Source organism: Pseudarthrobacter sp. CC12, from assembly GCF_039907755.1.
GTDB classification, from domain to species: Bacteria; Actinomycetota; Actinomycetes; order Actinomycetales; family Micrococcaceae; genus Arthrobacter; species Arthrobacter niigatensis.
Genome location: NZ_JARDJH010000009.1, coordinates 1 through 115343 on the forward strand (window position 1 = coordinate 1; position 115343 = coordinate 115343).

Genomic DNA, 115343 nt, shown 5'->3' on the forward strand with positions numbered 1-115343 from the left:
GCAAATTCAACCAATCACATTACATAATCGGTATCAACAAACTTGGCACACTATTGAGTTCTCAAACAACAGACACACCCGGCACCACCCAAACCAAACATTCAGGATCGCTCCGGAGCAACTTTTCAAACTTACCCGCTGACGTTCCGCGTGTCAAACCGGCGTCCGCGATCATCCAAAGCGTATGCTTGGGGGATCGGTTTTCCGTCTGACTCCGTGGAGCAGCGCGGAAATAAACTGTACCACCACTCTTCCCGGTTCGCCAGTCGGCCCCATTTGGGGTCGCCACAGGCAGCCGAAAGGCCCGGAATCACGCGGATTCCGGGCCTTTCGTAGTTCACCGGCCGGACGGGTCAGCCAGCCGTTGATGTTCCCGGCTTGAAGTACGCCGCACCCAGCGGGGGAAGCGTAACGGTCAGGGTGGCCGGCTGGCCATCCTGTCCGTCATCCGTTGCTTTGAGCTCCCCGTCGTTCAGCACGCCGGATCCGCCGTACGTGCTGTGGTCGGTGTTGAGCACCTCTGTCCAGGCCCCGGGCGTCGGAACTCCGAGGGTGTAGCCGACATGCGGTGCGCCGGAGAAGTTGATGGCACAGACCAGGGGGTTGCCGTCGGCGTCCCACCTGATGAAGGACAGGACGTTGCGGTCCGAGTCTCCCCCGTTGATCCACTGGAAGCCGGCCGGAACGTTGTCCTGGGTGTACAGGGCAGGTGTGGCTGCGTAGAGCTCGTTGAGGTCTTTGGTCAGCAGCTGCAGTCCGCGGTGGGCGGGGATGTCCGCAAGCCACCAGTCAAGGCCGTGCTGCTCGGACCACTCCGCTTCCTGGCCGAACTCGGTGCCCATGAAAATGAGTTGCTTGCCCGGATGCGCCCACTGGTAGGCAAAGAAGGCGCGGAGGTTCGCCAGCTGTTGCCAGCGGTCACCGGGCATCTTGCGGAGCATGGAGCCCTTGCCGTGGACAACCTCATCGTGGCTGATGGGCAGCAGGAAGTTCTCGGTGAACGCGTACACCAGGGAGAACGTCACCGTGCCGTGGTGCCATCTGCGGTTGTAGGGGTCCTCGGAGATGTACTTGAGTGAATCGTGCATCCAGCCCATGTTCCACTTGAGGCCGAAGCCCAGGCCGCCGTGGCTGGTGGGGGCGGTGACGCCCGGGAACGCCGTGGATTCCTCGGCAATCATGATGGCGCCCGGGTGGGTCTTGTAGACCGTGGCGTTGACTTCCTGCAGGAAGGAGATGGCCTCAAGGTTCTCCCTGCCGCCGAAGCGGTTGGGCCGCCACTGGCCTTCCTGGCGTGAATAGTCGAGGTACAGCATCGAAGCTACCGCGTCCACGCGCAGGCCGTCGATGTGGAACTCCTCCAGCCAGTAGAGCGCGTTGGCCACCAGGAAGTTGCGGACCTCGGTGCGGCCGAAGTCGAAAATCAAGGTACCCCAGTCCGGGTGTTCTCCGAGGGCCGGGTCGGAGTGCTCGTAGAGGGGCTCGCCGTCGAACCGGGCCAGCGCCCAGGCGTCCTTCGGGAAGTGCGCGGGAACCCAGTCCAGCAGGACGCCGATCCCGGCCTGGTGAAGGGAATCCACCAGGTAGCGGAACTCGTCAGGGTGGCCAAAGCGGGAGGTGGGCGCGTAGTAGGACGTGACCTGGTAGCCCCAGGAACCGCCGAACGGGTGCTCCGCGACCGGCATGAACTCCACGTGCGTGAACCCGAGCCATTTGACGTACTCCACCAGTTCCTGGGCGAGTTCGCGGTAGCCAAGGCCCAGACGCCAGGACCCGAGGTGGACCTCGTACACGCTCATGGCGGAGTTATGCGGGTCGCGCTTGGCCCGTGCTTCCATCCACTCGTCGTCCTTGAAAGCGTAGGACGGCTCCACCACCCTGGAGGCAGTCAACGGGGGCACCTCGGTGCCAAAGGCCAGCGGATCTGCCTTTTCAACCCAGTAACCGCCCCGCGTCAGGATTTCGTACTTGTAGCAGGCCCCTGCTGCGACGCCGGGGATGAACACTTCCCAGACGCCGGAGGAACCCAGGGAGCGCATGGAGTGCTCACGTCCGTCCCAGGCGTTGAAGTCGCCCTTGACGCGGACGGCCTGCGCGTTGGGGGCCCATACGGCGAAGGAGACACCGTTGACGTCCCCCAGCCCGGACTTATAGTGGCGGACATGGGCGCCAAGCACCTGCCACAGTTTTTCGTGCCGGCCCTCCCCGATGAGGTGCAGGTCCACTTCGCCCACGGTGGGCAGGTAGCGGTAGGGCTCATCGACGGTCAGGGGGTCCTTGCCCGGGTAGGTCACCGAGAGCCGGTAGTCGGGAACATGCCCCTGTTCCGATGGTTCCAGGACGGCAACCCATACACCGTGGGCTTCGTGCTCCATGGGAATTTCGCCGGCCTGCGTGACCACGGTCACTGCTTCGGCCAGGTGCTTCACGGTCCGGATGGTGACATGCCCAAAGTCGTCCAGGTGCGCGCCCAGGACGGAGTGGGGGGCGTGGTGTTCACCGTTCGCGATCCGGCCCAGGGTGCCTTCATCCACGTGCAGGGGCACCCCCGGGCGGTCAGTTCGTGCTGAGCCTGTCATTTCGTTACCTTCCGATGCTGCGCCGGCGGAGTCGCCGGCACCGTTACTGCCCAGGAGCCGCCTGGAGGCGTTTACTGGAATCGCCACCCAGTCGGGCCTGTTACGCATTTCATAAACAACTTCGTACAGCGCCTTGTCCAGCCACAATGCCACAAACAGCGGTGAGGTCCGGTCCACCGTTCCGGGAATGACGGCGGCATACCCGGCCAGGAAGGCGTCGGCGCAGTCGTCCACCCAGCGGTCCGGTACCTGTGCACCCTCCTGCTCCCGCTGGGCTGCCCCGGCCGCGTAGTCGAAAGACCGCAGCATCCCGACGACGTCGCGCAGCGGCACATCCGGGACATTGCGTTCGGCGATGGGCCGCAGGGGTTCCCCCTCGAAGTCCAGGATCGCCCAGCGGCTCCCGTCCCCCGATGTGCCGGTGACCTGCAGGATCTGGCCCAGGTGGAGGTCGCCGTGGATGCGCTGCAGTGGCCCGGTAGGGGTCTTGTCGAGGTTCGCCAGCAGGGCGTCAAGGGCGTCGTCGTAAGGTCCGACGGCGGCACGCGCTTCAGCCCAGGCGGTCCGGACACGCTGTGCAACAGCAGATACTGCCCCCGTTCCGGCGCCCGGCCCGGTGGACTGCCCCAGGGCCTCCGCCAGGCGCTTGTGCACGGTGGCCGTTGCGGCGCCAAGGGCCCTGGCCTCGGCGGTGAAGTCAGTGCCGGAGCGGGCCGCGTCGACGGCCAGGCGCCAGGCATCACGCCCGCCGGCGAGGAATTCGTGGGCCACCGCAAGCTCGCCCTGCACGTACCGGGTTCCATGGCCGGTACGTCCGGTGGCGTGGGTGCCGTTCCCCAGCCACTCCCCCCTGACCCAGCCAAGCGTGGCAGGGACTTCGGAGGTCCCGGCCTTGGTCAGGGCGGCGCCCACTTCGATTTCCGGGTTGGTCCCATCCGAAAGGACCCGGAAGAATTTCACCATCGCCGCCGACTCGCCGTCGTCCACAATGACGGAACTGTTGGACTGCTCGCCGGAGAGAACCTTCACGACGCCCTTGGCCGTGGGCAGGCGGTAGGAACCTTGCACGCGGAAACCGGTCGCGGTGCCGCTGTCCGCTTTCCCTTCCTGCCGGATGAGCTCCAGCCAGGCCCCCACGAAGTCGGGGTCGTGGACGGCGTCGTAGACCCACGGGCGGGTGGGATCCATTCCGGCTGCTTCACCTACCAGTGCCCGCTCCATGCCTCCGGCCGGCGCCGGCCGGAAGCTCAGGGGAACCTGCACCACGGAGGTGCGCTGGCCGCCGTCGGGCGCCTGGGTGGTGACGTTGAGGAGGAACACGGCCAGGGCTGCGTGCCCGCTGGCATCCGCCAGGCCCAGGCTGCCGGCCTGGGAGAGGGAGAAATCGGGGGTCTTGACCGGGAACCAACGCTGCTGCGGCAGCCATTCCTTGAGCAGCGCGGTGAGGGCGGGAGTGAGGATTGGCTGGTTCATCTCAGTTCTCTATCGACAGGATGGGCATGGCCTGGGTGTAGGGCGACGAGGGGCTTGACCCCGCCGACCGCATCCGGAGCCAGAAGAAATCGTGGCTTCCGATGGTCAGGGTGAGTGTGCCGTCGTCGCCGATACCGGGAAAGACCTGACCGCCAAACACATCGCGGAGGCCCCTGCCGGCGTACTCGGGAATCCGCAGCGTGGCAGCGACCGGATGCTGGGACAGGTTGAAGGCGCACAGGATGGTCTCGGAGTCGGCCCCCGCGGGGTTGTTGTCCGGGAGTTCGCGCAGGTACGCCAGGACGGCGTCGTGGTCTGCGTCCACGTGCTTGAAGCCGCCCAGCCCGAACGCCGGGTGGTTCTTGCGGACGCTCAGGATCTGCCGCGTCCAGCGGAGCAGGGATCCGGAATGCGCCGCCTCAGCCTCCACATTGGCCATGGCGTAGTTGTACACCAGCGACTGGATGGGCGGGAGGTACAGCTTGCCGGGGTCCGCATGGGAGAAGCCTGCGTTCCGGTCCGGGTTCCACTGCATGGGCGTACGGACTGCGTCGCGGTCCTCGAGCCAGATGTTGTCTCCCATGCCGATCTCGTCGCCGTAGTAGAGGAACGGGCTCCCCGGAAGTGAGAGCAGGAGCGCGTTGATCAGCTCGATCTCGGCCCGGGAGTTGTCGAGCAGCGGCGCCAGCCGGCGGCGGATGCCGATGTTGGCCCGCATGCGCGGGTCCGGCGCGTACCAGCCCAGCATGGCGGCGCGCTCGTCGGCGGTGACCATCTCCAGGGTCAGTTCATCGTGGTTGCGGAGGAATGTGCCCCATTGTGCGCCCTCAGGGATGTCCGGGGTGTCGCGCATGGTCTCGATGATGGGTGCGGCCTTCTGGTCGCGGAGCGCGTAGTAGAGGCGGGGCATGATGGGAAAGTGGAACGCCATGTGGCATTCGGGTTCTTCAACGGTGCCGAAGTACTCCACCACTTCGTTGGGCGGCTGGTTCGCTTCGGCGATGATGACGCGGCCGGGGTAGCTTTCATCCACCATTTCCCGGAGCCGGCGGAGGAACTCGTGGGTGGCGGGCAGGTTTTCGCAGTTGGTGCCCTCCTCCTCGAACAGGTATGGGATGGCGTCCGCCCGGAAACCGTCAATTCCCTGGTCCAGCCAGAACCGGACCACGTCGAAGACGGCGTCGATCACTTTTGGGTTTTCGAAGTTCAGGTCCGGCTGGTGGCTGAAGAACCGGTGCCAGAAGAACTGGCGGCGGATGGGATCGAACGTCCAGTTCGATTCCTCCGTGTCGACGAAGATGATGCGGGCATCCTGGTATTTTTCGTCGGTGTCGCTCCAGACGTAGAAGTCCCCGAACGGCCCGTCCGGGTCCTTCCGGGACTCCTGGAACCAGGGGTGCTGGTCGGAGGTGTGGTTCAGCGGAAGGTCGATGATTACCCGGACGCCGCGGGCGTGGGCCTCCGCCACCAGCCTTTTGAAGTCGCTGATGGTGCCAAACTCGTCCAGGACCGAGTTGTAATCCGAGATGTCATAACCGCCGTCACGCAGCGGCGACTGGAAAAACGGGGGCAGCCAGAGGCAGTCAACGCCGAGCCACTGCAGGTAGTCCAGCCGGTCGATGAGGCCGGAGAAATCCCCGGACCCATCGCCGTTGGCATCCGAAAAGGCCCTGACAAGCACTTCATAGAACACTGCCTTGCGGTACCACAGGGGGTCATGCTGAAGGCCGGGCGCATTTAGCTCGAACGTGCTCTTAGGGGTGAAGTGGCCGGAACTTTGCGGATTGAAGGTCACTGATGCGTTCTCCTCACGCTCAGGATGTGGGCGGGCTCCACGTGCGGATCAAGCCGCACGTAGTTGAACTCGCCCCACTCCCAGCTTTGGCCGGAGAGGAGGTCGTCCACGTAGAAGCCGCCGCCGGGCGTGATGTCCTGCGGGTCCAGTTCCAGGGCTGCCAGGTCCAGGGCCACGCTGCATTCCTTGGTCACGTGCGGGTCCACGTTGACCACCACGATGATGGTGTCCTTGGATCCGTCGGGAAGGGTCTTGTGCTTGGAGTAGACCACCGTTGAGTCGTCGGTGCTGTTGTGGACCGTCAGGTTCTGGAGGTCAAGCAGCGCGGGGTGGTCCCGCCGGATGTGGTTCAGCCGCGTGATGTACGGGGCCAGAGAGCGTCCGGACTCGGCGGCCGCGTCCCAGTCGCGCGCCTTGTACTCGAACTTCTCGTTGTCGATGTATTCCTCGGCACCGGGCCGGGCCACGTGCTCGTACAGTTCGTAGCCTGCGTACACGCCCCAGAGCGGGCTGCCCGTGGAGGCAAGTACCGCCCTGACGCGGAACGCGGCCGGCCCGCCGTACTGCAGGTATTCCGTGAGGATGTCCGGGGTATTGACGAAGAAATTGGGGCGGAAGAACGCCGGGGACTCGTGGCTTACTTCTTCGAAGTAGGTCTCGATTTCCTTCTTGGTGTTCCGCCACGTGAAGTAGGTGTAGGACTGCTGGAAGCCCGCCCTGCCCAGTGCGTGCATCATGGCTGGGCGGGTAAAGGCCTCCGCAAGGAAAACCACGCCGGGCACCGCTTTGTCCACTTCCGCGATGAGCCATTCCCAGAACCACACTGGCTTGGTGTGCGGGTTGTCGACGCGGAATATCTTGACGCCATGGCTGACCCACAGCAGCACTATCCGCAGGATTTCCCGCGAAAGGCCTTCGGGATCGTTATCGAAATTCAGCGGGTAAATGTCCTGGTACTTCTTGGGCGGGTTTTCCGCGTAGGCAATGCTGCCGTCCACCCTGGTGGTGAACCATTCCGGATGGGACTGCACCCAGGGGTGGTCAGGGGCAGCCTGGAGCGCCAGGTCCAGGGCCACTTCCAGTCCCAGTTCGTTGGCACGGGCCACGAACGCGTCGAAGTCTTCGAAGGATCCGAGGTCGGGGTGGATGGCGTCGTGCCCGCCTTCCTTGGCTCCGATGGCCCACGGTGAACCCGGATCGTGGGGGCCGGCGACAAGCGTGTTGTTGGGCCCCTTCCGGAACTGCAGGCCGATGGGGTGGATCGGCGGCATGTAGAGGACGTCGAACCCCATGGCAGCGACGGCGTCCAGCCGCTTGGCCGCGGTCCGGAAGTTACCCGAGGTCCAGGCACCGGTGTTGTGGTCCTTGACGGCGCCTTCCGACCGGGGGAAGAACTCGTACCAGGCGCCCCGCCCGGCCCGGTCCCGCTCCACCAGCAGGGGGTACTTCTCGGAGACGGTGACGAGTTCCCGGATGGGCTGGCGGGCAACGACGTCGGCGATTTCCTGGCTGAACCCGGCACCAAGCCGTTCCTCCGTGCTGCGGGACTGGTCACCCAGGACCTCAGAGGCGTGCCGCAGGGCAGCCCGGTCCACGTCGTCCCGGAAGTCCTCGGCGGATGCTTCGCCCAGCAGTTTGGCACCTTCGGCGAGCATGAGTTCGACGTCGACCCCGGCGTCGATCTTCACCTCGGCGTTGTGGTGCCAGGTGCCGTACCGGTCGTGCCAGGCTTCGATGGCAAAGGACCAGTTCCCCGTTTCCGACGGCGTGAGCACGCCTTCCCAACGGTCCGTGCCCATACCCCGTTCCCCGCGGGGCGGCGCGAGGCGCACGCGCTGGCGCTCGGCACCGGAGGGGTCCAGGAGCACTGCGCTGACGCCGAGCTGGTCATGCCCCTCGCGGAAGCAGGTGGCGCCCACCACGATGGCTTCGCCGGGCAGGGCCTTGGCCGGAAACTTGCCGCCCTCGACGACGGGCTGCACGGCGGTAATCGGAAAACGCCCGAACCGCAGGCCCTCGGTGATACTGCGCTGGGGCATTTTGGTGGATGCTGCACTGGTTCCTGAGTTAGTCGTCACAGGCTCGACGTTAGCGAGAAATGCCCCGGATTGCTAAGCCTGCTCACTAAAAACGGTGTGCCGCGGCCGAATTTCTTCACGCCCCTGTCATTTACCCAAAAGAAACCGAAAGCTGGTTCCAGCGGCGCATGTTGTCGGTTAGTGTGACGCAGGTGAAGGCAATCCGCAGGTTTACGGTCCGTACAGTCCTCCCCGAACCCATTCGGCCCCTGGCCCGGCTGGCCAGCAATTTGCGGTGGTCCTGGCACCGCCCCACCCGGGAACTTTTCGCGGGGCTGAACCCGCGCCTCTGGGAGGAAAGCGGGCAGGACCCCATCGGCTTCCTGGGCATGGTCAGCCGCGAGGAATTCCAGCAACTCGCTGCGGACCAGTCCGTGGTGGAGAGGGTGCGCGCCGCCGAGCAGGACCTTGACCGGTACCTCCAGGAGCCGCGCTGGTACCAGGGCCTGGGCCCGGATGCACCCGCTTCCATTGCCTACTTCTCCCCCGAGTTCGGCATCACCGAGGTCCTCCCCCAGTACTCGGGCGGCCTGGGCATCCTCGCCGGCGACCACCTGAAGGCAGCCTCGGACCTCGGCGTTCCCCTCGTCGGGGTGGGCCTGCTGTACCAGGCCGGCTACTTCAAGCAGTCACTGTCCCGCGATGCGTGGCAGCAGGAGACCTACCCCGTCCTGGATCCGGACGGCCTGCCGCTGACACTGCTTCGGGAGCCGTCTCCGGACGGCAACGGCAAGGCCCTTGAGGTATCCCTGCCCCTTCCCAACGGGCGCCGGCTCCTGGCACACATCTGGCGGGCCGACGTCGGCCGTGTTCCCCTGCTCCTCCTGGACTCCAACGTGCCGGGCAACGACGACGCCGCCCGCAGCATCACCGACCGGTTGTACGGCGGCGGTGGCGACCACCGGCTCCAGCAGGAACTCCTGCTGGGCATGGGCGGGGTCAAGGCCCTGCGCGCCTTCCAGAAGCTGACGGGCTGCGCCGCGCCGGAGGTGTTCCACACCAACGAAGGGCACGCGGGGTTCCTGGGGATCGAACGCATCCAGGAACTGATGTCCGGGGAGGAGGCCCTGACCTTCGACGAGGCCCTTGCCGCGGGCCGCGCCTCCACGGTGTTCACCACCCACACGCCGGTCCCGGCCGGCATCGACAGGTTCGAGATCAACCAAATCAGCCATTTCTTCCAGGCCGGCCTCGCTCCGGACGTGCCCGTGGACCGTGTCCTGGAATTGGGACGGGAGAACTACGCGGACGGTAACCCGGCCGTCTTCAACATGGCGGTCATGGGCCTGCGCCTGGCCCAGCGGGCCAACGGCGTGGCCAAGCTCCACGGTGAGGTGTCCCGCGGCATGTTCTCCGCCCTCTGGCCTGGCTTCGACCACTCCGAGGTGCCCATCACGTCAGTCACCAACGGCGTGCACGTTCCCACCTGGGTGGACAGCCGCATCTCCAAGCTCGCCCGCGACCAGTTTGGCAGCGAGGCCGAAGCGCTGGGCAAATGGGACCTGGCCTACAACGTCAGCGACGCCGACGTCTGGGCGCTGCGCCGCGAGATGCGCGCTGCCCTGGTGGAGGACGTCCGCCGCAGGCTGCGGGCGGCCTGGAAGAAGCGCGGCGCTGCCGACGCAGAGCTGGGCTGGACGGACAACGTGCTGGACCCGGACATCCTCACCATTGGTTTTGCCCGCCGCGTGCCCACCTACAAGCGGCTGACCCTGATGCTGCGCGAACCGGCGCGGTTGAAGGCGCTGCTCCTGCACAAGGACCACCCCATCCAGTTGGTGATCGCCGGAAAGTCGCATCCGGCCGACGACGCCGGGAAGAAAATGATCCAGGACCTGGTGCGCTTCACGGATGACCCCGAGGTCCGGCACCGCATCGCGTTCCTGCCCAACTACGACATCGCCATGGCCCGGACCCTGTTCCCGGGCTGCGACGTCTGGCTGAACAACCCGCTGCGTCCGTTGGAGGCCTGCGGCACGTCGGGCATGAAGGCGGCCTTGAACGGTTCCCTGAACCTTTCCGTCCTGGACGGCTGGTGGGATGAGATGTACGACGGCGAGAACGGCTGGGCCATTCCCACGGCCAACAACGACGCTTCCCCCGAGGAGCGGGACGACATTGAGGCGGCGGCACTGTATGAGCTGCTGGAAACGCAGGTGGCACCGCGCTTCTACGGCAGCACGGTGTCCGAGGCTGCAGGCGCTGCCGGTCCCTCGACCACGCCGAGGGAGAAGGTCCCAACGCACTGGGTGTCCATGATCAAGCACACCCTCTCGCATCTGGGTCCGGCGGTCTCCGCTGAACGCATGCTCCGCGACTACGTGAACATCCTGTACCGCCCGGCAGCGGAAGCGGGCCGCAGCGCCACCGCCAACTCGTACGCCCAGGCCCGCGCATTGGCTTCATGGTCGGCCAAGGTGCGCGGCGCCTGGCCGCAGGTCCACGTTGAGCACGTGGATTCGGTGGGTGTGTCCGAGGACCCGCAGATCGGCGACACGCTCCAGGTCAACGCCTACGTGGCCCTGAACGCCCTCACACCGGAGGATGTCTGCGTGGAGGTGGCCTACGGCCGGGCCGAGGAGAACGACACCCTGGCCGACATCACCATGATGGAGCTGCAGGTGAAGGAGGACCTGGGCAACGGGCGCCACCTGTTCAGCAGCTCCTTGGTGATCGACCGCTCCGGGCCGTTCGGGTACACCGTCCGCGTCCTGCCCCGGCATGACGCCCTGGCCTCGAAGGCCGAGCTTGGGCTGATCGTGAACGCTTAGCCCATTGCGGACAGGGACCGGCAGGCCTGCTTCCTGGCAGGCCTGCCGCTCCGTTTAAGGAAGCGCCGCGGTCACTTAAAGAAGCACGGCGGTGACGGCCAGGTCCTTGCCCGCGTACCGTTCTGCGTCCTGCAGGATCTCGCAGATGATCCCGAACGACCGGTCTGCGCGGAACGGCGCCGCCACCTGCCACAGCAGCGTGACGGGAGGGTTGCTGTTACCACTGATGCTGTCCGCGAAGTCGTGAAGCGAGTCGTTCAGCGCATCGAGGTTCACGCCATAATGCTCGGGAAAGTCCAGCACCTCGCCAAAGGTCTCCAGGACGGTGCGTTTGCTGTCCGCCGGAGGGACCACCACGCTGCGGCGCCCGGCGTCGGCCACCTGTTCCTGCAGCTCTTCGAGGGTCCAGGTGTCGCCGGAGAAGATTCTCATGGTTGTGCTAGCTGCCTTCCGCTATGTACTTGAACGTTGCGTAGTGGTCCCCGGTGTAATACTTCTCGCCGTCGTTGCCGGCCACGATGCGCCTGGCACCCCTGTCCGGTTCACCAGGCGTGGGAACGGTGTACTCGCGGTAATAACCGCGGTCCCGGGCGGGCAGGACGCGTTCGAAGTTGCCGAATACCTGGTCGTCCTGGCCGTACTGGAACGGGCCGCCCGCCCGGATCAGCGCCAGCACCCGACGGCCCTCCACCGGCAAGGCGGATTCCCGGATCTCCGGCAGGCTGGATGGGTTCGCTCCTCGGTGGGACGCCGACTGCTTCGCGGCCGGGGACGTGGCCGTCCCGCGCTGGGTGCCCGCTGCGCTGGAGGCGGCTCCCGGCGTCGCACCGTCCGTCTGCCGGCCCAGCAGCCCGGCGCCGCCGAACGCCACGACGGCCAGCACCACCAGGGTGGTGAGGATCAGCGGGAGGATGGAGCGGTTGCGCATGCGGGTCTGCCTGACGGGGATGGAGGAGTCTACGTGCGGTAGATGCTGATGGAGTTGGCCTCGGCAAGGTCGATCTCCCCCGCTGCCACCTGGATGCCCTGCCGCTCCTTGTGGCGGGGCGAGGTGGTGAGCCGCAGCTCGAACAGGCCCGGCGCCGGCTTCCCGGCATCCGGCAGGGTGACCTCGACGTCATGGGCGCCTCCGTTGACCACTACCAGTCCGGCAAGGTCGCCGCCGTCGTCGCGGAGCAGTAGCTGCAGGACGCGGTGTTGCGGATCGTTCCAGCGCTCGGCGGACATGGGCTGGCCGTGCTGGTCGAACCAGTAGAGGTAGGACTGTTCGTCGCGGACGGGAAAGTCGTGGGGCTGGGCGGCAAGGAACTCCTTGCGCAGCCGGATGTACCGTTTGGTGCTGCGCAGCATCTCGTGTGCCTCCGGCGTCAGCGTCCAGTCGAGCCAGGTGATGGCGTTGTCCTGGCAGTAGGCGTTGTTGTTGCCGTGCTGGGTCCGTGCCAGCTCGTCCCCGGCTGTGATCATTGGGACGCCGAGCGAGACCATCAGCGACGCCATCAGGTTGCGCCGGGACTGGGCGCGCTGTGCCAGGATTGCGCTATTCTCGGTGGGGCCCTCAACGCCGTGGTTGTAGCTGCGGTTATCCCCATGCCCGTCCCGGTTTTCTTCACCGTTGGCCTCGTTGTGCTTCCGGTCGAAGGACACGAGGTCGTTCATGGTGAAGCCGTCATGGGCGGTGACGAAATTGACCGATGCCAGGCGCGAACGGCCGGAGGCCTGGAAGAGGCCCGCGGAACCGGACATGGAGTCGGCAAGCTTTGCCATCGTCCCGCCGTGCCCACCGGAATCGATGGCTGCCCGGTCGGCCAGCCAGAACGTCCGGACGGCGTCGCGGAAGTGGTCATTCCAGTCCACCCACCCGCGCGGGAACCGGCCGGTCTGCCAGCCGCCGTAGCCAATGTCCCAGGGTTCGGCGATCAGCTTGACCTCGGCCAGGACGGGATCGGCGGCAACGGCCGTGAGGAAGGGGTGGTGGGGGTCGAATTCGTTTGCGGCGTTGCGGCAGAGCGTGACTGCGAGGTCGAACCGGAAGCCGTCGATGTGGAATTCGTCCACCCAGTAGCGGAGGGAGTCAAGCACCAGCTGGACTACATGCTGGTCCCCGAAGTTGAGGGTGTTGCCGCAGCCGGTGGTGTCAATGTACTTGCCGCTGCCGTCCACGCGGTAGTACGTGTCTTCACCGAGGCCGCGGAAGCTCAGGACGGGGCCGTCCGCCGTGCCCTCGGCCGTGTGGTTGTAGACGACATCGAGGATGACTTCCAGCCCGGCGGCGTGAAGTGCCTTCACCATGGCCTTGAACTCGTCCTGGACCGCCTGCGGGCCCGCTTCCTGCGCGGCTCGGGTGGCGTAGCCGGGGTGCGGGGCGAAGAAGGCGGCGGTGTTGTACCCCCAGTAGTTGCTGAGCCCCAGGTCCTGCAGGTGTGGCTCATCGATGTGGAAGTGGACGGGCAGGAGCTGGACGGACGTAACGCCCAGGCCGGTGAGGTGCTCTACGACGGCGGGGTGGGCCAGGCCGGCATAGGTCCCCCGCAGCTCTTCGGGTACGTCAGGATGGAGCATGCTCTGGCCACGGACATGCGCCTCGTAGACGATGGTGTTGCGCCAGGGAAGACGCAGCCGTTCGTCAGATTCCCAGTCGAAGTCGAGAGCGGTGCGGACGCTGGTGAGGAAGCCCTCGCCCTGGTCCACTCCCCTGCCGTACGGGTCCAGCAGCAGGGGCTGGCGGGCGGAGCCATTTTCTGCCGGAAGCTCCGGCGGCAAAGCCTGGCCGTCCGACGTCGGGCGGAAGCCGTAGCGCGATCCGTACGGCAGGTCCTCCACGATACCGTGGTGGACTCCCTTGGTGACGTTGGGCAGGGTCTGGGTCCGCCACTGGCCGCCGGGAGGGCAGTAGGCGATGTCCAGGCTGGCGACGCCGGGGGCGAAGCAGGCAACGTTGGCGCGTCCGCCGGCGTGGTGCCGGGTACCGCCGGAATCAGCGCGCGGGACGCTGACACCGAGGGGAACAGCCGAGGAGGCGTCCATGGTGGAAGCAGTGTCGAAAAGCGGCATGACCATCACCTAAATAGTAGCGGCCAGCGGCACTTGGCCTGCCCGTATGCCCCTGCGGCGCGGGGAATCCGTCCGCAGGTTACGGGCAGGCGGAGCTATCCTGCGGAGCGCTGGCGGGAGACCTCGTACAGCGAGATGCCCACGGCCATTGAGGCGTTCAGGGACTCCATGGCGGAATCGATGGGAATGGAGACGATCTGGTCGCAGTTTTCCCGGACCAGCCGGCTCAAACCCTTTCCTTCGGAGCCCACCACGATGCACACGGGTTCGGTCGCCAGCGTGAGGTCAGGCAGCGAAACGTCGCCGTCGCCGTCGAGCCCCAGGACATAGATGCCCATGTTCTTGAACTGCTTCAGCGCGTTGTTCAGGTTGGAGGCGCGGGCCACGGGCACGCGGACGGCGGCACCGGCACTGGTCTTCCATGCCGAGGCGGTCACGCCCACGGAGCGGCGCTCGGGCACCACGACGCCATGGCCGCTGAAGGCGGAGACGGAGCGGATGATCGCACCCAGGTTCCGGGGGTCGGTAATGCCGTCAAGGGCAACGAAGAGCGGCGCGTTGGAGATGTGCCCCTTCTTCCACTTGTCCACGGTTTCCTCGGCGAGCTCGTAGGCGTCCAGGTACTCGTAGGGCGGGATCTGCAGGACCAGGCCCTGGTGGACGGCGTCGTCCGTCATCCGGTCCAGTTCAGGTTTGCCGGTTTCCAGCAGCGGGATGCCGCGTTCGGCTGCGAGCTTCAGGGACTCCTTGACCCGGTCGTCCATCTCGATGCGGATGGCAACGTGGAGGGCCTTCGCCGGAATTCCGGCACGGAGCGCCTCGACTACGGAGTTGCGTCCGGTAACCACTTCCTCGGTGGCACGTCCCTTGGGGCCGGACTTGGCAGCACCGGCGCTGCGGGCACCGGTCCCCCGCTTCGCTGCAGACCGTTCGGCAAGCTGCCGGGCCTTGTGCGCTTTGTGGTACACGCGGTCCTCGGCCTTGGGCGTGGGGCCCTTGCCCTCGAGGGCCTTGCGGCCATGGCCACCGGTTCCGACGGTGGGGCCCTTCTTCGCTTTAACCGATCGGCGACCATTGTTGGCCATGATGTCCCACCCTTGATTGTGCTGACTGAATCTGCATACCAGTCTACTGACCCGAAAAAAATCGGGGACAGCGCCCCTGTTCAGTCCCGCTTGAGGCTCCAGGTGGCACCGTCCGGGCCGTCCTCCACCAGGACGCCTGCCTGGTTGAGGGTGTCCCGGATGGCGTCGGACTTCGCCCAGTCCTTGTCGGCGCGGGCAGCCGCCCGGGCCGAGAGCTGGGCCTCGACCAGGACGTCGAGCGCTTCGGCCTCACGCGTGCTGGCTTTTTCAGAGCCTGCGACGGCGTTGAGCCCCAGGACATCGGTCATCAAGACGACGGCATGCATGGCGCTCCGGGCGCCGTCATCATCCCCGTCGGCGAGTGCAGTGTTGCCCGCCCTGACCGTCTCGTGCAGTGCGGCCAAGGCGCGCGGGACGTTGAGGTCATCATCCATGGCCTCCTGGAATGCCTGGACATTCGCCGATGAGGAGCCGTGGCTGCCGTCGTCGATAGGGCCCGCATTCCCGCCGAAACGGGCCGCAGCCTTGGCCAGGAATCCGTCGATGCGTTCGACGGCGGCCGCTGCCTCCTGGAGGGACGTGGGACGGTAGTCGAGGATGGACCGGTAGTGCGCCTGGCCAAGGTAGTAGCGCACCACCCGCGGTGGGGCGAGTTCGAGCATTTCGGCCGGGCTGATGGTGTTGCCGATGGACTTGGACATCTTTTCGCCCTGGTACGTCACCATGCCGTTGTGCATCCAGAAGTTGGCGAACGGGTGTCCGGCTGCCTGCGACTGCGCCATTTCGTTTTCGTGGTGCGGGAAACGGAGGTCCAGTCCCCCGCCGTGGATGTCGAAGGCGGCACCGAGGTACTTGGTCACCATGGCGGAGCACTCGAGGTGCCAGCCCGGCCGTCCGGCACCCCAGGGCGAGGACCAGCTGGCGGTAGCGGGCTCCCCTTCTTTGGAACCCTTCCACAGCGCAAAGTCGCGCGGGTCCTTCTTGCCGCGGGGATCGGCGTCGGGCGCTGCCTGCATGTCGTCGATGTTCTGCCGGGTCAGGGCGCCGTACTTGTCCCAGGAGCGGACATCGAAGTACACGTCGCCCGAGTCGTCCAACGCGGGGTAGGCGTGGCCGCGGTCGATGAGCTGCTGGATGAGGGCATGCATTTCGGGAATATGTCCGGTGGCGCGGGGCTCGTACGTGGGGCGGGAGACTCCCAGAGCGTCGTAGGCCTTCAGGAATTCCTGCTCGTAGCGGTAGGCCAGGGCCCACCATTCCTCACGGGCCACCTCGCCCGGCTCGGGGCTGAAGTCCGGGTCAAAGGAGGCCTCGGACTTGGCGAGGATCTTGTCGTCGATGTCCGTCACGTTGCGGACAACCGTGACGCGCAGCCCCCGGTACTGCAGCCAGCGGGTGAGCTGGTCGAAAGCGATGGCGGAACGGATGTGGCCCACGTGCGGCATCCCCTGGACAGTCGCACCGCAGTAGTAGAGGCTGACCTTGCCCTCGACGAGGGGGACGAAATTCCGGACGTCGGCGGAGGCGGTGTCATAGAAGCGCAGGGTCACCGCTCCAGACTAGCTGATGGGCGCAGCGGGCTGCGGGTACACCAGGGCGGTGGCTACTGCGGAGACGCCCTCGCCGCGCCCGGTGAATCCCAGGCCGTCACTGGTGGTTGCCGTGACGCCTACATGGGCGCCTGCCGCCTCGCTCAGGACTCTTTGCGACTCTTCCCGCCGCGGGCCGAATTTGGGCCGGTTGGCTACGAACTGCACGGCGACGTTGCCGATCTCGAATCCGGCAGCCCGGACGATCCGTGCGGCCTCGGCGAGGAGCGTGGCACCGGACGCACCGGCGAATTCCGGGCGGTCCGTGCCGAAGTGGGTACCAAGGTCGCCGATGCCGGCAGCCGAAAACAGGGCGTCCGCTGCTGCGTGGGCCACGGCGTCGCCGTCAGAATGCCCGGCGAGGCCGCGTTCGCCGGGCCAGAGCAGGCCACCGAGCCACAGCGGGCGCGGAGAATCCTCGGGGGCATACGCGTGGACGTCGATACCCACACCGGTGCGGGGCAGGACGGTGTCCGGGCTCATCCCTCCACCCACCGGGCACCGAGCGGACCCTCGAGGAGGCCTTCGGCGAAGATGAGGTCAAGGGGTGTGGTGATTTTCAGGGATTGCGTCGACCCGCGGACGGCGTGCACCGCAGTGCCCAGCATTTCCACGAGCATGGCGTCGTCGGTGACGGCCGCTGCCTGCTGCTGGTCCAGGGCCTGGGCGGCTTCGTGCGCCCGCAGCAGCGTGCCGAGGGTGAAGCCTTGCGGGGTCTGCACCGCCCGCAGTTCTTCGCGGCGGGCAGTTCCGGTGACAACTTCGGGGGCAACCGCGGCGTCGCCGCCGGTGGTCGCCGCCACTGTCTTGACCGTGTCCACGACCGGGACGACGGGAATAACTGCCGCGGCGCCGGCGACCAGGGAATCGCAGACGCGGTGGAAAACGGATTCGGGTGTGAGGGCACGGGCGGCGTCGTGGACGAGGACGGCCTCGATGCCTTCCATCAGCGCTGCAATTCCGGCGCGGACGGACTCAGCCCTGGTGGATCCGCCGTCAACGACCGTCAGGAGGGGGCCGCCGTCGGCAAGTTCCTCCCGGAAGTCGTCGCACAGCCGGCGCAGGCCTTCGTCGCCGGGAGGCAATGCCACGCACACCTGGCTGGCCACGCCCGAAGCAACAATGCCCCGCAGGGCATGCATCAGGATCGGCTCTCCGCCGAGCGGCACTGCCGCCTTGGGCATGCCGTAGCCAAGGCGTTGCCCGGAACCTGCGGCAACCACGATGACTGCTGTGACCAGGCGCGTGGGTGATTCACTCATGCGGACTAGCCTACGACGCCGCACCATGGCTTGGATGCTTGGGACACCGCGGGGTGGGCCCAAAAAAGCCCCGGCGGCACGTGCGTGCAGCCGGGGCTAAATTCTTTAGGAAGCCAGGACCTCGTCGAGAACGCTTGCCGCCTTCTCCTCGTCGGTCTTCTCAGCCAGCGCCAATTCTGAAATCAGAATCTGGCGGGCCTTGGCCAGCATTCGCTTCTCGCCTGCGGAAAGGCCCCGGTCGTGATCCCGGCGCCACAGGTCGCGAACAACCTCTGCCACCTTGATGACGTCACCGGAAGCAAGCTTCTCCAGATTTGCCTTGTACCTGCGTGACCAGTTGGTGGGTTCCTCCGTGAACTCGGCACGGAGCACATCGAACACGTGCTCCAGGCCTTCCTTGCCCACTACGTCCCGGACCCCAACAAGGTCAACGTTCTCTGCTGGAACTTCAATGGTCAGATCACCCTGAGCCACCTTGAGCTTGAGATACATCTTCTCTTCGCCCTTGATGGTGCGCATCTTGATTTCTTCAATCTTCGCAGCACCGTGGTGAGGGTAAACTACTGTCTCGCCGACCTCAAATACCATGTGGACATTTCCCCTTTCCCGCAGACCAGTTTATCACGATTCAGGCATATGACCGGCCGGAGAAAGGGCTCCCAACCGCTAAAATACGCGGGAAAACGGCCCAATCGAACCCCTTCACCCCCTTGACGGATGCGCAGATTAGTGCATGCGGTGAGCGCTCACGCGGGGGATGTGACACCGCCGAATCCTCGTTTGCCCATCTTTGCGGATAGGCTATGGCTGAAAAAGACTTCAAATTTCTCGAGGAGTACGTGACGTGCGTTCCACTGCGATGAACCGGGCCCAGCGCGGCAAACTGGCACTGACGGCTGCTGCCCTTGGCGCCAGCCTGCTGACCGCGGGCTGCGGTTACATCACGCCCCAGCAGACCAGCCATCAGTACTCCGCCTCGGACGGCATCCGCGCGGACCTCGGTCCGCTGCAGCTGCGGAACATCCTTATTGTTTCCACCGGCGAGGACGAGCCCGGCCGCCTGATCGGTGCCGTTTACAACTCCTCCTCCAAGGATGTGAAGCTCACCGTCAACGGCGCAAAGGGCTCACAGACCGAGGTTCCGGTGAAGGCCAACTCCTACACCCTGCTGAACGAAAAGTCGGATGAGGCCATCCTCAGCACCACCGGCGGCAAGCCGGGTTCCCTGGTGGACGTCAAGATCAGCGAGAACGGCACCAACGTCAACAGCACGGTCAAGGTTCCGGTCCTGGACGCCACCCTGCAGGAGTACAAGGACTACGTCCCCACCCCCAGCCCGTCGGCGACGTCCACGCCGTCGTCCTCTTCGTCGGCCAGCGCGGGCGCAACTTCCTCCGCCTCCGCGACCTCCAGCACCTCGGCAACGGCGACTGCCACCAGCCGCTAAGGCGAACGCTCGAACAAACAAACACAAAAAGGGAGGAGCCCCAAGGGGCTCCTCCCTTTTTTGCGGTGTCTTCGGGCCTACGGCTCGAACTTGTACCCGAGGCCGCGCACGGTCACCAGATAGCGCGGGGCAGAAGGATCCGGTTCGATCTTTCCACGGAGGCGCTTCACGTGGACGTCCAGGGTCTTGGTGTCGCCAACGTAGTCGGAGCCCCACACCCGGTCGATCAGCTGGCCGCGGGTGAGCACCCGGCCGGAGTTGCGGAGGAGCATCTCAAGCAGTTCGAACTCCTTCAACGGAAGCAGGACCTGTTCGCCGTCCACGCTTACCACGTGCCGTTCGATGTCCATCCGGACAGGCCCGGCCTGGACCGTGGCGGAGATCAGTTCTTCCGGCTCGCCCTGGCGACGCAGGACGGCCCGGACACGGGCCACCAGCTCCCGGGATGAGTAGGGCTTGGTGACGTAGTCGTCCGCGCCAAGCTCCAGGCCAACCACTTTGTCGATTTCCGAGTCCTTGGCGGTCAGCATGATCACGGGAACGGTGGAGCGCTGCCGGAGCTGGCGGCATACCTCCGTACCGGAAAGCCCGGGGAGCTGCAGGTCCAGCAGCACCAGGTCGGCGCCGTTGCGGTCGAATTCGGTGATGGCGTCCAGCCCGTTGTCCACCACCTCAACCTCGAATCCCTCTTTGCCCAGCAAATAGGACAAGGGATCGCTGAACGATTCCTCGTCCTCAACAATCAAAATCCTGCTCAAGCGCTAGCTCCTCGTTCTGTTGCGCCGGCGGCGCGTGGTACTTGGGTAAGAGTGGCCCCGGGCGTCCCCTGGGCGGGCGGCAGTGCCGGCCGGACGGAACTGGACGGCCCGGCGTCGCCGTCCTGCCCTTCCATCTCGGGCAGCCGAAGGGTGAAGGTCGACCCCTGGCCTGGCTGGGACCACAGCGTCACTTCGCCGCCGTGGTTCGACGCCACGTGCTTGACGATGCTCAGGCCAAGCCCGGTACCGCCCGTCTGGCGGGAGCGGGCGGCGTCAACCCGGTAGAAGCGCTCGAAGACGCGCTCCTGGTCCTCCGGCGACAACCCGTCCCCCTGGTCGGTGACGGAAATGGACACCAGGCCGTCCCTGGAGCGAACGCCGATGCCAACACGGGTGTTGGGCGGGGAATAGCGGATGGCATTGTCGATGAGGTTCCGCAGCGCCGTGACCAAAAGGTCCTGGTCCCCGAACACCTTCCCCTCCGTCCGGCCGCCGACCACGATGCTGATGTTCTTGCTTTCGGCGGGAAGCTGCGAGCGGTCCACGGCCTCCGCGATCACCGCGTTGATGTCGACGGGACCGCCCTGCTGTGTCACGCTGGCACCCTGGAGGCGGGAAAGTTCAATGATGTCCTGGACCAGCGCGGCCAGGCGGGCTGACTCCTTGTGCATGCGCTTGGCGAAGCGGCGCACGGCTTCTTCGTCATCGGCGGAGGACTCCAGCGCCTCAGCCAGCAGGGAGATGGCGCCCACGGGGGTTTTCAGTTCGTGCGAGACGTTGGCAACGAAGTCATTGCGGATCTCTTCGGTCCGCGTGATTTCAGTCCGGTCATCGGCAAGGAGCAGGATGTATTCCTCACCCAACATGGCCGCCCGCACCTGGACGATAATGGTTCCCTGCCCCAGCGGCCCGCGCGGAAGCTCGAGCTGCTTTTCCAGGATGACGCCGTCCCGCCGGACCCCTGCAGTCATGTCCAGGAGTTCCTTGTGCACTACGGTGTGCCCGCGGACCAGGCCGTACGCGTAGGCTGCGGGGCTGGCACGGACCACGCCGTCGACGTCGTCGAGCACTACAAAAGCGCGGCCGACGACGGCGAGCACCTCCGCGGCGCCGGCCGGCAAGGCGAGCTCCCCGGCATCGACATCCAGCAGTTCACGCTGTTTCTCGCTGACCCGGTAGGCAAGCACGCCGAACGTGCCAAGCGCCAGGCCGATAAGGCCGGCAACCAGACCAATGAGCATAGGATCCACAGGTCCACTTTATGCTCTTGCCTGTCGCCTCCTGCCGACTCCGGCCAGTTACGGCGTAGGTTCAACTAACGTTCACCTGTGTGGGCATAATCGTTTACCGGGCGATGACAAAGTTAGAGGTCAGAGCGCCCAACGGCGATACGATTCCTGCTGCCCTGCAGCGGCCGGCGGGAGTTCCAAGGAAAGGACGCCCACGTGCGTAAGGTTTTTCAGGAAGAACTCACCCAGGTTGGTGACCAGCTGGTGGAGATCTCCCGCCTGGTCAGCGAAGCGATCGAAAAGGCCACTACCTCATTCCAGGTAGCGGACGTGGACCTCGCCCAGGACGTCATCGCTGCGGACGCACGCATTGACTTCCTCCAGAACAGCCTGGATGAGCGCGCGATCGACATCCTGGCGCTGCAGGGTCCCGTCGCCAGCGACCTGCGCATGATCGTAGGGTCCCTCCGGATGAGCGCATCCCTGGAGCGGATGGGTGACCTGGCACGGCATATCGCCCAGCTGGCCCGCCTCCGGTACCCCTCCACCGTGATTCCCGCGTCCATGACGGAGACCTTCAACCGGATGGCCGAACTGGACCAGGAAATCGCCGACAAGCTGACGGTCCTGCTGGAGAGCCGCGACCTCGAGGTGGCCAGGGACATCCTCAAGGCGAACACTGCCATCAACGACCTTCACCTGAGCGTCTTCAAGGCCATCGCTGCTCCCGAGTGGACCGAGTCCCCCGCCACCACGGTGGACGTTGCGCTCGCCAGCCGCTACTTCGAACGCTTCGCGGACCACGGCGTTTCCGTGGCCCAGAAGGTCACCTACCTCGTGACCGGAGCGTGGCAGCCGAACGCCACCGAGCACAGCTAAACACTGCTGATAACGACGGCGGGCTGGCCACCCAGGTGGCCGGCCCGCCGTCGTTCGCGGCTAATGCCCTATTTCTTGCCCTGGTTGGCTACTGCCAGGATGGCCTGCTCGGCCGCCTCGGGGTCAAGGTAGGTGCCGCCGGGCTTGATCGGCTGGAAGTTCTCATCCAGTTCGTAGACCAGCGGGATGCCCGTCGGGATGTTCAGGCCGGCGATGGCTTCATCGCTGATGCCGTCCAGGTGCTTGACCAGCGCGCGGAGCGAGTTGCCGTGGGCCGTGACCAGGACGGTCTTGCCGGCCTTGAGGTCTTCCTTGATGTCCGATTCCCAGTAGGGCAGGAGACGTACCAGGACGTCCTTCAGGCACTCGGTGCGCGGCAGGGCGTCGCCAAGGTCCGCGTAGCGGGGGTCGTGGGCCTGGCTGAATTCGCTGTTGTCGTCCAGGGGCGGCGGCGGGGTGTCGTAGGAGCGGCGCCACTCCATGAACTGCTCTTCGCCGAACTCGGCGAGGGTCTGGGCCTTGTCCTTGCCCTGCAGCGCACCGTAGTGGCGTTCGTTCAGCCGCCAGTCGCGCTTGACCGGAATCCAGCCGCGGTCGGCCTTGTCCAGGGCGATGTTTGCGGTGTTGATGGCCCGCTTCAGCAGGGAGGTGTAGAGCACATCCGGGAGGATGTTGTTTTCCACCAGCAGTTCGCCGCCGCGAGCTGCTTCCGCGCGGCCCTGGTCGTTCAGGTCAACGTCCACCCAGCCGGTGAACAGGTTCTTGGCGTTCCATTCGCTGTGGCCGTGGCGCAGCAGGATCAGCTTGTAAGTCATGATTTTCATCCTAGCTGAGCGGTGTTGCCCCCCGCCCAGCGTTACAAGGATCCCGCGGGGCCGGGATGGGCGGGACACCGGCGCCGGGCGATAGGGTTGGGCGGTGGTTCAAAAGGCTGAGCGGGTGGACGCCCCGCAACTTTCCGGACGGACGTCCGCGGCCGCGAAGGGCCGCCCCGTGGGCAACGTGACCCGCGGCACCACCAACCCGAACCGGATGCGCCGGGTTGACCGGTGGCTGACGGGACCGCAGGCCTGGCGCCTCCGGTCCGCGGCGGACCCGCTGGTGGTCGACCTGGGGTATGGCGCAACGCCGGCCACCGCCGTCGAACTTTACGAACGGCTCGCCGTTATCAGGCCGGACGTGCGGGTCTGCGGGATCGAAATTGAGCCCGACCGCGTCCGGGCGGCGCTTCCGCTGCAGCGTCCCGGCCTGACATTCCAGGTGGGCGGGTTCGAACTGCCCGTCCCGGGGCGCCCCGTGCTGGTCCGCGCCTTCAATGTCCTGCGGCAATACGAGGAGGCAGATGTACCGGGCATTTGGCGGCTGGTGCAGGACCGGTTGTCCCCCGGCGGCTTGTTCGTGGACGGCACGTGCGACGAGATCGGACGTCGCGTCACGTGGGTGGCGCTGGACCGGGAGCGCCCCCTGTCCCTTGGCATTTCGGTACGTTTCGGCAGTTTCGGGCTGCCCTCGGACGTGAGTGAGCGGCTGCCCAAGGCGCTGATCCACCGTAATGTCCCCGGTGAACGTGTTCACGCCTTCATGCAGGCCATGGACAAGGCATGGTTTGGAAGTGCGCCGCTTGCTTCATTTGGCAACAGGCAGCGCTGGGTGGGCATGTGCCGAGGTTTGCGCGACGCCGGGTGGCCGGTCCAGGACGGTCCCGGCAGGTGGCGCCTGGGGGAACTAACGGTGGACTGGGACGCTGTGGCGCCTGGTCACCACGGGCCGTAGGGGCCCATGTTGCGGCTGCCGCCGCGGCCGGCGTCCTTCACGGCCGGGCGGACATCCGCGAGGTAGACGGAGGCGGCGACCACCGCGGCCAGGCCGAACAGGCCCAGCGTGCTGAAGAGGCCCCCGCCGGAACCGAACAACGAAATCACGCCGATCAGGGCCGAGCCGCCGGTCAAGGCCAGCCAAAAGGTCTTGGTCCGTTTTCCAGTGGCTTCGAAGGCGTTGGGCCGGTGCCGGGCACAGTCCACGAACGCCCACAGCTCAAGACCCAAAGCCACCAGGCCCAGGATGAAGAACACTGCCTGCTCTACGTAACTGATGATTAGTCGACCGTCCACAGACCCAGCCTAGCCGCCCAGCGTGTCCAGCGCCTGCTTCAGGTCGGCCCAGAGGTCCTCGACGCCCTCCACCCCGACGCTCAGCCGCACCAGGTTCTCCGGGACGCTGGCGGGTTCAGCCGAGTGCCGGCGCCGGCGTTCAATGAGGGACTCGACGCCGCCCAGGGACGTGGCGGGCAGCCAGAGGCCAAGGGCCCGCACGAGTTTGTCCGCGGCGTCGGCGCCGCTGAGGCCCGCCGCGGGGGCCACCTGGATGCAGATAATGGACCCAAACCCCTTCATTTGCGCCTTCGCGCGGATGTGCCCCGGATCGGTGTCGAGCCCGGGGAACCGGATGGACTCGACGGCGGGGTGCCCTGCGAGGCGGCCCGCGAGGACCATGGCTGATTCCTGCGACCGCTGCACGCGCAGCGCGAGCGTCCGCAGGCCGCGGAGTGCGAGCCACGCCTCGAAGGGTCCGGCGATGCCGCCGTGGATGATGCGGTGGTGCAGCAGTTCAGCGCGGATGTCCGGGTTGGACGTGACCAGCGCGCCAAGGACGACGTCGGAGTGTCCGGCGAGGTATTTGGTCACCGAATGGAGGACGACGTCGGATCCGAGCAGCAGTGGCTGTTGCACCAGGGGCGTAGAGAAGGTGTTATCGGTGACCACGATCGCCCCGGCGGCGTGGGCGGCTTCAGCGACGGCGGCCATGTCCGCGATGCCGAGCATGGGGTTGGTGGGGCTCTCCAGCCACAGCATGGAAGCGGCTTTGGCAGCCGGACCTTGGGGCGCAAGGGCGTCCTGGACCGCGCCGGTATCGGCAATGTCCACGGTCCGGAGTTCAATGAAGCCCTTTTGGGCGAGTTCGGAGGCCATCACCAGCGAGCCCGAGTAGCTGTGGTTGGGCATGACCAGCACCCCGCCGGCCGGAATCAGGGACAGCGCAGAGCTGACCGCGGCAAGTCCGGATGCGTAAAGCAGTCCGGGAAGCGCCGCTCCCTCAAGCTGGCCGAGTGCCTCCTCGAAGGGGTCCCAAGTGGGGTTGGAGTACCGGCCGTAGCCCCGGTCGCCATCACCGAGCGGACCGGTCCCAAAGTAGGTGGACGAAAGGGTGATAGGAGGGTTGACCGGCTGGTCCCTTTCCCTCGGCGGACGTCCGGCCGCCACCACCACGGTCTCGGGTGTAAGGGACGCGGCCTGGTGCTCGGAAAGACTCATGGTCAAAGGGTACTGTTCCAGCCAATCGGGCCGGAAAGCAGTGTCGTTTTGTGGACGCCGGTCCGTCCACTGCTCCTGCACAGGAGGTCTCCGGAAGCCGGGATTGTCGCCACGCCTCGGTAGGCTTGAGTAGTGAACAAACAGAGGGCCGGCGTATTCATCGCATTCGAAGGTGGCGATGGTGCCGGCAAGTCCACCCAGGCGGCCCGGCTGGCGGAGGCACTGGAAGCCCGCGGTTATACCGTGCTCCGTACCCGCGAACCCGGGGGCACCCCGGTCGGCGAAAAGCTCCGGTCACTGGTGCTGGACCACGGAAACGGCGAGATCGACGCCCATACAGAGGCCCTGATCTTTGCGGCTTCCCGTGCCGCGCACGCCACCCAGGTGATCCGCCCTGCCCTTGCGCGCGGCGAGATGGTGCTGACCGACCGCTACATCGACTCTTCCGTGGCCTACCAGGGGGCAGGCCGAAACCTGGGCCAGGACGCCGTGCGTACCCTTAACGAGTGGGCCACCTCTGGCCTCCAGCCGCACCTGACTGTCCTGCTGGACGTCGACCCGGACCTGGGGCGCCGCCGGCGGACCGCGGGCCAGGCAACCGAGGACCGGCTGGAATCCGAAGCCGACGAGTTCCACACCCGCATCCGGGACGCATTCCTCGATCTGGCAGCCGTCCGGCCCGGGTCCTACCTGGTCCTCCCGGCCCGCCTCCCCGTTGACGAGTTGGCCGGGCGGATCCTCGCCCGGGTGGACACCCTGCTGGATGCAGTGCAGGGGCCGGCGGCGGAGGAGGCGGTGCCGGTGCCGGCGCCGGGAACACCCTCCGGCGGTGGTGGCTCGTGACCGTTTGGGATGACCTCCAGGGCCAGCCCGCCGTCGTCGAACAACTGCGCCAGGCCGCGGGCGGCGAAGGCCTGACCCACGCCTGGCTGTTCACCGGGCCGCCGGGGTCCGGCCGTTCCAACGCCGCCAAGGCGTTCGCTGCCGCGTTGAACTGCGACCAGGAAGACGTGGGCCTTCGAGGGTGCGGACAGTGCCAGGCATGCCACACGATTTTGGGCGAAACCCATTCCGATGTGACTTTTGTGCGCACTGAAAAAGTCACCATCACCATAGACGAGGCCCGTGAGCTCGTAGCGACGGCGGGCAACCGGCCGTCGTCGGGCCGCTGGCGGATCATCGTCGTGGAGGATGCCGACCGGATGGCCGAACGGACCACCAATGTGCTGCTCAAGGCCATCGAGGAGCCGACGCCGCGCACCGTGTGGATGCTGTGTGCGCCGTCGCCTGCCGACGTCCTGGTCACCATCCGCTCCCGCTGCCGCAGCGTGGCCCTCCGCTTGCCGCCGGCCTCGGACGTGGCAGCGCTGCTGGTCCGGCGGGACGGCGTAGACCCGGCCCTCGCGGAACAGGCAGCCCGCACGGCGCAAAGCCACGTGGGGATTGCCCGCCGGCTGGCCAGGGATCCTGCCGCAAGGGAACGCCGCCTGGAAACCGTCCGTTTTCCACTGGGACTGCGCGGCGTAACGGCCGCCGTCATGATGGCGGACAAACTGGTCAAGATCGCCACGGCAGAGGCAAACAGCTCCAATGAGGAGCGCGACGCCGCGGAGAAGGCCAGCCTCCTTGCTACGCTTGGAGCACCGGAGTCCGGCACCCTGCCGCCAGCAATGCGCAGCCAGGTGAAGCAGCTCGAAGACGACCAGAAACGCCGCGCCAAGAGGTCCATCACCGACTCCCTGGACCGTACGCTCACCGACCTGCTGTCCTTTTACCGGGATGTGCTGGTCATCCAGCTGGGGAACGCCGTGGAACTGGTCAACGTTGAGCTGAGGGGTGAGCTGGAGGAGTTCGCAGCCCACACCACCCCGGAAGCCACGCTGGCCCGCATGGACGCCATCAACAAAGCCCGCGAACGCATCACCACTACCAATGTGGCCCCGCTGCTGACCATAGAGTCCATGGCGGCCAGCCTGATCCAGCCTTCCAAGGAGACCCGATGACTGCCCGCTCCCTGCCCGCACGCCACAGGTCCCTGGCGGTCGCCGTCCGCGCTGCGGGTGCCATGGTCCTGGCCATGGTCCTGGCCTCGTGCAGCCTCCTCAACGGCGGCGACCGGAACCCGCAGGAGGCGGCCACCGCCAAGGCTGATCCGTCCATCGTGGCGTCCGCTCCGGCCGGGCTGGAGAAGTTCTACTCGCAGGAAGTCGTTTGGCAACCGTGCGAAGGGGAGTTCCAGTGCGCCAAAGTGGCCGTGCCCGTGGATTACGCCAATCCTGGCGGCGAGACCATCCAGTTGGCCGCTTTGCGGGCGCCGAGCACGGGCAAGAAGACCGGCAGCCTGCTGGTCAACCCGGGCGGCCCGGGCGCGTCCGGCTACGACTTCGTCAAGGACGCCGCCGGAACGCATTTTTCGGCCGCAGTCCGAAACGCCTACGACCTTGTCGGCTTCGATCCGCGCGGCGTGAAGCGCTCGGCCCCGGTCACCTGCATGTCGGACGCCGAACGCGACGCCTACCGGGCCAAGACCTACGCCCTTGAGACCGATTCCGGGCTCCAGGCGGCCCTTGCGGACAACAAGGCAATCGCCTCGCAATGTGCGGCGCAAACGGGCCCCGTCATGGCCCATATCGACACCGTCAGCGCCGCGAAGGACATGGACGTCCTGCGGGCCGTCGTAAACGACACCAAGCTGAACTACCTGGGGTACTCCTACGGCACGTTCCTGGGATCCACCTACGCCTCCCTGTTCCCGGACAACGTGGGCCGCATGGTCCTTGATGGAGCCCTTGACCCCTCCATCAGCAACGAAGAGCTCACCAGCGGCCAGGCCAAGGCTTTCGAAAAGGCGCTGCACACCTACGTTGCGAGCTGCCAGAAGCAAGGGAAGTGCCCGCTCAGCGGCGACGCCGACTCCGGCGTGAAGCAGATCCGGGACCTCATCAACTCCATCCAGGAGACGCCACGAACGGCGAAGGACGGGCGGCTGGTCAATGCAACCACATTCGTCAGCGGCCTGATCACCCCGCTGTACAACGACCAAAGCTGGCCCGCACTCACCCAAGCCCTTGAGGCGGCCATGTCCGGCGATGTAAGCCTCATGCTCAGGCTTGCCGACCTCGGCGCCGACCGTGCCTCCGACGGTTCGTACACGTCCAATTCCACCTTCGCCTTCAACGCAATCAACTGCCTCGACTACCCCGTGGTTTCGGATGCCGCGGGCATGCGGGCGGAGGAGAAGCGGCTCGAACAGGACTCCCCCACCATGGGCTACTTCTTTGCCTACGGCGGCACTACCTGCGCCGACTGGCCCTACAAGAACGTCCGTACGCCTGCGCCGGTGGAATACAGCGGCGACTCCCCCATCGTGGTCATCGGAACCACCGGCGATCCCGCCACCCCCGTCGGCTGGGCCGCGTCATTGCGCAAGCAGTTGGGGAACGCCTCACTGCTGACCTGGCGCGGTGAAGGGCACACCGCCTACGGCCGGGCCAACAGCTGCCTTGAGGACTCGGTGGACAATTACCTGGTGGGCGGCAAGCTGCCGGCCGACAACACGGTCTGCTGACTGCTCCCGCAGCTTCCGTCCGCCCCATTTTGACCGGGGCGAGGGGACTCTATTACAGTTGACTCTTGCATGAAGCGCCCGGTTCCGCCGGGGATTTTCATGCGGTGCTTCCTTAGCTCAGTCGGTAGAGCGTTTCACTCGTAATGAAAAGGTCATCAGTTCGATTCTGATAGGAAGCTCGGGATAAACCCCGGACAGCCCCTTCTTTTAGGGGTTTCCGGGGTTTTTCGCTGGTTAAGCGCCATTTCGGCCAGCCGCCGCTCCGACGCCGTGCGGAGTTCAGGAAACAGCAAGCCAGGCAAGGTATCCTCCCGGTATGACCCCCCGCTCCCAGGCTGCTGTTGCGCGCGCCACGGCCTTCGACGCTGCCATCCCCGCAGGCTGCAGTCACACCGCACCTGCCACGTCCGCATGTCCGGGCCGGCGGGACCGGACCAGGCCCGCAGGACAGCCAGGGAACAGGAACTAGAGGTGGAACCACATGTCCCGCGGCACCTGAGCCAGGACGGAAAAGGTCCCGGCCGCAGGGCCGTTTTACTGGCGGCGGTACTGACAATGTCCGCCGCGGTGCCCAGCCTGCAGCCCGACCAGAAGCAGAAGGCAACCTCCTCCGACCTGCCCGCGCCCGACGACGGCGCAGGGGACGTCAGCCCGACGGCCCTGCACTCCGGTCCGGACGGTGACGAACCGGCGCCCACCCCGATGGCCGCTCCCGTGTTGTCACGCGCCCAGGTTGTCGATACCTACGGTAACCACCAGGCCCGGTACTGGGGCCTGGAGGCTCCCGGCGTCCTGACCCGGATGCCTCCCGGGCAGGGCATCGCACTGACCTTGGACTTCTGCGGCGGCCCCGGCGGCAGCGGCTGCGACCAGGCCCTTCTTGACACCCTGCGCCAGCGCCACGTCCCAGCCACGCTCTTCCTGAACTCGCGGTGGATCGCGGCCAACCCCGCCACCACCCGGCAGCTGGCAGCAGACCCGCTCTTCGAGATCGCCAACCACGGAACGTCCCACAAGCCGCTGTCCACCACCGGCAACACGGCCTACGGCATCCCGGGCACCAGGAACGCGGGGGAGGTTTACGACGAGGTCATGCCAAACGATGAGGCCCTGGCAAACATCACCGGCAAGCGTCCCAAGTACTTCCGCCCTGGCACCGCCTACCTGGACGACGTCGCCACAGACATCCTGGGTGCGTTGGGCGTGAAGCCGGTGGGCTTCAGCATCAATGGCGACGGCGGCGCGACCTTTCCCTCCGCAGTCGTTGCCAGGGAGGTGGGAAGGGCGCGGGCGGGGGACGTGGTCATCTGCCACGGCAACCACCCCAATGGGGGAACGGCAGAAGGCGTCAAGCAGGCCTTGGACAGGCTGCTCTCGGCAGGGATGTCCTTCGCGCACCTGCCTTAGGCCGTCCGCTGCGGCCAAGCCGGGAGCAAGCCCCTCCGGCCCCGCTGGCGGCCCGCGTGCCGATCGGATACGTTGACAGAAAGGCCCCTGCCCAGCCGCACCGGACGCTGCAGACCGGTGCTGGACGTTAGGAAGACTCCCATGCCGGACCACCACGAACTGCCCGCCATCGGATGGGTCCCTGCGTGGGCGGACCTGCAGGAACGCAGTGCACGCCCCGTTGATTCAGGATTCGTCCTCGGGGCAGGCGCCGGGCAGGACCCGGAAAGCCAGGAGTACGTTGCCGGCTGGCCCGGACCGGGCACCGAGGAGCTTGCAAGCAACGCCGCAGCCAAGGCCGGAGTGCGCCTCACCCTGCTCTGCGCCGACGCCGCTGCCGCAAGGGACCATGCACCAAGGGGCCTGGCACCCGTGGCCGAACGGGTGCTGCTCATGGCACCGACGGCCGAGCTTAACGGACCGGTGGTGCTGCCGGAGAACTCCCAGGTGGCCCTGGCACCGATGGAGACTTTTGACGCCGTCGAAATAACCGTATTTGACCACCCTGTCGCCAAGGGACGCATCCAAATCCGGGACGATTTCGCGGCGGTGGCGGTCACCGAACTGCCGCAGGGGCCGGAGCAGGAGACCTTCGAACAGGGCCTGTTCGCCGCCATGGCGGAGGAGGCGTTCCTGCACGGCGCCGAGTACCTGCACATGGTGGTGGAACCGGAGGCAGCCGTCCGCTACGAATCATCCGGCTGGACGGCCGCGGGCCGGCTCGTCAGTTTCGGGAAGAACTGAGACGGCGGATGGGCGCCATCGCCATGGGTCGGCCGCGCCTGCGTAACGGGGTCTAGTCCGGCCTGCCGACCACCACCTGGGACGGGCTGTGGGTCACGTAGCCATTAGCCCAGGAAAACAGCGCCCTGACTTTCTGCTGGAAGCCGGGCAACAGAGCCAGGTGCACCGCCAGCCACGACACGAAGGCCAACGGCCCCTGCAAGTGCAGCCGTTGGCGGCCCAGCTCAGCCACCGCCGCTCCGCGGCCCACCATGGCCATGTACCCCTTGTCCCAATATCGGAAAGGCTCGCGCACGCCGCCGGTGAGGTCCGCGTAGATATTGCGCGCCGCCCACTTGCCCGATTGCTGGGCTACGGACCCCAACTGCGGCAGCTTGTTCCCGCCGGCGTCCGTGATGTTGGCGGCGTCACCCAGGACATAGACGCCCTCGACGCCCGGCGCGGTCAGATCAGGCTGGACGTCAATCCGGCCGCCCCTCCCCTGCCCCAGGCCGGATTCGGTGATGATTTTTCCGGCCTGCAGGCCACCGGCCCAGACCACGATCCGGGCAGGAATGACCGTCCCGCCCTTGAGGGTCACACCGTCCGGCCGGACTTCGGCCACGGGCTGGCCCATATGCAGCTGCACGCCGAGCTTCGTCAGGCGGTCCCGCGCGTAGGTCTGCGACTTCTCCGAAAACGCGGCGAGGACGTTTGGAACCATATCCACCAGGTGGATGTGGCACCGATCGGCCAGTTCCGGCGAGAAGTACTTTGGCACCAGGTACTTGACGTTCTCAGCGAGCGCGCCGGCCGTCTCGACGCCAGTGGGGCCACCGCCCACCACAATGACGTCAGCGCCTGCTCCCGGCTCACGGTCGGCCTGGTCCAGGACGGCGGTGATGGCCGCGCTGAGCCTGGTGGCGTCCGCCACGGAGTACAGCGGGTAGGCATGCTCATCTGCGCCGGGGGTGTTGAAGAAGTTCGGCACTGCTCCAGTGGCGATGACCAGGGCCTGGGCCCGGTATGTGGACCCGTCGGCCGTGGTGACGGTCCGGTTCGGTGCGTCGATGGCAGTCACCGTCGCCGTCAGGACCCGGACGCTGTTGATTCCGCGGAACTCCGCCCTCAGCGGCCGCGTCACCGTGGACACGCCAATTTGCGATGCAGCCACCTGGTAGAGGAGCGGCTGGAACTGTTGGTAGCTGTTGGCGTCAAGCAGCAGCACGCGGACGCCCTTGCGGCCCAACTCCTCAGCCGCAGCCTTCCCGGCAAATCCGCCGCCAACCACGATGACCTGATATGAATCGTCCATTCGTGCAACTTACCCCTCCCGGCGGGCGAGCAACAGGGTGCTTTCCCGCAACCTCCGCTGCGCCGCGCCATTTGCCCCGCATCTGTCGAGGCAGCCAGGACACCTAAGATGGCGGCATGGATGACGAAGCCCTGGCGGACATCGCCAACCGCCTTTATGCGGGAACGCTGGAGGACTTCATTGCAGCCCGCGCCGCCGCGGCCAAGGAAGCATCGGGCCGGGACAAGGGCCTGGCGGCAGCGGTCCGGGGCCTGCCGAAACCTTCCGTCGCTGCGTGGGCGCTCAATATGCTTGCCCGCCACCGGCCGGAGGTGCCTGCCCGGCTGGATGAGCTGGGGGCGCGGATGCGGGCAGCCCAGGACTCGCTGGACGCCGCTGCCCTCCGCGAGCTGGGCCGTGAGCGGCGCACCATGCTCGCAGACGCCGTCGACACCGTCCGGTCCGTGGCCCGGGCGCAGGGCCGGTCCATCAGCGACGCGATGGCTTCCGACGTCGAGGAAACCCTCCGGGCCATGACGGCAGACGCGGGGGCGGCCAACGCCGTTGCCAGTGGGCGGCTGCTGAAAGTCCTCTCCGCAAATGGCGTTAACGACGTGGACCTGGACGGTGCGGTAGCCCTCCCCGGCCTGCTCCCGGCCGCACCGCCCAGCCGTCCCGCCGATACTCCCCGGTCCGCGCCGCGGCTGGAAGGTGCGAAGACAACAGGGGTGAAGCCGCCAGCCAGGAAGTCGCCAGCGGCGAACGCGGCGGCATCGAGGACGCCAACGACGACGCCGCAGGGCACCGGGCCAAAGCAGGCCAGGCCCCGGCTTGAGGCAGTCCGGCAGACGCCCCGGCCTGCCTCGCCGCCAGCGCTTGAACGGGCCAGGGCCGCCCTCGCGGAGGCCCAGGAGGCCCAGGAAGCAGCCTTGCAACTGGCCGGCGGGCTGCAGGAGCAGGAAGGGCAGGCGCGGGCGGAAATCGCGGAACTGCAGCAGGAAACAGCTGAACTCAGGAGCCGGCTTCAAGCCACCGAAGAACGCCTGGACCGCTCCCGCAAGCGGCTGGCCACCACCGCTGCCGAGGCGAAACAGGCGGCGCGGGCGGCAGACAAGGCCCGCCGGGCCACCGTGCTGGCACAGGAACGCGTGCTCCGTCTGGGCAATCGCTGACTGCTTCACAGCCAGCCCCAGCTGCGCCGCCAAGTACTATTTCTGCATGGGGGCCAAACCCGAGCCCGTGGCCCTCGCATCGATTCTCCCGCCGGCGCCGCACCGACACCTACCGAGAAGAGCAAATCATCACTTCCATCACCGTCCTCGTCGCCGGAGCCACCGGTGACCTCGGCCAACGCATCGTACGCGAACTCCTCCGCCGCGACGCCGCGGTCCGGGTCCTGACACGCCCCGGGAGCGGAACGGCCCATGGCATCTACGGCGGGGAGGATCGTGTGGAGATCCACGAGGCTGCCTACACAGATCGGGCCGGCCTCGCCTCCGCATTGTCCGGCGTGGATACCGTCATTTCCGCCGTCAGCGGTGCGCGTCCTGTCATCGTCGACGCGCAGCGGGCGCTCCTCGCGGCCGCCGTCGACGCAGGTGTGGCACGATTCATCCCGTCGGACTACTCCGCGGATTACCGCCGGGTCACCCCCGGCAGCAACCGCAACTTCGAGCTCCGCCGCGAGTTCGCCGCCGAACTCGACGCAGCACCCATACGCGTAACTTCCGTGCTGAACGGGGCCTTCGCCGACATGCTCACCGGGCAAGCGCCGATGATCCTGTTTAACCGCCACCGGGTCCTGTTCTGGTCCTCACCGGACCAGGTTCTCGACTTCACCACCAAGGACGACGTCGCACGCGTCGTCGCACTTGCCGCCCTGGATGAGGACGCACCCCGCGTGGTCGAGATAGCCGGCGACCGCGTCACGGCGCGCAGTATTGCCCGGACGATGACCGAACTCACAGAGACGCCTTTCTCCCTGCAATGGGCCGGGACCACCGGTATGTTGGCTGCCGTGAGCAGGGTTGGGCGGCTACTGTCGAAGGACAAAGACCAGGCCTTTCCCGCATGGCAGGGTATGCAGTACTTCGTCAGCATGTTCAGCGGGGAGGCGGAGCTCCAGCATGTCAACAACGACCGCTATGGCCCGCACGAGTGGACCTCGGTCCGCGATGTCCTCGAAGCGCACCTGAAAGAGACAACCGGAGACGGGAGCCAACCGGCGATGGCTCATCCCGGGCACTGATAGCCGGCAATTTCCCGGTCCGTACGCCTCGCGTCCTCAACAACACGCTGAGTCGGTTCCTAAGAATGTCAGACCCCGGTTGCAGACTGGATTTATGGAAAACCAAGCAGTACAGGAATTTCACGTTACGTACTTCGACGCCGACTGCGGCCGGGCCCGCTCCGAGGTCTTCGACACCCTGGAAGACGCCGAGCGCTTCGCCTGCCGGCACTGCCACGGAGAGGACAGCTGGGCCGTGGTGGACGCCGTGACCGTGGAACGCGTCCAGATCGCCGCCTGACCGGTCCGCGCTTGGCTCGACCCGGGCATTGGCCCGGTTAACGGCGTCAGCCCGTGCTGCCGGTGGTTGCCGGCAGCACGGGCTGACGCTGGTTTCGTGGCCGGCCACCGGCAACTGGTGCCGGGGAACCGCTGCCTTGGGGACTACGCGAAGTCGGAAACCGCCGGGTCGGCTCCGATGCGGCCTTCGCCGCGCGCGGTCCGGTCAAGGTTGTTGATGGCTTCAATGTCCTCGGCGTCCAGGGAGACCTCCAGTGCTGCGAAGTTCTCCTTGATGCGCGACTCGGTCACGGACTTGGGAATCACCACGTTGCCGATCGCGAGGTGCCAGGCGATGACCACCTGGGCAGGGGTTGCCTGGTGCTTGGCAGCGATGGACGCGATGGCCTGGTCCTTGAGCAGCTCACCGCCCTGCCCCAGCGGGGACCATGCCTGGGTCAGGATGCCCTTGGAAGCACCAAACTCACGCAGTTCGAGCTGGCTGAAGTAGGGGTGCAGCTCAATCTGGTGGATGGCCGGAACCACGCCCGTTTCGTCGATAATGCGCTGCAGGCCCTCAACCGTGAAGTTTGAGACGCCGATGGACTTGACCCGTCCGCGCTTCTGCAGCTCAATCAGGGCTTTCCAGGTGTCAACGTACTTGTCCTGCTTGGGCTGCATCCAGTGGATGAGGTAGAGGTCCAGCGTTTCCAGGCCAAGCCGGTCCATGGATTCCTCGAACGCGGCGAGCGTCGACTCGTAGCCCTGGTCTGCGTTCCACAGCTTGGTGGTGATGAAGATCTGCTCGGGCGAGAGTCCGGAGCTGGCGATGGCACGGCCCACGCCGGCCTCGTTCCCGTAGATCTTGGCGGTGTCGATGTGGCGGAAGCCGGCTTCGAACGCCTGCCGGACAACCTTTTCAGCCACGTCGTCGTCAACCTGCCACACACCGTAGCCGAGCTGGGGGATCGTGTTGCCGTCGTTGAAAGTCAAGGTAGGTGAAAGAGTCATGGTTTTATCCTGCCAAAACCGGGGAGCCCAACGCGGCGGAATCCGGGTCTGTCAGCCACGCGCTTAACTGGAAAGTAGGCTTCCAAATCGGGAATATTCCTGCGCACCCGCCCGGCCTATTCCGAGAGAAGCTGCCTCTCGGCGTCGTCCACCTGCTGGAAGACGGCCTCGGCGCGGCGGTGAACGGACGCGGCGCCAACCGGAACCGGCCCCACGGCGAGCCGCAGCATTGCTGCAGCCTCCGCCGTGGTTGCCAGTGAATTTCCTGCCTTGGACAGGGACCTGTGGACATTCGACAGTGCTGCGGGAATGTCCAGGCCATCGCTTGGGGCGCGCCGCTGCGCTTCCATGCAGACTGCCCGGACGCGCGGCAGCAAAGCAGCCAGCTGGTTGGCGATCTCCAGCAGCTCGCCGTACAGCTGGTCATCCTCCACGCCCTCGAGCACCTGGTGGAAGCGGTCCAGTCCCCGGTGGAAACGGTCGTGCGCGCGGCGCCACAAACCCTTTCCCAGCTCCACGTCGTCCTTGCGCCCCTGCCTGGCGGCGCTGAAAAAGCCCAAGCGGATCCTACAAGTACTGGCCCGGGCCGTGGTCCGGGTCCTCACGCTGACCAGGCCGGCCCTGTTGCCCGGGCCGGGCGCCGGCCGGGGCACGCTGGGGCTCGCCGTTTTCACCGATCACCACGCCGGGCGCAATCATGGTGCCCGGCGGCAGTTGGCGCAGCTGCAGCTGTGCGGCTGCGTGTTCCCGGGCCGCGTTCTGGGCGGCGATGGCCGTTTGGATCCCATGGAACAGGCCCTCAAGCCAGCCCACCAGCTGGGCCTGGGCAATCCGGAGCTCTGCGTCCGATGGTGTGGCGTCACCTGAGAACGGCAGGTTGATCCTGTCCAGTTCTGCCACGAGCTCGGGCGCAAGGCCGTCCTCCAGCTCCTTGATGGAGCGGGCGTGGATGGCAGCCAGCCTGCCGCGTGCGGCATCGTCCAGTGGGGCGGACTTCACCTCTTCAAGCAGCTGCCGGATCATGGTGCCGATCCGCATCACCTTGGCAGGCTCGTCCACCAGATCCTGCAGGCTGCTCCCCCTGGGCCTTCCGTCCGTCCCGGAGGGAACCTGAACGGGGTCCTCCGTGTCGTCCACGGGAGTACCCTCTACCGGAAGGTCCTCAGCTGCCTGAGTGTCATTGGGATCGCTCATGCGTTCATACTCTCACGGCCCGTCCGGCCATGGTCCACCTGTGAAGGCCTGTGGCGCGCTTGTCCGCTGCGGGCTCAATCAGCAGCACCGGCCTTGGGGGTTGCTGTCCTGGCGGTCTGTGCGGTCCCGCCAGAACTCCCGCTCTGTCAGGGGCGCTTCGGCATGCCCGGCGGCCCGGTGGTGTTCCAGGTACTTGGCGTAGGCGTCCGCGCCCATGACGCCGCCCAGGTAGCGGGCAAACCCGCGGAACCCGTTGGCGACCAGGGCGATCCCGGCGCTCATCAGTGCCCGGTCCGTTCGAGCCGGGCCTCGGCGGGCACCTTCTCCCATTCGGCAGCCAGTTCACGTTCGGCCGTGGTTGGTACCAGCCCGGCCGGCGCAAAGACGCGCGACGGAACAGCCGGGTCCTCGTTGTCGGTGATGGCCGCTCCTGCCGACCGGTCCCGGAACGCCTTGGCCGTGGCGAGGAGCGCGGTGGCGATCACGATGATGCTGAGCACCACGAAGATCACGGACAGCCAGCCCTGGATGGCCGTGTTGCGGACCACGGCTTCCATCGCGGCCACCGTCTTCGCGGTGCCGAATTCCTTCTTGCCGTCGGCCAGCGCCTTGCTGAAGGCCGCGTTGTTGGCGAAGTAGCCCACGGCAGGGGTGGAGGAGAAGATCTTCTGGTAGCTCGCGGTGATGGTCACCACGGCTGCGAACGCCAGCGGCAGGGCCACGATCCACAGATACTTAAAGGTTCCCCGTTTGGCAACGATTGCCAGGACCACGGCCAGCGCGATGGCGGCGAGCAGCTGGTTGGCGATTCCGAACAGCGGGAACAGGGTGTTGATGCCGCCCAGCGGGTCGGTGACACCCATGAGCAGCACTGCGCCCCAGGCTGCCACCATGATGGCGGTGCAGAGCCAGGCTCCGGGACGCCAGGAGGCCTCCTTGAACTTGGGGACGAAGTTGCCGATGGAGTCCTGCAGCATGAAGCGGGCAACACGGGTGCCGGCATCGACGGCAGTGAGGATGAAGAGCGCCTCGAACATGATGGCGAAGTGGTACCAGAAGCCCATGAGGGCGGTCCCGCCCACGAACTGGTGCATGATGTGCGCCAGGCCCACCGCCAGAGTGGGAGCGCCGCCGGTACGGGACACGATGCTTTGTTCGCCAACGTTCCGCGCCGTCTCGGACAGCAGGTCCGGGCTGATGTTCACTCCGGCCAGGCCAAGGCTGTTGACCCAGGTGGCTGCGGTTTCGACGGTGCCGCCGGTCAGTGCGGCGGGAGCGTTCATGGCGAAGTAGAGTCCGCGGTCGATCGAGATGGCGGCCACCAGGGCCATGATGGCCACGAAGGATTCCATCAGCATGCCGCCGTAGCCGATGTACCGCGTCTGCCGTTCCTTCTCCACCAGTTTGGGGGTAGTACCGGATGAGATGAGGGCGTGGAAGCCGGAGAGTGCGCCGCAGGCGATGGTGACGAACAGGAAGGGGAACAGGGCGCCGGAGAATACGGGGCCGTTTTCCCGGCTGGCGAATTCGCTGAACGCGGGAACGGTGACCTCGGGCCGGACCACGATGATGGCCAGCGCCAACATCACGATCACGCCGATCTTCATGAACGTGGAGAGGTAGTCGCGCGGGGCGAGCAGCAGCCACACCGGCAGGATGGCGGCGATGAAACCGTAGATGATCAGGCCCCAGGCGATGGTCACCTTGTCCAGGTGGAACACGGCTGCGCCCCATCCGGTCTGGGCCACCAGGCCGCCGCCGATGATGGCGGCCATCAGCAGGACGAAGCCGATGATGGAGACTTCCATGACTTTGCCGGGCCGCAGGTAGCGGAGGTAGACGCCCATGAAGAGGGCGATGGGGATGGTCATGCCCACCGAGAACACGCCCCACGGGCTTTCACCCAGGGCGTTGACGACGACGAGGGCCAGGATGGCCACGATGATCACCATGATGAGCAAGGTGGCAATGAGCGCTGCCGTGCCACCGATCACGCCGAGTTCCTCACGGGCCATCTGGCCCAGGGAGCGGCCGCCGCGGCGCATGGAGAAGAACATCACCAGGTAGTCCTGGACGGCGCCGGCGAGGACCACGCCCACGATGATCCAGATGGTGCCGGGAAGGTAGCCCATCTGGGCGGCGATGACCGGGCCCACCAGCGGGCCGGCGCCTGCGATGGCGGCGAAGTGGTGGCCGAAGAGCACGTTCCGGTCGGTGCGGACATAGTCCTTGCCGTCGGCCTTGTACTCGGCCGGGGTGGCACGCCGGTCGTCCGGCTTGGTGATGTAGCGTTCGATCACCTTGGAGTAGAAGCGGTAGCCGATCAGGTAGGTGCACACGGAGGCGAAGACGAACCAGATGGCGTTGACGGTCTCGCCGCGCACAATGGCCAGCATGAACCAGGCAACGCCGCCCAGCAGGGCAATCGCGGCCCAGAGCGCGATCTTCGCCGGGGTCCATTTCCGGTCCTCGGCGTCGAGCCGTGCCTGGTCGACGGCGGGCGGGGGAAGATCCGGGTCCGTAGCCAGTCCGCCCTCCGCCCGGGATCCGTTGTTCCGTTGGTCAGGCGCTCCGGCCATGTCTCCTCCTTGAGAGTTATCCCACTTTTCCTACTGGGCACCCTACCAACGCGGGTCCCCGCTTCCGCGGCCGACGGCGGCGCGGCGCCCGGCTGTGCGGTGAGCGGCGGCGCCGCGGCGACGAATGAGGGTCGAAAGCCCCAGGCTAGGCCACGCTGCGCCGGGACAAGGGCAGCCCGGAAGGGGTAAAGGTCCAGGCAAGCACTGCGCCCGTCACCGGTACGGCCATTACGAGGGCCAGGAGGTGCAGCCAGGGAACGTCGACTGCTGTCCGCATGTCCGACGACAGGACAAGCAGGAAGGCGGGCACTACCCCTGCCAGCACCCCCAGCAGGGCGCCCACGCCGCTGGTGAAAAGGGCCTGCGATCCTGCCAGGGCCTTGCGCAGCCGCGGCGAGGCTCCCACGCCGGCAAGCGTGGCGTGGTCGGTGCGGGCATCGGCCAGGGAGAGACCGGTGGTGATGCCCGCTGCGCTGAACGTGATGAGCGCGGCGGCGGCCACAATGGACCACGTCATCCACTGGCTGCCCTGGGAAATGCCAGGCTCGGCCCGGAAGTCCATGCCAGGCTGCCGGTAGACGGCCGCGATGGCAGCGGAGGCTGCATCAGCCTCCGCCTCCGACGGATACTTCGCCAGCTGAACCAGCAGCCCGGCGGGTTCAGCGTGGAGCTCCAGGCGTGCGGCGGTTTCCGGCGAGACAACACCAAAGTATGGGACCGGGACAGAAGGCTCGAGTACCGTTGCGGCCAGGGAAGTGCTCCTCACCGTCGAGGGCACCGTGCCGGGCCCGGACGGCGCCGGACCGTGGGTCCGTACATCTTTCCCCTCCAGCAGGACTGTTCCGTCACGGACGAAGACGGGGTTGGTCACTATCATTCCACCGGCGTCCAGCACCGCCAGGGACTCCGCAGATGGATCGCGGCCCAGTGCTGCGCGGACGTCGTCCACCCCGCCGACCAGGATGGCCCGGCTGGAGGGCTGTTCGTTGACCATGGACCCGCGGCACCGCCAGTCCCCCGGGTCCACTACCCGTCCCATGGGTGTGGTCGGGCACGTATTGGCCTGCGGCCTGGCAAGCGAAAACACCAGGCAATTCGAGGTGTCCGTCAGTGCCGGCAGGCCTGGATCTGCGGGGCCCTCGGGGCAGTTCCGCAGGCTTGCGGGGGCGGTGATGAGCCGGGTCGATTGGACAGTCCCGATGGCACCATCCACCGCGGCGGAGAGCGCGCCGGCGTCAATGTGCATGCGTGGCCGCATGCTGCCATCGGCTGCGAGGGGCTGGTCCACCGTAAGAGGAAGGTACGCCTGGTTCTCCAGGGCGCCCCAGTAATGCGCGTCCCGCAGGCCGGCCTGCTGGCTGGCTGACAGCACGAGGGCGGCGCTTGCCAGGGTGGCCGCCGCGAGTACGGCGGCGACGGCGGGGACGCTCCGGCCACGGTTCCGCGCAGAGTCCCGCGCCGCCATCCGGAGGGAGAGGGAAAGCCAGCGCGTACGGGACGTCAGCCGGAGGATCAGCCATCCGGTCAGCATTACCAGGCCCGCAACTGCGGCCACTGCCCCGGCGATCAGCAGGGTGGCCACCACCGGCAGTTGCTCCGCCCGCTGGTCGGGATCGGTCGTGGAACCGCTGAGAAGCCAGCCGGCCCCAAGCAGCCCTGCGGCAACTGCCAGCGCGACGACGCCGGCCACGGTGGTGCGGCGCCCCGTCGACGCCGGCGCCCGCCCGGATTTGAGCGCACCCAGCACGGCCTGCCTTGACACCTGGCGCGCCGGGACCAATGCAGCCAGGACGCAGGCGCCCAAGCCCATCGCCATGGCCAGGGCGGTCAGGAGGGGGTCCGGGTGCAGGCCGGCCAGCCGGGCGGAACCGGTGGAACGGACCACGTGGACGACGACGGCAGCGGCCCCCAGCCCCACTGCGGCGCCGCCGGCCACGGCCAGGCTGCCAAGCCACAGTCCGCCGGCAGTGACGACGGCTCCGATGGTGGAAGTGTCCGCTCCGGCGGATGCCAGCAGTGCCAGCTCACGTACCTGGCGCTTGGCGCCGACAGCGAACGCGGCTCCGGCCAGCAGGCCCACCTCGAGCAGTGCGAGCGCACCGACCAGGCCGAAAGTGGCATAGACGGTCACCAGCACCGGGGAGTTGTCGTGCAGCAGGGAACCTGGAACGGTGCGCTGGTCGGCAAACGGCGGGTCCAGCACCACGCTGCGGGACAGCACGCCCACGCCTTCGCTGTTGGCCTCCCTGACCTGTTGCCAGGTGACCGGTTCGGGGCCCACCAGGTAGTAGGACACAGACTGGCGGGTCGAGGGGCCCGCCGCAAGGTCCCCGGGCGCCTGGCCGGCCTTGAGGTACAGGATGCTGTTGCTGTCCGCGACGGAAGCGTCACGGATGGTGCCCACCGGGACGAAGGTTCCTGCCGACGTCGTAAATTCCTGGCCGAAGGCGAGGTGGAACCGCGACATCAACCCCGGCGAAACCAGCACCTCCGTCCCGTCCCGCGGTGCGCGGCCGGCCAGCAGGCTGTACTTGCCGTCAAACGCCGGATTCAGCGCGTCAACCTCGCGGCCCTGCAAGGAAACAAGGGCCGCGCCCACGCCGGTGGTCAGCGTGAGCGTCCGCTGCGGAAGGACCTCGTAGCCCGCCGGGAGGGCGTCGGCCGGGTCTGTCCGCTCGAAATCCGGGTCGTAGCGGCCGGAGCTGGAAGCGATGACACCATCATTGAGCGGATCCTGCAGGGAGTCCGCGCTGGGAACCGCCAGGACACTGAACCTGGCCTGGGAGTTGCCCAGTTCGTACCGGAGAATCTCCCCGGGCGTGCGCTGTGAGCTCTGGTAGAGGGTGGCGGCGCCGGTCATGCCGGCCACCGGCAGCATGATCAGCAGGACGATCAGGAGCGAGCGCCCCTTATGGCGGGCGATGTCGCGGCGGGCCAGCCGCAACGCAACCCGGCGGCCGCTCCGGCGCCCCTGCGGCGCGGGAGCCAGGTCAAGCGGCATCAGAGTCCGGCCTGGGTAAGGAGCATCGTGGGGTCGTGCATGGCTGCCGCCTGGTCAATGATGCGTCCGTCGCGCAGGAAAACCACCCGGTCCGCCCAGGCGGCGTGCCTGGGCTCGTGGGTGACGAGCATGACGGCGGCTCCGGCGTCTGCCCTGGCACGCAGCACCTCCATGACCCCCTGGCCCGTTGTCGAATCCAGCGCACCGGTGGGCTCGTCGGCCAGGATCAGCCGCCGCTTGCCCACGATCGCACGGGCGATGGCCACACGCTGCTGCTGGCCGCCGGACATCTGGTCCATGAAGCGGTCCGCAAGCTCCGGGATGCCTACCTGCCGGAGCGCATCGGCGGCCTGCCGTTGCGCCTTGCGGGCCGATGTTCCGTCCAGTTCCAGAGGCAGCGCCACGTTTTCCGCGGCAGTCAGCGTGGGGACCAGGTTGAAGTCCTGGAACACGTAGCCAACGGCCCGGCGGCGCAGGCGGGCCAGTTCGTTCAGGTTCAGCCCGGCCAGGGGCGTGGACTCGACGAAGACAGCGCCCGACGTCGGCCGGTCCAGTCCGCCGGCAACGGCAAGCAGGGAGGACTTTCCTGAGCCGGACGGACCCATGACCGCGACGAACTCCCCCGCGCAGATGGTGAGGTCCACGCCGCGGAGGGCTGCGACCGCCGTCGCCCCTTCCCCGAAGGTCCTGCCGACCTTGGCGAGTTCAAGGACCTGCTGCGGCCCCGGCACGCTCACCGGCGGCTGTCCGCGCTGAGCGGGGCATCTTCCGTGGCCCCGTTGGACGTCTTCCGGGCCGGTCCCGCAGCGGCGGCCTGCGCCTGCTGGACCATCCTGGCTTCGCAGAGGTCCAGCCAGCGGACTTCCGCTTCGGTCTGGAAGATCAGCGAGTCCAGCACCAGGAGCCAGGCGGTATCCGTAGCCTTCTGGTTCGCTGCGGTGTCGCGCCGGGCCTTGGTGTAGTCCTGCAGGGCCCTGATGGACGCTACGCGCTGGGCCTGGATGATGGCCTGAACATCAACCCCGGGCAGGGTGACGGCGAGCGCCAGCTTGATGGCGAGCTCGTTGCGGGGCGGGTTGTTCCGCTCCACGGGGGCGGCGAACCAGCTCCGCACCTCCGCCTTGCCGGCAGGGGTGATGCTGTACACCACATGGCCCTCACCGTCGTCGCCCTCCTTGGCCACCAGGGCATCGCGTTCCAGCCGGTCCAGGGTGGTGTATACCTGCCCGATGTTCAGGGGCCAGGTGGCTCCGGTGCGGTTCTCGAACTCGACCCGCAGCTGGTAGCCGTAACGCGGCTGGTCCTGCAGCAGGGCGAGGAGGCTGTGGCGTATCGACATGGTGCTCCCCCGGGCTTAGTCATTGCCGGCATGCACAGGCCCCCAAGACCCGTGCATACCGCGTATACCAAGCCTAAGCCGGATCACCCTCTAGCGCAATACCGGGTATGCATTTCTTAGAGGACCAGGAGGACCTTGCCCACATGGTCGCCGCTGTCGAAGTAGCGGTGCGCGGCACCGACCTGGTCCAGCGGGAAAGTCTTGGCAACCAAAGGGCGGATCCTGCCATCGGCCACCAGCGGCCACACGGCGTCGCGGACGGCGGTCATGATGGCACCCTTTTCCGCCACGGGCCTGGGCCGAAGCGCGGTGGCCACCACGGCCGCCCGCTTCTTCAACAGCAGCCCAAGGTCCAGCTCGCCCTTGGTGCCACCTTGCAGGCCGATCACCACCAGGCGCCCATAGTCGGCCAGGGCATCCACGTTTTGCGGGAGGTATTTGGCTCCCACCACGTCGAGGATGACGTCCGCCCCCTTGCCGCCGTTCTGCCGCCGAAGGCTCTCCGGAAAGTCTTCCTCTTTGTAGTTGATGGCAATGTCCGCGCCGAGGAAGGCTTTGGCGGTGCTGACTTTCTCATCAGTTCCGGCCGTGGTGGCCACCTTGGCCCCGAACGCCTTGGCCAGCTGGATAGCCATGGTGCCGATCCCGCCCGTGGCCCCGTGGATCAGGACTGTCTCGCCCGGCTGCAGCTGCGCCGTCATAATGAGGTTCGAGTAGACCGTTGCCGCCACTTCCGGCAGCGACGCGGCCGTAACGAGGTCAACGCCCTCGGGGACGCGCAGCACCTGCTCGGCCGGGACTGCCACCTGCTGCGCGTAACCACCCCCTGCCAGCAGGGCCACTACCTTGTCCCCCAGCGAGAACGGCTTGCTGACGCCGGGTCCAAAGCCGGCGATCCGGCCTGACACTTCCAGCCCCGGGACCTCGGAGGCGCCGGGCGGGGGCGGGTAGAACCCCCGGCGTTGCTGGACGTCGGCCCGGTTCAGCCCCGCTGCCACCACGTCGATCAGCACTTCGCCCTGGCCGGGAACCGGGGCGTCCACGTCCCGAACTTCCAGCACTTCCGGGCCGCCCGGTTCAGATATATAGACGGCTTTCATGGACCTCTCCCGTTCCTGACTCAAATCCTGGCTGCATCCAGTGTGCACCGGGGGCTTCCCCGGGCCTGTTTTGTTGCAGGCAAGTGCCTATGAAACACTACTAGCTGAGGAAGGTTGTCCGAGCGGCCGAAGGAGCTGGTCTTGAAAACCAGTGTGCGGTAACCCCGTACCAAGAGTTCGAATCTCTTACCTTCCGCAAGGGAACCCCTGGCAGCCGGCACCGGCCGCCAGGGGTTTTTTGCTTTAAGATCCGCGGCCCGGCCGTGTTGCCTGCACGTAAATTCTTTGGACAAACCCCTGCCGGACCAGGATTCGGATGCTACTGGCGGGTATCGTTTGTGACTGCCGGCACACCCCCGGGTTGTCGGCGGGCATCACTCCCGCCACCAGCATCTCCGGAACGGGCTTGGGGAAAAGCCCGGACCGGACGGTGGGGCGCTCCGCTGGGGAATGCCCCACCGAATGCACGCGCCAGCAACCTTGCGTTCATTCAGTGCTGTTGTCATGTGCCTGGACAACCACCATGCCAGGCACGATCCTGCCCAGTCCGATCCATGAAGCATGGACGCACCCACCGGACCACCCACCCGGTACTCCTCAATGAAAGTAAGAGCGGATGCATCAAACACCTTGGAAGTCAGCGCTCGGCGCAGCATTGTCAGCGGGGCTCATCGCAGCCCCGCTGGCTGCTGTTCCGGCGGCCGCGGAGGTCTCAGCCGCGGCCGGCACATCCCCCGTTGTCATCAACGAGGCCTACCTGAGCGGCGGCAGCAGCGGCGCCGCGTACAAGAACAAATTCGTGGAACTGTACAACAGCTCGGACGCGCCCGTGTCCCTGGACGGCTGGTCGGTACAGTACCGCTCCGCCACCGGAACGGCCGCTCCCAGCGGAGTCGCCGCATTGTCCGGGTCCATTCCCGCCAAGGGTTACTACCTGGTGCAGGGCGGGAGCAACGGCACCAATGGCGCAGACCTGCCCGCACCGGACCTCGTGGCCGGGGCGCTCAACTTCGGCGGCAGCGGAGGCACCATTGTGCTCGCCAAGCAGCCCACCGCCGTCGGACTTCCCACCGGGTCTGTGGTGGAGCCCGCGGGCGTGGCCGATCTCCTGGGCTACGGCAGCTCCAACACGTTTGAGACCAAGGCCGCCGCGGCACCCGCTTCCAACACCGACGTGAAGAGCCTGAACCGGACCGGCGGCGCGGACAGCAACAGCAATGCCGCTGACTTCACGCTCAGCGCCGGCATCACCCCCACGTCCTCCGGCGGTACCGCACCGGCCCCCACCCCAGACCCCGCACCTGTCCCCGACCCGGTCGGCAAAGCCATTGCCGAAATCCAGGGCACCGGCGCCGAAAGCCCGCTGGCCGGAGCCGCCGTCACCACCAAGGGCAAGGTCACCGCGGCCTTTCCCACGGGCGGACTGAACGGCTACTACATCCAGACCCCCGGCACGGGCGGTGACCTGAGCGCCACCAACCACTCCGCGTCCGACGGCATCTTCGTCTACTCGCCCGCCACAGTGGGATCGGTGCAGGCCGGAGACTACGTCCAGGTCACGGGCACGGTTGCCGAGTACTACGGAATGACCCAGCTGAACGTCACGGCGGCTACGGGCCTTACCAAACTGTCTGAGGCCGCACCCGAGGTCAAGCCCACCATCTTCACGCTTCCGGCCGGCGAGGCCTTCCGCGAGTCCCTGGAAGGCATGCTGCTGGCACCCCAGGGCCCCATGACCGTCAGCGACAACTACAGCCTGAACCAGTACGGCGAGATCGGCCTGGCCGGCGGCACCACCGCGCTGGAGCAGCCCACCGCCGTGGCACCCTACGGCTCGGCAGAATACGCCGCCGTCGTGGCGGACAACGCTGCCCGCGGCATCAAGCTCGACGACGGGTCCAGCACCAACTTCCTCAAGGACGCCACCACCAAGGCGGAGGTGCTGCCCTACCTCACCACCGCGGATCCGGTCCGGGTGGGCTCACCCGTCAGCTTCACCACCAACGTGGTGCTGGGCTACGCCAACAACTCCTGGAAGTTCCAGCCGCTGACCCACCTGACGGAGGCCAACAAGGCCACCGTCCAGCCGGCCCGCTTCGGCGCCACCCGCACCGAGGCCCCTGCGGCCGTGGGCGGCAACCTGAAGCTCGCGTCCTTCAACGTGCTGAACTACTTCCCCACCACCGGTGACCAGATCGCCGGCTGCAAGTTCTACACCGACCGCGCAGGCAACCCCATCACCGTCAGCGGCGGCTGCAACGTCCGCGGCACCGCCAACGCCGGGAACTTCAAACGCCAGCAGGACAAAATCGTCGCCGCCATCTCCAAGTCCGGCGCCGACGTCGTCACCCTGATGGAAGTGGAGAACTCCGCCCAGTTCGGCAAGGACAGGGACGACGCGCTGGCCAAGCTCGTGGAGGCCCTTAACATCCCCACCCCGGGCATCTGGGACTACGTCCGCACCCCCGCGAACGCACCCCCGCTGGCCGACGAGGACATGATCCGCACAGCGTTCATCTACAAGAAGGCCGCCGCCGAGCCGGTGGGCGAATCCATCATCCACAACGACACTGTCGCCTTCGCCAGCGCCCGCAAGCCGCTGGCCCAGGTTTTCAAGCCCGTCGGCGCCCCTGACGACAAGAAGTTCATCGCCATTGCGAACCACTTCAAATCCAAGGGCTCGGCTGCCACTCCGGACGACACCGACAAGGGCCAGGGCAATTCAAACCTCGCCCGCACCGCCCAGGCGCAGTCCCTGCTGGCCTTCTCCAACTCCCTGCAGCAGGACAAGGGCACCGACAAGGTGTTCCTGATCGGCGATTTCAACTCGTACGGCAAGGAAGACCCCATCAACGTCCTCACCGGCGCGGGGTACGTCAACCAGGACGACAAGGCCAGGAATGCCGACGGCACGGCCAAGCACTCCTACCTCTTCGGCGGCCTGGTGGGCTCGCTGGACCACATCCTGGCCTCGCCGGCAGCCAACGCGGTGGTTACCGGTGCGGACATCTGGAACATCAACTCGGTGGAATCCGTGGCCCTGGAGTACAGCCGCTACAACAGCAACGTCACCAACTACTACGCACCGGACCAGTTCCGCGCCAGCGACCACGACCCCGTGGTGGTGGGCCTGGACCTCCCGGCAGTCCCCGCCACCGTTGACCTGAACCTCCTGAACATCAACGACTTCCACGGCAGGATCGATTCCAACACCGTGCAGGTCGCCGGGACCATCGAAAAGCTCCGTGCCGCAGCCGCGCCGGGTGCCACGGCCTTCCTGTCGGCCGGGGACAACATCGGCGCCTCGCTCTTCGCGTCTGCGGTCGCCAAGGACCAACCCACCATCGACGTCCTGAACGCCTTGGAGCTGAAAGCGTCCGCCGTGGGCAACCACGAGTTCGACGGCGGCTGGGCGGACCTGCGCGACCGCGTCATTGCCGGCGGCACCAACGCCAAGTTCCCCTACCTGGGTGCGAACGTCTACAGGAAGGGCACCACCGAACCGGTCCTGCCGGAGTACACGGTGCTGGACCTGAACGGCATCAAGGTGGCAGTAATCGGCACCGTCACCCAGGAAGTCCCCGCCCTGGTGACTCCCGCCGGCATCGCCGACCTCGACTTCGGGGACCCGGTGGACGCCATCAACCGGGTGGCCGCCAGGATCACGGCGGAGAAGGCTGCCGACGTCATCATCGTTGAGGACCACGACGGCGCCGGGTCGGGGGTGGTGGAAGGCGCCACCCTGGAGCAGGAAGTGGCAGCCGGCGGGCCTTTCGCCAAACTGGTCACCGAAACCTCCCCCGAGGTGGATGCGATCTTCACGGGCCACACCCACAAGGAGTACGCCTGGGACGCCCCGGTGCCGGGCGCCGCGGGCAAGACCCGGCCGATCGTGCAGACCGGCAACTACGGTGAGAACGTGGGCCAGATCCAGCTGACCGTGGACACGGCCACCAAGCAGGTGACCGGGTACAAGGCCGGGAACGTCAAGCGCACCACCGACGCCGCCGCCGGCCTGGTCGCTGCCTACCCGCGCGTGGCCGCCGTCGACGCCATCGTCAAGAAGGCCCTTGCGGACGCGTCCGTGGTTGGCAACCAGCCCATCGGCTCGGTCACCAAGGACATCACCACGGCGTTCACCACCGACGCCACCGGTGGTGCCAAGCGCGATGACCGCGGCAGCGAATCCACCCTGGGCAACCTGGTGGCCGACTCCCTGCTCTCTTCCCTGCAGCCGGCCGAGCTTGGCGGTGCGGAGATCGGCGTCGTCAATCCCGGCGGCCTGCGCAACGAGCTGTACTACGCACCCGACGGCACCATCACCTACGCCGAGGCCAATGCGGTCCTGCCGTTCGTGAACAACCTGTGGACCACGTCCCTGACCGGTGCGCAGTTCAAGACGCTGCTCGAACAGCAGTGGCAAACCAACGCCGACGGCACGGTTCCCAGCCGGGCCTACCTGCAGCTGGGCCTGTCAAAGAACGTCAACTACACCTACGACGCCGCCCGCCCGGCCGGTGACCGGATCACGTCAGTGCGGGTGAACGGCGACCTGCTGGACCCAGCCAAGTCCTACCGGGTGGGCACGTTCAGCTTCCTGGCCACCGGTGGCGACAACTTCCGGATCTTCACCGCGGGCACCAACACCCGCGATTCCGGGCTGGTGGACCGGGATGCGTGGATCGGGTACCTCCAGAAGAGCAGCCCGGTGTCCCCCGACTTCGCCCGGCGTTCGGTGGCTGTCACCAACACAACTGCCGACGGGGTCAAGCCGGGAGAGCCCATCACGTTGACGGTCTCCAAGCTTGACCTGACCTCCCTGGGCAGCCCGGTGAACACGGCCCTGGAAGCTTCGTTCACCGACGCCGCCGGAAAGGTCACCCCGCTGGGTACGGTACCGGTGGCCGCCGGTGCGGCCCCGGTTGACCTGGCTGTCCCGGCCGGGGCGGCGGAGGGCGCGGCAACCCTGGTGCTCACCGCCGTCGAATCCGGCACCGTGGTGAAGGTGGCAGTGCTGGTGGGGGCCGACACACCGGCGCAGCCGGTCTGTGTCCCGCCGGCTAAGCCGACCCGGCCCGCGGACCTTAAGGGCCAGGCGAACTACGGACAGGCCATGGCCGCGTACCGCGCCTGCCTGCGGGGCTAACACCCTGGATGCGCCATCACTTGTGGTCCCTATTCCGACGGTTTAGCGGCCATAAGTGATGGCGCATCGCCCTTTAAGATCTTGGAATTACGCCCTGCGAAGGATGGCGGCGGCAATCTCGTCCGCGTCACGGAGCGTGCGCTGGCCACTGCGGTACGCAGGCCCGCCGGGCTGCACAGCCTCTGCGGCGATGGCGGTGCCCCACTGGGCCGAGGAGAGCTGCAGCCCCAGCACGAAGAGGCCCTCGGTGACCGACCCGTTGGCCGCCACCGGGCGGTACGGGTGCGGCTCCACGTCCAGGCCGGTGGACTCGATGGGGGCACCTTCGGCAGTCATCATGAGCTTGGGCCGCGCCAGCCCGTCGGCCAGCAGCTGCGCCAGGAGCGGTGAATCGTTGGCCAAGACCCGGTTGCCGGGGGCCAGGGCCTCCACCAGGGTCCGGGCCGCGGCCGGCGGCCCCGCCACCCACGGCGAGGAAGCGGTGAACAGCGCCGATCTCCGGTCCACGCCGAATTTCGGGTCCGGACCCACGAAGCTGACCACCCCGGCCCGTGCCAGGGCCGCGAGCTGCTCGGACCGCAGTGCGGGCGGTCCGCTGGCCAGGCCCTCCACAAACGATTCAAACCAGCCCCGCAGGCCGGCGACCCATGACGCATCGGTGATGCCGCCGTCGGCCACCGCCGTCTTCAGGACGGCACGCCCGTGGTGCAGCGCGCCGATGGCCATCTTGACGGGGTCGTCCTCGCCCAGCGCTGAGCGGCGCGCATCGTCAAGCAGGAACTCCACGACGGCAGCATCATGCGCGCTGCGGGACTCGAAGGAACGCCCCGCCAGCGGGGCCGCGAGTCCCGGCAGGTCCAGGCGGTGGCGGGGGCCGAGGTGGACGGCCAGGACGCTCTCAACACTGTCCTCCCAGTTCGCGGCGCTGTGCGCGTGCGGCTGCAGGGCTTCCTCCAGGGCAGCGAGGAAGGCAGGCGCGTCGGGCACCGCGCCGGGCTGCGAGCGCACCAGCGTTGAGTAGTAGGCCCACAGGGCATCCCGGTGCAGGAGCGGCCACAGGTCATGGTCGAACGAAGGGCGGATCCCAGCCTTCGCCAGCCTCTCGATGGCGGCCTCGGTGAGGTACCGGAGCGTTATGGAGGAGGCGTAGTAGCCGTCCAGCGTCGCCTTGGCACGGTACGGGGTCCCGCGCCGCGAGGCCGCAATGATCCGGGGTTCCTGGCCGGACGGTTCATACACCAGGCCGCTGCCGTTGGGCACGAACTTGCCGCCGCGTCCCTCGGTGAGCTGGCCCATGGTGTCAAAGAAGTTCAGGCCCATGCCGCGGACCAGGACCGGTTCCCCGGCGGGGATTTGGGACCAGTCCACATCCGCGGGAACGGCCGGGGGAAAGTACTGCAGGCCCAATTGCCCGGCGGCCGCCTGCAGCTCCCGCTGTTCGGGGTTCAGCCGGGACGGCACATGCCCCAGGGCGAGCACCACGGAACGGGCGCGGATGGCCGCTCCGGTGGCCAGGCCGACGTCGAACGTTCCGTCCCCGGCCGGACGCACCGACGTTGCGGTCGTTTCGTGGAATTCAACCGTGACGCCGTCGGATGCCTTGCCCAGGAGCTCCTCCACGGTACAGCGGAGGTAGCGGCCGTAGAGGGCACGGCTGGGAAAATCATTCGATCCCAACACCGCCAGCTCCGCCCGTTCCTCCGCGGTGAGGGACGGCAGCGGATCCCGCTGCTGCCGGGCCCGCCACTGGTCGAAGGTGGTGCCGGCAACAGGTGCGGGAAGCGCCGGATCCTCGGGAACCAGGGTGGGATAGAACGATTGGGTATTCATGAGGAACAGCCGGGATTGTCCCGGCTGCCACACATGTCCCGGGCCTGCCGGGTAAGGATCCACGACGTCGATGTGCAGGGGCGCTTTCGGGCTCCGGGCGACGGCGGTGTGGGCGAGCAGCCGCTCCAGCACGCTGGTGCCGCGGGGGCCGCCACCGATGATGACGGCGCGGTTGCTCTGCGATATTTCCACGCCATACAGCGTACGGGCTGGAAGCGGAGTGTGCGCCGGACGCTTGACTTGCCAGCCATGGGGGATGTTGTTTGGATGGGGCGCATGACCACCACAGCAGCTGATCAAGCGTCCGTTCCCGGCCCCGGCAGGGACACCACCGGCACCAACTCCCGCCAAACCGCGCCGGAACCCGTCGACGAAAATGTGTGGCTGGAGGACATCTACGGCGAGGAACAGCTGGCCTGGGTCAAGGAGCAAAACTCCCGCACCGAGGACCTGCTGGAGGGCAGCGGCTACGACGAACTGGAGGCCGGCATCCTGGAGGTCCTTGACTCCACGGACCGGATCGCCATGGTGGGCAAGCGCGGAGACTGGTACTACAACTTCTGGCGCGACCAGCAGAACCCCAAAGGCCTGTGGCGGCGGACCACCTGGGAGAGCTACTGCACCGACTCCCCGGAATGGGATGTCCTGCTGGATGTTGACGAGCTGTCCCGCGCCGAAGGCGACGAGTGGGTGTTCCACGGTGCCACGTTCCTGCGCCCCGCGGCCGGGGAGCCCTACCGGCTGGCGCTGCTTGCCCTCTCCCCCGACGGCGGCGACGCCAACCGGTACCGCGAGTTCGACGTCGAGGCGCGCGGCTTCGTGGACCACGCCCGTGGCGGGTTCGACCTCCCCACGGCGAAAGGCAACGTCTCCTGGCTCGACGCCGACACCCTCCTGGTTGCCTCCACCGCGGACGGGCTGCCCAAGACGGCCTCCTCCTACGCCCGGACGGCAGTGACGCTTAAGCGCGGAGAGTCCCTGGCCTCGGCTCCACGCCTCTTCGAGGTGCCCGAAGACCACATGATGGCCATGGCGGCCCATGACTCCACGCCCGGCTTTGAGCGGACCTTCGCGGTGGACTACATCGACTTCTTCAACCGCACCAACTTCGTGCTGCGGGACGGAAGCTGGGTGCAGATCGACGTGCCCACCGACGTCAACGTCAGCGCACACCGGGACTGGCTGCTCTTCCGCCCGCAGCAGGACTGGGCCCTGGACGGCACCACTTACCCTTCCGGCGCGCTGCTTGCCGCCAATTTCGAGGACTACCTCGCCGGCAGCCGGGACCTCACCGTCCTGTTCACCCCCGATGCCCACACTTCCCTGCAGTCCTGGAGCTGGACCCGGAACTTCCTCCTGCTCAACCTGCTCAAGGACGTCTCCTCCGAAATCCGGGTGCTCGACCCGTCCCGGCCTTCCGGCAACACGGACGGCGGCTGGGCGGCAACCCTCCTCGACGCCTGCCCGCCGCTGCATGACGTGAACGCCTACGCGGTGGACGACGAGGACGAGGCACCGGCCGACGGCGGGGCCGGTGATGACTTCTGGCTCATCGCCACCGGCTTCACCACTCCCACCACCCTGATGCGCGGCGCCCTGGAACCCGGCAACCTGGAACCCGGGAGCGCCGGGACGTCCGGCGTGGTGAGCCGGCACGCGGTGGTCAAGACCTCGCCGTCGTTCTTTGCCGACGATGACTATGAGGTGGAGCAGCACTTCGCCGTGTCCGACGACGGCACCCGGGTCCCGTACTTCCAGGTGGCGCCGCGCGGGCTGGCGTTGGACGGGCAGAACCCCACCCAGCTGTCCGGCTACGGCGGGTTCGAGGTGTCACGCACGCCTGCCTACAGCGGCGCCGTTGGCCGGGCGTGGCTGGAGCGGCGGACCACGGTTTCGGACGGCAGCGACGGGAAGGCGCCGCACTCGCGCGGCGGGGTGTATGTGGTGGCGAACATCCGCGGCGGCGGCGAGTACGGGCCGGCCTGGCACCGTGCCGCGTTGAAAGAAAACCGCCACCGCGCCTACGAGGACTTCGCAGCAGTGGCGCGGGACCTGATTTCCCGCGGTGTCACTTCGCCGCGGCGGCTGGGGTGCGTGGGCGGGTCCAATGGTGGACTCCTGGTGGGGAACATGCTCACCCGGTATCCGGAACTGTTCCGGGCCGTTTCCTGCGGTGTGCCCCTGCTGGACATGCGCCGCTACACCAAGCTCTCCGCCGGGCACTCGTGGATTGCCGAGTACGGCGACCCCGACGACCCCGAACAGTGGGAATACATCAGGACGTTCTCCCCCTACCACCTGCTCAAGGACGCGGTGGAGTACCCGGAGACGTTCATCTGGACCGCGACCTCGGACGACCGGGTGGGCCCGGTGCAGGCACGGAAGATGGCCGCCCGGATGCTGGCCATGGGCATCCCGAACGTGTGGTTCCACGAGGCCCTGGAGGGTGGCCACGCCGGCGCCTCCGACAACCGGCAGGCAGCTGCCCTGCAGGCGCGAAGCCAGCACTTCCTGTGGAAAGCGCTGGCGGGCTGACGGCCATGGCAGCCCGCCTGGCCGTTCGGCGGGCTGTTGCCGCGGACATAGAGCGGCTGGCCCAGGTGCACGTCCGCTGCTGGCAGGAGACCTACCGGGGCATGCTGTCCGATGCCTTCCTCGCCGCCGTGGACCCGGCGGACCGGCTGCGGCTCTGGCAGCATTTGCTGGACCGCGCGGATCCTGCCGAAGCGTGGGTGGCGTGCGACGGCGGGACGGTGGTGGGGTTTGCCGGTTCCCGCCGGCTGCCTGCCCCCGGCTCCCCGGAAGGGCACCCGCCGCCCGCCTCGGGAGACCTGGAGCTGTGGGGGCTGTACCTGCTGGCCTCGCACCAGGGCCTTGGCTTGGGCGGCCTTTTGCTGGACGCTGCCATCGGCTCGAGGGCAGCGAGCCTTTGGGTGGCAGCCGCCAACAGCCGGGCCATCGGTTTCTACCGCCGCTTCGGCTTTGCACCGGACGGCGAAGAGGACGTCCTGCCTGCGTGGGAGGACCTCCCGGAGATCCGGATGGTCCGCCCGGCGCAGGGCCGGCCGCGGAGCACTTGAACCCTGTTGACCGGGGGCGGAGCCTGTGGCGGGCACCGTTTTGCACTGCATGGCCGGATCTGCGTATCCTTGGTGGGCTAGTAATAGCAACTGGAGACGTGCCAGAGCGGCCGAATGGACTTCACTGCTAATGAAGGGTCGGGGTTAAACTCGACCGGGGGTTCAAATCCCCCCGTCTCCGCGTTTGGCCCCGGTCCCCTGGACCGGGGCCTTTTGCGTTTCCGGCGGCTCGTGGAACGCGCTGTCCGGCCAACGGACGCCGCGGGCGCCGCCGGTGCCGCAGTGGCAGGATTGGCCCATGGCGGCACCCAGCAACCCAGACCACCACGACGATGCCCGGACGGGATGGAATCCGCGCCTCGCCCTCCTGGTAGCGGCAGCGTTCTTCATGGAATTCCTGGACGGCACGGTCCTCACCACTGCCATTCCCAGCATTTCGGCTGACTTTGCCGTCCCCGCCGCCAACGTCAACATCACCATGACCGCCTACCTGCTGACGGTGGCCATCGGCATTCCCCTCAGCGGCTGGCTCGCTGAACGCTTTGGGGCCAGGCGGATCTTCTGTACAGCCATCGCGCTGTTCACCCTCTCATCCCTGGCCTGTGCGCTCAGCCAGGACCTGGCCACACTGACCATGAGCCGCATTGCCCAGGGTACCGGCGGCGCCATGATGGTCCCGGTGGGAACGCTGGTGGTGCTGCGTGGAACACCGAAGTCGGACCTGCTGCGCGCCACCGCGTTCCTGGTATGGCCCGGGCTCCTGGCGCCAGTCCTCGCGCCACTGGTGGGCGGCGCGCTCACCACGTACCTGTCATGGCACTGGATCTTCCTGGTGAACCTGCCGCTCGGCGTGGCCGCCTTTGCGGCATCGCTTCGGCTGGTTCCGACGGTGCCCGGCGATCCCGGCCGGCGGCTCGACTGGCCGGGAATGCTCCTGACAACAGTTGGCGTCGGTGCCCTGGTGACCGGGCTGGAACTTGCCAGCAGCCACCCGGGACTTCCCTGGGCCGGAATCAGTGCCGCTGCCGGAGCCGCTGCACTGACCGGGGCCGTCCTGTGGATGCGCAGGGCTCCCCACCCGCTGTTCAACCTGCAGGTCTTCCGCACCCGGACGTTCCGGGCCATGGCCACGGGCGGCTTTGTCTACCGGGTCACCATAAGCTCCGTCCCGTTCCTGCTGCCGCTGATGTTCCAGGCAGGCTTCGGCTGGTCGCCGCTGCACGCCGGCGCCTTGGTGGCAGCCGTGTTCATTGGCAACATCGGGATCAAACCGGCCACCACACCTTTGATCCGTAAGTTCGGCTTCAAGGCGGTGCTGGTGTTTGCCTCCCTGGCATCAGCCGTGACGTTCGCCCTCTGTGCCTTCCTGACACCGGAAACCCCGGCGGCTTTGATGGCCGTACTGCTGGTATGCAGCGGCGCCTTCCGCTCCATCGGCTTTTCGGCCTACGCCTCGGTCCAGTACGCGGACATTCCTCCGGCCCAGCTAACCTCCGCCAACACCGTGTCCGCCACGCTGGTGCAGCTCGGCACAGGCTCCGGCATCGCCATCGCGGCCCTGCTGATCCGGACTTTCGAGGGCCTCACCTCCGCGGCCCAGGATCCGGCCGGCCCTTTCCGCGGCGCATTCCTGGCGATGGCCGTCCTGATGCTGGCAAGCACCGTGGACAGCATCCTGCTCCCCCGGCATGCCGGGGCCGCAGTCAGCCGGCCTGCGCCAGCACCAGCGGCAGCACCGCTCCCGCCCCGGCCAACCGAAGGGCGCGCCCCGCGACGGTGAGGGTCCACCGGCTGTCGGTAAGGTCGTCGATGAGCATCACCGGCTGCCCCTGGACGGACTGCAGGGCGGCTTCGAGCTCAGAGCCCACCACCAACCGGTCCCAAACGCCCGCCAGCCGGTAGGCGCTGTTGCCACCGCGCCCGCCGGTGGGACCGCCGTGCGCCAGCTGCAGCTCCCCGAGGTAGGGAATGCGCCCGATCTCGGAGATGCCCCGTGCCAGCGAGCCCACGAGCTGGGGCTTGCCGCGGGATGGGACGTTCACAATGGCGGCCGGCCTGCCCACCCCGCTCCATCCCGGGTTCCGGGCGTCGCCGGTTCCCCACTCGCGCAGTACCTGCACGCAGGCCTGGAGCAGTCCGGGATCCACCGGCCGGTCCTCCGCGCCGGCAGCGAACAGCTCCCGCAGGGCCCCGCCCCAGCCGAGGTCCGTCAGGCGGGCCAGGACGCGCCCGTCCGAGAGGCCCTCGCCCGGCTTGAGTTTCCCCTTCACGGGTACCCCAAGACGGTCCATGCCGCTTGGCCATTGAAGACGCGGCTCCAGGACGCCGCCCGCCCTGCTGAGGGTCTGGCTGGCTGCAGCCGTGGCGTCGGCTGCCACGTCCGCCGGGAACCACTGGCCGGCGCAGTTGTCGCACCGGCCGCACGGCCGGGCCGTCTCGTCATCCAGGACCGAAGTGATGTACTCCATCCGGCAACCAGCCGTGTCCTGGTAGATAACCATGGAGTCCTGCTCGTCCACCCGGGCTTCCGCTATGCGGCTGTAGCGCTCGGCGTCGTAAACCCAGGGCTGGCCGGTGGAACGCCAGCCGCCGCCGACCCGCTCCACCGCTCCGTCCACGGACAGGACCTTCAGCAGCAGCTCAAGCGGAGTGCGGCGAAGGTCCACCCTGGCCTCCAGGGCAACCGTTGACAGCGCGGCGCCGGACTCGGCCAGCGCAGTCAGCACGGCTGCTGCCTTCTCTTCCGATGGCATGGACGCGGTGGCGAAGTACTGCCAGATTTCCCGGTCCTCGGACCCGGGCAGCAGCAGGACATCGGCGTTCGCGGCGCCACGGCCGGCGCGGCCCACCTGCTGGTAGTACGCCACCGGCGACGACGGCGCACCGAGGTGGACAACGAAGCCAAGATCGGGCTTGTCGAAGCCCATTCCGAGCGCAGAGGTGGCCACCAGCGCCTTGACCTGGTTGTCCTTCAGCAGCTGCTCTGCCCGCTCCCGGTCCGCCGGATCGGTCCGCCCGGTATAGGCCAGCACGTTGTGTCCCGCCTCGGACAGGAGCCGGGCAGTGTCCTCCGCCGCGGAAACGGTCAGGGTGTAGATGATGCCGCTGCCGGGAAGGTCGGCCAGATGGGTCAGCAGCCATCCCAGCCGCTCCTTGGAATTGGGCAGCGACAGGACACCCAGCCGCAGCGAGTCCCTGCCCAGGGAGCCGCGGATGGTCAGCACGCCCGCGCCGAGCTGTTCTTCGATGTCATGCACCACCCGTGAGTTGGCCGTGGCCGTGGTGGCCAGGACCGGCACCGTGTCCGGCAGCCGGGTGATGAGGTCCGCGATCCGGCGGTAGTCGGGGCGGAAGTCGTGGCCCCAGTCGGAAATGCAGTGGGCTTCGTCGATGACCAGCAGCCCTGTCCGGCGGAGGAGTTCGGGCAGCTGGGTCTCCCGGAACGCCGGGTTGGTGAGCCGCTCCGGGGACACCAGCAGGACGTCCACCTCGTCCGCGGCCAGCTGCTCACGGACGGTGTCCCATTCCAGCTGGTTGGCCGAGTTGATGGCCACGGCCCGGACCCCTGCCCGGGCGGCGGCAGCCACCTGGTCCCGCATCAGCGCCAGCAGGGGCGAGACAATCAGCGTGGGCCCGGCCCCCCGGCGGCGCAGCAGCAGGGATGCCACGAAGTACACCGCGGACTTGCCCCAGCCGGTGCGCTGGACCACCAGGGCCCGCCGCCCGCCGTCGACCAATGCCTCAATGGCTTCAAACTGGCCGTCGTGGAAAACGGCGCCCGGGTTCCCCACCAGGCCGCGAAGGACCTCCAGCGCCTCGGCGTGCGTGGCGGTCCCCGGGCCGTCCGGGCCTGCCGTATCTGCAACTGCGGTAGCGGAAACTGTGGACGCGTACTGGTTATTGGCCATTGGTTCAGTATCCCAGCACCCTCCGACACCCCGCACAGCGATGGCGCCGCTATGTGGAAACCTGCCAGGTACGCGCTGCAAAGCCACTGCTGTGACGCAGGTTCTCCCCAAACCCGTTGGCCACATGCGCCGCACACGTAAGATAAAGCCCGTGACTAGCGAACAGACAACGACATTTGATCTCTCGGCATCCTTCAAGGCCTACGACGTCCGTGGGATCGTCGGGGAGTCGATCACCGCCGAAATCGTCGAAGCCGTGGGGGCCGCGTTCGTGGATGTCCTGCAGCTCGAAGGCCAGACCATCGTGGTGGGCGGGGACATGCGCCCTTCCTCCCCCGAGTTCACCAAGGCCTTCGCCAACGGGGCGGCAACCCGGGGTGCCAACGTGGAACTCCTGGACCTGATCTCCACCGATGAGCTGTACTTCGCCTGCGGCTTCCTCAACCGCGCCGGAGCCACCTTCACCGCCAGCCACAACCCCGCCGAATACAACGGCATCAAGATGGCCAAGGCAGGCGCCGTTCCCATCTCCTCCGAAACCGGCCTCAAGGACATCCAGGCCCTCTCGGAGCAGTACCTGAACTCCGGTTCCATTCCCGCGGCCGGCACCCGCGGCCTGATCAGCGTCCGCGACGTGCTAAAGGACTACTCCGAGTACCTCCGCAAGCTGGTTGACCTCTCCTCGTCCCGTCCGCTGAAGGTGGTGGTGGACGCCGGCAACGGCATGGCCGGCCTGACCACCCCGGCCGTCCTGGGTGACGCGCTGTTGCCCAAGCTGTCCTTCGACATCGTTCCGCTGTACTTCGAACTGGACGGTTCCTTCCCCAACCACCCGGCCAACCCGCTGGAACCGGAAAACCTCCGCGATCTGCAGGCCGCAGTGATCGAACACGGCGCGGACATCGGCCTGGCCTTCGACGGCGATGCCGACCGGTGCTTCGTCATTGACGAAAAGGGCGAGCCCGTGTCGCCGTCAGCCATCACCGGCATGGTGGCGCGCCGCGAGATCGCCCGGGCCAAGGCCCAGGGCGAGGAAAAGCCCGCCATCATCCACAACCTCCTGACCTCCCGCGCCGTCGCCGAACTGGTGGAGCACGACGGCGGCCGCCCCGTCCGTACGCGCGTGGGCCACTCCTTCATCAAGGCAGTCATGGCCACGGAAGGCGCAGTATTCGGCGGCGAGCACTCCGCGCACTTCTATTTCCGCGACTTCTGGAACGCTGACACCGGCATGCTGGCTGCCATGCACGTCCTGGCGGCCCTGGGTGAACAGGACGGCCCGCTCTCCGACCTGGCCCGCGAATACGAGCCTTATGTCAGCTCCGGCGAAATCAACTCGGAGGTGGAGGACAAGCCGGCTGCCGTGGAGCGCGTGCGCCAGGCGTTCGCGGACGAGGACCTCACCATCGACAACCTGGACGGCAGCACGTTCACGGCCAATGACGGCAGCTACTGGTTCAACCTTCGCCCGTCCAACACTGAACCGTTCCTGCGGCTCAACGCCGAAGCCACGGACCGCGCCACCATGGAACGCGTCCGCGACCGCGTCCTGGCCCTGGTGCGGGCCTAGCACCGGATGACCCACCACAAAGGGCCGGCAGCGGACGGGCACAGCGGGCAGGAGAGCTGGCGTGATTCCGTCCCCGAAGCGACGGCAACAGACCTGGAGAACCTCCTGGGCACGGGCGTCAGCGCGGCCCAGGAGCAGCTCCAGCGCGCCGGCGGTTTCCTGCCCTTCGCCCTGACCGTCCAGAACGACGGCGAGGTGCGGCTGGTTGCCGTCTCCCCGGCGGATGCCGGAGAGGGCAGTGGCGGGGAGTTTGACGCCGACGCCATGATCCACGACCTGCAGGCACTCCTCCGCCAGAACCGCGGCGACTTCCGCGCCGCCGCAGTGGTCTGCGACATCCTGCTGGTGGAGGAGGATTCGGATGCCATCCACGTGGCGGCTGAACACCAGGATGGGTCCCTCTTCGCCGCCGTGCTTCCCTACTCGGCCAACGCCACCACCCAGTCCTGGGAATACGGCGAGCTTGGCGCCGACGCCAGCGAGCCAGTCATCTGGGTGGACTAGACCAGAGTTGTCGCCATGAAAATCAATGCCTTCGCTGACGTGAGCCTGCGGGCACTCATGGTGCTCGCAGCCGTTCCGGACGGCACGCTGCTCACCACCCAGGGCATCGCGGACTCGGTGGGGACACCGTACAACCACGTAAGCAAGGCCATGGCCAGGCTGCGGACCATGGGCCTGATCGAGGTGGTGCGCGGCCGGTCCGGCGGTTCGCGGCTCAGCCATGCGGGACGCATCGCCACGGTAGGCCAGATCCTGCGGCAGCTTGATACCCGCACGGATCCCGCGGACTGCGTGTCCCCGGGCGGGAACTGCCCCCTCATCAATGAATGCAGGCTCCGCGGGGCCCTGGCCCGCGCCCGCGAGGCCTTCTACGCGGAGCTGGACTCCGTGGTGATCGCGGAACTCCCCCAGGCCCGGCAAATGGCTCCGGTCTTCCAGATGATCGGCCTCCGCCCGGGGCTTTGAACCGACTATCCGAGCGCAGGCTCCCGGTTTGATTTCAAACTTCTACAAGGTGTAGAACTGAGGCAGAAATACTCGTATTTCAAATATGAGTTTTCATCCGGCCGGACGAAGGCCCCGGCCACTACCTCAGGAGTTCAGATGCTCTCGGACAAGTCCCGCCCCGTCATTGAGGCCACCCTGCCGCTGGTCGGTTCCCGGATCGGATCCATCACCCCCAACTTCTACGCCCGCCTGTTCGCGGCGCACCCCGAACTGATGGATGGCCTGTTCAGCCGCTCCAACCAGCGCTCCGGCAACCAGCAGCAGGCCCTCGCCGGGAGCATCGCCGCCTTCGCCACCCATCTGGTGAACAACCCGGGCACCCTGCCGGAAACTGTCCTTTCGCGCATCGCGCACCGGCACGCCTCCCTGGGCATCACGGAGCCGCAGTACCAGGTGGTCTACGAGCACCTGTTCGCCGCCATCGCCGAGGACCTGGCCGAGGTGATCACTCCTGAAATCGCCGAAGCCTGGACCGAGGTGTACTGGCTGATGGCGGACGCCCTGATCAAGCTCGAAAAGGGCCTCTACGCCGCGCAGGCCAACGACAAAATGTGGACGCCCTGGCGGGTGGCAGCCAAGGCACCGGCAGGAACCGGGTCCATGACCTTCACCCTGGAGCCGGCCGACGACACCCCCGTCACCCCCGCCCTGCCCGGCCAGTACATCAGCGTCAAGGTGGCCCTCCCGGACGGGCTGCGCCAGGTCCGCCAGTACTCCCTCTCCGGCGATGCAGGCACCAGCCGCATCTTCACCACCAAGTTGGACGACGGCGGCGAGGTCTCCCCCGTCCTGCACCACACCGTCCAGGTGGGCGACGTCGTCGAGATCTCCAACCCCTACGGCGAGATCACGCTCAAGGAGGGCGACGGCCCCGTGGTCCTCGCCTCCGCCGGCATTGGCTGCACGCCCACCGCCTCCATCCTCCGCTCCCTCGCCGAATCAGGCTCCGACCGGCAGGTCCTGGTGCTGCATGCCGAAAGCACCCTGGACAGCTGGGCCCTGCGCAGCCAGATGACGGACGACGTCGAGCGCCTGGACGGCGCGGAACTCCAGCTGTGGCTGGAGAAGCCGGTGGAGGGCGCCCGGGAAGGGTTCATGTCCCTGCGCGAAGTGGACCTTCCGGCGGACGCCTCCCTCTACCTCTGCGGCCCCCTGCCGTTCATGAAGAACATCCGCAACGAGGCCATCAACGCCGGCATCCCGGCCACCAAGATCCACTACGAGGTCTTCGGCCCGGACATCTGGCTCGCCAGCTGAGTCCCCACCGCCTCCCTGACTTCGCTCCGCTCAGCCAGGGAACCCTCGGCGGCGGAGGCCCCTGTTGGAGGACGACGACGGCCCCGCACCTTTTCGAAAAGGTGCGGGGCCGTCGTCGTGAGGGAGGGTGGGGCGGCTGCTAGTGCTTGGCCATCCGTTCCTTGAGCGAATCGAGCTCGGCACGCAGGGCATCCGGGAGTGAATCCCCGAACTTGGCGTACCACTCCTCGATGGAGGCCAGCTCCGCGTCCCATTCCTCGCGGTCCACGCGGACAGCGTCCTCCACGTGGGCGTGGGTCAGGTCCAGGCCGGTGAGGTCCAGCGAGTGCCCGGCCGGAACGTATCCGATGGGGGTCTCCACGGCGTCGGCCTTGCCCTCGATACGCTCGATGGCCCACTTGAGGACGCGGGCGTTGTCCCCGAAGCCAGGCCAGGCGAAGCCGCCGTCAGCCGTGCGGCGGAACCAGTTCACCAGGAAGATGTGGGGCAGGCGTTCCGGGTTTGCCTTGCCGGAGACGCTGATCCAGTGCTTCAGGTAGTCGCCTGCGTCGTAGCCGATGAACGGCAGCATGGCCATGGGATCGCGGCGGAGCACGCCTACCTGGCCGGCGGCCGCGGCAGTGGTCTCGGAGGACAGCGTCGAGCCCATGAAGATGCCGTTGGTCCAGCTGCGGGCCTGGGTGACCAGCGGAACGGTGGTCTTGCGGCGGCCGCCGAACAGGATGGCCGAGAGTTCAACGCCGTCGGGGCTGTAGTATTCCTCGGCCAGCATGTCGATCTGCGAGATCGGCGTGCAGAAGCGGGAGTTCGGGTGGGCTGCCGGCTTGTCCGAATCCGGAGTCCACGAGTTGCCCTCCCAGTCGGTCAGGTGGGCCGGAACCTCGTCGGTCATCCCTTCCCACCACACACCGCCGTCGTCGGTCAGGGCGACGTTGGTGAAGATGCTGTGGCCCTTGGCGATGGCGCGCATGGCGTTGGGGTTGGTGCCCCAGCCGGTGCCGGGCGCAACGCCGAAGAGGCCCGCTTCCGGGTTGGTGGCGCGGAGTTCGCCTTCCTTGCCGATCCGCATCCAGGTGATGTCATCGCCCAGGGTCTCCACTTCCCAGCCTTCGATGGTGGGATCGAGCAGTGCGAGGTTGGTCTTGCCGCAGGCGGAGGGGAAGGCGGCGGAAACGTAGTAGTTCTTCTTTTCCGGCGAGGTCAGCTTGAGGATGAGCATGTGCTCGGCCAGCCAGCCCTCGTCGCGTGCCATCACGGAGGCGATGCGCAGGGCGTAGCACTTCTTTCCCAGCAGGGCGTTCCCGCCGTAGCCGGAGCCGAAGGACCAGATGGAGCGCTCCTCGGGGAAGTGCACGATCCATTTGTCCGGGTTGCAGGGCCACGCGACATCGTCCTGGCCGCTCTCGAGCGGTGCGCCCAGGGAGTGCAGTGCCGGGACGAAGAAGGCGTTGGTCTCGGTGATCTTGTCCAGCACCGCGGTACCGATATTGGCCATGATGCGCATGGAGGCAACAACGTAGGCGCTGTCGGTGATTTCGACGCCGAACTTGGGGTCCTCGGCGTCGAGGTGGCCCATGACGAACGGGATGACGTACATGGTGCGGCCACGCATGGAGCCGGCGAACAGGCCACGCAGCTTGTCCTTCATCTCCCGCGGATCCATCCAGTTGTTGGTGAAGCCGGCGTCGCGCTCGTTTTCGGAGCAGATGAACGTCTGCTCCTCGACGCGGGCAACGTCAGCGGGATCGGAGAACGCGGCGAAGGAATTCGGGAACAGGTCCGGGTTGAGCCTGGTCAGGGTGCCGGCAGCAACGAGTTCGTCCGTGAGGCGGGTGTTTTCCTCTTCGGAGCCGTCCACCCAGTAGATGCGGTCCGGCTGCGTAAGCTCAGCAACCTCTTCGACCCACGCCAGCAGGCCGGCATGCGTGGTGGGTGCTTTCTCAAGCAGCGGCTTCTGCGCCAGATCGCCCATTGCAGTTCCCTTCCTCGGGTTCATCGGTGTGTCCTAAATGCTATGGTCCGGACCAGTGGAGTTTTTGGGGAGCTTGACTGACATCTCCAGTCACCGAAACTGAATTCCGCGGGAAATCAAGGAATTATTGCCGCGAAAACGCCAATTAAGTGACAAAGGTCACCTAGACCGGTCTAGTCGCGTAGATTACAGTCGCTTCGATTTGGCATCGGGCGGCGCCTCGCGTAAAGTAGTTCGAGGTTCGGGGAGAGCGGTTCTCCTCCCGGGACACGGAATGCGCCCATAGCTCAGCTGGATAGAGCGTCTGTCTACGGAACAGAAGGTCAGGGGTTCGAATCCCTTTGGGCGCACCAACAAGGTCCGCACCGGCTCGCCGGTGCGGACCTTTTTTGTGCTGCCAGGACACCTTCCCCCGGCTAGGCTTTGCTCATGAATCCCGAGGCCGCTGGGCGCGAATTTGATGTTGTTGTTATCGGCGCTGGCGCCGTAGGGGAAAACGTGGCCGACCGCGTGGTCCAGGGCGGCCTGACGGCCGTGCTCGTCGAGGCGGAACTGGTGGGCGGGGAATGCTCTTACTGGGCGTGCATGCCATCGAAGGCACTCCTTCGCCCTGGTACGGCGCTCCACGGGGCGCAGACCACGCCAGGGGCAAAGGAAGCGGTCACCCGCACCCTGGACGCCGCCGCCGTCCTGGAGCGGCGCAACTACTTCACCTCCAACTGGCAGGATGACAGCCAGGCTTCGTGGGTCAAGGACACCGGCATCGAACTGGTGCGTGGCCATGCCTGGCTGACCGGCCCCAAGGCCGTCGAGGTGGCCGGCCTGGACGGCACGCAGCACTTGCTGCGTGCGCGGCATGCCGTGGTGCTTGCCACGGGGTCCACCCCCAACACACCGCCCATCGAAGGGCTGCAGGATGTCCAGGTCTGGGGAACGCGTGAAGCGACATCCGCCGGCGAGGTCCCGGAGCGGCTGACGGTATTGGGCGGCGGAGTGGCCGGCGCCGAACTGGCCCAGGCCTTCGCCCGCCTTGGTTCAAGCGTCACCCTGGTGGCACGCAGCGGACTGCTCGGCACCTTTCCGGAAGAAGCCTCGGCGCTGGTCGCCGCGGGATTGAGGGCGGACGGCGTCGAACTCCGGCTGCATACCGCCACGGACCGGATCAGCGCCAACGACGACGGCACCCTCACCGTAAGCCTTGGGGACGGAACCACTGTCACTTCGGAGAAGGTCCTGGTCTCCACCGGCCGCCACCCGGCACTGGAGGGCCTGGGCCTGGAAAGCATTGGTTTCGAGCCCGATGAATCAGGCCACCTGTCCCTGTCCGCCGACGCCTCGGGCCTGGTCCGGGAAACGCCCGGGGACGAACAGTGGCTCTACGCCGTGGGCGACGCCGCCGGCAAGAACCTCTTCACCCACCAGGGCAAGTACGAGGCCCGCGCCACCGGCGATGCCATCGCCGCGCGGGCAAGAGGCGCGCTGGACGGAACACCCGGCGACTGGACCCGCTACGCCCAGACGGCCAACCAGCATGCGGTGCCCAGCGTCGTCTTCACGGACCCCGAGCTGGCCAGCGTGGGACGCACGCTGAAGGCGGCCAGGAAGGACGGATACAACGCCTCGTCCGTGGAGCTGCCCATCGAGGTTGCCGGCTCCTCACTGCACTCGGAGAACTACGAAGGGTGGGCGCAGCTGGTGGTCGACGAGGACCGCAAGGTCCTCCTTGGCGCAACCTTCGCCGGCCCCGACGTAGCCGAGCTGCTGCACGCGGCAACGATCGCCGTGGTGGGCGAGGTGCCGCTGGACCGGCTCTGGCATGCAGTCCCTTCCTACCCCACCATCAGCGAGGTATGGCTCCGTCTCCTGGAGAAGTACGGCCTCTAGGCTTTATTTGAACTGACCGGTCAGTTCGGTTAGCCTTGATGCAGACTTCTTCTGCGAAAGGTGATCGTTGCTCTCTGCACATCAGCTCCAGGCCAAAGGGCGCCGGGATCCGCTGCTTCCCCCCACTTCGGTGACGGTGGCGCGCGGCGAACTGCTGCTCGTCACCGGGGACAGGCAGGACCAGCGCACGGCGTTGTCCCTCCTGCTCAGCGGCCGGATGAAAGCAACGGAAGGGCAGCTCAGCTGGGACGGCAGTTCCCGGACCAGGCAGCTGCGCCTGTCCGCTGCCCTGGTGGACTCCCCCGGCGTCAACGAACCCGAGGAACACCTCAGCGTCCGGGACCTGGTGACCGAGGACCTCGCCCTGGTGCCCCGCCGGTACCGGGGTGCTCTGCTCAGCGGCCCGTGGCTGAAGGTCAACCGCTTCGAAGATATCGCCGGCCTGTGGACGGAGCAGCTGGATCCGGAGCGGCGGCTTGAACTGCTCACCGCGCTGGCCCTGGCCAATCCCCGCACGGACCTGCTGGTGGTTGACTCACCGGACCGGCACAGCGCCGACGACCTCACGTGGCTGCCACGCCTCCGGGAGCTGGCGTACGACGCCGGGCGGCCCCTCGCCGTCGTAGCGGCGGTCAGCGCCGTCCCCGCCTCGTGGGACGGACCGGTGGCCGCGATCGGCAACGCGGCGCCCGAACCCGAACCTGGGACCACCGCCGGCAAGCACTCCGCCGGGGCGGAGACCGCCCCCGAAGACCAGGAAACCGAACTCGAAACCGAGGTTGCCAAGTGACTGTCCTGCGGCTGGCCCGCTCCGAACTCAAGCGCATGACCGGTGGGCTGCTGCCCAAGCTGACCATCCTGGCGCTGACCATGGTCCCGCTGCTCTACGGCGCCGTCTACCTGTACGCGAACTGGGACCCCTACGGCCACCTGAACAACCTGGATGCCGCCCTGGTGGTGGAGGACTCCGGTGCCACCAATGCCGACGGCACGCGCCTCGAGGCCGGGACAAAGGTGGCGGACAGCCTGGTGGAGGGCAACGTGTTCCACTGGGTGCCGGTGGAAAGCTCGGCGGAAGCGGATGCCGGCGTCAGCAGCGGCCAGTACGCGTTCGCGCTGAAGATCCCCAAGGATTTCTCCGCCAACCTGGTCTCGCCGGGCAGCTTTGATTCCGCGAGCCAGGCCATGCTGAACGTGACTACGAACGATGCGAACAACTACCTCCTGAGCACCATCGTGGACAAGCTGACCACGGCCGTGCACACCACGGTGGCCAAGGAAGTGGGCGAGGAAACCGCCAACCAGCTGCTCACAGGATTTGGCACCATCCACTCCAAGATGGTCCAGGCGGCGGACGGCGCCTCCCAGCTGGCCGACGGCGTGGCCACGCTCAGGGACGGTGCGGTCACCCTCCACGAGGGGACCTCAGCCCTGAGCAGCGGCGCGGACCAGCTGTACGCGGGCCAGCTGAAGCTGCGCGACGGCGCCAACCAGCTGACAGACGGCGCCGGGCAGCTCAGCAGCGGCCTGGCGGTCCTCAAGGACAAGACAGCCACCCTGCCCACCGATACCCAGACCCTGGCTTCCGGCGCCGCCCAGGTGGCCGCGGGAAACGCCCAGCTCAACGCCAAGGTCCAGGACATGGCAGCCCAACTGGAGGCGGCGGACCAGGGCCTGCGCAGCCGTGTGGTCGAATCCAACAGCAGGCTGGTCGCGTCCGGCGTCCTGACCCAGGACCAGGCGGACAAAGTCCTGGCGGACTTCGATGCCGCCGGCACGTCCAGCCCGGTGGCAGCCGCCAAGGGCAAGATCCAGGCGGATGCGGCCCAGGTCCAGCAGTTGGCCAACGGCTCCGAAGCGGTCAGCGTCGGCGCCGCCCGGCTGGCGGCCGGGATGCCGGCACTCAGGGACGCCATCTCGCAGGCCTCGGCGGGGGCTGACCAGCTGCATACGGGTGCCGCGGCGCTGGCAGCCGGTGAGCAGTCCGCCGTCGACGGAGCCGCCAGCCTTGCCGACGGCGCACGGAAGGTCGACGCCGGTGCCGCCCAGCTTGCGGACGGCGCGGGCCAGGCCGCCACCGGCTCCCGTACCCTGTCAGACGAGATCGGCAAGGGTGCCGGGCAGGTCCCCAACCCTGACGACGCACAGAAGAGCAACCTGTCCCAGGTAATGGCAGATCCTGTGGCGGTCAGCAACGTCTCCCAGGCCAAGGCCGGGTCCTACGGTGCCGGGCTGGCGCCGTTCTTCCTCACGCTGGCCATGTGGATCGGGATCTTCATGCTGGTCCAGGCCATGCGCCCCATAACGCAGCGTGCACTGGCATCCAATGCGCCGTCGTGGAAGATCGCCCTGGGCGGCTGGCTGCCCTTCTTCGTGGTTTCGGTGGTGCAGGCATCGCTGTTGACCTTGGTGGCGGACGCCGCGCTGGGGCTCAACCCCTCCCATCCGGTCCTGATGTGGCTGTTGATGCTGGCCGCTGCCATGGCATTCAGCGCGCTCATCCAGGGCATCGTGGCGCTGCTGGGCTCCCCCGGCAAGCTGGTGGTCCTCATCCTCCTGGTCCTCCAGCTGGTGTCTTCCGGCGGCACGTTCCCGTGGCAGACCACGCCGGAGCCCCTGCATGTGGTGCACCAGGTCCTGCCGATGGGATATGTGGTGACCGGAATGCGGCATTTGATCTACGGCGGGGACCTGTCCATGATTGCCCCTACCTTCGTGGGACTGCTGGGCTACACTTTGCTGGGCGCGGCCATGTCCACCCTCGCGGTGCGGAAGAACAAGTACTGGACGCTCAAGACCCTGAAGCCGGAGATCGCGGTATGACCACTGAACTGACACCCGCCGGCAAGGGGCTGCGGCCCGCCAGGACCAACGCCACCCGCCAGAAGCTCTTCGACGCCTCCATGGAACTGATCGGCGAGCGCGGGGCCGCCAGTGTCACCGTGGATGAGATCGCGGCAGCGGCCGGAGTCTCCAAGGGCACCGTCTACTACAACTTCGGCAGCAAGTCGGAGCTGATCGCACAGCTCCTGCGGCACGGCGTGGACATCCTCAAGGCGCGGCTGCTCGAGGCCGCCGACGCCGGAGCGACCGGCCGCGACCCGTTGCTCGCCATGGAAGCGATGATCGGCCAGGCGATGGATTTCATGGCAGAGTACCCCTCCTTCGCGCGCCTCTGGGTCAGCGAAAACTGGCGGATACCCAGCGAATGGCAGGGCACGTTCTCCGTGCTGCGCGGGGAGCTCCTGGAGGTCATCGGCCAGGCCGTGGAAAAGGTGGCCGAGGCATACCCAGTGGACGATTCGGTGTCCAGGGGCAGCCTGGAAACGGCCATCTTTGGTGCATGCTTCGTGGTGGGCCTTGACCGGCAGACCTACAACCCCGAGCGCACCCGTGACCAAAGCGTTGCAGCAATCATGGCGATCATGCGCGGCTACGTCCTGAAGGGGCCAGCTCCTCGGGGATGATGGAGCACATGCGCCATACGGGGAAGAGCGGAAAGTTCGCGGTCATCTGCGGCATCGTTGCTGCGGGGCTGCTGGTGCTTACGGCGATGACCCTGGCCGAGCCGGTGTTCGTTGCGTTTGCGGGTGTCCTGGGGCTGGCGTACCTGGCAGCAGTCGCCGAGGTCCTGGTCCGGCGGCGGCATGCTGCGCTGCTGGCCGCCGGCGCCGGCACCGCGCTTGCCCTCGGCTTATCCCTGGCGTTCCTCAGCACTTGGGAGCTGGCGTTCGACGGCCAGTCCTCCTTCCTGGGCACCCCGCTGCCCACGAATGATCCCGACAACTACTTCTTTGGGGCCGCCTGCGCCCTGGTGGCCACCTTCGGAGTCCTCTTCCTGGGCGCATTGTTGCCGGGAAGGCGGCGCACGGCAGCTGTCCGTTGGCCGGCGGCACAGCGTCCTTCCTCCCAGCGCGGCCCATCACCACGGACCGGTGCGACGACGGCACGCAGCCCCCGGGCCGCCGCACCCAGGACGGGCGGTCAAAAAGCCGGCGCACAGGGATCTGCCGCTCAGCGGACGTCGGCGCCCCGGTCCGCCGCCCGCGGGGTGTCCACCGCGGCCAAGCGACCGCCGTCGTCCGCTCCACCCGCGCCGAGGCCGGCACCCAGGTCCGGCAGCGGCTCCGTCCCCCGCCGCTGACGCTGCCAGCCTGGACCGGGGATCACCGCCGTCGCCACGCCGCCCAGAAGGAGCATTCCGCCTGCCAGCTCCGTCGGCGAAGGCACCTCCGCGAGGACCAGCCACGCAGCGCTCATGCCCACCACCGGCACCAGCAAGGTAAACGGAACAACGGCCGACGACGGGTGGCTGGCAAGGAGCCGGTTCCAGATTCCGTAGCCCACCAGCGAGGCGAAAACAGCGGTGTACAGGGCACTGAGCATGGTGGGTGCCTGAAGGGTGGCCAGCGACTGCCAGACGGTGCCGGGCCCGTCCACCAGCAGTGAAAGCGCTGCCAGCGGAAGCGGCACCACTGCGCCTGACCACACCACCAGCCCCAAACCCGACGCTGCTTTGGCTTTCCGGGCGATGACGTTTCCGGCCGCCCAGGAGAGCGCAGCGGCCAGGACAATGACCAGCGGGAGCAGCGGTGCCACGGCGCTGCGTCCCACGGCCACGAGGGCGAGCCCGGCCACGCCAAGCACCACCCCCGCCAGCTGGCGCCGGCTGGGCCGCTCGCCCAGGAAGGCCGCAGCGAGCAGGACGGTCAGCAGCACCTGCGCCTGCAGGACCAGCGATGCAAGGCCCGCGGGCATGCCCAGCGCCATGGCGAGGTAGAGAAGGCCGAACTGGCCGGCGCTCATAAAGAGCCCGACCCCGACAATGGCCTTCCAGGAGACCTCCGGCTTCCGGACAAAGAAGATCCACGGGAAGACCACCAGGACGAAGCGCATGGCCACGAACAGCAGCGGCGGGAACTCCTGGCCGCCCGCGTGCAGCCCGACGTCAATGGCCACGAAGTTCAGGCCCCACAGCAGGGCAACGACGACGGCAAGGAGGGAATCGCGCAGGTTCACCCTCCCACTCTGGCAGAGCCACGAATGAAGCACCAGCGCCTAATTCAACACTAAATCATGTACCTTTGCTTCATGATCGACATCGGGTCCCTGCGCGCCCTCGCGGCCATCGAGCAGCACGGTACAGTCATTGCCGCCGCGGAAGCGATGGGGTTCAGCCCGTCGGCCGTATCCCAGCAGGTGAAGAAGCTGGAGAAGGAGGGCGGGTTCGCGGTCCTGGAACGCCGCGGCCGCGGGGTCCTGCTGACCGAACGCGGGCTGGCCCTGGCCGCTTATGGCCGGCGCATCCTGGCCGAGCTCGAGGAACTCGAGTCAACACTGCTGGCGGATCCGGACAAGCCCAGCGGCAGCCTCCGCCTCGTTTCGTTCTCCACCGCCTGCCGGGGTTTGGTGGGACCCATGCTCGCGCGGATTGGGCAGTCGGAGGCCGCACTCGAGATTTCCGTCCTGGCGGAGGATCCGCGCGAGGCCGTGGCCCGGGTTGCCAATGGCGAAGCCGACCTGGGCCTGGTGCACAACTGGAACTCGGTGCCGCTGGTGATCCCGGAGCACCTGGCGCTTGAATGGCTCTGCGAGGACGTGGCGGATGTCCTGGTGCACGGCAGCCACCCGCTCGCGAAACAATCCTCGGTGGAACCCGCGGAACTGGTGGATGAGCGCTGGATCAGCACACCCGACGGGGCCATCTGCAATGAGGCCCTCCTGCGGATTTTCGCCGACCTGGGGCGGGTCCCGGACATCAGGATCTACGACCCCGATTTCGCCACGCATATCGCCTTGGTGGAGCAGGGAGTGGCTGTCGCTCTGGTACCCCGCCTTGGCCGGCCGGCGCTGCCTCCGGACGTGGCGGCCGTCCAGGTAGTGAAACCGGTCCAGGCCCGGCAGGTGGGGCTTGTCCACCGCAGAACCATGACGGCCAGCCCGGGCATCAGGCACGTAGCGGCGCTGCTGCGCGAGATTGCCGGCAGCGGGGTTGCCGCTAACGGGCCCGGGGAACCTTGAACCTGGTAATCCGGGCGTCCTGACCGTCCAGTTCCGCCCAGGGCTTCTCTGTCTCCAGGACGGTGAGCGCATTGGTGGGGAAGCGGGTGGCGGCGTCCATGTAGGCATCATGGTCCGAATCCCGTGAGGCCAGGTGCATGGCCAGGTCCTGCACGCCCGGCAGGTGCGCGATGAGCATCAGCGTGGTCACAGTGTCCGGCACGTGGTTGACCACCGCCAGCATCCGCAGGGCCGATGCCGCGTACAGGCCGTCTTCGAGTTTGGGCGTGGGCGCCTTGTCGCCGAGTTCGGCGCAGACCCAGGTGCACGTTTGCCGGGTACGCAGGGCGCTGGAGCACAAGATGAAGTCCGGCAGGATGTTGTGCTTGAGCAGCCAGCGCCCGGCCAGCGGGGCTTCGCGGTGTCCGCGTTCCTCAAGGGGCCTCTCGTGGTCCGCCACGCCTCCGGGCCAATCCGCCTTGGCATGGCGCATGATCACAAGGCGTCGGACATGGTGCGAACTCATGGCCCAAGCCTAGCGCCGGTGGGGAGGAACGAGCGCGGTCGCCCCAAGGACGCCTCGCGAAAGCGGAGGCGACCAGCCCGACAGGACAGGTCGCCTCCGCGCGAAAGAAACTTAGATCGAGTATTCCGGAGCGGCCCACACAACAACCTCAGGGTGCTCGTAGAACCGGTAGCCCTGGCCGCGGACGGTGCGGACCGTGTTGGCGAGGCGGCCGAGCTTGGAGCGGAGGCGGCGGATGTGGACGTCGATGGTGCGCTCGTTAGGCACTTCTTCGGCGTTGCGCCACAGCCCCTCGAGGAGCTCGTCGCGGCCCACGGTACGTGTGCCGTTTTCGACGAGGTAGTTGAGCAGCTCAAACTCCTTGAACGTCAGGTTCAGGGATTCGCCGTCAAGGTGGACTTCGCGGCGGGCGAGGTCGATGAGCACGCCGGAGGGACGCGGTTCCTGCGCCTGGGCGGGACGGGGCGTTTCGGTGCGCTGGCGGGAGTTGACCGTCGGGTCGCCAAAGGTGGAACGGACGACGTCGAGCGCGGAACCGGGGGTGCCTGCGGGGGCTACCGCCACGGCTGCGTAGCTCTCGGCACCGGAGACCAAGGACTGGGCGTAGGCGCGGATTTCCTGGGCGAGCTTGGCGATGGAGGTGCCGGCTGCTGCCGCGGTTTCCTCGTCGATGCCCATGTACAAGACGAAGCCGCGGGCCACGTTGTCATTGGCTACCGGACGGACCTGGTTAGCGCCGGGCACCACAGGAGTGGGCGCGGTAATGGGAGCGGACTCGGCGGGGTGCACAGCACGGAGCTGGCCGTAGGAGTTCGGGTTGTATCCCTGCGGGGCGAAGCCCTGGGCCGGGAAGCCGCTTCCGGAAGTGGAGGGAGCAAGCGAGGGGCGCGGGCCGAAACCGGGACGGAGGCCGGAAGGCTGGCCTGCCTTGGCGGCGTTACGGACAGAGATGTGGACGTATCCGGATGCAACTGACATGAAATGCTTACCTCAATGTGAAATGGCCGTCTCCGCGGCTCGAATGCTGGCTTCCCCGTCACGCGGACCGGGGAGGGGCGCCCGACGCTGGGCTTGGGGGCGAATGCCTAAGAACTTCGGTGGGTGGGAAGGTCAGGCGTGCATTCGACAACAGCGCATGTCGGCAGCAGCGGATGTGCTGGGCCAATATTCTGCGGCTGCAGGTGCTGTTGAGTTCTTGTTCACATTGGAAGTGTGCCGCGTAACAATGCCAACTTGCAAGTAACAATGGACCGGATAGTCCGCATTGTGAGACAAAACGCGAAATTGTGCTGCATGTCACTATTTCGGAAGCGGGGAAGAATTTGAATGGTTATCCCGGCATCGCCCTGCTTTTCCAGCTTTTACAGAATAAAATTCGACTAACGTCAGGTTTACCGAATACGTCCGAAATTCAACCGTTTGACGTGGAATCGCCATAGCCGTGTCCAGCCAGCGTCCCGCCTTCGGCCGGTTTTTTGCCCGCGACCGGGTGCGCGGCTCCGAAGGCAGGACGGTCCGCCGGTGTTTAATGCCCCGTCAGTTGCTGCTGGTTCCGGAGTTGGGGGTCGTGGCGGTCGTGGATGTGGCCAGCTGGATGGTCTTCGCGGTGTACGTGTCCGACTCCTTGAGGGCCGTGACGCGCACGCTGGCCCCTGCGGCCACATTTGAAAGGCTGAGCGTACTGCCGGTGGAATTGCCGCCGCGCTGCCGCACTCCCTGGGTGACCTGGACGTCGGAGCCCACGGTGTAGGTACGGGAAAACCCGTCCTCGCTCTTCACGGTCAGGGACGTTCCCGAAATCCCGGTCACTGTGCCGGTCTGGCCAGCCATGGTGACGTAGCTGGAGCCTTCGAGGACGACATATTCAGAATGGACGGCCGCGTTGAGCCCCGCGGATCCCATGCCCAGCCCGCCGGGTCCACCGTCCATCCCCATGCCGCCGGCCATTCCGCCGCCGTCAACGCCGCTTTGGCCACCCGGACCTGTCATGCCGCCCTGGCTGCCCGGGCCGAACTGCCCCGCGGCACCCATTCCCTGGGCGCCGTTCGCCGCAGCCGTTCCGTTCCCGGCAGCATAGGCGCCGGCACCGGCTGCGGCGGCCACAACCACCGCAATGCCGCCCACCAGCGCACCCTTCTTCGCGGTCCAGTTCGCCTTGCCGGCCCGGGCCGGCGTACCGGGTGCGTACTGCTGCGGTGCGCCCCACCCCGTTCCGGGGCCGGGCACCTGGCCCGCTGCCGTCGTCGTACCCCACCCCGGGGAAGCCGAACCGGAAGCGGGGGCACCCCAAACCTGGGCGGGCTTTCCCTGCGGGGCCTGGTCCCAGCGTGGCTGGTCCCGGCCCGCCGGCTCCTGCGCGGCGGCATGTCCCTGGGTTTCCCATTCGCGGGCCCCGCCACCGCGGCCGTCGCCATCCGCTGAACCTTCCCAAACGGGCGCCGGCTTGTCCGCCTGCTCCCGGCCGTCGTCGGCGGGGCGGCCCTGGCCGTTGCGGTCTGTTGCCCCCGGGTAGGCGTTGTCTTGCTGATCCATGGCTTCCTCCAGGAGGTCGTAGCTGTTGGTGGTGATGCTGTTGTCCCAACAGGCTCTGCCGCTTAGCTGTGCGGGGGCTGTGCTGCGAGCCAAGCCTGGCTGTGACCTGGCCGGGCAGCGCGGGAAGGCACCACCCACCCAAGGGACAGGTGGCTAGGCTGGAGTTCACAGCCGAGACACAGCATTGGCAAAGCATCGGCAAACTGACAGATCGGAGAGTTGTCCCATGGCATCCCCGCACCCCATGACCAACAACCTTCCCCAGCTCACCCATCCGGATGGTTCCCCCATCCGCGCCCTGGTGGTCGATGACGAGCCCAGCCTGTCCGAACTGATGAGCATGGGGCTGCGAATGGCCGGCTGGTCGGTGGCCGTCGCCGCTGACGGACCCACGGCGGTCAAGCTCGCCAAGGACTTCCACCCGGACGTGCTTGTGCTCGATGTGATGCTGCCGGGGTTCGACGGCGTGGAGCTGCTGGGCAGGATCCGCGCCTTCGCGCCGGAGGTGCCGGCGCTGTTCCTGACGGCCAAGGATGATGTCCAGGACCGCATCGTGGGGCTGGCCGCCGGCGGGGACGACTACGTCACCAAACCCTTCAGCATGGAGGAGGTCCTGCTCCGCCTGCACCGGCTGGTACAGCGTTCCGGGGTGGCCGCGATGGACACCGCCGAGCTGGTGGTGGGCGATCTTGTCCTCAACGTGGACACCCGGGAAGTCACCCGCGCCGGGGACGACATCCAGTTGACGGCCACCCAGTTCGAGCTCCTCCGCTACCTGATGGAAAACCCGAAGCGCGTGGTCAGCAAGGCCCAGATCCTGGACCATGTGTGGGATTACGATTTCGGCGGGCAGGCCAACATCGTGGAACTGTACATCTCCTACCTGCGCAAGAAGATCGAAGCGAGCCACCCACCGATGATCCACACCGTGCGCGGCGCGGGCTATGTCATCAAGCCTGCAGACTAGCCAAAGGAAACGCGTGTCTCTTTCCGGAGTCCCCCGGCCCGCCGGCCGGTCCTGGTTCAACCCCTCCACCTGGCACCTCCGTACCCGGCTGATCCTGTTGTCCATGGCCCTCCTGGTGGCCATCTCCGGCGCCATCGGGGTGGTCAGCTACGCGTCGATGGACGTAGTCCTCACCAACCAGCTGGATGCGCAGCTGATGCTGGCCTCCCGCGGGCGTCCACCGGAAGGCAACCCTTCCGGCCGCCCCGACCCCCTGGACGCGCGCGGGCAAAGCGTAGGCACGCTCAACGCCCGGGTGGTGAACGGACAGGTCAGCCGGGAAGCGGGCTTCCTCTCCTCGGATGCCACCCGCACCGCGCTGACCTCCCGCGACGTCGCCACGCTGCAGGCCCTCCCCCACAACGGCGTCCCGGTCAACCGGGAGCTGTCCAATGGCGACTACCGCCTCATGGCTACTGCAACCCCTTACGGCGATGTGGTGATCACAGGCCTGCCGCTGGCCACGAAACAGAGCACCGAAGCGTCACTGGTCCTGACGATGGTGCTGGTTTCGCTGGGTGGCCTGGTCCTCATCGGGCTGGCCGGCACGGCGTTGATCCGCCGGACCATGCGGCCGCTGGAGCAGCTCTCCGACGTCGCCACCAAGGTCTCCAAGCTGCCACTCGACGCCGGTGAGGTGGCCCTGGCGGTTCGCGTGCCGGCGTCCGCGGCGCACCCCACCACCGAGGTGGGCAGCGTGGGCCACGCCCTGAACCTGATGCTGGACAACGTCTCCAGCGCGCTGGAAGCCCGGCAGCGCAGCGAGATGAAGGTGCGCCAGTTTGTGGCCGACGCCTCCCACGAACTTCGAACCCCGCTGACCGCCATCCGCGGCTACACCGAACTGATGCGCATGACCGAGCAGCTGACCGAAGACGGCCGGAAGTCGCTGGGCCGGGTGCAGAGCCAGTCGGAGCGCATGACCGCGCTGGTGGAGGACCTGCTGCTGCTGGCCAGGCTGGATGAGGGCAAGGCCACCGAAACCACGGACGTGGACCTGACCCAGCTTGTGGTCGAGACCGTCAGCGACGAGAAGGTCATGGCTCCGGACCATGCCTGGCAGTTGACGTTGCCGGACGAGCCGGTCACGGTCCGCGGGGACACCACCCAGCTGCACCAGGTGCTGGCGAATTTGCTCTCCAACGCCCGGAAGCACACGCCGGCCGGGACCACCGTGACCACCGGCGTGATGCGCTCGGCCGATGGCAGTGTGGTGGTCACCGTCACCGACGACGGGCCCGGCATCCCGGCCGAATTCCAGGGCAGCATCTTCTCGCGCTTCACCCGGGCGGACGCCGCCCGCTCCGGCTCCGAGGGTTCCTCCGGCCTGGGCCTGTCCATTGTCGAATCCATCGTCATGGCCCACGGCGGCACCGTGGAACTGGTTTCGCGGCCGGGCAGGACCGAGTTCGCCGTCCGCCTTCCGGCCGCCGGTTCCGCCGCATCCTGACCGGCGTCCCACCTCGGGCTGACTTACACAGGCACGTCACAGGTTGCGCCTAAAGCCCACAAATAAGGCGGCGCCACTGTTGATGCATGACGCTCACCGACTCCACTTCAGGAACCCTGCAGGACGCCGCGGTAGCGCCGCCGGGCCTTCCTTCCGGGGGACGTGCCGTACGGCGCGCCCCCGTTGACACGCGCACCGCCGTCCCCGTCCTTGATGTCACCATCCCCGTCTTCAACGAGGAGCGTGACCTTGAGGAATGCCTCCGCAGGCTCCACGGGCACCTGCTGGATACCTTCCCGCACACTTTCCGGATCACCGTGGCGGACAACGCCAGCACGGACGGAACCCTGAAGATCGCCGAACGGCTGGCCCGCGAGTTCCCGGAGGTCACGGTGGTCCACCTGGATGAGAAGGGCCGCGGGAATGCACTGCGGAAAGTGTGGCTGGCTTCCCCATCCCCGGTCCTGGCCTACATGGACGTGGACCTTTCCACCGACCTTGCAGCGCTTCCCCCCTTGCTGGCACCCCTGATTTCCGGGCACTCGGACCTGGCCATCGGCACCCGCCTGACCCGCAACTCCCGCGTTGTCCGCGGACCAAAGCGGGAGTTCATCTCGCGCGGCTACAACCTGATGCTCCATTCACTGATGGCTGCCCGGTTCAGTGATGCCCAGTGCGGGTTCAAGGCCATCCGGGCCGACGTTGCCCAGCAGATCCTCCCCTACACGGTGGACAACTCGTGGTTCTTCGACACCGAGTTGCTGGTCCTGGCCGAACGTTGCGGCCTGCGCGTCCATGAAGTCCCCGTGGACTGGATTGACGACCCGGATTCGAGCGTTGACGTGGTCCGCACGGCGCTGGCCGACATCCGTGGGATGGCACGGCTGACCCGCGACCTGGTCTACGGCCGGATCCCGGTCCCGGAACTGCGCGCAGCCCTGGCGCGGGGGCCGCTGCCCGCGTCGTCGCGGGCCGACGAACAGACCCGCCGCGGCAGCCTCTTCGGCCAGCTGGTCCGTTTCGCCGCCATCGGTGCCGCCTCAACGCTTGCCTACCTGCTGATCTTCCTGTTCTGCCGAGGCTTCATGGATCCGCAGCTGGCAAACTTCCTGGCGCTGCTGGTCACCGCCGTGGCCAACACCGGAGCCAACCGGCGCTTCACGTTCGGCATCCAGGGCGGCAACCCGGTCCGGCACCATTTCGAGGGGCTCATCGTGTTCGGCATCGGCCTGGTGCTCACCTCCGGGGCGCTTGCCCTGGTGCACCGGACGACGACGCCTGACCGGTGGGCGGAAGTCCTCACCGTCGTGGCGGCGAACCTTGCGGCCACGGCTGTGCGGTTCCTGCTGTTCCGGCTCTGGGTGTTCCGGGAACGGACGCCGCGGACGCACACGGGCGGCACCTCCATTGCGGCACAACAGCCCGTCGAAAACACCGAAGCCGGCACCCAAGCCCCCTCCACAGAAACGGCAGCATCATGACCTCCACTATTTCTCCCGCCGGCCACGCTGCCGGCACGCCGGCCCCTTCCCCCACCCCGGACCTCCAGCGGGCATCCGGCGGGACCACGCCCCGCTGGCAGCGCTACGCCTTCGGGAACCAAGCACGCTGGGTGCGGCCTTCCGCAGCCGCGCTACTGCTGGCCACTGCCGTCCTGTACCTGTGGAACCTGGCAGCAACCGGCTACGGAAACTCGTTTTACGCCGCAGCCATCCAGGCCGGCACCAAGGACTGGACCGCCTTCCTCTTCGGCTCGCTCGACGCCGGCAACGCCATCACCGTTGATAAACCACCCGCGGCGCTATGGATCCCGGCCCTCGTGGGCCGTATCTTCGGATTCTCGTCCCTCAGCATGCTGGTGCCCGAAGCGCTCATGGGCGTGGCCGCCGTCGGCTTCCTCTACCTTGCGGTGAAGAGGGTTTCCGGGCCTGCGGCAGGCCTGCTGGCAGGTGGCGCCCTGGCGCTGACGCCCGTGGCTGCGCTCATGTTCAAGTTCAACAACCCGGACGCCATGCTCACCTTGTGCCTGGTGCTGGCGGCTTACTTCACCACCCGGGCCATCGAGCGTGCGGGCTGGAAATGGCTGGTGGCGGCGGGCGCCGTGATTGGCCTGGCGTTCCTCACCAAAATGCTGCAGGGATTCCTGGTGGTACCGGCGCTGGCGCTGGCTTACCTGTGGGCGGCACCGGCCCCGGTGGGACGCCGGGTGGTGCACCTGCTGGGCGCACTCGGCGGCATCGTTGTGGTGGCCGGCAGCTACGTTGCCTTGTTCCAGCTGACGCCTGCCTCTGCCCGGCCATACATGGCCGGTTCCACTACAAACAGCTTCCTCGAACTGACTTTCGGCTACAACGGGCTGGCCCGCATCACCGGTTCGGGTGAGGGGATGCCCGGCGGCGCCGCAGGAGGCGCAGCCGGCGGCCCAGGGGGCGGCTTCGGCGGAGGGAACGGAGGATTCGGCGGTGCCGCCGGCCTGCTCCGGATGTTCGGGACCAGCTTTGGCGGCGAGGTGTCGTGGCTGTTGCCCGCGGCGCTGGTCCTGCTGGTGGCCGGCCTGTGGTTCACGCGGCGTGAAGTGCGCACTTCACCGAGCCGCGCAGCGCTCATCCTGTGGGGCGGTTGGCTCCTGGTCACCGCCGGAGTCTTCAGCTTCATGAGCGGTATTGTCCACCCCTACTACTCCGTGGCGCTCGCCCCGGCGATCGCCGCCCTGATCGGCATCGGCGCCGTGGAACTTTGGCGCGGCCGTGCCTACTGGGCGGCGCGGATTGTGCTGGCCGTTACGGTCCTGGGCACCTCCATCTGGTCCGCCGTACTCCTGGGCCGGGATGCCGAGTGGCTCCCCTGGCTGCGCATCGCCGCGATCGTCCTTGGCGTCCTGGCAGCTGCCGGGATCCTCCTGCGCCTCGACGCACTGGGGGCGGGCGGACGGTTCCGGCGTGCAGGTACGGCCGCCGTCGTCGTCGTGTCCCTGCTGGCCGGCGGACTCGGCACAACTGCCTGGACCCTGGCCACCGCCGCTTCCGCGCACTCGGGCTCCATTCCGACGTCGGGGCCCGCGGGTTCGTCGGCAGGCGGCTTTGGGAACCGGGCCGCTGGCGCCCGCGGCGACCGCACGGACGCAGGCGCCGGAACTGACGGGGCAGCCTCCGGCAGTAACGGGTTCGACCCGGCGAACGGCTTTGACCCCACTACTGGAAATGGTGGTCCGGGCGGTGGCCCCGGCGGTGAAGGGACCACCGACGCCGCCGTGACCGCGCTGCTCTCCTCCACCACCACCAAATGGTCCGCCATCGTCTCGGGCGCCAGCCAGGCAGCCAGCCTGGAACTGGCCACCAACACCAACGTCATCGCGCTGGGCGGCTGGAACGGCGGGGATCCGTACCCCACGCTCGCCGAGTTCCAGGACATGGTGTCCAAGGGCGAGATCGGGTACTACATCCAGGGTGGCGGCATGGGCGGAGGCGGCATGGGCGGCCGCGGCGGCAACTCCGAGGTGGCCGCCTGGGTACAGGCGAACTTCCAGGCGCAGACCGTGGGCAACTCCACCGTCTACCGCCTGGCGGAGTAGCACGCCATGGCCAGCCACTACCCGACCCCGCCGTTCTCAAGCACCGCGACCGGCGTTGAGCGTCCCTCCGGGGCACGTGCAACCGGACCCCGGGCCGTAAGGGCCCGGGCTGCCGGCGACGGGGGAACAACGTCCGCCGGGGACAGCGGGACAAAGTCCGTCCGGCCTCCGCGGAATCCCCAGGCCCTCCGGCGGCATCTGGAACTGGCGGCAGTACTGGCCGGAACGGCCGTGTTGTACCTGTGGAACCTCGGCGCATCAGGCTGGGCGAACGCGTTCTATTCCGCCGCGGCCCAGGCGGGATCGCAGGACTGGACTGCCTGGTTCTTCGGTTCCTCGGACGCTGCCAACTCCATCACGGTGGACAAGCCGCCGGCCTCGTTGTGGATCATGGGACTGTCCGTCCGGATCTTCGGATTGAACCCGTGGAGCATCCTGGTCCCGCAAGCGCTGATGGGGGTCGGGGCCGCCTGGCTGCTCCACCTTGCGGTGCGCCGTGCCGCGGCGCAGGCCACGGGTGACCACACCGTCGCCCACCGGGCCGGGTTGCTGGGCGCTGCCGTCCTCGCCCTCACGCCGGTTGCCACGCTGATGTTCAGGTTCAACAACCCTGACGCCCTGCTGGTGCTGCTCATGACTGCCGCCGGGTACGGGATCCTCCGTGCAATCCAGGAGGACCGGCCCCGCTGGCTCCTGCTGGCCGGCGTGTTCCTGGGCTTCGGCTTCCTGGCCAAGCAACTTCAGGTCCTGCTGGTGGTTCCCGGGTTCGCCCTGGCCTACATGGTTGCGGGGCCGGGCAGGCTGGGCCGGCGCCTCCTGCGGCTGGCCGCGGCAGGGGCGGCGTTGGTTGTTTCCGCCGGCTGGTGGCTCGCGGCCGTCGAGCTGACGCCTGCCAGCATGCGGCCCTACATTGGCGGGTCGCAGGACAACTCCATCCTGGAACTCACCCTTGGCTACAACGGATTGGGGCGGCTGACGGGCGACGAAACGGGCAGCGTGGGCGGGGGCAACGGCTGGGGCGTCCCCGGCCTGTTCCGGATGTTCAACAGCGAGTTCGGTGGCCAAATAGCGTGGCTGCTGCCCTCCGCCCTGATCCTTGCGGCGGGCCTGCTGTGGGTGGGCCGACGGGCGCCGCGGACGGATCCGGTGCGTGCGTCGGTGGTGGCCTGGGGCTCGTGGGTCCTGGTGACGGGCCTGGTGTTCAGCTTCATGGCCGGCATCATCCACCCCTACTACGCGGTGGCGCTGGCGCCGGGCATTGCGGCACTTACCGGCCTGGGCGCTGTTCTCCTGTGGCAGCACAGGCAGCAGCTGGCCGCTGCCATCCCGCTCGCGGCGGCGGTGGCAGCGGCAGCCCTGACGGCGTTCTCCCTGCTGGGCACCACCTCGGCCTACGGTCCGTGGCTGCGCTGGCTGGTGCTGGCGGCAGGGCTGGCCGCTTCCGCCGGAGTGGGCCTCAACCGGTTCCTGGGCCGCCGCTCCCTCCAGCGGACGACGGCGGTGCTGGCCGTTGCTGCGTCGCTCGCCGGGCCGCTTGCCTACTCCGTCTCCACGGCATCGGCGGCGCACAGCGGGGCAATCGTCAGCGCAGGCCCCACGTCAGGGTTCGGTACGGGCCCGGGCGGTACGGGCCCGGGCGGAGCGCCCGGCGGCACCGGGGGCAACGGGAACGGATTCGGCCCCAGTGGAACAGGCAGCACAGCCCAAGGCACGCAGGGACAGGGCACGCAGGGACAGGGCTTCCGGCAGCCAGGTACCCAAGGCGGCACAGGGTTTGCCAGGGGCCGCAGTGGAGGGATGGGCGGCCTCTTGGGTGCCCCCACGCCGTCGGCCGGGCTGGTCACCGCGCTCCGGGCGGGGGCCTCAAGCTACACCTGGGCTGCGGCCGTGGTGGGTTCGAACAACGCCGCCGGTTACCAGCTGGCAACCGAACTTCCAGTCATGGCGGTGGGCGGCTTCAACGGCACCGATCCCTCCCCCACGCTGGCGCAGTTCCAGGAGCTGGTGTCCCAGGGAAAGATCCATTTCTTCATCGCGGGCGGGACCATGCGCTCCACCAGCGGCTCGGATGCAGCAACGCAGATCGCTGAGTGGGTGGCCGCCAACTTCCAGTCGCAGAGCATCGGTGGCACCACGGTGTACGCCCTGGCAGGCCAGTAGCGAGGCAGTCCGGCCCGGACCGGAAGTCCCCGGCGGGCTGGACTGCTTCCGTTTAGCCGGTCCTCAGCGCGTGCGGCCGCAAACCGACGCGCGGAATCCGCGACTTCCGTTACCTAAATGTGACTTCTGCTTAATCTTCCTGTACCGTCGATTGGGTGCGGTTTCCGTTCGGGCCGCATATCCCGGGTTGACGCCAAGCTCTGCCGCTTCCCCGGATTCCGATTGAGCAACGGCAGAGGCGGGGGACCCACCGTCCCGGGCAATGACTGCCCTTGGGGTTAAGCCAGTACGTGATTTTCATTCCGTACGGCCGGATGCCCTCATCCGAACCCGACAGCTAACTCCGCAGGTGTGAGAGGCGATCAATCATGTCCAAAAACACGGCAGAATCATGCCTGCAGGCTAAACACAGGGCCAAACCGCAGGCCAAGAAGACCACCCTGGGCCAGCGCGCCGCCGTCCTTGCGGCATCGTGCGCGGTACTGGTGGGGGTAGGCGCGGCCGGACAGGCCACCAGCAGCATGACCCCGGCGTCGTCCACCCAGTCAAACACGGCAGCAGCCGACGCCCAAATGAGCATCGAGAAGAGCGAAATCCGCTCCAACCCGGTGGAGAGCCCCGCTCCCGCAGCCATCAGCGTTGCACCGCAGGCGGCTGAACCGGCTCCGGCAGCAGCGCCCGCGGCTCCCGCACCGGCCCCCGCCCCGGCACCCGCACCGGCCCCCGAGCCTGCACCCGCCGTCGCAGTCAACGATCCCGCCGGCGCCCAGGCATACGCCGCCGGCCAGCTGGCCACATTCGGCTGGGGACCTGACCAGATGCAGTGCCTGCAGACCCTGTGGACCAAGGAATCCGACTGGACCACCACAGCTACCAATCCCAGCAGCGGGGCGTACGGAATCGTCCAGTCCCTCCCCGCCGAGAAGATGGCCAGCTCAGGTGCGGACTACCTCACCAACTACCGGACCCAGATCAACTGGGGCCTGGATTACATCAAGAAGAGCTACCAGTCCCCCTGCGGTGCACTGAACTTCCACCTGGCGCACAACTGGTACTAGGCACCATTTCCCTGCCGCGGCGCGACGAAGCGGCACCTTCAGCTGAGCCTTTCCAGCATTGACGGCCGCCCGACGACGCGTCCCTGGCCCCGCCGTCGTTCGCCCTGGAGTGGGGCCCGGCAGGGAACTACCGCGCAGTGAGGGCCGCATCCCCGGGGATGCGGCCCTCACTGGTTTAAGGTGCAGAGCTTGGCGCCGCGCCTGCCCCGGCGTTCCGCCAGGGTATGCACTGGACAGACCACTTGTTGCCGTCCGGATCGGCGAAGTACACGAAGTGTCCCCAGTCCTGGACGTCCACGTCACTGACGTCCACACCGTTGGTTTTCAGGAAGTCATGCGCCGCGGTGATGTCGCTGACCACCAGTTGCAGGTTTGACCCGGTGCCGGGAGGTGCGTCCGTCAGCCCCTCGCCAATGCAGATGGAGCAGGCCGAACCTGGCGGCGTCAGCTGCACGAAACGGAGGTCGTCCGAGGGCCGCTCATCGTAGTCGGCGTTGAAGCCCACCTTGTTGACGTAGAAGTCCTTGGCGCGGTCAACGTCGGAGACAGGGACAAAGACAAGTTCGAGTTTCCAGTCCATCCGCACAGGCTAGCGGCGGGGCGCCGGTCCGAAAAGGCCCAGCGCAAAAAGAAAGCCGTCTAAGACAGTCCCTCCCCGACAGGTCCCGTCCGGAGGCAGGTGGCTACCCGGCGATGCCGTAGAGGCGGTCGCCGGCATCGCCCAGCCCGGGAACGATGTAGGACTTCTCGTTGAGCTTCTCATCGATGGAGGCCAGGACGATGTGCACGTTTGCGTCGCCCAGTTCCTCCTCCAGCTTGGCCAGGCCCTCCGGAGCCGCCAGCAGGCAGATGCAGGTGACGTCCGAAGCGCCCCGCTTGAACAGGAACTTGATGGCCTCGCGCAGGGTGCCGCCGGTGGCCAGCATGGGGTCAAGGACGAACACCTGGCGGCCGGTCAGGTCCTCGGGGAGGCGCTCGGCGTAGGTGATGATGTCCAGCGTTTCCTCGTCCCGGGCCATGCCCAGGAAGCCTACCTCGGCGGTGGGGACCAGTTTGGTCATGCCCTCCAGCATGCCCAGACCCGCCCGGAGGATGGGGACCACCAGCGGTGTGGGCTTGGTGAACGCCGTACCGATGGTGGTGCTGACAGGCGTTTCGATGGTGACGGGCTCGGTGCGGACCTCCCGCGTGGCTTCGTAGGCCAGCAGCGTCACCAGCTCTTCCGTCAGCTGCCGGAAGACAGGCGACGGCGTGTTCTTGTCCCGCAGGACGGTGAGCTTGTGGGCGACCAGGGGGTGGTCAACAACGAGAGTACGCATCCCCCAAAACTATCATCCGGCGGTGTCCTTGTTGTGGCCTCCGTGGGCGTGCTCATTGCCGCCGTCGCCCCCATGGTGCGCTTCCTCGGCCACCACGTCGCGGACGATTGGACGGTCGAACGACGGCGCCGCACCGGCGTGCTCCCGCCTGCGGACCAGGTGGAACAACCTGTGCGCCAGAATGACCACGCCCACCCACGTAAGGCCGAGCAGCCACCCGGCCATGACATCGGTCAGCCAGTGGTGGCCAAGGAAGACGCGGCTCAGCCCCATGGCGATGATGAACAGCGTGCCGCCCGTGATGGCCGAGACGCGAACCACCGTGGCCTGGAACTGGAGGCAGATCAGGTACACCACCAGGCTGATCACCACGGTGGTATTCAGGGTGTGGCCACTGGGGAATGACGGTGAATCCTCGTATGGGGGCACCGCGTCCGCGTGGTCCGGGCGGGTGCGGCCCACCAGTTTCTTGCCGAACGTCGTGGCCATGATGGAGACGGCCGCTGCGCCGCCAACCAGGATGAGGGGCCGCCAGTTCCGGCTGAGGAAGGTCAGCCAGGCGGTGAGGATGCTGGCGAGGATGGGCATTCCGATTCCGCCGCCGATATTGGTGAAGCCGGTAACGAACGCATCGAGGCCGGGGCTGCGCAAGCTCTCCGACAGGGCCAGGGCCGGCTTGTCCAGGTTGGCCAGGCCCGCGGAATCCACCACATTGTCGTACACCTCGGCGCCAAGCAAGGCCAGGGATACGATGATCGCACCGCCCACGAGGATGGTGAGGACCAGCGCCGCATAGGGCTTGAACCAAAGACCTAGGCGATCCCGAAGAGTGTCCATGGTGCCTCCCGGCGTCGGTAAGTAACCTGAGTATCCCCGAAACTATCATTGAGCCATGCCGTTGCCCGAAAAGAAACATCATGCCTGGATGGGCCTTGCGTTGGCGGAAGCGCGCCGGGCACTCGCCACGGAGGATGTTCCCATCGGCGCCGTGGTGCTGGGGCCCGACGGCGGGGTCCTGGGTTCCGGCCGGAACCAGCGGGAGGAACTGGGCGACCCCACGGCCCACGCCGAGGTGGTGGCCATCCGGGAAGCGGCGGCCCGGCTGCAGGAACGGGCACGGCTCGGCGGCGGCAGCGGCGACGGCTGGCGGTTGTCTGATTGCACGCTGGTGGTCACGCTGGAACCCTGCGCCATGTGCGCCGGCGCGATCGTCCTGGCCCGGATCCCGCGGGTGGTGTTCGGGGCCTGGGACGAAAAGGCCGGCGCTGCCGGTTCGGTGTTCGACATCCTCCGCGAACGGCGGCTCAACCACTGGGTTGAAGTGTACCCGGGCGTCCGCGAGGAAGAGTGCGCCCTACTGTTGCGGGAGTTTTTCGCGGGACACCGGAGTATCAGCCAGCAGCCCTAGTCCACAGCCCTAGTTCGCAGTCGGCCCGGTCTCCAGTCCCGCTGTCAGTCCCGGGCCCCCAGCAGGGCCAGCACTTCCCGGGCGGTACTGCTCCAGCCCGGTAGCCTCGTCCGCGCCTCCAGCGCTGCTGCGCGCCAGCTTTCGCGGAGAGCGGCGTCCCCAAGCCACCGCCGCAGGACCCCTGCCAGCAGTCCGGGACTTTCCTGTCCCCCGGCCGGCAGCCGCAGCACTGCCCCGGGAAGGCGGGGGCCGCCGTCGGCCGCTGTTAATCCTGCCAGGCCCAGGGCCTCCACTGCCCCTGTCCCTTCCCGGACAACGACGGGGATGCCGTGGGCCAGGGACTCGGTGACCACCATTCCGAATGCCTCCGCCCGGGACAGCAACAGGCTGAGGTCGGTCTTCGCCCATTCATTTTCCAGTGTTTCACCGGTCAGCTCGCCGGTGAGCCGGACCCGTTCCTGCAATCCGTGGGCGAGGACGGCGCCCCGGATTTCCTGCGCGTAGGCTTGGTCGGCGCGGTCGGATCCCACCAGGGACGCAGTCCATGGCAGGTCCTGGATTTGGGCGAGTGCTTCCACGGCCAGCAGCTGGTCCTTGTTGGGCAGCAAGGCGGCCACCAGGGCCAGGTGCGGGGGCGTTGAACCGCAGGCCTGGGCTGCCGGGACAACTCCGGGCAGGACAACCCGCGCTTGCGGGAGCCCCCGTCTGCGGAGCTCGTTTGCCGCAGACGTGCTGGTGCAGATGACGCCGGCTGCGGCGCGCAAAGCCCTGGCCTCACCTAGAAAGGCCCGGCCGCCTGCATCTTCCGGCACAGGCATATGCACCAGGACCCACGTTTGCCGGCCGGCCTTCCCAGCGAATTCCAGTTCGTCCGGAGCGCCGACGGCCACCAGTCCATCCACGATCGCCACAGGCAGCCCGGGATGTGTTTCCTGGTCCCACGCCCCGAGGAGGGCGCCCAACCGGCGTCGATCGTGTGCGCCGGCATCCGGCCAGGTGCCCTCCACGGCAATGACCTCAACCCCTGCACCCAAGGCCTGGAGGCCGGCAACCAGGCGCGCGTTGTAGACGTTGCCGCCCGAGCTGTGGCGGATGTTGCCGGGGACCAGCAGCCGGATGTGCCGCACGGTCAGGCGGTGAAGTCCAGGGAATAGGCGGCCCACGCGTCCGGGTTCTCGCGCAGCGTGACGTCGAGGCCTGCGAGTTCGCGGCCGTCGTCGCTGTCCTTGATCCGGGTGGCGACTTTATTGGCAATGTACTCGGCCAGCGCCTCCGTGGTGCTGAGCTTGCCGTCGAAATCCGGATGCTCGTCCAGGTTTTTGTAGTTCAGGTCGGCGAGTACTTCCTCGATGATGGTTCCGGCGGCACCGATATCCAGGACGATCGCATCATCGTTCAGGGCGCGGCGGCGGAAGGTCACCTCGGCCACGAAAGTGGCCCCATGGAGTCCCTGTGCAGGTCCGAAGGCTTTACGCGGAAGGCTGTGGGCGATCATGAAGTGGCGGCGGACGGTCAGGCTGAACATGGGTTACCTCAAGGTTTCGGAGTCGTGGGCAGCTGGGCTGGTGGCGGGGTATTCGACGACGTGGCACAGGGCTTCCAAGGTGCCGTCCGCCAGGCTTTGGACGACGCCGGGCAGGTCTTCGAACCGGGACGAACCTGTCAGGAATGCGTCGAAGACGGGGTCCTTGAGCAGCGACACCGCCAGGTCCAGGCGGTCGGCATTAGTGCGGCGGTGGCGCCGGGCGCGTGCCACGGCACCAACCTGGCTGGCCCTGATGGATAGGCGCCGGGCGTGGAAGTCCTCCCCCAGCGGCACAGTGACTTCCCGGTTGGCGTACCAGGACATTTCGATCACGTCACCCTCATCGCCGACCAGCTGCAGGCTGCGTTCCAGTCCCTCCTGCGAAGCTGAGCAGTGGAACACGATGTCGCAGTCGGCCAGGGCTTCGTCGGGGTGTGCGAAGTCCACTCCGAGGGCGTCCGCGAGCTGCTTCCTCCCCGCGTCCAGGTCCACAAGCTGCAGGCGTTGCAGCGGGAAAGTGCGCAGGAGCGTGGCCACCATTCCGCCCACCAACCCGGCACCGACGACGGCGATCCTGTCCCCCAGCCTTGGCCCGGCTTCCCACAGGGCGTTGACCGCCGTTTCCACCGTTCCCGTGAGGACCGCCCGCCGGGAGGGAACGTCGTCGGGAATCCTGGTCAGGGACTCCACCGGGACAACGTAGAGGTCCTGGTGGGGGTTCAGGCAAAACACGCGCTTGCCCTTCCACCCTTCGGGCCCGTCCTCCACGACTCCCACCGACAAGTAGCCGAATTTCACGGGCCCGGGAAACTGGCCTTCCTGATGCGGGGCCCGCATTTCCTCCGCGACCCGCGGTGGCACTGCCCCGGCATGGACCACCATTTCGGTGCCCTTGCTGATGCCGGAGTAGAGGGCACGGACCAGCGCTTCACCGGGTCCCGGGGCGGGCACGTCCTCGGCCCTGAGCTCGCCATGCTCCTTTGCAGTGGTCCAGTATGCGGTGGCGTGGATCGGAGTCTGTGAATTTGTCATCTTGCTGACGAATCTATCCGGACGCGCGTCGGCGGGGAAAGTCCGACGACGCGTGGCGGGTTGATCGCGTCAAGAGACAAGGTGCTTGAGGAGCGCTTCCTCGAGGACGCTTCGCTCTCTGGCGACGCGCAGTTCTTCAGGCACCATTTCTTCGTCTGTCATGTTTTGCCCACGTGACAGGCACCGTTCACCTTGAAGGAATCCCGAGGGCCATCCCGGAGGCCACTGGGCCGGTTCCCAGTCTTGGTGTTCGCTTTGATAGTGGCGGCCGGTGGGTGAGGTCCAGCCGGGTGGTTCGTTCTTGGTGGCGGGGGTGGGTTTCCAGCCGGTGGTGTGTCGGAGTTTGTGGTGTTTCGGGCAGGGTTGTCCCAGGTTGCTGATTCCGGTGGTGCCGCCCTTGGCCCAGGCGAGGATGTGATCGGCATCGTTGTCCAGGGAATTGTTGCTGCACCCCGGAAAAGGACACTTCCCGTCCCGCATCCGCAACCACGCCCGCATCGGACCTGTCACCCGGTAACTCGTCCGGCCGATCTCCAACGGGGCCCCGTCCCGCGGATCCACCAACACCCGGTAAAACGACCCCGCCCCGTTTGCGACCAGTTCCCTGGCCATGGACGGCGGAACCGGCCCATACCCGTCCAGCACCGCCGGCTCGTCCGTCAGGCCCAGCAGCGAGAACACCGGAACCGTGACCAGCACCTGCGCCCGGACCGGCGACGGCACACGGTCCCGGACGGCACCCTCACGTTCGCTGGAGCTTCCACTCGCACCCGCACCGTCGCTGGAGCTACCACTCGCACCCTCGGTCAAACTGCCGCTGCCACCGATGTCGCTGGCGCCGGCGCCGTTGGTGAGGATCGCGTCGGCGAAGGTATCGGCCCGGAGCTGGGTCAGGGTCCTGCCCTCGCCGGGGCCCTGCAGGCCCCGGGCGGTCGCAGTCAGCCGGTTCCACCCCGCCAAGGCCTGGCCCGCGGGAAGGCACGCGGAGAGCCAGGCCATCCCGTCCTGGTCCGCCCGGAACTCCACCCGCCGCTCAGACACCCCCTTGGCGTGGCGTGCCTCGATGCTCTCGGCGTGGTGGCGTTCCCGCCAGGTCCGGGCCTTGGCCTTGAACCGGTGCGCCGGCAACGCACCCACCGGGCAGCCCCGCGCCGGGTCCGGGGCGCCCGGGTCCAGGAAATGGGCTTCCAACGCCGCCGCCCCCGCAGCATCCAGGCACGCCGTCTCATCCGCCATCACCACCGCGTGGCCCCAGGAGATCACCCCGGCCTGCAACGCCGACAAGGTCAGCGGCAACAAGGCAGTCACCGCATAGGAAGCAGCCAGGAACGACGACGCGGCGCGCGGACCCAGGGCCAACACGCACCCGATCTCCGCCGCGACCGCCATCTCCTGCGCCTGCACCGGCACATCCGGCCCCGCAACCACGTCGGCGCTCTCCGCATACGTCACCGCAGCCCTGGCCTTCAGGCCAGCAAACCCGGCCTCGACCTCCCGGACACCGGCCAGAATGTCCAGGCACCCAGCCGCCACACCAGCCAACGGATCAGCCGCAGAAAAAGGCTCCAAACCAGCCCCGTCGACCTCGGCATTCAGCACAGCAAAGGCAGCCCGGATCTCCCCAAACGCCCTCACCACCGCCGATTTCCCCATAAACCCATCATGACAAGGGGGTACGACAATCAAGACGGGGGCCGGAGCACTGGCCGGGTGTGCGCACGTTTTGGGGATGCAGGCCTTGCTCCGGTACCCTATTGAGGTTGGTGACGTGTCCGAGCGGCCGAAGGTGCAACACTCGAAATGTTGTTTGGTGTAAAAGCCAACGTGGGTTCAAATCCCACCGTCACCGCCACGTAGAAAGGCCCTGCTTCCCTGTAAAAGAGAAGCAGGGCCTTTCTTCATTCCAGGGAAAAGGGGCACCGGGTGACGCTGCGACATGGACCACCGCCCGGTCCGCGCCGAACGCGTCAGCGCGTCGGATCGATCATCGTCATGCCCGCGAGCTTCGCGGTGTCCAGCCGGGGCAGCATTTCGGCAGCTTCGTCCATCCCAATGACGCGTTCGATCAACTTTTGGGGTTCAAGTGCCCCCGACTCAATCAAGGCGAGCATTCCGGGATAGTCCGCGGCGGCCATCCCGTGGCTTCCAAAGACGTCCAGTTCCCAGGCGATCACCCGCGCCATGGGCACCCGGGGGTGGCCTTCCACCGGCGGCAGGAGCCCGATCTGGACATGCCGGCCCCGGCGGCGCAGGCTCAGGAGTGCGTCGGCGCACGTCTGCTCGCTGCCGACGGCGTCGACTGAGACATGGCTCCCTCCGGTGAGTGCGTGCACCTGCGCTGGAATGTCTGAACCGTCTGCAGTTAGGACATGGTCCGCGCCGAGGCGCGCAGCCACCTCAAGGGCGGCCGGGTTCCGGTCAACAGCGATCACATTGCCGCCGAGGGCCTTGGCGATCATGACGGTGCTGAGCCCCACGCCGCCTGCCCCGATGACGGTAACCCATTCATCGGCGTTGAGGCCGGCCCGTCCGGTCAGAGCCCGGTAAGCGGTGGCAAACCGGCAGCCCAGGCTGGCGGCAGCCTCGAAGCTGACCCCGTCGGGAACTGCCACAAGGTTGGTGTCGGCAGCGTGGATTACCACCTGCTCGGCGAAGGAACCCCAGTGAGTAAAGCCTGGCTGTTGCTGCTGCGGGCAAACCTGCGCGTTGCCGCCGAGGCACCACTCGCAGGCGCCACATCCTTCCACGAATGGCGCGGTGACGCGGTCGCCGGCCGTCCACTTCGTCACTCCCGGGCCGACACTGGCAACGACTCCGGCGAACTCGTGTCCCGGGACGTGCGGCAGCGCTATGTCGTCGTGACCGGCCCAAGCATGCCAGTCGCTGCGGCAAAGCCCCGTGGCAACGACGCTGATGACGACGCCGCCCACCGGCACCTCAGGTTCTCCAACCTCCCGGACGGCCAGCGGCCCAGCTATCTCATCCAAGACAATCGCGCGCACATGACCTCCACATATCGACGTTGTGCCGCCCACGTGCTTGAGCGGCTCAGGCCGACATCTTCCCATGTGGGCCCGATGCGTTGAAAACCTCCCCAAGACGATGTATTGGCCGCAGCGTGCTGCCAGGGGACCGTCGTCGGGCCTGTCCCAACTGCGCGTCGGCCCCCTGCCTTGGAAGGCCACTGCCGCCCAATAGCCGACGTGGGCGTTCTGGAAGGAACCCCGGACGATCGGCTCAGGGTCAGGACGCCTGGAGGCCTTCACTACACATCAGCGAAGCGGACGGTGCAGCTCACGCCTCAGGTATAACCGCTGGTCAACCGATTGTCGCAGCCATCAGGCAGAATAAGCCCAAGGAGTCAGGTGTCCGGAAGACAAGCGCTGAATGAGAATCCAGGACGGGAATGAACGAATACTTTGCTGCCTCTTGCGATAGGGGCGTGCTGCAGTTGGAGTGGAACCCCGGCGTCCACATAACGTACGACCTTGCGGTACGTGCTGCCCGGGTCCTGGAAGGCCTCAGCGTTGGCCTGATGCTGCCCGTTCTGGTGGATCTCGCGGGAGTTGCCGGGCTGACGCCGGAGGCCAGGGCCGGCATGAACGCCTACCGCGGGTTTTCCGCCGTCGCCCTGGTCGGGGACGGACCCACGGGCAAAGTGGTGGCCGCGTTTTCCCAGCGGTCGCTGACTCCCACGGCCTACTTCACCGACCGGAGCGAGGCATTGCATTGGCTATCGGAGCAGGCCGCCCCAACCGGGATGCCAGGTAGAGCCACGCAGGCTGAGCCTTGAGGGCCCGCTGAAGTCAGAGCAGTGTCGACGGCGACGGATTCCTTAGTGCCCCGCCCTCGGCGCGCTTTTTGATGCCAAGCAGCATGGCACGGTCCATGACAAGGTAGCCGGGCCGGAGCAGGAAGTCCGTCACGCGAAGACCGAGTGGCCGACCGGGGCCCGTCAGCGTCCGGAGCAGCAGCCTGGTCCCCGCGTCGCTGGCATCGCGGAGGACGAACTGCCACGTCCCGGTTACAGTCCCGGGTGGCGCGCCGGGGCTTGAGTCCAGAACCAAGTGGCTCCCGCTTTGCATGTCCACTACACGCGGCCCGCGCCGCCCGCCCGGGTAACCACCAGGTGTGAAGGCGATGATGTCTCCCACCTTCAGGTCCTGCCACTCTGGATGCACCCGCTCCGCATTGACCATGCGTGGACAGACCGGTTGCGACGGCGGCCGCAAGGAAACCGCGAAGCCGGCGTCGCTGGGGGCCAGGCCCGGATTGTGGACCGGAACGGACACCGAGACCCGCCGCTGTGCCGCCCATGGCACTCCTCCTCTTGGTTCCAGGGATGCCTCGAGGCTACAAACCGACACCCCGAGGCCCCCAGAGTCCAAAGCCCCTACAGCCGGGTGTCGAAGGACCCGCAGAACACGTTCTCGTTGAACGTCCCGTGGAACTCGGACTTCCCCTGGATCTTCTCCACGGCAGCCCGGATCGCTTCCCGTGTCCCGGCGTGCGCGTGGATGGCTGTCTTGACCATGGGTACGTCGATCAGGTGGTTCGGCTGATTGAGGGAGACGAACACGGTGGGCACCTCCGTGACGTACCAGGGAATTTCCGCCGCCATTGGCGATGACCACTTGATCCGGATGGCTGCCTCCTGCGCGAAGCCCTTGACGTTGGCAAAGACAAAAGCAGCATCGTACTTCTCCGCGTAATCCCCCGTAGCCTCTTCGGAGATGATGGACATGAAGTTCACCCCGGTCTCCCCCGCCGCTTCGCGCTGTTCAGCCGTCCGGAACAAGGACACCTCGAATCCGGCAACCTCGAGTTCCTCCTTGACCACCTCCAGGTAGGCCAGCGGGTCGGCGCGGGTGAAATCGGACCCGCCTGAGATTCCGTACAGGCGGATCCTGGGATGGGTCTGCGGAGTGATGGGCAGGTTTCCCGCGGTGTCCTTGACCAGGGTCACGGTCTTGTCCGCGATCTCCGCAGCCACCGAACGGTGCGCAGCAGATCCAATGACGGCAAGCGCCCCGGCCGGCGGCACCAGCTGGTCAACAGGCTTGAGGTGCAGGCCCAGCGACGCCTTCAGGCCGAGTATGCGCCGCAGGGCGTCGTGCAGCCGCTGCTCGGTGATGACGCCCGACTTGTAGCCGTCCAGCATGTACTGGAAGTCCTCGGCCGGGTTCCGGAAGAAGAGGAACATGTCGCAGCCGGCGGCGATCGTGGCAGGCACCAGGTCCCTGCGTTTCTTCGCCTGCGTGAGGCCCACCATCTGCGAGGCATCCGTGAGGACCAGCCCGTTGAAGCCTAGTTCCCCGCGCAGCAGGTCCTGCAGCAGTTCGGGTGAGAGCGTGGCCGGCAGGATCTCCGCGTCGGGCAGGCCGGGCCGGAAGTGCCGCGAAACTTCCGGCGCTCCAATGTGGCCCACCATGATGGACTGGACGCCGTGGCCGATCATTTCCCGGTACACGTGCCCGTAGGTCCGGTCCCATTCCTCATAGGGGAGGGTGTTGTAGGAGGTGACCACGTGCTGGTCGCGCTCGTCGATTCCGTCGCCCGGGAAGTGCTTCATGGCGCAGGCCGTGGGTGATTCGCTGATGCCGTCGAAGTATTCTTTGGCGCGTTCCACCACGATTTCCGGGGTATTGCCGAAAGAACGCGTGGAAATGACGGTGTTCCGCCAGTTGTAGTGGATGTCCACGATCGGCGCGAAAGCCCAGTTACAGCCCAACGCCGCGGTCTCCACCCCGGCCACCTGCCCCATTTGCCGGGCAATATTCTTGTCCGGGTGCGAGCCGGCCTGGAGGTGCGTCGAGACGAAAGTGCCGTCGTCGCAGCTGCCGGCTCCGCCCATCTCCGGGTTGGACGCGATCAGCAGCGGAATCCGGGTCCTGGTCTGGGCGTAGCGGATGTGTTCCTGCACGGCCGCGGAAGGTCCCGGACGGTACCGCATGCCGCCCACGTGGTACGTGTCCAGCACGCCGTCGAGGTACTCGGGTGAGTAATCGTTGTTGTGGTTGATGAACAGCTGCCCGATCTTTTCCTCGAGCGTCATGGCACCCAGGGTGGCCTCCACCCAGGCGATGGCGTCGGCGTCGAGATTGAACGGCGCGGCGGCAAGGTCGACGTCGAACCGCCGGGAAGCAGTGCCATGGGTTCCCTTGGGTGAAGGTACGACGGCGGAGATCCCCTTGAGTGCCTGGGCCACCACGTCCGGAACCGGCGCGGCGATGTCCACAACGACCCCGCGTTCATCCTCCTGCAGCGGTTCCAGGGTGGCCAGCTGTGAGTCCAGCAGCGCGGGAGGCATGAAGTGTCCGGTGCGGCCTTCCGTCCGGGCCTTCAAGACCTCTTTGCTGCCATTCAGGTGCAGGAAAATGGTGTCCGGAGCCTGTTCCCTGATGGCGTCGCGGTAGCTGCGGCGAAGGGCCGAACAGGCGAGGACCAGTCCGCCGTCGCCTGCCTTGGCAAGCTCGGCACCCACGGTTGCGAGCCAGGGCCACCGGTCCTCGTCCGTCAGGGGCGTGCCAGCAGCCATCTTGGCGACATTTTCCACAGGATGCAGGGAATCGCCGTCCAGGAACGGGATGCCCAGTTCGCGGGCCACGAGATCGCCGATGGTGGTCTTGCCGCTGCCGGAGACGCCCATGACGATGATTCGGATCTTGCTCATCGGGTGCTTTCCTTACCAGTCGCGGCCAGCCTCACCAGTCATGCACCGTGCCGTCGACCAGGCGGTTGTAGGGCAGGTACGCCTGCTGGTAGGGATAGGCGGCGGCGGCTTCCTCGTTGAATTCGACGCCGATGCCGGGCTTGTCGCCGGGGTGCAGGTAGCCGTCAGTGAAGGTCATGGACTGCTCGAAGACTTCGTTGGTCTTGTCCGAGTGCTGCATGTATTCCTGGATGCCGTAGTTGTGGATGGCAAGGCCCACATGCAGCTGCGCGGCGAAGCCCACGGGGGAAATATCCGTGGGGCCGTGGAAGCCTGACTTGATCTGGTACTGCGCCGCGAAGTCCATGACCTTCTTAAGCGGCGAAATCCCGCCGAAGTGCGTGGACGCTGCCCGGACGTAGTCGATCAGCTGTTCCTTGATCAGCGTCTGGAAGTCGAACACGGTGTTGAAGATTTCACCGATCGCCAGCGGTGTGGTGGTGTGCTGGCGGACCAGGCGCAGGCCTTCCTGGTTCTCCGCCGGGGTGCAATCCTCAAGCCAGAACAGGTCGTAGGGCTCCAGTGCCTTGCCCAGTTTCGCGGCCTGGATGGGCGTCATCCGGTGGTGTCCGTCATGCAGCAGCGGGATCTCGGGGCCGAACTCGTTCCGGACAGCCTCAAAGACCGTGGGCAGGTGCCGCAGGTAGGCGCGGGTGTCCCAGTCCTCTTCCTGCGGGAATGCTCCCCTGCCGGCGGGCTCGTAGTCATACCGTTCCCCCGACGCCTGCGCTTGGGCAGCCACGCCGTAGACGGCTTTGATCCCCGGGATGGCGGTCTGGATCCGGATGGATTTGTAGCCGAGTTCCAGGTGTTCCCGTACGGAATCGAACAGCGACTCGATGTCCGAACCGGACGCGTGGCCATAGGCGCGCAGCCCGTTCCGGGACGCCCCGCCCAGCAGCTGGTACACGGGAAGCCCGGCAACCTTGCCCTTGATATCCCAAAGCGCCATGTCCACGGCGGCGATGGCCGCCATGGTGACCGGGCCACGACGCCAGTAGGCGCTCCGGTACAGGAACTGCCAGGTGTCCTCGATCCGGTGCGGGTCCTTGCCGATGAGCAGCTGCGCGACGTGCTCCTTCAGGTAGGCGGCGACGGCGAGCTCGCGGCCGTTCAGGGTGGCGTCGCCGATGCCCGTCACGCCGTCGTCCGTGGTGATCCGGAGGGTCACGAAGTTTCGGGTGGGGCTGGTAACGAACACATCGGCGGCAATGATTTTCATGGGACTAACTGTTCCTTCCGGAAGTAAAAGCGGGTTTCAGGTACTTGCAGGGGTGGCGGCCGGGGTCGTTGCGAAGGATCCGAGCAGCCGGGAAACAAGGGCGACGACGCCAGGGTCCTCTGCGAGGGCAGCGCTGACGAGGCGAAGCAAACCCTGCACCCGATTGGTGCCGTCAAGTGCCACAGCAGCCTGGATTTCGGCGGCGAGCGGATCCTGGAAGTCGTTTCCCGCGGTGACGTAGTCAATCCAGGCGGCAAGCATCAAAGCGCTGCCTGCGCCACTGCGGCCGTCGGCCCGTTCCGCCGCCATCACGGGTACCGCCCGCATGCGCAGCTTGGTGGTGGCATCGGCCGCGATCTGTGCGAGCCGGTGGGCGATGCGCGCGTTTCCGAAGCGTTCCAGCAGGGCCCGGCGGTACGTCGGGATGTCCAGTCCTTCCCCCTGCAGGTGGTGGGCTGCCTCGTCCCAGAAGTCCTCCACGGCTTTCCGGCAGAGGGGGTCTGCCAGGGCGTCCGCCACGGTGGCATGCCCGCGGAGCTGTCCCGCGTAGGCAAGGATGGAATGCGAGCCGTTGAGGAGCCACAGCTTCCGGTTCTCATAGGGCTCGATGTCACCGACCACGACGGCGCCGGCCTCCTCCCAGCGGGGACGCCCGGCCGGGAAGTCCCCGCTGAGTACCCAGTTCCGGAAAGGTTCAGCCACCACCGGCGAATTGTCGCTGTAACCGCATTGCTCTTCCACCTCTGCGATGTCCGCCTCGGTGGTCCGCGGCGTAATCCTGTCCACGGACGTGCTGACAAAGCTGACGTTCGCCTCGATCCACCCGGCCAGCCCGGAACCCCATCCGGAGGCCAGTCCCAGGACGGCCCGGCGGGCAACTTCACCGTTTGCGGACAAGTTGTCGCAGCTGACGACGGCGATGGGTCCTGAGCCGCTGTCCCGGCGCCTGGCAAGGGCCAACACCAGGCGCCCCAGCGGCGTGCCGGGCACTCCGGCCTCCCCGGACGCTGCTGCCGACAGCGCCCGGAGGTCATCCGCGGCGCCTGGAGTGCCGGCGTTGAACGTTCCATCCGCGGCCAGCCCGTAGGCCGCCTCGGTGATGGTCAGCGTGACCACCGCCGTCTCCTTCGCCGCGACAAGCTCGCAGAGCCGTGCGGTGTTGGCGCCGTCCACCGCTTCCACAATGCTGCCGATGACTTCGAAGCTGTCCCCGCCGGCCGACCGTTCCACCAGCGTGTAGAGGCAGTCCTGGCGGGACAGCGCTGCCGCGGCGTCGGGGCGGCGGCCCGTGAACGCCGCGATCCCCCACTCCGCCGCGTCCGGGGCGTGCTGGGTATACCAGGCCTGGTGGGAGCGGTGGAACGCCCCCAGCCCAAGGTGCACGATGCGCACCGGAGGCTTGGGCAGCGGCTTCAGGCTGCGGTTGAGTGCCGGCGGCGCGGCGTTCACAGCTTGAACACCCGCCGGGGTGACGCGTCCACGATGTCCACGATCAGTTCATGCGCCCGTTCCTCGGTGACCCGGTGTTCAGCAACCAGCCTGGCCAGGAAGGACGCCTCGATTCGCCGGGCGGTGTCATGCCGGGCCGGAATGGAGCAGAAGGCGCGGGTGTCATCGATGAACCCGGAGGACCGCGAGAAGCCAGCCGTCTCCGTCACCGCCGAGCGGAACCGCAGCATCGCATCCGGGGCATCCAGGAACCACCACGGCGCACCGAGGTACACCGATGGGTAGAATCCGGCCAGCGGCGCGAGTTCACGGGAGAAGACGGTCTCGTCAAGGGTGAACAGCACCAGGTGGAAGTCCTTGGCGGTCCCGAAGTCCTGCAGCAGCGGCCGCACCGCCTCCGTGTAATTGACCGCCACCGGAATGTCGTGGCCGGTGTCGGCGCCAAAAGCCTCGAATGTGGGTGCGTGGTGGTTGCGGAACGAGCCCGGGTGGATGGTCATCACCAGGCCGTCCTCCACCGACATCCGGGCCATTTGGTAGATCATGTGCGCTTCGAAGGCGTCCCGGTCCGCAGTACTGGCCTGGCCGGCCCGGCCCCGCTCGAAAAGCCGCTCCGCCTCGCCGTCGTCCAGTTTCAGGGTGGCAGGTGTGAACACCCCGTGGTCGGCGGAGACGGCGCCGCGTTCCACGAAGTGCCGCCGGCGGGACTCGAGTGCCTTGATGTACCCGGCGTAGCCGGTGACACCCTCCCCCGCAGCGCTGAGAAGGCGTTCCACGTTCTCCTGCCAGGCCGGATGTGCCATGTTCAGGTACTGGTCCGGCCGGAAGGTGGGCAGCACGCGGCCTGCAAAGGCGGGGTCCGCCTGCAGGGCGGCGTGGCTGTCCAGTGAGTCCAGTGGATCATCCGTGGTGGCGAGCACCTCGATGTTGAATTCCTTGAACAGTTCCCGTGGCCGGAAACCGGGCTCGGACAATTTGGCTTGCAGGGCATCGTAGAGTTGGTCCGCGTTCTGGCCGGACGGTTCCTCGGCCAGGCCGAAGACGTGGGCGAACTCCTGGCGGATCCAGTACCCGGAGGCGGTTCCCTCGAAGGCGGGCCATGCTTCACAGAAGTGCCGCCACACCTGCCGCGAGTCTGCCGGCTGGTTGCCCAGGCCCAGCTGGTCCATGGTCACCCCGCCGGCGTGGATCAGGCGGGTGACGTAGTGGTCCGGAGTGACCAGGAGTGCGGCCGGGTCCGGGAACGGGGTGTTTTGTTCGATGACCGCGGCGTCGACGTGCCCGTGCGGGGAGATGATAGGGAGCCCTTCCACCCGGGAGAAGAGCGCGCGGGCAATGTCCCGGACCCCGGGATCGGCGGGCAGGAGCCGGTCCGGGTGGTCCGCTATGGTCTGCGCCATGGCTCAACGCCTCCCGGCTGCGACATTGAGCCCAGCCAGGGCCGCCGTGGCGCGGAGGTACTCGAGGTTCCCGGCGGTTCGTTCAGCCAGCGGCAGCTCAGTGGAAAAGTCCTCCACGGTCACCCAGCCGTCGTATCCGAAGGCGGCGAGCGCCTTGAAGTACTGCAGGACGCTGCCCTGGCCCGCGCGCAGGGGCGCCCACTCGTTCCTGAAGATGGCCGCCCCTGATTCGTCGGTCTCGCCGCTGTCCACCCACACCGCGTTCTTCACGTGCACGTGCGCCAGGTAGTCGCCCAGGAGCTCGAAGGCGGGGAGGTAGTCCTCCTGCCCTTCGATCAGGAGGTTTCCCAGGTCATGGATGACGCCGACGTGCCGGGGGTCCAGTCCGTCCAGGAGCCGCAGCGCCGATGATGCCGACGCGGTGATGGTGCGGTGGTGCAGCTCCACGAGCGCCTTCACCCCGTGGTGCGCCGCCCGCTCGGCAATCCATTCGAAATCGCGGCGGGCAGCAGCGAAGAGCTCCGGGTACGGGGTGCCGCTGGCCGGTTCGTTGCCCCAGGCTGCGGTTCCGAGCGGCGGCGTGGTCACCCGCACCTGGCCGGCTCCGAGCTTGGCGGTCGCGGCGAGCATGCGGTCCACATCACCGTGGTTGTCGCACCGCGCGTACCCGCCGATGCCGGAGAACTCCAGGCCGGCGTCGCTGGTAATGGCGGCGATCCGGTCCAGGTGGTCTTCCATTCCGGCCAGCGGCACGGTGGCTTTGTTCCCGGCCCAGAAGCCGGGCTCGGGGGCGTCGCCCTGGTCCGTGATGCGCCATTCGACGCCGTCCCAGCCCTGGCCGGCCAGCTGCTGGACGGCATCCTCGGGGGTCCACTCGGGTGTTGATGCGGTAAATACTGAAAACTTCATGGCTCAGGCGCTTTCTGCCGCGGTGCCGGTGCGGACTTCGAGGTCGTTGTACTTGCCTGCCAGGACATCCTCGAAGAGGACGGGCTGGCCGAGGGTGGCCGAGACGTACACCGAACGCACCGCGGCCAGGGCATTGACGGCGTCGCTGACGGTGACGCCGGGCTGTTTCCCACCGGCGATGGCGGCCAGGATGTCCCGGTACTGACGGACGTGGCCGGCCGGGTACACGGTGGGATCGGCTGCTTTGTAGTCTTCCTCGGGGTACTTGGCCAGTTCTTCCTCCGCCTGGTTGCCGCCGCCCTGGAGTCCCATGTCCGCCGAGGCACCGCCTGCGGCCCTGCTGTGGAAGTACTCCAGCCGGTCGTTGTCCACCACGGCCGAGCCCTCGGAGCCCATGAGCTGCACGCGCACGGTCAATCCCGGGTAGGCGGCAGTGGTGGCGTGAAGGACAGCCAGGCCGCCGTTCTCGAACGTCACGGTGGCTACTGCCGTGTCCTCCACTTCGATGCGTTCGTGGGCGAGGCGGGCGGTGTGCGCGAAGATTTCCACCGGCCGCCCCATGAACCACAGGAGCAGGTCCACGGTGTGCACGCCCTGGTTCATGAGGGCGCCCCCGCCGTCCATCGCCCACGTGCCGCGCCAGTCGCCGGAGTCGTAGTAGCCCTGGCTGCGCCACCACGCCACAGAGGCGATGGCGGAGGTCAGCTTGCCGAAGCGGCCATCGGCGATGGCGCTGGACACAGCGACGCTGGACTGGTCGAACCGGTGCTGGCTGATGACCGAGGCAACGATGCCCTTGCCGGCTGCTTCCTTCGCGGCTGCCTCGATTTCCTGGGCCCGGCTGAGGTCCACGTCGAGGGGCTTTTCGATGACCACGTGCTTGCCTGCCGCCAGCACCTCCAGGCTCTGCTGGATGTGCAGGCCACTGGGAGTCGCCAGTGCCACGAGGTGGATGTCTTCATTGGCGAAGGCCTCGGCCTGGGTGGTGTACAGGGCCGGCCGCGTACCGCCCTGCTGTTCGATGAAGTCTGCGAGTGCTTCGGCGGCTGCCGGGATGGCATCGATGAGGGCGACAATGCGGACTTCCGGGAATTCGCGGAGGGCTACGGCGTGGGTGCGGCCAATGACGCCGCACCCGGTGATGGCTGCGTTCAAGGTGCTCATGCGGTCTGGACTCCTGCTTCTGCGGTGACTTTGGCGAAGGCGCGTGCTGCGATGCCGAAGGCCGTGGGGCCGGAGAATCCGCCCAGGCCGTGGGCACCTGCCAGGTGCGGCTCAAGGGAAGCGAAGCCTTCGTAGCCGTCGGCTTTGAGCGCCTCCACGGTCTTCAGGACGTCCCCGTCTCCTTCGCCGGCAGGCACCACGTGGCCGTTGGCGAAGAGGGCATCCTTGACCTGGAGGTATTCCAGGTGCGGCCGCAGCTTTGCGTATCCCTCGTCGAAGGGCTTGACGCCCACCTGGACGAAGTTGGCGGCGTCCCAGGCCACTTTCAGGGCTGGTGAGTCCACGGTCTCGATGATGTCCAGCACACGGTCCGGGACGTCCCCAAAGATGTCTTTTTCGTTTTCGTGCAGGAGGATCACGCCGGCTTCCTCAGCGACATCGGCCAGGGCCCGCATACGTTCCATGACGTCATCCCGGATGCTGTCCACCTGGACTGACTCGCCGTAGTAGAAGGAGAAGATGCGGATGTACTTCGCGTCCAGCACCCTGGCTGCATTGACTGCCCGGCGCAGCCGCTCCACCTCATGCTCCACCGGGAGGCTGACGTCCACCTTTCCAATGGGCGAGGCAATGGCCGAGACCTTCATGCCTTTATCTGCCAGGAGGGCGGCAAGTGCCTGCAGCTGCCCGTCGCTGAGGTCCACGATGTTGGTTCCCCATGCGCTGCGGACCTCGATGTGGTTGGCGCCGAGGGCCTGCAGCACGGCTATCTGGACTGCGGGGTCGTCGTCGATTTCGTCGCCGAAGCCTGACAGCTGCCACGTGACCTGGGTGGTCGAAACCATGGTTATTTAACTCCTCCGGCGGTCAGCCCGCCTACTAGGTAACGCTGGAAAATCAGGTAGAGAATGACCACCGGTGCTGCACACACCAGGGCTGCGGCCATCATCTGGCCGTAGTAGGGAATGGCGCCGCCTTCCTGCGAGGCCCCAAAGATTTGCAGGGCGACGGCGGCGGTCTGGCTTTCGGGGCGCGTCATCACCGAGGCGAACAGCACGTCGTTCCAGCCGAGCAGGAAAGCGAAGATGCCGGAGACGACGATGCCGGGCCAGCTCAGGGGCAGGACGATGCGGAAGAGGACGCCGAGGTTGGACGCGCCGTCGATCTTGGCTGCTTCCTCCAGCTCCTTGGGGAGCCCGCGGAGGTAGGTGACCATCACCCAGGTGGAGAACGGCATGGCGAAGGTCAGGTACGTCACGAACAGGCCCCACTGGGTTCCGATCACCTGGATGCCGAGGTAGGTTGCCGCCGAGGAAAAGAGCACGAACACCGGCAGCACCATCAGGGTTCCCGGGACGGACTGCAGTGCCAGCAGGCCGCGCAGGATGCTGAGCCTGCCACGGAAGCTGTACCGGACCAGGACGAACGCGGTGGACACGGACAAGGCCGCCGATACCACGGCGGTTGATCCGGCCACCAGGACACTGTTGGTCAGGCCGGTGGCAAGGCCCACGCTGGTCCAGATCTTCGAGTAGTTCTCGAACGTCACCGACGACGGCCAAAACTCGCCGTTGGCAACCCCGATGTCCGAGTTCACCGATGCCAGGAAGATGTAGAGCACCGGAATCAGGACGAGTGCACCCAGGAAGACAAGGATGATGACCAGCAGGGGGCCGGGCAGGAGCCGCAGCACCTCGTGCTGGCGGTGTGAGCCCGGACGGTCGACGTCCGCGGTCGGCGCGCTCCGGCGCCCGGCGATGGTGGCGCTCATTTCTTCGCTCCTGGGGTGTCGGCGTCGTCAAGCTTCACGGCGCGGAGGTAGACGAACAGCGGGATGGCGATGAGCACCAGGGAGATGAAGGCCATCGCAGCACTCAGGCCAAAGCGGAAGCTCTGGAAGCTGGTGACGTAGGTCAGGATGGGGAGGACTTCCACGTCCGACGGAGCCGGGACGCCGAACAGCACGAACGGAAGGGTGAAGTTGTTGATGTGGTGCAGCATTCCGATCAGGAAAGCCAAGGCCAGCGGTCCCTTCAGGTACGGGAAGATCACGTAGCGGAGCTTGTTCCACCACAACGCCCCGTCCAGGGCTGAGGCCTCGTGCACCTCGTGGTCCACGGACTGCAGGCCGGACAACGCCAGCAGGTAGATGAACGGCCAGGAAGCCCAGATCTGGACCAGTACCAGTGTCCAGAACGTTTGCGGCCCGTTGAGCCAGAGTCCCACGTGGATTCCCACGGTGGCCAGGGCTTCGTCCACGATGCCGCCGGGCTGGAGCATGGTCCGCCAGACGGTTGCCACCACGAAGGACGGCAGGACATACGGGATGAGGAACACCGAACGGATCAGGGCGCGGCCCTTGAAGGCGTTCTGGGTTGCCACGGCAGCGGCAATGCCCAGCGGCAGGGTCACCACCATGGCAAGCAGCGAGTAGCTGACGCTGAGCCACACGGCATGCAGCAGCGGCGAGTTCGTGACGGCTTCAACGAAGTTTTCGGCTCCGATGATTGGTGCACTGACCCACTTCCGCAGCGTGTACTGGTCCAGGTTGAGGATGGACATGTAAATGCCCAGCAGCAGCGGTACCACGATGATGATGATCATCAGGACCCCGCCGGGGATCAGCATCCAGAGCGGGCGGTTCCGCTCGCTCAGGCCCTTGCGCCGCAGGCCGTCTCTGGGGCCGGGCTGCTGCCCGGCGTCATTGGCGGCCCGGGGCGCCCGGCCTGCGGCGGATTCCACCGCAGGCCGTACTTCATGGGAGGCGTCGGTTGACATCAGAACTTATCCTTTGGAGGCCCGGTCCAGGGAAGCCTGGCCCTTGTTTTGGGCATCTTTGATTCGGGAGTCGAGCGCGGATTCGTCCACCTTGCCGGCGGCCAGGTCCGGGATCGACTGGACAGTGACGTTGAGCAGGCCCAGCTGGATGTCGCCCCAGGCGCCCGTGAACGGGGTGGCCTTGGACTTGGCGGCGGCATCGGCCAGCGGCTTGAGCTTGGCATCGGTCAGGGTGGCGAGGGCCTCCGCGTTGGCCGGAAGGTCGCCGAAGACCTTCTGGTAGTTCAGCTGCTCGTCCTTGGAGGTGATCAGCTTGATGTAGGCGAACGCCAGGTCCTTCTGCTTGGAGTAATCGGCCACCACCAGGTTGTCGCCGGAGAGGATGCTGGCGGCGTCGCCATCGGACTTGGACTGGGTCTGGCCCGGAGCGATCGTAGGCATCAGGGCGTACTCGTACTTGCCGGCGACGGCTGACTTGTCGAGGGTGGGAATCGAGCTGGACGTGGTCATCATCAGGTACCCGGCCTTGCCGCTGGCAAAGGCGGCCACGGCGTTGCTGTTGCTCCAGCCAATGGATGCGGGGTCAACCACTTTGTCGTTGGTGAGCCAGCCGAAGTACGTTTCGTAGGCCTTCTTGACCGTGGGGTCGTCCATCTTCAGCTTGTTGCCGTCCACCAGCGGGTTGCCGGCCTGGACGGACATGGCCCAGATGAACTTCCAGGGATCAAAGCTGTCCTTGTATCCCGTGGCGATGCCGTAGGTGCCGTCCTTGGTCATCTTCTTCGCCTGGGCAGCCAGGTCATCCCAGTTGGTGGCAGGTTTGTCGATGCCCGCCGCAGCCAGCAGGTCCTTGTTGTACGCCATGACGAACGGCCGGCTGACGAACGGGATGCCGGCAAGGTGGTCCTTGTCCGGTCCGGAAATTCCCAGGGTTGCCGGGTTGAAGCGGTCCTTACCGCCCACCTTCTTCCAGTCGTCGTCGGAGAGGGTCACGAAGGCCTTGGTGGCATATGCCGTGGGGGTGAACGTGGTTCCGAGGCTGTAGACGTCCGGGCCCTGGCCCGAGACCACGGACGTTTGGATGCGCGTGAGTTCATCGTTGGCCGAAGCGAAGGTTTCGAACTTCACGTCGGCGCCGGTCTCGGCCTTGAACTTCGCGGCAATATCGGACTGCCACTGCTTCTGCTGTTCCGGGTATTGGCTGGAAACGTTCACGAGGACGCTCAGCGTCTTCCCGGTGCCGTCCACTTTGCCGTCCGAGCTGGTTGAGCCGCCCCCGTTGCCGGAGCTCGATCCACACCCGGTCAAGGCGAGCGCTGCAGCTGTGACTATCGCCGCAAGCCCAGTAATCGATTTAAACCTCATTGTTTTTCTCCTCTAGGACACCCGCATGGCCACATCCGTCCTGTGGCGGAGATCACTGCAGGCGACTCGGGAGTCAGTCTAGGAAGATGGCAACGCGACTGGCAAGCGGTTGCCAAAAGTTGCCATAAATGCTCAGATTGAGTTCAACAGGATTCCGGGAACGAGTAGCCTTGGAAACCCCAGATGGCCGGTCTTATCCCGGTCCGTGAGGAAGGCCCAGCGATGGCAGACCCAGCAACCACGGCGTCGTCAGTCCCGGCAAGCCTTGACGCAGGCGCCCGGCGGGACCGCCCACCCACCATCCGGGACGTGGCGGAACTCGCCGGGGTGGCCACCTCCACCGTGTCGCGGGCCCTCGCGCGGCCCGACCGGGTCAACCCGCGGACCCGGGCCCGGATCGAGGAAGCGGCCGCGGAGCTCAATTACGTGCCCAGCTCCCAGGCCCGCGGCCTCAGTTCCGGACGAACCAATGCGGTGGCCGTCCTGGTACCCGACATCACCAACCCGTTCTATTTCGACATCATCCGCGGCACCCAGCACCAGCTCAAGGCGGCCGGGGTCACCCAGCTCCTGGTGGACACCGAGGAGTCCAGCGAGATGGAACTCGATGCCCTGCACAAGATGCGCAAGTCCGCGGACGGCTTCATCCTTGCCGCCTCACGCCTGACGGACGCCCAGCTTGCGGAGGTCTCGCAGTCGCAGCCCCTGGTGACGTTCAACCGCGCGTCCACCAGCGCACCGACGGTGATGATCGATACACCCTCGGCCATCATCCAGGCCCTTGAGCACCTGGCCTCGCTGGGCCACCACAAAGTCTGCTATGTGGCCGGACCGCCCACCTCCTGGTCCAACCAGATGCGGTGGAAGGTTTTCGAAGAGGACGCCACTAAGCGCGGCATGGAGATCCACCGGATCGGCCCCTACACCCCGAAGACGACGTCGGGGGCTGCTGCCGCTGATGCTGCAGTCAGGACGGGGGCAACAGCCTGCATCGTCTTTAATGACCTGCTTGCCATTGGCATGCTCCAGCGGTTCAAGGCACGGGGCATTCGGGTTCCGGAGGACATAAGCATCGTCGGGTCCGATGACATTTTCGGCGCGGACTTCTGCAATCCCCCACTGACCACCATTTCCAGCCCCATAGAGCAGGCGGGCAGGGTGGCGGTGTCCATGCTGCTGGCACAGCTCAACCCGCTGTCGGGAAGTGCCAGCCGGCAGCTCGCCGTCATGCCCACCCACCTGACTGTCAGGGAGTCAACGGGTCCGGCGCCTGCCTGATCAGCCCACGGTAAACGGCAGGACCAGGCGGGACTGGTGGTGCGCGTCGCGGTAGATCTTGTGTGTGACCGGCCTGCCCACCGGGAGGTGGAAGGCGTCGGGCGGGAGCAGCGAGTTGTGTTCGTCGGCGAGCGGCTCGCCGTTGGACAGCTCCACTACCAGGCGGTGCCCCGGGTTGAAGGTGTTAGCGAACGGGTAGAGGCGGACCACGTATTCCTCGATCCTCCCCGGCTCCACCGGAACCGCGCGGGTGTGCGGATGGTAGGGGTTGCCCTCGGTGGTGCGGTCAGCTCGCCGGACGCTTCGCCGGGGAAACCCGCCACATCCGCGGCACCCTGGCCTTCACGCAGCTGGACTACGTGGCGACGCTGTGGACCCGCCGCAAGATGGAGCCAAACCGCGAGCACGCCCTGGAAGTGCTGGCGGACAGCTGGTACCACCTGCTCTGCGACGAAGGCTGACCAGGGCAGCGCAAGCTAGGCCCGTTCGGAGATCCACGCACCAAGCCCGGCGGCAGTTTCCGCGGTGAGGGCGTGCCCGCCCGGGTCCTTGCGGGCGTGGGTGTCCGCACCGGAGGCCCCCAGGAGGTAGTCCCAGGTGCGGCCCAGCAGGTCGGCCGGGATGACGGTGTCGGCTTCACCGTGGGCCAGGAACACCGGGGCGCCGGCAAGCCGGTCCGGGGACGTCGGGACGCCTGCGTCGAACGGCAGCGTCCCGTAAAGGATGGCCGTGCCCGCAAAACGCTGCGGATCAGCCAGCAGCAACCCGCCCGCGAACGCCGCACCGCCACTGAAGCCAACCAGGATCACCGGCCGGCCTTCCGGGGCGATCGGCTCCAGCCACGTCCTGAACCATTCCATTGTCTGGGCCAGGGACTCGGCCACGGGCCGCCCCGTCCCCCGGTTCGCGAACCAGGCGAACCCGCCCCCTGCCGGGATCGGTGCCCGGACGGCCGCGTAGGAGGGGCCTGCGGGAAGGTGGTTGGCCAGCCCGATGATTCCTGATTCATCCGATCCGCGCCCGTGCAGCAGCACCACGAGCGGGCGGTTGGGATCGTCGGGGCTCTGCCAGGCGACGGTGGGTTCGGCGAACGGTGCGTGCATATCTTTTCCTCGGTGTTGGTGGTGGAAATGGCTTGGGTCAGGCAGTGGCCGGGGCCCCGATTTCCCGGTTGACGGCGGGCATGATCTCGGTGGCGAGCAGCTCGATGGAACGCGCCGTCTCGGCAAACGGCAGCCCGCCCAGTCCGATCTGGGCCATGTACCGGCTGGTTCCCAGCGCCTCGTGGATGGCCAGGATCTTCTCCACCACCTGCTGCGGGCTCCCCACCAGCAGGCCGCCGCCGGGTTCGGACCAGTCATCGAAGGTTGAGCGCGGGAAGTGGTCCACCGGCCGGGGCATGTTCTGTTCGAAATAGGCCCGGTAATAGGGATAGAAGGTATCGCGTGCCTGCTGGGAGGTGGGCGCCACGTAGAAGTGGCCGCCGGCACCCACCTGAAGGGCGGAGGCGTCATGCCCGGCCTCGGCCGCGGTGTGCCGGTACAGCTCCACCAGGCGGCGGAACCGCTCGGGTCCGGACAGCAGTGCAACAAACAACGGCAGGCCCAGGCGTCCGGCACGGGCGAAACTCGCCGGCGTCCCGCCCACCCCCACCCAGACGGGAAGCTTTTCCTGCAGCGGCCGGGGGGCAATGTCCATGCCGGGGATGCTTTGGGTCAATGTTCCCTGCCACTCCAGGGTGGCGTTGTCCCGCAGCTCCAGCAGCATGCGCAGCTTTTCGTCGAAGAGGGCGTCGTAATCCGCGGTGTCGTAGCCGAACAGCGGGTACGACTCGATGAACGCTCCGCGCCCGGCGATGATCTCGGCGCGGCCGCCGGATATGAGGTCCAGGGTGGCGAACTGTTCGAAGAGCCGCACCGGGTCCTGGGTGGAGAGCACAGTGACGGCAGTGCCCAGCCTCAGGTTGGTGGTCTCGCGGGCAACTGCGGCCAGCACCATTTCGGGGGCGGACAAGGCGAAGTCGCTGCGGTGGTGCTCGCCCAGGCCCAGGAAGCTGATGCCCGCCTGGTCGGCCAGCTTGGCCAGCCCAATGATCTCTTCCAGCCGCTGGTGCGGCGACTGGGCCAGCCCGGTTTGTCCGTTGCGCGACAGTTCGCCAAAAGTAAAAATGCCAAAGTCCATATTGGTTGAACATTCAACTGTATGGATCTATTCCGGCACCTTCCCTTCCATCCAAAAAGGCGGGCGTACGACGCCGGGAGCCACCCGCCGTCGTACGCCCGCCCTGGTTCGAGGTGCTTAGGCTTCCACCAGCTTGGCTCCGGCCGGAACCTCGGCCGGGGCACCGGGCTCGTTGCGGCCGTACAGCCAGTCGTTGTACTGGAAGTTGTTGTCGCCGCGGCTCTTGAACAGCATGTTCCGCAGGACGCGTGCCACGCCGTCCACGTGCCAGGACTCACCCCAGATACGGGCGGTGCGCTGGACGCGGGCGGTGCGGGCTGCGCGGGTTTCGTTGAACTCGCGGAAGGCATCCTCCCACGCACCGGCGTCGATGCCTTCGGCCGTGAAGACGCGGTTGCTGGCGGCGTCCTGCAGCACCGCAGCATCCTCCAGCGCCTGGCAGGCGCCCTGGGCCAGGTACTGCAGCATCGGGTGGGCGGCATCGCCGATCAGTGCCATGCGGCCGGAAACCCAGGTCTCGATCGGGTTGCGGTCGTACATGGGCCAGCGGATGCCGGTGGCCAGGTTCTTCAGGGCTTCCTGCACGGCGGGGACGCAGTCCTTGTAGGCTGCCTGGAGTTCGTCCACGCCGCCGTACTGCTCTTCGCCGCGCTCGAACGACGGGGACTTGAACACTGCCACGGTATTGAGCAGCTGGCCCTTGCGGAGCGGGTACTGGACCAGGTGGCAGTTCGGGCCAAGGTAGACGATGACGTCCTCCAGGTCCGCCGCAGGGGTTTCCTCGGTGATGGGCACGGTGCCGCGGTACGCCACGTAGGCGGAGTTGACCGGGCCGTCGCTGGCAACGGTGGCGCGCAGGGTGGACTTCAGCCCGTCCGCTGCCAGGATGGCGTCAGCCTCGAACACCTCGCCCTTGGCGGTGTAGGCGCGGGCGCGGTCGCCGTCGGTCTCCACTTTCTGCACCAGGACGTCGTTCACCAGGGTAACGCCGGCTTCCTGGCAGGCTTCGAGCAGGATCTGGTGCAGGTCGCTGCGGTGGATCACCACGTAGGGGGCGCCGTAGCGTTCCTCGAACTCGCCGCCCAGGGTCTGGCGGGTGAGTTCCTCGCCGGTGATGGCGTCGCGGAACACCAGGTGCTTGGGCTGGACGCCGATTTCCAGTGCCTTCTCCAGCAGGCCCCAGCGCTTGAGGACGCGGGAGGCGTTGGGCGCCATCTGCAGGCCGGCGCCGACTTCACCGAAGGCGGGTGCCACTTCAACCAGGGTGACATCGGCACCGTTTTCTCGAAGCGCCAGCGCTCCGGCAAGTCCGGCCATGCCGCCGCCAACTACCAGGACGTCGGTGGACGCTTTGAGGTTAGACATTGGAAACTCCTACTGCTGTTGATTTCTTGATTTTGGTACCGACGGCTGCGAGCAGGACTGCTGCTGCTGCGGCTGCTCCGGCAAATGCCAGGAAGTTCGAGTTGACGCCCAGGCCCGCTGCGAGCAGGAGCCCGCCGGCCTGGGGCGCTGCCACGGCCCCGATCCGGCCCACGCCAAGCGCCCAGCCAAGGGCGGTGCCGCGCAGGTGTGCCGGGTAGTGGCTTGCCACGGCGGCGATGATCAGGCACTGGGTGCCGTGCGTGCCCACGCCGGCAAGCACCAGCATGAGGTAGACGACGGCGACGGGCGGCCCGGTGACCAGGACCAGCAATCCGACGGCGGCCACGGCCGCTGCCGCGATGGCGGTGGGGATGGGGCCGAACCGGGTGCCCGCCCAGGCGGTGAGCACCGAACCCGCCACCGCGCCAAGGTTGAGGGCCAGGGCGAACGTCAGGGCGGACCCGAGGTTGTAGCCTGCCAGCTGCATGAGGTTGGGCAGCCAGGTGCCCAGCCCGTACCAGGCGAAGAGGGTCACCAGGGTGCCGACGGCGAACAGCAGGCTGGTGCCGAGGTAGGGCGCGCGGAGCAGGGACCCGAATCCGACGGCTTCCTTGGCGGCACCGCCCTGGGCTCCGCGCTTGTGGTCCGGCGCCAGTGTCTCCGGCAGGTAGCGGATGCCCAGCGGGATAACCACCACCAGGGCGACGACTGCCACCAGGAACATGACTGGCCAGCCGAAGGCCGGGAGCAGCGGAATGCCGACGAGGGCGGCGATGGAACCGCCGATGGGAACGCCGGACATCATCAGGGTGGCGATGGTGGACCGCCACTTTTCGGGGACCATCTCTGCCACCAGGGCGTTGGCCGAGGGAACCAGGCCGCCCAGGCCAATGCCTGCCAGGAGCCGCAGGCCGCCGAAGACCGGGGCGTTGGGCGCGAAGGCGCAGAGGATGGTGAAGAGGGAGAAGACGACGGCGCAGCCGATGATGGTGCGCCGGCGGCCCCAGGTATCGGACATGCGGCCGGCGAAGACCGCCCCGATCATCATGCCGATGAAGGCCATCGAGCCGATGGTGCCGGCGGTGGCCTTGGTCAGGCCCCAGCCGGTGTCGCTGATGAGCGAGCCCTGGACGGTGCCATAGACGATCAGGTCATAGCCGTCGAAAACGACCAGCAGCCAGCACACCAGGACGGCGAGCACGGAACGCCGGGGAAACCCGGAAACGCCTGCGCCCGGGGCGGGGGCGGCCATGCGCTGCGGCGCTGCAGCGGAAGATGTGTGATTCATCCCACCACTGTGCTGGCAGTCATACCGCGGCGCACATAAGATTCTGTCATGCAGAATCTTCCGGCCCGGCGGAAGCCTACCTACGCCATCGAGGCAGTGGACAACGCCCTGCAGCTCCTGCAGCTCCTGCGGGACGTGGGCAGCCTGCGGCTCAAGGACGCCGCGGCGGAACTCGGCGTGGCCCCGTCCACGGCCCACCGCCTGCTGGCCATGCTGGTGTACCGCGGGTTTGCCGTCCAGGATGAGACACGCCGCTACGTGCCGGGCCCGGCCATGGGCGCCGGGCCTGCCGGCTTCAGCTGGACCCGGCAGCTCCGCGACATCTCCCGGCCCCATATGGAAGTGCTTTGCGCGCGGACCAACGAGACCGTCAACCTGATGATCCGGGTGGGCACCAAGGTCCGCTTCCTGGACACCGTGGAAAGTTCGAACATCCTGCGCGTGGGTGACCGGCAGGGGACCTTGCTTCCGGCCCATAAGGCCTCCGGCGGCAAGGCCATCCTGGCGGAACTGGACCCCGCCATGGTGGAGCAGCTGTTCCGCGGGCCCAACGCGGAGCTCGCCGGCGACTACATCTCCGACGCCGAGTACCCGGCGTTCCTGCGTGAGCTTGAGTCCGTGCGCACCAACGGCTTCGCCGCCAACTTCGAGGGCACGGAGGAGGGTATCAGTGCCTTTGGGATGGCGCTGCACAACGGCAGGGGCATGGTGGTGGGCGCCTTGAGCGTGGCGACTCCGGTGGCCAGGTTCCGGCCGCTGTTCGACGCCGGACTGGTGGGCGTCATGATGGAAACCCGCCGCCAGCTGGAGCTGGATATCGCAGCCAATCCGGTGGACGGAGCGGGAAGCAGCTGAGGCTCTCTGCGGAAAGTCCCAAGAGTAATTCTGGCAGACAGAATATGTTGGAGATCACAGCAAGCCTTCCCTAGGGTCGAATCCACGTCGCCCTCAGTCCGCACGCAAGGAGAAGGCCAGTGTCCATCAGCGCTGAAAACCAAACGCACGAATCCGTGGCGCAGGAACACCACGTTCCCGAGCCCACCCCGGAGGAGGCTGCACAGCTTGAGCAGCTCTACAAGGATTTCGATAAGGAAAACCTGATTCCGCTGTGGACGGAGATCGCGGACCTGATGCCCATGGTCCCGTCCCCCAAGGCCGTACCGCACGTGTGGCGGTGGAACGACCTGTACCCGCTGGCCGCCCGCGCCGGGGACTTGGTGCCCGTGGGCCGGGGCGGGGAGCGCCGGGCGATCGCGCTGGCCAATCCTGGCCTGGCCGGCACCCCGTACGCCACCCCCACCCTCTGGGCCGCCATCCAGTACCTGGGCGGCCGCGAAACCGCCCCCGAGCACCGCCACTCGCAGAACGCCTTCCGCTTTGTCGTCGAAGGCGAGGGAGTGTGGACCGTGGTGAACGGTGACCCGGTCCGGATGTCCCGCGGCGACTTCCTGCTCACCCCGGGCTGGAACTTCCACGGCCACCACAACGACACCGATGAGCCCATGGCCTGGATCGATGGGCTGGACATCCCGTTCGTCCACTACGCCGATGCCGGGTTCTTCGAGTTCGGTACCGAGCGCGTCACGGACGAGGCCACCCCGGACATCTCCCGCTCCGAGCGGCTCTGGGCCCACCCGGGGCTGCGCCCGCTCTCCGGCCTGGATGAGACCACCAACTCCCCCATCGCCGCCTACCGGTGGAAGTACACCGACGCCGCCCTACGCGAACAACTCCTCCTCGAGGATGAGGGCCACCCCGCCACCGTGTCCCAGGGCCACGCCGCGGTCCGCTACACCAACCCCACCACCGGCGGGGATGTCATGCCCACCATCCGTGCCGAGTTCCACCGGCTGCGCGCCGGGGCCTGGACCGAGACCGTCCGCGAGGTGGGCTCCAGTGTCTGGCAGGTCTTCGAAGGC

General features: G+C 67.1%; 93 protein-coding genes, 5 tRNA genes and 1 riboswitch (1 of these 99 running past the window's edge). Of the genes, 41 read left to right on the plus strand and 57 right to left on the minus strand.

From position 1 onward, the window contains the following. Nucleotides 1-353: 353 nt before the first annotated feature. The 3 genes from PV772_RS08940 to PV772_RS08950 are packed head-to-tail and all read right to left on the minus strand — an operon-like array spanning nucleotide 354 to nucleotide 7886. Nucleotides 354-4052, minus strand: a complete 3699-nt coding sequence (locus PV772_RS08940; protein WP_347885914.1) for a 1,4-alpha-glucan branching enzyme — start codon at nucleotides 4050-4052, stop codon at nucleotides 354-356. Nucleotide 4053: 1 nt separating this feature from the next. After that, nucleotides 4054-5847: a maltose alpha-D-glucosyltransferase gene (gene treS / locus PV772_RS08945; protein ID WP_141158082.1), complete on the minus strand. Its 1794-nt coding sequence runs from the start codon at nucleotides 5845-5847 to the stop codon at nucleotides 4054-4056. After that, complete coding sequence (locus tag PV772_RS08950) at nucleotides 5844-7886, minus strand: alpha-1,4-glucan--maltose-1-phosphate maltosyltransferase (protein WP_141158083.1); 2043 nt, start codon at nucleotides 7884-7886, stop codon at nucleotides 5844-5846. Before PV772_RS08950 ends, treS begins: the two co-directional genes overlap by 4 nt. Nucleotides 7887-8077: 191 nt before the next feature. Here PV772_RS08950 and glgP point away from each other — a divergent pair, with 191 nt between their 5' ends. Further along, on the plus strand, nucleotides 8078-10696 hold the full coding sequence (gene glgP / locus PV772_RS08955; RefSeq protein ID WP_307361865.1) for an alpha-glucan family phosphorylase: 2619 nt from the start codon (nucleotides 8078-8080) through the stop codon (nucleotides 10694-10696). Between the two features lie 75 nt (nucleotides 10697-10771). On the opposite strand, the gene PV772_RS08960 is transcribed toward glgP, so the two are convergent. The 8 genes from PV772_RS08960 to PV772_RS08995 all read right to left on the minus strand — a co-directional run bounded on the left by PV772_RS08960 (nucleotide 10772) and on the right by PV772_RS08995 (nucleotide 18271). Beyond that, nucleotides 10772-11128 (minus strand): barstar family protein, encoded by a 357-nt coding sequence (locus PV772_RS08960; protein WP_307361863.1) that lies wholly within the window; start codon nucleotides 11126-11128, stop codon nucleotides 10772-10774. Between the two features lie 7 nt (nucleotides 11129-11135). Further along, the gene (locus PV772_RS08965; protein WP_347885915.1) at nucleotides 11136-11624 is read right to left on the minus strand and encodes a ribonuclease domain-containing protein; all 489 of its coding nucleotides are present in this window, start codon (nucleotides 11622-11624) and stop codon (nucleotides 11136-11138) included. Between the two features lie 29 nt (nucleotides 11625-11653). After that, nucleotides 11654-13753, minus strand: a complete 2100-nt coding sequence (glgX, locus tag PV772_RS08970) for a glycogen debranching protein GlgX (RefSeq protein WP_347885916.1) — start codon at nucleotides 13751-13753, stop codon at nucleotides 11654-11656. Between the two features lie 89 nt (nucleotides 13754-13842). After that, complete coding sequence (gene rlmB, locus PV772_RS08975; RefSeq protein ID WP_141158088.1) at nucleotides 13843-14832, minus strand: 23S rRNA (guanosine(2251)-2'-O)-methyltransferase RlmB; 990 nt, start codon at nucleotides 14830-14832, stop codon at nucleotides 13843-13845. 80 nt (nucleotides 14833-14912) lie between these two features. After that, nucleotides 14913-16382 carry a cysteine--tRNA ligase gene (gene cysS / locus PV772_RS08980; RefSeq protein ID WP_307361856.1) on the minus strand — a complete coding sequence of 490 codons (1470 nt, stop codon included), beginning with the start codon at nucleotides 16380-16382 and terminating at the stop codon, nucleotides 14913-14915. 9 nt (nucleotides 16383-16391) lie between these two features. Next, complete coding sequence (ispF, locus tag PV772_RS08985; RefSeq protein WP_141158090.1) at nucleotides 16392-16904, minus strand: 2-C-methyl-D-erythritol 2,4-cyclodiphosphate synthase; 513 nt, start codon at nucleotides 16902-16904, stop codon at nucleotides 16392-16394. After that, on the minus strand, nucleotides 16901-17683 hold the full coding sequence (gene ispD / locus PV772_RS08990; RefSeq protein ID WP_347885917.1) for a 2-C-methyl-D-erythritol 4-phosphate cytidylyltransferase: 783 nt from the start codon (nucleotides 17681-17683) through the stop codon (nucleotides 16901-16903). The genes ispF and ispD overlap by 4 nt, the downstream gene beginning before the upstream one ends. A 105-nt stretch (nucleotides 17684-17788) precedes the next feature. Continuing rightward, nucleotides 17789-18271, minus strand: a complete 483-nt coding sequence (locus PV772_RS08995) for a CarD family transcriptional regulator (protein ID WP_011690592.1) — start codon at nucleotides 18269-18271, stop codon at nucleotides 17789-17791. Nucleotides 18272-18542: 271 nt separating this feature from the next. Here PV772_RS08995 and PV772_RS09000 point away from each other — a divergent pair, with 271 nt between their 5' ends. Further along, entirely contained in the window at nucleotides 18543-19130 is a 588-nt protein-coding gene (locus PV772_RS09000; RefSeq protein ID WP_307361876.1) for a hypothetical protein, read from the plus strand. Between the two features lie 77 nt (nucleotides 19131-19207). Here the strand turns inward: PV772_RS09000 and PV772_RS09005 are convergent, their stop codons facing one another. Further along, entirely contained in the window at nucleotides 19208-19888 is a 681-nt protein-coding gene (locus PV772_RS09005; protein ID WP_141180782.1) for a response regulator transcription factor, read from the minus strand. Continuing rightward, nucleotides 19885-21129: an ATP-binding protein gene (locus PV772_RS09010; protein ID WP_141183266.1), complete on the minus strand. Its 1245-nt coding sequence runs from the start codon at nucleotides 21127-21129 to the stop codon at nucleotides 19885-19887. The genes PV772_RS09005 and PV772_RS09010 overlap by 4 nt, the downstream gene beginning before the upstream one ends. A gap of 204 nt (nucleotides 21130-21333) precedes the next feature. Between PV772_RS09010 and phoU the strand changes: the two genes are divergently transcribed. After that, the gene (phoU, locus tag PV772_RS09015) at nucleotides 21334-21996 is read left to right on the plus strand and encodes a phosphate signaling complex protein PhoU (RefSeq protein ID WP_307361850.1); all 663 of its coding nucleotides are present in this window, start codon (nucleotides 21334-21336) and stop codon (nucleotides 21994-21996) included. Nucleotides 21997-22064: 68 nt separating this feature from the next. Here the strand turns inward: phoU and PV772_RS09020 are convergent, their stop codons facing one another. Beyond that, complete coding sequence (locus PV772_RS09020; RefSeq protein ID WP_141158094.1) at nucleotides 22065-22811, minus strand: phosphoglyceromutase; 747 nt, start codon at nucleotides 22809-22811, stop codon at nucleotides 22065-22067. Between the two features lie 103 nt (nucleotides 22812-22914). Here PV772_RS09020 and PV772_RS09025 point away from each other — a divergent pair, with 103 nt between their 5' ends. Beyond that, nucleotides 22915-23769 (plus strand): class I SAM-dependent methyltransferase, encoded by an 855-nt coding sequence (locus tag PV772_RS09025; RefSeq protein WP_347885918.1) that lies wholly within the window; start codon nucleotides 22915-22917, stop codon nucleotides 23767-23769. Here the strand turns inward: PV772_RS09025 and PV772_RS09030 are convergent. Continuing rightward, entirely contained in the window at nucleotides 23754-24107 is a 354-nt protein-coding gene (locus PV772_RS09030; protein WP_141158096.1) for a DUF2516 family protein, read from the minus strand. The two genes, PV772_RS09025 and PV772_RS09030, sit on opposite strands and share 16 nt — an antisense overlap. Nucleotides 24108-24116: 9 nt before the next feature. Then, a complete protein-coding gene (locus tag PV772_RS09035) occupies nucleotides 24117-25307 on the minus strand; it encodes a PLP-dependent transferase (RefSeq protein WP_141180780.1) in 1191 nt (396 codons plus the stop codon). 132 nt (nucleotides 25308-25439) lie between these two features. Between PV772_RS09035 and tmk the strand changes: the two genes are divergently transcribed. The 6 genes from tmk to PV772_RS09065 all read left to right on the plus strand — a co-directional run bounded on the left by tmk (nucleotide 25440) and on the right by PV772_RS09065 (nucleotide 31065). Continuing rightward, on the plus strand, nucleotides 25440-26150 hold the full coding sequence (tmk, locus tag PV772_RS09040) for a dTMP kinase (protein WP_246839771.1): 711 nt from the start codon (nucleotides 25440-25442) through the stop codon (nucleotides 26148-26150). Continuing rightward, nucleotides 26147-27310: a DNA polymerase III subunit delta' gene (locus PV772_RS09045; RefSeq protein ID WP_141158098.1), complete on the plus strand. Its 1164-nt coding sequence runs from the start codon at nucleotides 26147-26149 to the stop codon at nucleotides 27308-27310. Before tmk ends, PV772_RS09045 begins: the two co-directional genes overlap by 4 nt. Continuing rightward, a complete protein-coding gene (locus PV772_RS09050; protein WP_347885919.1) occupies nucleotides 27307-28875 on the plus strand; it encodes an alpha/beta hydrolase in 1569 nt (522 codons plus the stop codon). The genes PV772_RS09045 and PV772_RS09050 overlap by 4 nt, the downstream gene beginning before the upstream one ends. Nucleotides 28876-28981: 106 nt before the next feature. Beyond that, nucleotides 28982-29054 (plus strand) — tRNA-Thr (locus PV772_RS09055). Nucleotides 29055-29346: 292 nt separating this feature from the next. Beyond that, nucleotides 29347-30282: a polysaccharide deacetylase family protein gene (locus tag PV772_RS09060; protein ID WP_347885920.1), complete on the plus strand. Its 936-nt coding sequence runs from the start codon at nucleotides 29347-29349 to the stop codon at nucleotides 30280-30282. 141 nt (nucleotides 30283-30423) lie between these two features. Next, the gene (locus PV772_RS09065) at nucleotides 30424-31065 is read left to right on the plus strand and encodes a hypothetical protein (RefSeq protein ID WP_347885921.1); all 642 of its coding nucleotides are present in this window, start codon (nucleotides 30424-30426) and stop codon (nucleotides 31063-31065) included. A 52-nt stretch (nucleotides 31066-31117) separates the two neighbouring features. Here the strand turns inward: PV772_RS09065 and PV772_RS09070 are convergent, their stop codons facing one another. Beyond that, nucleotides 31118-32359, minus strand: a complete 1242-nt coding sequence (locus PV772_RS09070; RefSeq protein ID WP_141180776.1) for an NAD(P)/FAD-dependent oxidoreductase — start codon at nucleotides 32357-32359, stop codon at nucleotides 31118-31120. 116 nt (nucleotides 32360-32475) lie between these two features. Between PV772_RS09070 and PV772_RS09075 the strand changes: the two genes are divergently transcribed. The 3 genes from PV772_RS09075 (at nucleotide 32476) to PV772_RS09085 (ending at nucleotide 34866) form a co-directional block, all read left to right on the plus strand. Continuing rightward, nucleotides 32476-33510, plus strand: coding sequence for a hypothetical protein (locus tag PV772_RS09075; RefSeq protein WP_347885922.1), 1035 nt, complete (start codon nucleotides 32476-32478; stop codon nucleotides 33508-33510). A 125-nt stretch (nucleotides 33511-33635) separates the two neighbouring features. Continuing rightward, nucleotides 33636-34586, plus strand: coding sequence for an NmrA family NAD(P)-binding protein (locus PV772_RS09080; RefSeq protein WP_347885958.1), 951 nt, complete (start codon nucleotides 33636-33638; stop codon nucleotides 34584-34586). A 94-nt stretch (nucleotides 34587-34680) separates the two neighbouring features. Beyond that, complete coding sequence (locus PV772_RS09085; protein ID WP_141158104.1) at nucleotides 34681-34866, plus strand: hypothetical protein; 186 nt, start codon at nucleotides 34681-34683, stop codon at nucleotides 34864-34866. Between the two features lie 143 nt (nucleotides 34867-35009). Here the strand turns inward: PV772_RS09085 and PV772_RS09090 are convergent, their stop codons facing one another. From PV772_RS09090 to PV772_RS09130, 9 genes are all read right to left on the minus strand, one after another. Beyond that, nucleotides 35010-35855: an aldo/keto reductase gene (locus PV772_RS09090; protein WP_347885923.1), complete on the minus strand. Its 846-nt coding sequence runs from the start codon at nucleotides 35853-35855 to the stop codon at nucleotides 35010-35012. A 116-nt stretch (nucleotides 35856-35971) separates the two neighbouring features. After that, the gene (locus PV772_RS09095; RefSeq protein ID WP_347885924.1) at nucleotides 35972-36415 is read right to left on the minus strand and encodes a hypothetical protein; all 444 of its coding nucleotides are present in this window, start codon (nucleotides 36413-36415) and stop codon (nucleotides 35972-35974) included. 7 nt (nucleotides 36416-36422) lie between these two features. Further along, nucleotides 36423-37049, minus strand: a complete 627-nt coding sequence (locus PV772_RS09100; RefSeq protein ID WP_141158107.1) for a bacterial proteasome activator family protein — start codon at nucleotides 37047-37049, stop codon at nucleotides 36423-36425. Between the two features lie 78 nt (nucleotides 37050-37127). Further along, nucleotides 37128-37331, minus strand: a complete 204-nt coding sequence (locus PV772_RS09105) for a YbdD/YjiX family protein (protein ID WP_141158108.1) — start codon at nucleotides 37329-37331, stop codon at nucleotides 37128-37130. After that, nucleotides 37331-39628, minus strand: a complete 2298-nt coding sequence (locus PV772_RS09110; protein WP_141158109.1) for a carbon starvation CstA family protein — start codon at nucleotides 39626-39628, stop codon at nucleotides 37331-37333. The genes PV772_RS09105 and PV772_RS09110 overlap by 1 nt, the downstream gene beginning before the upstream one ends. A 145-nt stretch (nucleotides 39629-39773) precedes the next feature. Then, entirely contained in the window at nucleotides 39774-42629 is a 2856-nt protein-coding gene (locus PV772_RS09115) for an FtsX-like permease family protein (RefSeq protein WP_347885925.1), read from the minus strand. Then, nucleotides 42629-43366: an ABC transporter ATP-binding protein gene (locus PV772_RS09120; protein WP_347885926.1), complete on the minus strand. Its 738-nt coding sequence runs from the start codon at nucleotides 43364-43366 to the stop codon at nucleotides 42629-42631. The genes PV772_RS09115 and PV772_RS09120 overlap by 1 nt, the downstream gene beginning before the upstream one ends. After that, nucleotides 43363-43968, minus strand: coding sequence for a PadR family transcriptional regulator (locus PV772_RS09125; RefSeq protein ID WP_141158112.1), 606 nt, complete (start codon nucleotides 43966-43968; stop codon nucleotides 43363-43365). The genes PV772_RS09120 and PV772_RS09125 overlap by 4 nt, the downstream gene beginning before the upstream one ends. 116 nt (nucleotides 43969-44084) lie before the next feature. Further along, complete coding sequence (locus tag PV772_RS09130; RefSeq protein WP_347885927.1) at nucleotides 44085-45068, minus strand: NAD(P)H-quinone oxidoreductase; 984 nt, start codon at nucleotides 45066-45068, stop codon at nucleotides 44085-44087. 108 nt (nucleotides 45069-45176) lie between these two features. On the opposite strand from PV772_RS09130, the gene PV772_RS09135 reads away from it, so the two are divergent. Together PV772_RS09135 and PV772_RS09140 are read left to right on the plus strand one after the other, a co-directional pair. After that, nucleotides 45177-45264 (plus strand) — tRNA-Ser (locus tag PV772_RS09135). Between the two features lie 420 nt (nucleotides 45265-45684). Next, the gene (locus PV772_RS09140) at nucleotides 45685-50214 is read left to right on the plus strand and encodes an ExeM/NucH family extracellular endonuclease (protein ID WP_347885928.1); all 4530 of its coding nucleotides are present in this window, start codon (nucleotides 45685-45687) and stop codon (nucleotides 50212-50214) included. An 87-nt stretch (nucleotides 50215-50301) separates the two neighbouring features. Here the strand turns inward: PV772_RS09140 and PV772_RS09145 are convergent, their stop codons facing one another. Next, nucleotides 50302-52236, minus strand: a complete 1935-nt coding sequence (locus PV772_RS09145; RefSeq protein ID WP_347885929.1) for an FAD/NAD(P)-binding protein — start codon at nucleotides 52234-52236, stop codon at nucleotides 50302-50304. 84 nt (nucleotides 52237-52320) lie between these two features. Here PV772_RS09145 and PV772_RS09150 point away from each other — a divergent pair, with 84 nt between their 5' ends. The 4 genes from PV772_RS09150 (at nucleotide 52321) to PV772_RS09165 (ending at nucleotide 56904) form a co-directional block, all read left to right on the plus strand. After that, nucleotides 52321-54579, plus strand: coding sequence for a prolyl oligopeptidase family serine peptidase (locus PV772_RS09150; protein WP_347885930.1), 2259 nt, complete (start codon nucleotides 52321-52323; stop codon nucleotides 54577-54579). 5 nt (nucleotides 54580-54584) lie between these two features. Then, on the plus strand, nucleotides 54585-55124 hold the full coding sequence (locus PV772_RS09155; RefSeq protein ID WP_141158117.1) for a GNAT family N-acetyltransferase: 540 nt from the start codon (nucleotides 54585-54587) through the stop codon (nucleotides 55122-55124). Between the two features lie 92 nt (nucleotides 55125-55216). Further along, nucleotides 55217-55305 (plus strand) — tRNA-Ser (locus PV772_RS09160). A gap of 117 nt (nucleotides 55306-55422) precedes the next feature. Next, on the plus strand, nucleotides 55423-56904 hold the full coding sequence (locus PV772_RS09165) for an MFS transporter (RefSeq protein WP_141158118.1): 1482 nt from the start codon (nucleotides 55423-55425) through the stop codon (nucleotides 56902-56904). On the opposite strand, the gene PV772_RS09170 is transcribed toward PV772_RS09165, so the two are convergent. Further along, nucleotides 56828-59032, minus strand: coding sequence for a RecQ family ATP-dependent DNA helicase (locus tag PV772_RS09170; RefSeq protein ID WP_347885931.1), 2205 nt, complete (start codon nucleotides 59030-59032; stop codon nucleotides 56828-56830). The two genes, PV772_RS09165 and PV772_RS09170, sit on opposite strands and share 77 nt — an antisense overlap. A 151-nt stretch (nucleotides 59033-59183) precedes the next feature. Between PV772_RS09170 and PV772_RS09175 the strand changes: the two genes are divergently transcribed. The 4 genes from PV772_RS09175 to PV772_RS09190 all read left to right on the plus strand — a co-directional run bounded on the left by PV772_RS09175 (nucleotide 59184) and on the right by PV772_RS09190 (nucleotide 62870). Next, nucleotides 59184-60602 carry a phosphomannomutase/phosphoglucomutase gene (locus tag PV772_RS09175; protein WP_347885932.1) on the plus strand — a complete coding sequence of 473 codons (1419 nt, stop codon included), beginning with the start codon at nucleotides 59184-59186 and terminating at the stop codon, nucleotides 60600-60602. A 6-nt stretch (nucleotides 60603-60608) separates the two neighbouring features. Beyond that, nucleotides 60609-61106 (plus strand): hypothetical protein, encoded by a 498-nt coding sequence (locus PV772_RS09180; RefSeq protein ID WP_347885933.1) that lies wholly within the window; start codon nucleotides 60609-60611, stop codon nucleotides 61104-61106. Between the two features lie 15 nt (nucleotides 61107-61121). Beyond that, nucleotides 61122-61571, plus strand: a complete 450-nt coding sequence (locus PV772_RS09185) for an Rrf2 family transcriptional regulator (protein ID WP_347885934.1) — start codon at nucleotides 61122-61124, stop codon at nucleotides 61569-61571. A gap of 138 nt (nucleotides 61572-61709) precedes the next feature. Beyond that, entirely contained in the window at nucleotides 61710-62870 is a 1161-nt protein-coding gene (locus PV772_RS09190) for a globin domain-containing protein (RefSeq protein WP_018771224.1), read from the plus strand. Between the two features lie 139 nt (nucleotides 62871-63009). Here the strand turns inward: PV772_RS09190 and PV772_RS09195 are convergent, their stop codons facing one another. Next, nucleotides 63010-64842 (minus strand): phosphoenolpyruvate carboxykinase (GTP), encoded by a 1833-nt coding sequence (locus tag PV772_RS09195; RefSeq protein ID WP_141158124.1) that lies wholly within the window; start codon nucleotides 64840-64842, stop codon nucleotides 63010-63012. 276 nt (nucleotides 64843-65118) lie between these two features. Here PV772_RS09195 and PV772_RS09200 point away from each other — a divergent pair. The 5 genes from PV772_RS09200 to PV772_RS09220 all read left to right on the plus strand — a co-directional run bounded on the left by PV772_RS09200 (nucleotide 65119) and on the right by PV772_RS09220 (nucleotide 70193). Beyond that, a tRNA-Arg gene (locus PV772_RS09200) sits at nucleotides 65119-65195 on the plus strand. A gap of 76 nt (nucleotides 65196-65271) precedes the next feature. Next, nucleotides 65272-66726, plus strand: a complete 1455-nt coding sequence (locus PV772_RS09205; RefSeq protein WP_141158125.1) for an NAD(P)/FAD-dependent oxidoreductase — start codon at nucleotides 65272-65274, stop codon at nucleotides 66724-66726. A gap of 67 nt (nucleotides 66727-66793) precedes the next feature. Beyond that, nucleotides 66794-67516 (plus strand): ABC transporter ATP-binding protein, encoded by a 723-nt coding sequence (locus tag PV772_RS09210; protein WP_141158126.1) that lies wholly within the window; start codon nucleotides 66794-66796, stop codon nucleotides 67514-67516. Further along, nucleotides 67513-69549: a YhgE/Pip domain-containing protein gene (locus PV772_RS09215; RefSeq protein ID WP_141180759.1), complete on the plus strand. Its 2037-nt coding sequence runs from the start codon at nucleotides 67513-67515 to the stop codon at nucleotides 69547-69549. Before PV772_RS09210 ends, PV772_RS09215 begins: the two co-directional genes overlap by 4 nt. Continuing rightward, nucleotides 69546-70193: a TetR/AcrR family transcriptional regulator gene (locus tag PV772_RS09220; RefSeq protein WP_141180758.1), complete on the plus strand. Its 648-nt coding sequence runs from the start codon at nucleotides 69546-69548 to the stop codon at nucleotides 70191-70193. Before PV772_RS09215 ends, PV772_RS09220 begins: the two co-directional genes overlap by 4 nt. Before the next feature lie 547 nt (nucleotides 70194-70740). On the opposite strand, the gene PV772_RS09225 is transcribed toward PV772_RS09220, so the two are convergent. Beyond that, nucleotides 70741-71745: an EamA family transporter gene (locus tag PV772_RS09225; protein ID WP_141180757.1), complete on the minus strand. Its 1005-nt coding sequence runs from the start codon at nucleotides 71743-71745 to the stop codon at nucleotides 70741-70743. Between the two features lie 72 nt (nucleotides 71746-71817). Between PV772_RS09225 and PV772_RS09230 the strand changes: the two genes are divergently transcribed. After that, on the plus strand, nucleotides 71818-72747 hold the full coding sequence (locus PV772_RS09230) for a LysR family transcriptional regulator (RefSeq protein ID WP_307361791.1): 930 nt from the start codon (nucleotides 71818-71820) through the stop codon (nucleotides 72745-72747). Here the strand turns inward: PV772_RS09230 and PV772_RS09235 are convergent. From PV772_RS09235 to PV772_RS09245, 3 genes are all read right to left on the minus strand, one after another. Continuing rightward, complete coding sequence (locus PV772_RS09235) at nucleotides 72725-73252, minus strand: histidine phosphatase family protein (RefSeq protein WP_347885935.1); 528 nt, start codon at nucleotides 73250-73252, stop codon at nucleotides 72725-72727. The two genes, PV772_RS09230 and PV772_RS09235, sit on opposite strands and share 23 nt — an antisense overlap. Nucleotides 73253-73363: 111 nt before the next feature. Continuing rightward, nucleotides 73364-74230: a winged helix-turn-helix domain-containing protein gene (locus tag PV772_RS09240; RefSeq protein WP_141158132.1), complete on the minus strand. Its 867-nt coding sequence runs from the start codon at nucleotides 74228-74230 to the stop codon at nucleotides 73364-73366. Nucleotides 74231-74788: 558 nt separating this feature from the next. Continuing rightward, nucleotides 74789-75784, minus strand: coding sequence for a hypothetical protein (locus PV772_RS09245; RefSeq protein ID WP_347885936.1), 996 nt, complete (start codon nucleotides 75782-75784; stop codon nucleotides 74789-74791). Between the two features lie 226 nt (nucleotides 75785-76010). Here PV772_RS09245 and PV772_RS09250 point away from each other — a divergent pair, with 226 nt between their 5' ends. The 6 genes from PV772_RS09250 to PV772_RS09275 all read left to right on the plus strand — a co-directional run bounded on the left by PV772_RS09250 (nucleotide 76011) and on the right by PV772_RS09275 (nucleotide 85029). Further along, a complete protein-coding gene (locus tag PV772_RS09250) occupies nucleotides 76011-76751 on the plus strand; it encodes a response regulator transcription factor (RefSeq protein ID WP_141158133.1) in 741 nt (246 codons plus the stop codon). 13 nt (nucleotides 76752-76764) lie between these two features. Beyond that, nucleotides 76765-78240 carry a HAMP domain-containing sensor histidine kinase gene (locus PV772_RS09255; RefSeq protein WP_347885937.1) on the plus strand — a complete coding sequence of 492 codons (1476 nt, stop codon included), beginning with the start codon at nucleotides 76765-76767 and terminating at the stop codon, nucleotides 78238-78240. Nucleotides 78241-78326: 86 nt separating this feature from the next. Then, nucleotides 78327-79721, plus strand: coding sequence for a bifunctional glycosyltransferase family 2/GtrA family protein (locus PV772_RS09260; RefSeq protein ID WP_347885938.1), 1395 nt, complete (start codon nucleotides 78327-78329; stop codon nucleotides 79719-79721). After that, entirely contained in the window at nucleotides 79718-81811 is a 2094-nt protein-coding gene (locus PV772_RS09265; protein WP_347885939.1) for a glycosyltransferase family 39 protein, read from the plus strand. The genes PV772_RS09260 and PV772_RS09265 overlap by 4 nt, the downstream gene beginning before the upstream one ends. A 6-nt stretch (nucleotides 81812-81817) precedes the next feature. Next, nucleotides 81818-83971, plus strand: coding sequence for a glycosyltransferase family 39 protein (locus PV772_RS09270; RefSeq protein ID WP_347885940.1), 2154 nt, complete (start codon nucleotides 81818-81820; stop codon nucleotides 83969-83971). 199 nt (nucleotides 83972-84170) lie between these two features. After that, a riboswitch (cyclic di-AMP (ydaO/yuaA leader) is annotated at nucleotides 84171-84334 on the plus strand. A 5-nt stretch (nucleotides 84335-84339) separates the two neighbouring features. Next, entirely contained in the window at nucleotides 84340-85029 is a 690-nt protein-coding gene (locus PV772_RS09275; protein WP_347885941.1) for a hypothetical protein, read from the plus strand. A gap of 175 nt (nucleotides 85030-85204) precedes the next feature. Here PV772_RS09275 and PV772_RS09280 read toward each other — a convergent pair whose 3' ends face one another. The 3 genes from PV772_RS09280 to PV772_RS09290 all read right to left on the minus strand — a co-directional run bounded on the left by PV772_RS09280 (nucleotide 85205) and on the right by PV772_RS09290 (nucleotide 87185). Then, on the minus strand, nucleotides 85205-85609 hold the full coding sequence (locus PV772_RS09280; RefSeq protein ID WP_141158138.1) for a VOC family protein: 405 nt from the start codon (nucleotides 85607-85609) through the stop codon (nucleotides 85205-85207). A gap of 103 nt (nucleotides 85610-85712) precedes the next feature. Continuing rightward, nucleotides 85713-86348, minus strand: coding sequence for a uracil phosphoribosyltransferase (gene upp / locus PV772_RS09285; protein ID WP_141158139.1), 636 nt, complete (start codon nucleotides 86346-86348; stop codon nucleotides 85713-85715). A gap of 12 nt (nucleotides 86349-86360) precedes the next feature. Further along, a complete protein-coding gene (locus tag PV772_RS09290; RefSeq protein ID WP_347885942.1) occupies nucleotides 86361-87185 on the minus strand; it encodes a phosphatase PAP2 family protein in 825 nt (274 codons plus the stop codon). 55 nt (nucleotides 87186-87240) lie between these two features. Here PV772_RS09290 and PV772_RS09295 point away from each other — a divergent pair, with 55 nt between their 5' ends. Next, entirely contained in the window at nucleotides 87241-87756 is a 516-nt protein-coding gene (locus PV772_RS09295; protein ID WP_141158140.1) for a nucleoside deaminase, read from the plus strand. A gap of 44 nt (nucleotides 87757-87800) precedes the next feature. Here PV772_RS09295 and PV772_RS09300 read toward each other — a convergent pair whose 3' ends face one another. From PV772_RS09300 to PV772_RS09315, 4 genes are all read right to left on the minus strand, one after another. After that, the gene (locus PV772_RS09300) at nucleotides 87801-88919 is read right to left on the minus strand and encodes a glycosyltransferase family 4 protein (protein WP_347885943.1); all 1119 of its coding nucleotides are present in this window, start codon (nucleotides 88917-88919) and stop codon (nucleotides 87801-87803) included. Then, nucleotides 88886-89281: a 6-carboxytetrahydropterin synthase gene (locus tag PV772_RS09305; protein WP_141158141.1), complete on the minus strand. Its 396-nt coding sequence runs from the start codon at nucleotides 89279-89281 to the stop codon at nucleotides 88886-88888. The genes PV772_RS09300 and PV772_RS09305 overlap by 34 nt, the downstream gene beginning before the upstream one ends. Nucleotides 89282-89284: 3 nt before the next feature. Next, on the minus strand, nucleotides 89285-90313 hold the full coding sequence (locus tag PV772_RS09310; RefSeq protein ID WP_347885944.1) for a dehydrogenase: 1029 nt from the start codon (nucleotides 90311-90313) through the stop codon (nucleotides 89285-89287). A 69-nt stretch (nucleotides 90314-90382) separates the two neighbouring features. Then, nucleotides 90383-91966, minus strand: coding sequence for a DUF222 domain-containing protein (locus PV772_RS09315; protein WP_347885945.1), 1584 nt, complete (start codon nucleotides 91964-91966; stop codon nucleotides 90383-90385). 109 nt (nucleotides 91967-92075) lie between these two features. Here PV772_RS09315 and PV772_RS09320 point away from each other — a divergent pair. Next, a tRNA-Ser gene (locus PV772_RS09320) sits at nucleotides 92076-92165 on the plus strand. Between the two features lie 115 nt (nucleotides 92166-92280). Here PV772_RS09320 and PV772_RS09325 read toward each other — a convergent pair. Further along, on the minus strand, nucleotides 92281-93315 hold the full coding sequence (locus PV772_RS09325; protein ID WP_347885946.1) for a zinc-dependent alcohol dehydrogenase family protein: 1035 nt from the start codon (nucleotides 93313-93315) through the stop codon (nucleotides 92281-92283). 440 nt (nucleotides 93316-93755) lie between these two features. Here PV772_RS09325 and PV772_RS09330 point away from each other — a divergent pair, with 440 nt between their 5' ends. Further along, on the plus strand, nucleotides 93756-94106 hold the full coding sequence (locus PV772_RS09330; RefSeq protein ID WP_141180746.1) for an STAS/SEC14 domain-containing protein: 351 nt from the start codon (nucleotides 93756-93758) through the stop codon (nucleotides 94104-94106). Between the two features lie 13 nt (nucleotides 94107-94119). Here the strand turns inward: PV772_RS09330 and PV772_RS09335 are convergent, their stop codons facing one another. The 11 genes from PV772_RS09335 to PV772_RS09385 all read right to left on the minus strand — a co-directional run bounded on the left by PV772_RS09335 (nucleotide 94120) and on the right by PV772_RS09385 (nucleotide 107312). Further along, nucleotides 94120-94635: a hypothetical protein gene (locus PV772_RS09335; protein ID WP_347885947.1), complete on the minus strand. Its 516-nt coding sequence runs from the start codon at nucleotides 94633-94635 to the stop codon at nucleotides 94120-94122. Nucleotides 94636-94706: 71 nt separating this feature from the next. Continuing rightward, nucleotides 94707-96986 (minus strand): gluconokinase, GntK/IdnK-type, encoded by a 2280-nt coding sequence (locus PV772_RS09340; RefSeq protein ID WP_347885948.1) that lies wholly within the window; start codon nucleotides 96984-96986, stop codon nucleotides 94707-94709. A 31-nt stretch (nucleotides 96987-97017) separates the two neighbouring features. Continuing rightward, the gene (gene manD / locus PV772_RS09345; RefSeq protein WP_109044767.1) at nucleotides 97018-98247 is read right to left on the minus strand and encodes a D-mannonate dehydratase ManD; all 1230 of its coding nucleotides are present in this window, start codon (nucleotides 98245-98247) and stop codon (nucleotides 97018-97020) included. Nucleotides 98248-98283: 36 nt separating this feature from the next. Then, complete coding sequence (locus PV772_RS09350) at nucleotides 98284-99696, minus strand: mannitol dehydrogenase family protein (RefSeq protein WP_347885949.1); 1413 nt, start codon at nucleotides 99694-99696, stop codon at nucleotides 98284-98286. Then, nucleotides 99693-101096, minus strand: a complete 1404-nt coding sequence (gene uxaC, locus PV772_RS09355; RefSeq protein WP_347885950.1) for a glucuronate isomerase — start codon at nucleotides 101094-101096, stop codon at nucleotides 99693-99695. Before uxaC ends, PV772_RS09350 begins: the two co-directional genes overlap by 4 nt. Before the next feature lie 3 nt (nucleotides 101097-101099). Then, on the minus strand, nucleotides 101100-102005 hold the full coding sequence (locus PV772_RS09360) for a sugar phosphate isomerase/epimerase family protein (RefSeq protein ID WP_307361758.1): 906 nt from the start codon (nucleotides 102003-102005) through the stop codon (nucleotides 101100-101102). Between the two features lie 3 nt (nucleotides 102006-102008). Continuing rightward, a complete protein-coding gene (locus PV772_RS09365; protein WP_141180740.1) occupies nucleotides 102009-103169 on the minus strand; it encodes a Gfo/Idh/MocA family oxidoreductase in 1161 nt (386 codons plus the stop codon). Next, nucleotides 103166-104014 (minus strand): sugar phosphate isomerase/epimerase family protein, encoded by an 849-nt coding sequence (locus PV772_RS09370; protein ID WP_141158153.1) that lies wholly within the window; start codon nucleotides 104012-104014, stop codon nucleotides 103166-103168. Before PV772_RS09370 ends, PV772_RS09365 begins: the two co-directional genes overlap by 4 nt. A 2-nt stretch (nucleotides 104015-104016) precedes the next feature. Continuing rightward, nucleotides 104017-104940: a carbohydrate ABC transporter permease gene (locus tag PV772_RS09375; RefSeq protein WP_018762443.1), complete on the minus strand. Its 924-nt coding sequence runs from the start codon at nucleotides 104938-104940 to the stop codon at nucleotides 104017-104019. Then, nucleotides 104937-105947 carry a sugar ABC transporter permease gene (locus PV772_RS09380; RefSeq protein ID WP_141180739.1) on the minus strand — a complete coding sequence of 337 codons (1011 nt, stop codon included), beginning with the start codon at nucleotides 105945-105947 and terminating at the stop codon, nucleotides 104937-104939. Before PV772_RS09380 ends, PV772_RS09375 begins: the two co-directional genes overlap by 4 nt. Before the next feature lie 6 nt (nucleotides 105948-105953). After that, the gene (locus tag PV772_RS09385) at nucleotides 105954-107312 is read right to left on the minus strand and encodes an extracellular solute-binding protein (protein WP_347885951.1); all 1359 of its coding nucleotides are present in this window, start codon (nucleotides 107310-107312) and stop codon (nucleotides 105954-105956) included. A gap of 222 nt (nucleotides 107313-107534) precedes the next feature. Between PV772_RS09385 and PV772_RS09390 the strand changes: the two genes are divergently transcribed. Next, entirely contained in the window at nucleotides 107535-108590 is a 1056-nt protein-coding gene (locus tag PV772_RS09390) for a LacI family DNA-binding transcriptional regulator (RefSeq protein WP_246839777.1), read from the plus strand. Here the strand turns inward: PV772_RS09390 and PV772_RS09395 are convergent, their stop codons facing one another. The 5 genes from PV772_RS09395 to PV772_RS09415 all read right to left on the minus strand — a co-directional run bounded on the left by PV772_RS09395 (nucleotide 108591) and on the right by PV772_RS09415 (nucleotide 113424). After that, nucleotides 108591-108827: a hypothetical protein gene (locus tag PV772_RS09395; protein WP_246839778.1), complete on the minus strand. Its 237-nt coding sequence runs from the start codon at nucleotides 108825-108827 to the stop codon at nucleotides 108591-108593. A 239-nt stretch (nucleotides 108828-109066) separates the two neighbouring features. Further along, a complete protein-coding gene (locus PV772_RS09400) occupies nucleotides 109067-109693 on the minus strand; it encodes a serine esterase (protein ID WP_141158156.1) in 627 nt (208 codons plus the stop codon). 37 nt (nucleotides 109694-109730) lie between these two features. Then, nucleotides 109731-110771, minus strand: coding sequence for an LLM class flavin-dependent oxidoreductase (locus PV772_RS09405; protein WP_141158157.1), 1041 nt, complete (start codon nucleotides 110769-110771; stop codon nucleotides 109731-109733). Nucleotides 110772-110888: 117 nt separating this feature from the next. Continuing rightward, complete coding sequence (locus PV772_RS09410; RefSeq protein WP_347885952.1) at nucleotides 110889-112136, minus strand: FAD-dependent oxidoreductase; 1248 nt, start codon at nucleotides 112134-112136, stop codon at nucleotides 110889-110891. Further along, nucleotides 112129-113424, minus strand: a complete 1296-nt coding sequence (locus tag PV772_RS09415) for an aromatic acid/H+ symport family MFS transporter (RefSeq protein WP_347885953.1) — start codon at nucleotides 113422-113424, stop codon at nucleotides 112129-112131. Before PV772_RS09415 ends, PV772_RS09410 begins: the two co-directional genes overlap by 8 nt. A gap of 48 nt (nucleotides 113425-113472) precedes the next feature. On the opposite strand from PV772_RS09415, the gene PV772_RS09420 reads away from it, so the two are divergent. Further along, a complete protein-coding gene (locus PV772_RS09420) occupies nucleotides 113473-114279 on the plus strand; it encodes an IclR family transcriptional regulator (protein ID WP_141158159.1) in 807 nt (268 codons plus the stop codon). Nucleotides 114280-114398: 119 nt separating this feature from the next. Next, nucleotides 114399-115343, plus strand: the 5' portion of a protein-coding gene (locus PV772_RS09425; protein WP_141180736.1) for a cupin domain-containing protein. Its footprint extends 186 nt past the window's final position; 945 of the gene's 1131 nt are visible here — the first part of the coding sequence; the start codon lies at nucleotides 114399-114401; its stop codon lies off the right edge, out of view.

Coding starts and splice junctions, on each gene's coding strand:
- PV772_RS08940 (WP_347885914.1), bottom strand. CDS start 4,052: ATGAACCAGCCAATCCTCACTCCCGCCCTCACCGCGCTGCTCAAGGAA.
- PV772_RS08950 (WP_141158083.1), bottom strand. CDS start 7,886: ATGCCCCAGCGCAGTATCACCGAGGGCCTGCGGTTCGGGCGTTTTCCG.
- PV772_RS08960 (WP_307361863.1), bottom strand. CDS start 11,128: ATGAGAATCTTCTCCGGCGACACCTGGACCCTCGAAGAGCTGCAGGAA.
- PV772_RS08965 (WP_347885915.1), bottom strand. CDS start 11,624: ATGCGCAACCGCTCCATCCTCCCGCTGATCCTCACCACCCTGGTGGTG.
- glgX (WP_347885916.1), bottom strand. CDS start 13,753: ATGGTCATGCCGCTTTTCGACACTGCTTCCACCATGGACGCCTCCTCG.
- rlmB (WP_141158088.1), bottom strand. CDS start 14,832: ATGGCCAACAATGGTCGCCGATCGGTTAAAGCGAAGAAGGGCCCCACC.
- ispF (WP_141158090.1), bottom strand. CDS start 16,904: ATGAGCCCGGACACCGTCCTGCCCCGCACCGGTGTGGGTATCGACGTC.
- ispD (WP_347885917.1), bottom strand. CDS start 17,683: ATGAGTGAATCACCCACGCGCCTGGTCACAGCAGTCATCGTGGTTGCC.
- PV772_RS08995 (WP_011690592.1), bottom strand. CDS start 18,271: ATGGTATTTGAGGTCGGCGAGACAGTAGTTTACCCTCACCACGGTGCT.
- PV772_RS09000 (WP_307361876.1), top strand. CDS start 18,543: ATGAACCGGGCCCAGCGCGGCAAACTGGCACTGACGGCTGCTGCCCTT.
- PV772_RS09010 (WP_141183266.1), bottom strand. CDS start 21,129: ATGCTCATTGGTCTGGTTGCCGGCCTTATCGGCCTGGCGCTTGGCACG.
- PV772_RS09020 (WP_141158094.1), bottom strand. CDS start 22,811: ATGACTTACAAGCTGATCCTGCTGCGCCACGGCCACAGCGAATGGAAC.
- PV772_RS09035 (WP_141180780.1), bottom strand. CDS start 25,307: ATGAGTCTTTCCGAGCACCAGGCCGCGTCCCTTACACCCGAGACCGTG.
- PV772_RS09050 (WP_347885919.1), top strand. CDS start 27,307: ATGACTGCCCGCTCCCTGCCCGCACGCCACAGGTCCCTGGCGGTCGCC.
- PV772_RS09065 (WP_347885921.1), top strand. CDS start 30,424: ATGCCGGACCACCACGAACTGCCCGCCATCGGATGGGTCCCTGCGTGG.
- PV772_RS09070 (WP_141180776.1), bottom strand. CDS start 32,359: ATGGACGATTCATATCAGGTCATCGTGGTTGGCGGCGGATTTGCCGGG.
- PV772_RS09075 (WP_347885922.1), top strand. CDS start 32,476: ATGGATGACGAAGCCCTGGCGGACATCGCCAACCGCCTTTATGCGGGA.
- PV772_RS09085 (WP_141158104.1), top strand. CDS start 34,681: ATGGAAAACCAAGCAGTACAGGAATTTCACGTTACGTACTTCGACGCC.
- PV772_RS09090 (WP_347885923.1), bottom strand. CDS start 35,855: ATGACTCTTTCACCTACCTTGACTTTCAACGACGGCAACACGATCCCC.
- PV772_RS09100 (WP_141158107.1), bottom strand. CDS start 37,049: ATGAGCGATCCCAATGACACTCAGGCAGCTGAGGACCTTCCGGTAGAG.
- PV772_RS09105 (WP_141158108.1), bottom strand. CDS start 37,331: ATGAGCGCCGGGATCGCCCTGGTCGCCAACGGGTTCCGCGGGTTTGCC.
- PV772_RS09110 (WP_141158109.1), bottom strand. CDS start 39,628: ATGGCCGGAGCGCCTGACCAACGGAACAACGGATCCCGGGCGGAGGGC.
- PV772_RS09115 (WP_347885925.1), bottom strand. CDS start 42,629: ATGCCGCTTGACCTGGCTCCCGCGCCGCAGGGGCGCCGGAGCGGCCGC.
- PV772_RS09125 (WP_141158112.1), bottom strand. CDS start 43,968: ATGTCGATACGCCACAGCCTCCTCGCCCTGCTGCAGGACCAGCCGCGT.
- PV772_RS09130 (WP_347885927.1), bottom strand. CDS start 45,068: ATGAAAGCCGTCTATATATCTGAACCGGGCGGCCCGGAAGTGCTGGAA.
- PV772_RS09140 (WP_347885928.1), top strand. CDS start 45,685: ATGCATCAAACACCTTGGAAGTCAGCGCTCGGCGCAGCATTGTCAGCG.
- PV772_RS09150 (WP_347885930.1), top strand. CDS start 52,321: ATGACCACCACAGCAGCTGATCAAGCGTCCGTTCCCGGCCCCGGCAGG.
- PV772_RS09155 (WP_141158117.1), top strand. CDS start 54,585: ATGGCAGCCCGCCTGGCCGTTCGGCGGGCTGTTGCCGCGGACATAGAG.
- PV772_RS09165 (WP_141158118.1), top strand. CDS start 55,423: ATGGCGGCACCCAGCAACCCAGACCACCACGACGATGCCCGGACGGGA.
- PV772_RS09170 (WP_347885931.1), bottom strand. CDS start 59,032: ATGGCCAATAACCAGTACGCGTCCACAGTTTCCGCTACCGCAGTTGCA.
- PV772_RS09180 (WP_347885933.1), top strand. CDS start 60,609: ATGACCCACCACAAAGGGCCGGCAGCGGACGGGCACAGCGGGCAGGAG.
- PV772_RS09185 (WP_347885934.1), top strand. CDS start 61,122: ATGAAAATCAATGCCTTCGCTGACGTGAGCCTGCGGGCACTCATGGTG.
- PV772_RS09190 (WP_018771224.1), top strand. CDS start 61,710: ATGCTCTCGGACAAGTCCCGCCCCGTCATTGAGGCCACCCTGCCGCTG.
- PV772_RS09195 (WP_141158124.1), bottom strand. CDS start 64,842: ATGGGCGATCTGGCGCAGAAGCCGCTGCTTGAGAAAGCACCCACCACG.
- PV772_RS09205 (WP_141158125.1), top strand. CDS start 65,272: ATGAATCCCGAGGCCGCTGGGCGCGAATTTGATGTTGTTGTTATCGGC.
- PV772_RS09220 (WP_141180758.1), top strand. CDS start 69,546: ATGACCACTGAACTGACACCCGCCGGCAAGGGGCTGCGGCCCGCCAGG.
- PV772_RS09230 (WP_307361791.1), top strand. CDS start 71,818: ATGATCGACATCGGGTCCCTGCGCGCCCTCGCGGCCATCGAGCAGCAC.
- PV772_RS09235 (WP_347885935.1), bottom strand. CDS start 73,252: ATGAGTTCGCACCATGTCCGACGCCTTGTGATCATGCGCCATGCCAAG.
- PV772_RS09240 (WP_141158132.1), bottom strand. CDS start 74,230: ATGTCAGTTGCATCCGGATACGTCCACATCTCTGTCCGTAACGCCGCC.
- PV772_RS09245 (WP_347885936.1), bottom strand. CDS start 75,784: ATGGATCAGCAAGACAACGCCTACCCGGGGGCAACAGACCGCAACGGC.
- PV772_RS09250 (WP_141158133.1), top strand. CDS start 76,011: ATGGCATCCCCGCACCCCATGACCAACAACCTTCCCCAGCTCACCCAT.
- PV772_RS09260 (WP_347885938.1), top strand. CDS start 78,327: ATGACGCTCACCGACTCCACTTCAGGAACCCTGCAGGACGCCGCGGTA.
- PV772_RS09265 (WP_347885939.1), top strand. CDS start 79,718: ATGACCTCCACTATTTCTCCCGCCGGCCACGCTGCCGGCACGCCGGCC.
- PV772_RS09270 (WP_347885940.1), top strand. CDS start 81,818: ATGGCCAGCCACTACCCGACCCCGCCGTTCTCAAGCACCGCGACCGGC.
- PV772_RS09275 (WP_347885941.1), top strand. CDS start 84,340: ATGTCCAAAAACACGGCAGAATCATGCCTGCAGGCTAAACACAGGGCC.
- PV772_RS09280 (WP_141158138.1), bottom strand. CDS start 85,609: ATGGACTGGAAACTCGAACTTGTCTTTGTCCCTGTCTCCGACGTTGAC.
- upp (WP_141158139.1), bottom strand. CDS start 86,348: ATGCGTACTCTCGTTGTTGACCACCCCCTGGTCGCCCACAAGCTCACC.
- PV772_RS09290 (WP_347885942.1), bottom strand. CDS start 87,185: ATGGACACTCTTCGGGATCGCCTAGGTCTTTGGTTCAAGCCCTATGCG.
- PV772_RS09295 (WP_141158140.1), top strand. CDS start 87,241: ATGCCGTTGCCCGAAAAGAAACATCATGCCTGGATGGGCCTTGCGTTG.
- PV772_RS09305 (WP_141158141.1), bottom strand. CDS start 89,281: ATGTTCAGCCTGACCGTCCGCCGCCACTTCATGATCGCCCACAGCCTT.
- PV772_RS09310 (WP_347885944.1), bottom strand. CDS start 90,313: ATGACAAATTCACAGACTCCGATCCACGCCACCGCATACTGGACCACT.
- PV772_RS09315 (WP_347885945.1), bottom strand. CDS start 91,966: ATGGGGAAATCGGCGGTGGTGAGGGCGTTTGGGGAGATCCGGGCTGCC.
- PV772_RS09340 (WP_347885948.1), bottom strand. CDS start 96,986: ATGAGCAAGATCCGAATCATCGTCATGGGCGTCTCCGGCAGCGGCAAG.
- manD (WP_109044767.1), bottom strand. CDS start 98,247: ATGAAAATCATTGCCGCCGATGTGTTCGTTACCAGCCCCACCCGAAAC.
- uxaC (WP_347885950.1), bottom strand. CDS start 101,096: ATGGCGCAGACCATAGCGGACCACCCGGACCGGCTCCTGCCCGCCGAT.
- PV772_RS09360 (WP_307361758.1), bottom strand. CDS start 102,005: ATGAAGTTTTCAGTATTTACCGCATCAACACCCGAGTGGACCCCCGAG.
- PV772_RS09365 (WP_141180740.1), bottom strand. CDS start 103,169: ATGAGCACCTTGAACGCAGCCATCACCGGGTGCGGCGTCATTGGCCGC.
- PV772_RS09370 (WP_141158153.1), bottom strand. CDS start 104,014: ATGGTTTCGACCACCCAGGTCACGTGGCAGCTGTCAGGCTTCGGCGAC.
- PV772_RS09375 (WP_018762443.1), bottom strand. CDS start 104,940: ATGAGCGCCACCATCGCCGGGCGCCGGAGCGCGCCGACCGCGGACGTC.
- PV772_RS09380 (WP_141180739.1), bottom strand. CDS start 105,947: ATGTCAACCGACGCCTCCCATGAAGTACGGCCTGCGGTGGAATCCGCC.
- PV772_RS09385 (WP_347885951.1), bottom strand. CDS start 107,312: ATGAGGTTTAAATCGATTACTGGGCTTGCGGCGATAGTCACAGCTGCA.
- PV772_RS09390 (WP_246839777.1), top strand. CDS start 107,535: ATGGCAGACCCAGCAACCACGGCGTCGTCAGTCCCGGCAAGCCTTGAC.
- PV772_RS09400 (WP_141158156.1), bottom strand. CDS start 109,693: ATGCACGCACCGTTCGCCGAACCCACCGTCGCCTGGCAGAGCCCCGAC.
- PV772_RS09405 (WP_141158157.1), bottom strand. CDS start 110,771: ATGGACTTTGGCATTTTTACTTTTGGCGAACTGTCGCGCAACGGACAA.
- PV772_RS09410 (WP_347885952.1), bottom strand. CDS start 112,136: ATGTCTAACCTCAAAGCGTCCACCGACGTCCTGGTAGTTGGCGGCGGC.
- PV772_RS09415 (WP_347885953.1), bottom strand. CDS start 113,424: ATGAATCACACATCTTCCGCTGCAGCGCCGCAGCGCATGGCCGCCCCC.
- PV772_RS09420 (WP_141158159.1), top strand. CDS start 113,473: ATGCAGAATCTTCCGGCCCGGCGGAAGCCTACCTACGCCATCGAGGCA.